The following is a 113,091-nucleotide window of genomic DNA, read 5'->3' as shown; positions in this document are numbered from 1 at the left end:
CAGTCGGTCGTACCACGACGGCGCCTCGGGAAGCAGCGTCTCGGCGGTCACGCAGACCACCTTATGCTGGCTCGATGATCATCCTCGCGGCCACCCCGATCGGCAATCTGGGCGACGCGTCCCGGCGGCTGGTCGAAGCTCTCGAGACCGCCCAGGTGGTCGCCGCGGAGGACACCCGCACCACGCAGCGCCTGCTGGCGGCGCTGGGCGTCGCCAACCGTCCCCGCCTCATCGCGCTCCACGACCACAACGAGAAGGCGCGTGCGGGGGAGCTCGTCGAGCTCGCGCGCGAACAGGACCTGCTCGTGCTCAGCGACGCCGGCATGCCGACCGTCAGCGACCCCGGGTACGGGCTCGTCGCCGCTGCCGCCGCGGCCGGTGTCACCGTCACCGCCATCCCCGGGCCCAGCGCCGTGCTGACGGCGCTGGCGGTCGCCGGTCTTCCGACCGACCGGTTCACCTTCGAGGGCTTTCCGCCCCGCAAGGCGGGGGAGCGGGCCTCGTGGTTCGGCGCGCTGGCGCGAGAGCGGCGCACCATGGTCTTCTTCGAGGCGCCGTCGCGCCTGGCCACCACCCTCGCGGCGATGGCCGCGGCCTTCGGCGACGCTCGGCCGGCGGCGGTCTGCCGCGAGCTGACCAAGCTGCACGAGGAGATCGTGCGCGGCGGTCTCGCCGAGCTCGCCGCGTGGGCTGAGGACGGCGTGCGCGGCGAGATCGTCGTGGTCGTCGGGGGAGCGCCGGCACGCGCCGCCGACCCCGATGAGGCGCTCGCCCAGGTGCAGGATCTCGTTCGCGACGGACTGCGACTGAAGGATGCCGCGGGCCAGGTGGCCGCGGCATCCGGTCTGTCCTCGCGCGAGCTGTACCAGGCGGCTCTCGCCGCCCGGTCAGCCGCGCGCTGACTCAGCCCTTGACGGAGCCGGCGGTGAGGCCGCCGACGATGTAGCGCTGCAGCGACAGGAACAGCACGAGCACCGGGATCGAGGCCAGCACCGCGCCGGCGGCGAACAGGCCCCAGTTCGAGGACAGCTGGTTCGACACCCACTGGTACATGCCGACCGCGAGGGTCCACTGATCCTCGGACACCAGCACGACCTTTGCGATGATGAAGTCCGCGAACGCAGAGATGAACGCCAGCAGCGCGACGACCGCGAGGATCGGGGTCACCAGCGGAATGATCAGCTGCCAGAAGATCTGCGCGTGGGTGGCGCCGTCGATCTTGGCGGACTCGTCGATCTCCATCGGGATCGTGTTGAAGAAGCCGTACATGAGGAAGGTGTTGGCTCCCAGCGCGCCGCCGAGGTAGATGCAGATGAGCGCGATCTTGGAGTTGAGGCCGAGGGCGGGGATGACCTCGCCGAGGGTCAGCAGCATGATGAAGATCGCGACGAACGCCAGCGCCTGCGGGAACATCTGCACGATGAGCAGCGTGGTCAGTCCCACCCGGCGACCCGAGAACCGGAACCGCGAGAACGCGTAGGCCGCCGCGGCGCCCATGAGCACCGCGCCGATGGAGGAGATGCCGGCGACGATGAGGGTGTTGCCGGCCCAGGCCCAGTACTTCGTGTCGCCCAGCGCCACGTAGTTCGACAGGTCGAAGGCGCTGAAGAGGGCGTTGGCCGCCGACAGCGTCCCTCGGGGATTGAGGGATGCCGACAGCACGTACACGAGCGGGAAGGTGGCGTAGAAGATGATCGCGACGGCGACGAGGTACTTCCAGCCCACCTCGAGGAACCACCGGCGGCGCTGGCCGGGCCGACGCTGCGGGGCGGCGGTGGTGGCGGGAACGGCCTGCTCGGTCATGGTGGTCATCACTGGTACTCCTCCAGCTTGCGGGTCTGTCGGAAGGCGACGGCGGAGATCGCGCCGACGATGACGAAGATGATGATCGACAGGGCACTGGCCAAGCCGTAGTCGGCCGTGCCGCCCGAGATGCCGGCGATGTCGTAGATGGCCGAGATGAGGATGTCGGTCGATCCGAGTGCGTACGGGGCGCCGGGGATGGCGGGCCCGCCGTTGTTGAACATGTAGATGATGGTGAAGTTGTTGAAGCTGAACGCGAACGACGAGATCAGCAGCGGCGCGGTCGACACCAGCAGCAGCGGCAGGATGATCGAGCGGAACTGGCGGAAGCGCCCGGCGCCGTCCAGGGATGCCGCTTCGAGGGTGTCCGCCGGCAGCGCCTGCAGGGCGCCGGTGCACACGAGGAACCAGTAGGGGTAGCTGAGCCACAGGTTCACCCAGAGCACCGCGAGCCGGGCGAGCCACGGATCACCGAGCCAGTTGATCTCGGCGCCGAAGAAGAAGAGGTCGTTGATCACGCCGAACTCGGCGTTGAACATGCCGCGGAACAGCAGGGCCGACATGAACGCGGGGAAGGCGTAGGGGAGGATGAACAGCGTCCGCAGCCACTTGCGTCCCCGCACGCGCGGATCGTTGAAGATGAGGGCGAAGAGCAGCCCGATGCCGAAGCTCAGCACGACCGAGAGGATGGCGAAGGCGAAGGTCCAGCCGGCGACCATGAGCAGCGGCTGCACGAGGCGTGGCTCGGTGAACAGCCGGGCGAAGTTCTCGAACCCGACGTTGACGGACCAGCCCGTGTTGAGCGCGCTGCCGTCCTCGGCGACGAAACTGCCGCGATCGTTCGCCGAGTAGACCGTGCCGTTCGTGGTGTCGGTGATGGTCTCGGTCTGCTCGTCCCAGACGAGGGTGGACTCGTAGACCGCGCCGGTCGTCCCCTCTCTGGTGCGGATGGAGCCGTCGTTGGGGTCGTCCGAGACCGGCACCCGCAGGCTCTGCACGGTCTGCTGCAGGGACTGGTCGGTGAGCAGGTCGGCGCGGGGGACGACGTTCCAGCCGGGCACCTCGGTGGCCGCGCCCGTCGCGCCGATGACGGCGTCGTCGACCTCGGTCAGGGGCTCGTCGGCGTCGCCGGCGAACACGTCGCCGTCGTCGACGATGGCGAAACCGTACTCACCACCGCGCTCGACGATGGTCAGGGGGAATGTGGGGGAGTCGTCGAGCCGCCGCTCGCCCTGGATGAGGGCGGCATTGACCGCCTGCTCCTGGGTGCCGATGTGGCCGCTGCCGTAGTTGGTGAAGGCGATGTAGGCGGTGTACACGAAGATGAACACCTGGAAGATCAGCAGGAAGATGAGGCCGGGCAGCAGGTACTTCAGCGGCAGGGCGCGCTTGGTGAAATAGATCACGTTGGCGATGACCAGCAGCAGGACGGCCACCGACAGGATGAGCCACGACTCCGCGCCCACGGCACTGAAGATCGCCATGAGGCCGAACGCGTTGACGACCGCCATCAAGAGCAGCTTGACGATGAAGCCCCAGCCGAGGCCGCGCCAGTTGCGTGCGTGCGACTCGGACTTCGGGCTGAGGGTCTGCGGCGCCTCGGTGGCGACGTCTTCCTGGACTGACATGTGCTCCTCCTGCATCGGTTCTCGCGGTGTGCGAGGGGGTGCGGGGCGGGAGGAGAGCCTCCCGCCCCGCAGGGTGTCAGCCGATGGCTGCTTCGAGGTCGGTGACCATCTGGTTCCAGGTCGACACGGGGTCCGCGCCGCCGATGATCTGCACCTGTGCGGCGTTCCACAGCTCCCAGACCGCGCCCATCTCGGGGATGGACGGCATGGGCACGCCGTTCTGCGACGACGCGACGAAACCGCCGATGATGGGGTCGGACGAGACCTCTTCGGCCAGCTCGCTCCACGCCGGGATGCGGGGGTCGGCCTCGTAGAGCGCGCGCTGCGCGTCTGCGGTCGCCAGGTAGTTCACGAGGAACTCCTGCGCGAGCAGGGCGTTCTCGCTCTGCGAGCTCAGGTAGAAGCCCTGCACGCCGACGAACGGCGCAGCCGTCTCGCCACCGGCAGACGGGATGGGGTTCACGGTGACGTTCACGCCATCGGCGGTCAGCGCCTCGATCGCCCACGGGCCCTGCAGGGTGTACGCGGCCTGGCCGGACGCGAACAGCTCGTTGTTGGTGTCGTAGTCGATCGTGGTGGAGATGTAGCCGGTGCCGTTGGCGCCGTTCGCCCCGAGCCACGTGGCGAAGGCGTCGCCGGGGGCGCCGCCCATGCCGACCTCGGTCGTGTACGAGCCGGTCTCGTCCTGCACGAAGACGGGGGCGCCGAACGACGTCTGGAAGCCGTACATCGTGTACGCGTCACCGGTCTGGCCCGCCGTGTTGATGACGATCGGGCGCTCGGCGCCCGCGGCCTGTGCGGTGGCGATCATGTCGTCCCACGTGGCCGGAGCCTCTTCGCCGACGAGGTCGGTGTTCTGGATGAGCGCGGTGGTCTCCAGCGAGTACGGCAGCGCGTACAGCTGGCCGTCGTAGGTCATCGCGTCGATCGCGACCTGCTCGAACGAGCCGGCCTTGTCGCCGAGGTCGATCGTGTCCACCACGCCGTCGGCGACGAACGCGCCGAGCCAGTCGTGCGCGCCGATGGTGATGTCGGGGCCCTCGCCGGTGGGGACCTGGGCGATGAAGTCGGCCCGGATGTCCTCGAAGTTCTTCTGGACCAGCTCGATCGTGGCCCCGGTCTCCTCTTCGAAGGCCGCTGCTGCGGCTTCGATGGCGGGCTCGCGGTTCTCGTCGGTCCAGACGGTCAGGACGGCGCCCGAACCCTCGTTGGTCTCCGACTCCTCGGCGGTGTCGCCGCCGCCGCCTGAGCAGCCGGCGAGCAGAACGGCAGTCGACGCGAGCGCGACGATGCCCATTCCCTTCTTGCGCATGGATTTTCCTTCCGTGGGGTGGTCGATCCTGCGAACCTCTGCTGAGGTCGCGCCCTTACGACCGGTGGTGTGCCGGGCCAGGTGGCCCGGCGGGTACATCTCTCAGTGCGGAGTGTGCTGAGCCTCTGTGCGGATGACGGCTGCTGTGCCGCCTGTCAGGTTCAGCATGCCCTTGATCTCGTCTCCCGTGAGCAGATCCACGCCGTCCACCGCGATCGATGCGGCATCCGGTCCGTGGTTGATCGCGACGACGAAGTCGTGGTGCTCGCCGTGGCGGCGGATGACCTCGACGCCGGCGGGGAGCTGGGCGGGCGCCAGGCCCGCGTCGGCGTAGACGGCGCCCATGATGGCAGCCAGCCCCGCGGCATCCGGACGGGTGCTGACATACCACCCGGTTCCGGCGCCGTGCGCGTGGCGGGTGACGGCGGGTTCGCCCGCGGCCGGTCCGGCGACGTACGTCGCGCGCACCTCGGCGCCGGTGACGACGAGGTCCTCCTGCCAGACGTCCACCGGGACGACGGTGCCGTTCCAGTCGATGGCGCCGGTCGCGCCCTCGCGCATCGGCAGGTGCTCTTCGACGCGCACGCCGAGGGCCGGCTCGAGCGGCGCGCCGAAACCGCCCTCGTGCACGGCGTCGTGCTCGTCCACGACGGCGGAGAAGAACGACACCAGCAGCGTGCCGCCCGCCTCGACGTACCGGTTGAGATTGTCGGCATCGGTCCGGCTGAGCATGTACTGGGCGGGGGCGATGACGAGCTTGTAGCCGGAGAGGTCGTGGCCGGGGAGGGCGAAGTCCACCGTGATGCCGTCGCGCCACAGCCGCTCGTAGTACGCGCGGATGCGCTCGTCGTGGCTGACGTCCTCGGACGGACGCCACTCGAGGTCCTGCGCCCAGAAGGACTCGAAGTCCCAGAGGATCGCGACGTCCGCGTGCACGCGGGATCCGCGGACGTCGCCCAGCCTGCCGAGCTTCGCGCCGAGGTCGACGACCTCGCGCCAGACGCGGGAGTCCGTGCCGGCGTGGGGGAGCATCGCGGAGTGGAACTTCTCGGCGCCGGAGCGCGAGGCTCGCCACTGGAAGAAGAGGATGCCGTCCGCGCCGCGGCCGAGGTGCGACAGCGAGTTGCGGGCCATCTCGCCCGGGCGCTTGGCGACGTTGCGGGGCTGCCAGTTGACCGCCGACGTGGAGTGCTCCATGAGGATCCACGGCGCGCCGCCGCCCACCGACCGGGTGAGGTCGGCGGCGATGGCCAGGCCGATCTCGCCCTCTTCGTCGGCGGCCCACAGGTAGTGGTCGTCCGAGACGATGTCGACTTCGCGCGCCCACGCCCACAGGTCGCAGCCGTTGTGCTGGTTGGCCATGAAGTTCGTCGTGACGGGACGGTCGCTGTGCGCGCGGATCGCGTCACGCTCGGCGATGAAGCAGGCGCGCAGCTGGTGGTCGGTGAAGCGCGCGTAGTCCAGGCGCTGTGCGGGGTTCACCGTCGACGGTGCCGCGGCCGGGGCGCCGACGTGCTCCCAGTCGGTGTAGTGCTGGCCCCAGAACGCCGTGCCCCACGCCTTGTTGAGCGCATCGAGCGAGCCGTAGCGCCGCTGCAGCCACAGGCGCCATTCGCGCACCGCGTGGGGGGAGTAGTCCTCGCCCACCGGCACGCCGAACTCGTTGTGCACGTGCCAGAGCACGACGGCGGGGTGCTGGCCGTAGCGCTTGGCGAGCTCCGTGGCGATGCGCACGGCCGCCTCGCGGTAAGCGGGCGCCGAGTGCGAAGCCATGCCGCGGGAGCCGAACCCCATGACGACGCCGTCGCGGGTGATGACGCGCGCGTCGGGGTGGTTCGCGAAGAACCAGGCCGGCGGGGACGCGGTGGGCGTGCCCATGTCGATGCGGATGCCGTTGGCGTGCAGGAGCTCGACGACCTCGTCGAGCCAGCTGAAGTCGAAGACCCCTTCGCTGGTTTCCAGCAGCGCCCACGAGAAGATGCCGATGCTGACGAGATTCACGCCCGCTTCGCGCATGAGTGCGACGTCTTCGCGCCAGGTCTCGGGTGACCACTGCTCGGGGCTGTAGTCGCCGCCGTAGGCGATGCCGTCGATGTCGGGCCAACGCGGCGTCGAGGTCATGGAACGCTTCCTCGGGTCAGGGGTGGTGGTTCCGGCTGTGACCGGTCCCAGTTGGGGAACAGCATACGTGATCAGTCGGACGTCGGTCACGCGGCGTTATGGAACCGTGACCGGTCCCAGTCGGCGGCGGGCGAGGGGTAAAGTCCTCGACGTGGGTGAGAGCAGCGAGACGCGCCGCCGGCCGACGATCCGAGACGTCGCGGCGGCGGCAGGAGTGTCGCGGGGCACCGTGTCGCGCGTGATCAACGGCGGCCATTGGGTGTCTCCCGATGCGCGACAGGCGGTCGAGGATGCCATCGCGCGCACCGGCTACACCGCCAACCACGCTGCCCGGAGCCTTGCGACGGGACGGTCCAATTCGCTGGCGTTCCTGCTGACCGAGCCGCAGCACCTGCTGTTCTCGGACCCGACGTTCGCCCTGCTGCTGCGCGGGGCGACCGAAGCGCTCGCCCAGCGCTCGATGACGCTCGTCCTGCTCGTCGCAGACACGCCCGCCGAGCGCGCGAACGTCGAGCACTACGTCAGCGCCGGGCACGTTGACGGGGTTCTGCTCATCTCATCGCACGAGTCCGATCCGCTCCTGGCCTCGCTCATCGAGGCGGGCGTGCCGACCGTCTGCACCGGCGTGCCGCTCGGATACCGCGCGCAGGTGCCCACGGTGTCCGTGGACGAGGTCGATTCGGCGCGGACGATGACCCGCTACCTGATGGACCGCGGCCACCGCAGGATCGCCCTCATCACCGGCCCCGATGACACGTCGGGCGGCCGCTACCGCCTGGTGGGCTTCCGCGAGGAGATGGGGGACCGGTTCGACCCGGACCTCGTCGAGCAGGACGTCTACTCCCGTGAGGCCGGAGAAGCGGCGATGACGCGGCTGCTGCAGCGCGCCCCCGACATCGATGCGGTGTTCGCGGCATCCGACGTCATGGCCGTGGGCGCGATCGCCGCCGCCCGCCGGGCCGGCCGCCGGGTGCCCGAAGATCTCGCCGTCGCCGGCTTCGACGACTCGGGATTGGCTGAGACCCACGAGCCGCCGCTGACCACGATGCGTCAGCCGTGGGCGGAGATCAGCAGCGCGATGGTGGAGATCCTCATCGACGTGATCAATGGCGTCCCCCGCACCGACCTGGTGCTGCCGACCACGCTCGTCGTGCGCGGCACCGCCTGAGCGGCGGTCGCCCGCCTCCGGCCGCCCCCGCCCTCGCCTGTGCCCGCCGGCCCCCGCCGGCATGGACCCGAAGCCCGGAGCGGTGCCTTCCGCCGACAGTCTCCCGTTTGCGCATGTGAGTTCCCGTTCACACACCGCCGTGTGAGTTCCCGTTTGCGCATGTGAGTTCCCGTTCACACGCCGCGTGAGTTCCTGTTCACGCAGGGGAGGGGGTGCGGCGGGGCGGGAGTCGGCCAGCCGGAGCTGGTCTCGCCGCGGTGTCCCTGTCGCGCGCGTCGGTCGGGGCGTGCGCTGTGTGAGCGGGAACTCACATGCCAAAACGAGGGAACGTCGAAAGCTCAAGCTGGGTGGGGGTGCGGGGCCGGGTGCGGGCGCGGGCGCGCGGACGGCGAGGTCCGAGAACGCCACCGCGCGTGCGGCATCCGACCGCAATGTCGGCGGGTCGCCGTAACGTCCGCGCATGGACCGGTACCGGCGCACGATCAACCCCTTCGAAGCGATGGCCGAGCCTGCGCGGCGACGCATCATCGAAGTCCTTGCCAGCGGCGAGCACACCGCGGGGCAGCTCGCCGAGGCCGTGGGCGGCGAGTTCGCCATCTCGCGCACGGCTGTCTCGAAGCATCTCCGCATCCTCCGCGACGCCGGCTTCCTCGACGTGCGCGCAGAGTACCAATGGCGCTGGTACTTCCTGACCCGCGACGGGCTCGAGCGGCTGGAGTACGCCGTCGAACAGCTCCGGCAGAAGATGGCGGGCGGGCTGGGCTGGGACACCGATCTGCGTGACAAACGCGACCCCCTGGGCGGTCCGGCTTTCGACGGGCGACCCGTGCTGCGCAAAGGGCCGGGCCGCGAGCCTGCCCGTGGCCGGCGCGGACACCAGACCAGCGCGCCGCGGGCGAGCGACCCCGAAGCGGGCCTGTACCCGGTGCTGCCCGTGGTGGGACCGATGCCGCCCACGTAACAGGCGGCCAGCGCACAGCGCGGCCCCGCCTAGAATCGACGGGTGACCTCAGGCCGTTCCTTCTACATCACGACGCCGATCTACTATCCGAGCGACGTGCCCCACATCGGCCACGGCTACACCACCGTGGCGGTGGACACGCTCGCGCGCTGGCACCGTCAGGCCGGCGACGACACCTGGATGCTCACGGGCACCGACGAGCACGGCCAGAAGATGCTGCGCGCCGCCGCCGCGAACGGCGTCACACCGCAGCAGTGGGTGGACAAGCTCGTCAGCGAGTCGTGGTTCCCGCTGCTGGAGACCCTCGACGTCGCCAACGACGACTTCATCCGCACGACGCAGGAGCGCCACGAGCGCAACGTGCAGGTCTTCTTCCAGACGCTGTACGACCGGGGATACATCTACGCCGGGGAGTACGAGGCGCTGTACTGCGTCGGCTGCGAGGAGTTCAAGCCGGAGTCCGAGATCGTCGACGGCACCGGGGCGTTCGAGGGCCTCAAGGTCTGCGCGATCCACTCCAAGCCGCTGGAGCTGCTGCAGGAGAAGAACTACTTCTTCAAGCTCAGCGAGTTCCAGGACAAGCTGCTCGAGCTCTACAAGACGGTCCCCGACTTCCTCCGCCCGGACTCGGCGCGCAACGAAGTCATCTCCTTCGTCAAGAACGGGCTCAAGGACCTCTCCATCTCGCGCTCCACGTTCGACTGGGGCATCAAGGTGCCGTGGGACGAGTCCCACGTCATCTACGTGTGGGTCGACGCGCTGCTGAACTACGCCACCGCCGTCGGCTACGGCAGCGACCAGGAACAGTTCGACCGGCGCTGGCCGGCTTACCACGTGGTGGGCAAGGACATCCTGCGGTTCCACGCCGTCATCTGGCCCGCCATGCTCATGGCCGCAGGCCTCGAGGTGCCGCGCGGCGTCTTCGCTCACGGCTGGCTGCTCGTCGGCGGCGAGAAGATGTCGAAGTCCAAGCTCACCGGCATCGCGCCCACCGAGATCACCGACGTGTTCGGCTCCGACGCCTACCGGTTCTACTTCCTCTCGGCCATCGCCTTCGGCCAGGACGGATCGTTCTCGTGGGAGGACCTCTCCGCCCGCTACCAGGCGGAGCTGGCCAACGGGTTCGGCAACCTCGCGTCGCGCACGGTCGCGATGATCGAGCGTTACTTCGAGGCCATCGTGCCGCCGGCGGGCGGATACACCGAGGCCGACCTGCACATCCAGCGCACCGTGGCGGATGCCGCGACGGCAGCGGATGCCGCCATGGAGCGCTTCCGCCCCGACGAGGCCATCACCGCCATCTGGACGATCGTCGACGCGCTGAACCTCTACATCACCGAGAACGAGCCGTGGGCGCTGGCGAAGGACGACACGCAGCGCGAGCGGCTGGGAACGGTGCTGTACACCGCCGCAGAAGGGCTGCGCGCCCTGACGGTGCTGCTCTCGCCGGTCATGCCGCACGCCACCGGCATCCTCTGGGACGCCCTCGGCGCCGCCGCCACCCTGGGTGCGCTGCAGGACCAGCCGATCCGCGACGCGGGGACCTGGGGGCAACTGCCGTCCGGCGCCTCGGTCAGCGGGCTCGCGCCGCTGTTCCCCCGCGTCGAACAGAGCGCATGACCGATCCCAGCCAGTACGTGCGCCAGCGCGAGAAGGGGGCGCGCGACGTCAGCTATCCGCCCGCCCCGGAGCCGCTGACGGTGCCGGTGTACGACAACCACGCCCACCTCGAGATCGAGGACGGCGAGGTGGGGCTGAGCCTCACCGAGCAGCTGGAGCGCGCGACGGCCGTCGGGGTCGTCGGCGTCGTGCAGGCCGGCGGTGACATCGACTCCAGTCGCTGGTCGGCGTGGGCGGCGGCATCCCACCCGCAGGTGCTGGCGGCGGTCGCGATCCACCCCAACGAGGCGCCGGCGTACGCCGATCGGGGAATGCTCGCCGAGGCGATCGCCGTCATCGACGAACTCGCCGCACAGCCCCGGGTGCGGGCGATCGGCGAGACCGGGCTCGACTTCTTCCGCACCGGTCCCGAGGGTCTGCCGGCCCAGTACGAGAGCTTCGAAGCGCACATCGACCTGGCCAAGCGCCACGGCATCGCGATGCAGATCCACGACCGCGAGGCGCACGACGAGGTGCTCGCCACCCTCACGCGCGTAGGAGCTCCGGAGCGCACCGTCTTCCACTGCTTCTCGGGCGACGCCCAGATGGCCCGCATCGCCGCCGACGCCGGCTACTACCTCTCGTTCGCCGGCAACGTCACGTTCAAGAACGCCCAGAACCTGCGCGACGCGCTCGCCGTCACGCCGCGCGAGCGCATCCTCGTCGAGACCGATGCCCCGTTCCTGACGCCGGCGCCGTACCGCGGCCGCCCCAATGCGCCGTATCTGATCCCGGCGACCGTGCGGTTCCTGGCCGCCGAGCTCGACGCCGACCTCGACGAGTTCTGCGCCCAGTTGGCCGCCAACACCCTCGCCGTCTACGGCGCCTTCGAGGAGACACCATGACCGTGACCCTCCTCGGCGCGACCGAGATCCGGGCGCTCGCCACCGAGCTCGACGTCACCCCGACCAAGAAGCTCGGGCAGAACTTCGTCGTCGACGCCAACACGGTCCGCAAGATCGTGCAGGTCGCCGGTGTGCGCACCGAGGACCGGGTCGTGGAGGTCGGGCCGGGGCTCGGCTCGCTGACCCTGGCCATTCTCGAGACCGGCGCTGCGGTGACGGCCGTGGAGATCGACCACCGCCTCGCCGAGCGGCTGCCGGCGACGGCCGCCGCGCACGGTGTCGCCGACGGCAGGCTCACGGTCGTCGACGCCGACGCGCTGCGCGTGACGGAGCTTCCCGGTGACCCCGAGGTGCTGGTCGCCAACCTGCCGTACAACGTGAGCGTCCCGGTGCTGCTGCACTTCCTCGAGACGTTCCCGTACCTCGATCGCGGCGTCGTCATGGTGCAGGCGGAGGTCGGCGAGCGCCTCGCGGCGACCCCCGGCACCAAGGCCTACGGCAGCCCCAGCGTGAAAGCGGCCTGGTACGGCCCGTGGCGCCTGGCCGGCACCGTGTCCCGCCAGGTGTTCTGGCCGGTGCCGAACGTCGACAGCGTGCTCGTGGCGTTCCGCCGGGATCCGCAGCCGCGCGGGACCGAGGCCGAGCGGCAGCGCACCTTCGCGATCGTGGATGCCGCGTTCGGGCAGCGCCGCAAGATGCTGCGGCAGGCGCTCGCCGGTGTGCTGGGCGGCTCGTCCGCAGCGGCGTCCGCTGTGCTCGAGGCGGCGGGCGTGGCTCCGACGGCGCGCGGCGAGGAACTGGTCGTGGCGGACTTCCTGAGGATCGCGCGCGCGGCACCCCTCGCGCAGTAGCGTGGGTGGGTGACCGAATCGCCCCGCACCAAGCCTCCTGTCGCCGACCTGCACCGGCCCTACACGGCCGCTGAAGACCGGTACGCATCCGTCGACTACCGCCGCGTCGGGACGTCGGGCCTGCGCCTGCCCCCGATCTCGCTGGGTCTGTGGTGGAACTTCGGCGACAACGTGCCGTTCGACCGCCAGCGGGAGGTGCTGCGTCACGCCTTCGACATCGGCATCACCCACTTCGACCTGGCCAACAACTACGGCCCGCCCTACGGCGCGGCCGAGACCAACTTCGGCCGCATGATGCGCGAGGACTTCGCGCCGTACCGTGACGAGCTGATCATCTCGTCCAAGGCCGGCTACGACATGTGGGCCGGTCCCTACGGCGAGGGCGGATCGCGCACCTACCTGCTCTCCAGCGCCGAGCAGTCCCTGCGCCGCATGCAGCTCGACTACGTCGACATCTTCTACTCGCACCGCGACGACCAGACCGTGCCGCTGGAGGAGACGATCGGGGCGCTGGACACCCTCGTGCGCCAGGGCAAGGCCCGGTACGTGGGCATCTCGTCGTACAGCGCCATGCGCACGGTCGAGGCCGTCGCCATCGCGCGCAGCCTCGGCACGCCGCTGGTGATCCACCAGCCCTCCTACTCGATCGCCAACCGGTGGATCGAAGACGGTCTGACCGGCGCGCTGGAGCAGGAGGGCCTGGGCGCCATCGCGTTCTCGCCGCTGGCGCAGGGCCTGCTCACCGACAAGTACCTCGGCGAGGGCGCCGCCGACCGGTCGGTGCAGCGCTGGTCGGTGCCGCGCGACAAGGTCTCCGAATCCGGGCGCGGCCGCCTGCTGGGTCTCGACGCGATCGCCAAGGAGCGCGGCCAGAGCCTCGCGCAGATGGCCCTGCAGTGGGTCCTCCGCAACGAAGTGGTGGCCTCGGCGCTCGTGGGCGCCTCCCGCCCCGAGCAGCTCGACGAGAACCTCGCCGCCGTCACCGGACCCGCCTTCGACACCGAGGAGCTGGAGCGCATCGACGCCCTTTCCGATGGCATGGACACCGGGATGTGGGAGTCGGCGGACTCGTGAGTCCGGCCGCGTCGTCCCGCCGGGTGCACGTTCGGGCTCCCGGCAAGATCAACGTCTTCTTCGAAGTCGGCGACGTGCAGGACGACGGCTACCACGACGTCGCGTCGGTGTACCAGGCCGTCTCGGCGTACGAGGACGTCTACGCCACGCACGCCGACGACTTCACGATCTCGGTCGAGGGCGTCGTCGACGTCGCCGGGGTCCCGGTCGACGACCGCAACCTCGCGGTACGGGCGGCGCGCCTCCTCGCCGGTGAGATCGGCTACGACGGCGGGGTGCACCTCGAGGTGCGCAAGGGCGTTCCCGTCGCCGGCGGCATGGGCGGCGGCTCCGCCGATGCCGCGGCGGCGCTGGTGGCATGCGATGCGCTGTGGGATGCCGGCCTGTCCGCCGCACGGCTGCACCGCCTGGCCGCACGCCTGGGAGCCGACGTGCCCTTCGCCCTCATGGGCGGCACCGCCGTCGGCACCGGGCGGGGGGACCAGCTGAGTCCCGCGCTCGCGCGGGGACGGATGGACTGGGTCATCGTGACGAACCCGGCGGGGCTTTCCACCCCGGAGGTCTATCGCGAGCTCGATCGGCTGCGCGAGCGCAACGCCCCCGACATCTCGCCGCCGACGGCGGCGCCCGACGTCGACCCGGCCGTGCTGCAGGCGCTGCGCACCGGCGATGCCGCGGCCGTCGCCGCGGCGGTGCGCAACGACCTGCAGGATGCCGCCTTCTCGCTGCGCCCCGAGCTGACCGCGCTGCGCGACCTGGGGTGCGGCCTGGGTGCACTGGCGGGACTCGTCTCCGGCTCCGGACCCACCGTGGCGTTCCTGGCGGGCGACCCGGATTCGGCGAGGCAGCTGCGCACTGCTCTGAGCGCCACCGGCTACGACGCGATGACGGTGCACGGGCCGGTCCCCGGCGCGCGCCTCGTCGGCTGACGACACAACGAGGGAGCGATGGGCACCGTGAACAACACCGTCTGGCATGACGCACCTGTCGACCAGCGATCCCGAGCGGCTCTGGCCGTTCGCGACCTGCAGTACCGCACGGTCTCGCACGCAGGGAGCGCCGACTACGCCGCGTGGCTGCAGGCCGCCGCGCGCGGCTTTCAGAACGACGAGCGCACCGCCGAGCAGATCGCGGCGAACCGCGCGCTGACCGCCTACCGGCGGCTCACCGGTGTGTACGACGGGGCGGGTCCCATGCCCGAGATGCCGGTCGCGACCCTCTCGTCGTGGATCGGCGAGCTGTCCGTGCCCGGTGGACGCGGCATCCCCTCGTGTGCGATCAGCTCGGTGACCGTGGCGCCCACGCACCGCAGACGCGGCATCGCCCGGGCGATGCTCGAGGGCGAGCTGCGGGGGGCGGCGGCTGCCGGACTCCCGATGGCGATGCTCACCGTCAGCGAGTCGACGCTCTACGGGCGCTACGGCTTCGCGCCCGCCGGTGCCTCCGCAGCGTGGACGATCGAGACCAAACGCGCCGGCTGGCGGGGGCCCCAGGCACCGGGCCGCGTCGATTTCATCTCCCGTCAGCGGCTGCGCGAGCTGCTGCCCGTCGTGCACGACCGCGTCCGCTTGGAGGCGCCCGGCGAGATCGACGTCCCGGGGGAGTTCTGGGAGCGTTTCGCGGGCACCCGGCCCGACGAGAAGGACGGCGGCAAGGTACGCGCCGTGCAGTACGCCGACCCCGCGGGGGAGGTGCGAGGGCTGGCGGTGTACACGGTCGCGGGTAACGACGAGGACTTCACGAAGGCGCGCGTGCACGTGTCGTACCTGCTGACCGAGACCGACGACGCGTACGCGGCGCTGTGGCGATTCCTCCTCGAACTCGACCTCGTCAGCACGGTGACCGCGCACGAGCTGTCGGTCGACGAGCCACTGCTGTGGATGATCGAGGACCAGCGGGCGGCGAAGGTCACCGTGCGCGACCACCAGTACCTGCGCATCCTCGACGTGCCCGCCGCCCTGCAGGCCCGCACGTACGCGGCCCCGGGCCGGTTCTCGCTCGAGGTCACCGACCCGCTCGAGATCGCCGGTGGCCGCTATCTGCTCGACATCGGAAGCGACGGCCGCGCCACGGTGTCCGCGCACCCCGCGGGGCCCTCGACGGATGCGGTGGCCGTGAGCATCGGCATCCGGGAGCTTTCCGCGCTGTACCTGGGCGGAGTGTCGCCGGTCACGCTCGCACGCGCCGGACTCGTGCAGACGGGCGATGCGGTGGCGTTCGCGCGGTCGCTCTCGTGGCAGGTCGCTCCGCGGCTGAGTCTCTGGTACTGATCGCGCTAGTGCACGCGGGCGGTCCGTGCAAGACCGCGTGCGTGTCGGAACCCGGCGTTACCCTTGACGCTCACCCACCGAGGGAGCGGCCATGCAAGCACGACTGGGCGACACGGTCATCGCGGATGCCGACGAGACCGACCTCATCCGCATCGAGGGCAACTGGTACTTCCCGCCCGCGAGCGTGAACTGGGATCTCCTCACCCCGAGCGACACCCCGTACACCTGCGCGTGGAAGGGGGAGTGCCAGTACTACGACGTCGACGGGCACGCCGACAACGCGTTCGCGTACCCCGATCCCAAGCCGGGGTCGATCGAACGGGTCGGCCAGGACTTCTCCGGGTACGTCGCGTTCTGGCAGGACGTCCAGGTCGGCGCCTGACGTGATCGAGTTCCGCGGGGTCTCCAAGTCCTTCCCCGACGGCACCCGGGCGGTGGACGACTTCTCCCTGGTCATCCCGCCCAGACAGACGACGGTGTTCGTCGGATCCTCCGGGTGCGGCAAGACCACGCTGCTGCGCATGATCAACCGCATGGTCGAGCCCTCGTCGGGCACGATCACCATCGACGGCGAAGACATCGCAGGGCGCGCCCCGGTGCAGCTGCGCCGCAGCATCGGCTACGTCATGCAGAACTCCGGTCTGCTGCCGCACCTCACCGTCGCCGCCAACATCGCCACCGTGCCGCGCCTGAACGGCGTCGCCCGAGGTGAAGCCCGCGAGCGGGCGCTGGAGCTGATGGGCACCGTGGGCCTCGACGTCGCGATGGCCGACCGCTATCCCAGCCAGCTCTCCGGAGGGCAGCAGCAGCGCGTCGGCGTGGCGCGGGCGCTCGCCGCCGAACCGAACATCCTCCTCATGGACGAGCCGTTCGGCGCCGTCGACCCGATCGTCCGCACCGAGCTGCAGGACGAGCTCATCCGCCTGCAGCGCGACATCGGCAAGACGATCGTCTTCGTCACGCACGACATCGAGGAGGCCTTCTTCCTCGGCGACCAGATCGTGATCCTCGAGCGCGGGGCCCGCATTGCCCAGCAGGGCTCCGCCGACGACATCCGCCGCAATCCCGCTTCGCCGTTCGTCGAGGCCTTCGTCGGCGCGCGGGAGCGTCGCGCGCCGTGAACTGGGTCATCGACAACCTCGGGCTCATCGCGGCGCTGTCGCTCGAACACGTGCGGCAGAGCGTCGTCCCGATCGTCGTCGGGCTGGTGCTCGCCGTGCCGCTCGGCTGGGTGGCGTGGCGCTACCGCCTGCTGCGCGGCGCGCTCCTGACCCTCAGCGGACTGCTCTACACGATCCCGTCGCTGGCGTTGCTGGCGCTGCTGCCCGGCATCCTCGGAGTCAGTTTCCTCAGCGAGGTCAATCTGCTGGTCGCCCTGACGCTGTACGCCGTCGCGCTGCTGACCCGGTCGGTCGCCGACGGCTTCGACGCGGTCGACCCCGACGCCCGGTTGGCGGCCGTGGCCATGGGGTACGGGTCGGCCAGGCGCTTCTGGGGGGTCGACCTGCCGCTGGCGGGCCCCGTGATCCTCGCGGGCCTGCGTGTCGCCGCCGTCAGCACGGTGTCGCTGGCGACGGTGGGCGTGCTCATCGGCGTCACAAACCTCGGCTACCTCTTCACCAACGGTCTGCAGCGGCGTATCGTCCCGGAGGTGCTCGCCGGCATCGTCGCGGTCATGCTCATCGCCGTCGTCATCGACCTGCTGCTCGTCGTGGCCGGTCGCCTGCTCATGCCGTGGAGCCGCGCCGCCACGCCCGCCGCTCGGGCCCGCCGGGCGCTGCGCACCGCGGAGGCGCCGGCATGAACCTCTTCCTCGACGCCCTCGCCTGGATCGTCGCCCCCGAGCAGTGGACGGGAAGCGGCGCCATCGGCACGGCCATCGGCGTGCACCTGCTCTTCACCGTCATGTCCGTCGTCCTCGCCGCCGCCGTGGCGGTGCCGCTCGGGTGGCTCATCGGCCACACCGGCCGCGGCCGGGAACTCGCCGTCACCGTCTCGGGCGCTGCGCGCGCCGTGCCGTCGTTCGGTTTGCTGATCCTGCTGGTGCTGCTCTTCGGGGTGCTGAACCGGCCGGAGGCGGCGGTGGTCACGTTTGTGCTGCTGGCGATCCCGTCGATCCTCGCCGGCGCCTACGCCGGCGTCGAGGCGATCGACCCCGCCGTGCGCGACGCCGGGCGCGCGATGGGCATGACGGGCTGGCAGGTGCTGTGGCGCATCGAGGCGCCGCTCGGGCTGCCGCTGCTGGTGGCCGGCCTGCGGTCGGCGACGCTCCAGGTGGTGGCCACGGTCACGATCGCCGCGTACGTCAACCTGGGTGGCCTGGGGCAGTACATCATCGCCGGCATCCCCCTGCGCCGTTACGAGATGGTGCTCGGCGGCGCGCTGCTGGTGATCGGCCTCGCCCTGCTGCTGGATCTGCTCTTCGCGGTCCTGCAGCGCGTCGCGGTGCCCCGGGGCCTGCGCGCCGGCCGCAGCGCCCGCACCACCACCCGCGCACCGTCGGGGCGGAACGCCGCCGCCCGCACTCCTGTCCCGTCCTGATCGATCCCACCGAGGAGACACCATGTCCACTGCACGCATCCCGCGCCGCCTGGTCGCCGGCGCCACCGCCCTGGCGTTCGCCGCCGTCGCCTTCGTCGGCTGCGCGACCGCCGATCCGCTCGATCCCGAGGCGGGCGACACGACCGACAACGAGACCATCGTCATCGGCTCGCAGGCCTACTACTCCAACGAGATCATCGCCGAGATCTACGCGCAGGCTCTGGAGGATGCCGGCTACACGGTGGAGCGCTCGTTCAACATCGGCCAGCGGGACGCCTACATGCCCGAGATCGAGAGCGGCGCGATCACTCTCTTCCCCGAGTACACCGGCAACCTGCTGCAGTACTACGACCCCGAGACGACGGCGCGCACGGCCGACGACGTGTACGGGGCGCTGGTGGAAGCCCTTCCGGACGGGCTGACGGTGCTCGAGCAGTCCGAGGCAACCGACCAGGATTCCTACACGGTGACCGCGGCCTACGCCGACGAGAACGGCCTCACCTCCATCGCCGACCTCGCCGGCATCGACGGCACGCTGACGGTGGGCGGGCCGCCCGAGCTAGCCGAGCGGCCGTACGGGCGCTCGGGCCTGGCCGAGACGTACGGGGTGGAGGACGTGGTCTTCGAGGGCACCGGTGACACGAGCGTCGAGGCGCTCACGGCCGGTGAGGTCGACGTCGCCAACGTCTTCACCGCCGACCCGCGCATCCAGACTCAGGACCTCGTCGTGCTGGAGGATCCCGAGGGCCTGTTCCTCGCTTCCAACGTCGTCCCGCTCGTCAACGAAGAACTCGCCGACGAGCTGGCCGAGGTCATCGACCCCATCAGCGCCGCGCTCACGCCCGAGGGACTGGTCGCGCTGAACGTGAAGAGCACCGAGGACGAGCAGTCGAGCGAGGCCATCGCCACTGCATGGCTCGAGGAGAACGGCCTCATCTGACCGTCTCGCTCGACTGAGGGCTGAGCGACCCGCTCAGTCGAGCGCTTCGCCGAGCTCGAGCCACCGCTCCTCGAGCTCGGCGATCTCGGCCGCCTGCGCGTCGCGTCTGCGGTAGAGCTCTGCCACGTCGTCGTAGTCGGTGCTGCCGGCCGCGTCCGCGATCTTGACGTCGAGGTCGTCGAGCCCCTTCTGCAGCTTCTGGATCTTGCGGTCCAGCGCCGACAGTTCCTTCTCGGCGGTGCGGCGATCGGCGCCAGACAGCGCCGAGGCGGATGCCGCGGGAGCGGCGGCCTTGGCCGGCCCGGCATCCGCGGCGCGCTGCTGCGCGTGACGCAGGCGCAGGTACTCGTCGATGCCGCCCGGCAGGTGCCGCAGGTGCCCGTCGAGGATGGCGTACTGCTGGTCGGTCACCCGCTCGAGGAAGTATCGGTCGTGGGAGACGACGAGGAGGGTCCCCGCCCACGAGTCCAGCAGATCCTCGATGGCCGCGAGCATGTCGGTGTCGAGGTCGTTCGTCGGCTCGTCGAGGATCAGCACGTTGGGCTGCTCCAGCAGGATCAGCAGCAGCTGCAGGCGCCGCTTCTGCCCGCCCGAGAGGTCCTTGACGGGTGTCGACAGCTGCTCGCTGGAGAACCCCATCCGCTCCAGCAGCTGCCCGGGGGTCAGATCCTGCGCCTTGGAACCGGTGCCGAGCGTGTAGCTGGTGCGCAGGCCCGAGATCACGACGCGCACGGGGTCGTTCAGGTGCGGGTCCAGCTCGTCCATCCGCTGGCTCAGGGTGGCGACCTTGACCGTCTTGCCGCGCTTGACGCGGCCGGCGGTGGGCTCCACCGTGCCGGCGATGAGACCGAGGAGGGTCGATTTGCCGGCGCCGTTCACCCCGAGGATGCCGGTGCGCTCACCGGGCGCGATGCGCCACTCGACGGTGCGCAGCACGTCACGCGTGCCGCCGCCCGGCGCGGGGTAGGACACCGACACGTCGAGCAGGTCGACGACGTCCTTGCCCAGGCGTGAGACGGCGAGGGACTGCAGGGTGACGGGGTCGCGGATCTCCGGCACGTCGGCGATGAGCTCGTTGGCGGCATCGATGCGGAACTTCGGCTTCGCGGTGCGCGCGGGGGCGCCCCGGCGCAGCCAGGCGAGCTCCTTGCGGGCCAGGTTCTGCCGGCGGGCCTCGATGACCGCCGACTGGCGGTCGCGCTCGACGCGCTGCAGCACGTACGCGGCGTAGCCGCCCTCGAACGGCTCGACGATGCGGTCGTGCACCTCCCACGTGCGCGTGCACACCTCGTCGAGGAACCACCGGTCGTGGGTGACGACGAGGAGGGCCCCTGACGACGCCGACCAGCGGCGCTTCAGGTGCTCGGCCAGCCACGCGATGCCCTCGACGTCGAGGTGGTTGGTCGGCTCATCGAGCATGAGCACGTCCCAGTCGCCTGTCAGCAGCCGCGCGATCGCGACGCGGCGGCGCTGGCCGCCCGAGAGGGTGCCCACGGCGGCATCCCACGGCAGGTCGGAGGCGAGACCCGCGACGACGTCACGGGTGAGCGGATCGCCCGCCCACTCGTGCTCGATGCGGTCGCCGACGATCGCCTCGCCGACGGTGATGTCGTCGGGGAGGGTGTCGGCCTGATCGAGCACGCCCACGGTCACGCCGCCGCGCACGGTGACGCGCCCGGAATCGGGGATGACGCGCCCGGCGAGCATCGCCATGAGGCTGGACTTGCCGTCGCCGTTGCGGCCGACGATGCCGATGCGATCGCCCTCGTCGACGCCGATCGACACGCCGTCGAAGACGACACGGGTGGGATATTCGAGATGCAGGGCTTCGGCCCCGAGAAGATGCGCCATGTTCCCTCCAGCGTAGGCGGCGCGGCTGAGGGGTTCGCCCGTGGGCGGCGCCCGGGCTGCGCAACTCCTCAAGAACCGGCCAGGATCCGCGCGGATCGGCCGCTACCGTCGGCATCCTCCCGGATCTTTGAGGAGTCACGACCGCAGAGGTGCCGCCAGGGGTTGCCGCCGGGGTGCCCGTCAGGGGCGCCTGCCCGGGTCGGTGCCGCGGTGGCGGCCTCGCGCGCCCCCTCAGCCGCGCAGCGGCGCGTCGGCGAGCCGGCGACGCGTGGTGAAGGCGCGCGGCCGTCCGGTCAGCGGGTCGGTGAAGCGCAGGTGGGTGGCCAGCAGCTGCATCGGGCGTTCGGGATCGTCCTGCGGCGTCTCGGGGAGGAGCTCCGGGTAGTAGCGGTCGCCCAGGATGCCGAGACCGAGCTGTGCCAGGTGCACGCGCAGCTGATGCATGCGCCCGGTGCGCGGGTGCAGCCGGGTGTGGACGACCTCCGCTCCGGCGTGCCCGCCGGTGCTCGTTCCCGTGCCGACGAGCTCGATGAGCGTCTCGGCGTTCGGCTCGCGGTCCGGACGGGTCTGCACGCAGAGGTTGTCGCGGAACTTCTCGATGTGGCTGCGGTGGACCAGCGGAAAGGCCGGCAGGCCGCCCGGGGGGAGGGCGGAGACCGCTTCGTAGACCTTCTGCACCTCGCGGCGCTCGAACATCGACTGGTAGGCGCCGCGCGTCGCGGGCCGGGCGGAGAACATCAGCACCCCCGCGGTGGCGCGGTCCAGCCGGTGGATGGGCACGAGGTCCGGGTTGTCGAGGCGTCGCCGCATCCGTACGAGAGCGGTGTGATTCAGGAACCGGCCGCCCGGTGTCGTCGGGAGGAAATGCGGCTTGTCGATGACGACGAGGTCGTCGTCGATGTGCAGGATCTCCTCGTCGAACGGCACGGTGCGCTCGGCGGCGGGCGGCTCACGGTGGTACCAGATGAACTCCGTCGCCCCGAGCGGTGTGTCCCGGCGCACGGCCGCTCCGTGGGCGTCGACGACGTCACCGCGGTCGATGCGGTCGTGCAGCACCTGGCGGTCGATGTGCTCGAAGCGTTCGAGCACGTAGTCGGCGATCGTCGCCCAGGGACCCGAGGTGGGCACGCGCAGGCGGGTCGCGCCGACGCCGTCGCGGACGGGACGAGGGGAGACGGGCATGCTCCCATGGTCCCAGACGGTCAAGCGTCGAAGCCGAGGCTGAGCTTGCGCAGCAGGGATGCCAGGCGCTCGCGGTCACTGCGAGAAAGCGACGCCAGCAGGGTGGCCTCCGCGTCGACGAGCCGCGTGATCGCGGCATCCACGCGCGTCTTGCCGTCACCGGCGAGGGTCACCAGCACGCTGCGCCCGTCTGCCGGGTCGGCCTCGCGACGCACCAGCCGGCGGGCGACGAGCCGGTCGATGCGGTTGGTCATCGTGCCGCTCGAGACGAGCGTCTGCTGCAGCAGCTGCTTGGGGCTGAGCTGGAACGGCTCGCCCGCCCGGCGCAGCGCCGACAGCACGTCCCACTCCCACGGCTCCAGCTCGCTGCGCCGGAAGGCGTCGCGTCGTGCCCGGTCGAGGTGGCGGGAGAGCCGGTCGACGCGCGAGAGCACCTCGAGCGGAGAGAAGTCCAGATCGGGGCGCTGAGTCATCCACGCGCCGACGATGCGGTCGACCTCGTCCGTCTGGTGTGCCATCCCCCCATTATCGGCCTCGTCCTCGATCACGGTTCGGTAACGACGACGACCACCCTCTTGGCAGTCGCTTTGCAGGCGGCGAAGACTGTGACCGGTCACAGAAGTCACCCGTCAACGGAGATCGGAGCAACCGTGCGCGCACGCGGGACGAACAGGTGGATGCGGGGCGCAGCGGCGGCCGCGGCGCTCGTGCTGGTGGCGACCGGGCTCGCCCTTCCCGCCGCGGCCGATGACGGACCGGTCGAAGCCGGGATCGTCGTGGCGAAGGTGGAAGGGATGCCGGCGGACTTCATCGCCGGCGCCGATGTCTCCTCGGCGATCGCGCTCGAGCAATCCGGCGTGGTCTTCCGCGACACCGCCGGTGCGCCGGCAGACCTCTTCGACGTGCTCGCCGACGCGGGGATCACCGACGTGCGGGTGCGGGTGTGGAACGACCCGTTCGACGCCGCCGGCAACGGGTACGGCGGCGGCAACACCGATGTCGCCCGCGCGGTCGAGATCGGGGAGCGCGCCACCGCGGCGGGCCTGGGCGTGCTGGTCGACTTCCACTACTCCGACTTCTGGGCCGATCCCGCCAAGCAGCACGCCCCCAAGGCGTGGGAGGGCTTCACCGCCGAGCAGACCGCCGACGCGGTGGGGGAGTTCACCGAATCCGCGCTCGCGGACTTCGTCGCCGCGGGCGTCGACGTCCGCATGGTGCAGATCGGGAACGAGACCAACGGCGCCGTCGCGGGCATCACCGGGTGGGCCGGCATGGCCCAGGTGTTCTCCGCCGGCTCCGCCGCTGTACGCTCCGCCGTTCCCGACGCGAAGGTGGTCGTGCACTTCACCAACCCCGAGACCGCCGGCCGCTACGCCGGGTACGCCCGGGAGCTCGCCGACCGCGGCGTCGATTACGACGTGTTCGCCTCGTCCTACTACCCGTTCTGGCACGGCTCGCTCGACAACCTCACCACGGTGCTGAGCGACGTCGCCGACACCCACGGCAAGCAGGTCATGGTGGCCGAGACATCCTGGGCCCACACGCTCGAGGACGGGGACGGCCACGGCAACGTCATCGACCTCCCCTCCGAGGCCACCGCGTACCCCGTCAGCGTGCAGGGGCAAGCCACCGCCCTGCGCGATGTCATCGAGGCGGTCGTCGAGGTCGGCGACGCCGGCATCGGCGTCTTCTACTGGGAGCCGGCCTGGCTGCCCGTGGGCCCACCGTCGCAGCTCGAGCGCAACCGCGAGCTGTGGGAGACCTTCGGCTCGGGATGGGCCACCAGCGCCGCCGGCGAGTACGACCCGGACGACGCCGGCCAGTGGTACGGCGGCTCGGCGTGGGACAACCAGGCCCTCTTCGCGTTCGACGGCACGCCCCTGGAGTCGCTGCAGACCTTCCGCTACGCGCGCACCGGCGCCACCGCCCCGCGAGAGGTCAGCTCTGTCGAGCAGCCGGCGATCACGCGCCAGGACGGCGACGACCTCGCCCTGCCGGACACGGTCGCGGTCACCTACAACGACGGATCCATCGAGCAGCAGCCAGTGACCTGGTCGGATGCCGCGGACTGGATCACCGGACCCGGCGTGTATCGCGTGAGCGGCGCCACCGCGTCGGGGCACGCGACCGTGGCGACGGTCACCGTGCAGGCGGTCAATCACCTGCGCAACCCGGGGTTCGAAGACGCCGACCTGTCGATGTGGCAGAGCTCCGGACCGCTCACCCTCCGTGCCGCCGACGACCCCCGCAGCGGCACCCGCTCCGGGCACTTCTACGCCGCAGACGCCTACGGCTTCACCCTCTCCCAGACCGTCACCGGTCTGCCGGCGGGGGACTACACCGCCTCCGGTGCGCTGCAGGGCGACGGGGAGGGGAGCGGCGGCGTGACGCTGCAGCTCTCGTCCTCGCTCGGGGATGCCGCAGAGGCGCCCTTCGCACTGACGGGCTGGCGCGTCTGGTCGGAGCCGCAGACGGGTGCCGTCACGATCGCCGAGGGTGACACGCTCACCGTGACGGTGCGCGCCGACCTTCCCGGCGGCGCCTGGGGCACCCTCGACGACCTCGTGCTGGCCGAGGTGACCGAACCCGGTGCCGACACCGCCGCGCTCGATGACGCTGTGGCTCGTGCCGCCGCCGTCGATCGCGCCGTGGCCACCCCGCAGTCGCTGACGGGGCTGGATGCCGCCCTCGAGATCGCGGAGGTCGTGCGCGGCGCTGCGGCGCCGACCGCCGCGCAGGTCGCCGACGCCGTGGCCCTCGTCGAGGGGGCGCTCGCCGCCCTCGAGCCGGTGGGAGCAACGCCGCCCGCCGTTGTCTCCCCGATCGAGCTCACCATCGAGGAGGGTGCCGAGATCACGCTGCCGGCCACCGTGCGCCGCACCGCGTGGAATGGCGTCGTCGACGAGGCGCCGGTGACCTGGTCTGAGGCCGTGAAGTGGATCGACGGCCCCGGCGTCTACACGGTTCCGGGCACCGCCGAAGGGGTCGCCGCGGTCGCCCGCATCACCGTCACCGAGCGCGCTTGGGTGCTCGACGGCGGGTTCGAGGGTGACGGATCGGCATGGACGGTCTCGGGTACCGGCGCCGCGATCGCCGACACCGCGGACGCGGCGAACGGCAACCGCGCCGTGAGCTTCTGGAACGACGCCGCGTACGAATTCGAGGTCACTCAGCAGATCGACCGCATCGCCCCCGGCACCTACGCCCTTTCGGCCACCGCGCAGGGCGACGGCGAGGCGTCTGGCGACGCGCTGGAAGTCACCGCCACCACCGCGTCCGGCGTGCAGGCCGCGCCGCTGGCGCTGGACGGCTGGCAGGCGTTCGCAACGGCGACGACCGCGCCGTTCACCGTGGCCGAGGGTGAGACGCTCACCGTCGGCATCCGTGGCGCGCTGACCGCGGGCGCGTGGGGCACCGTGGACGACCTGCGGCTGGTGCGTGCGGGGGAGCGGACCGACACGTCGGGTCTTGCGGCCGACATCGCCGGCGCGCGGGTGCTCGACCCCGGCGCGTACACCGCCGCCTCGTGGCAGGTGCTCACCGAAGCCGTCGCGGTCGCCGATGTCGTGGTGGCCGCGCTGTGGCCGACTCCCGAAGCGGTCGGAGCCGCGAGGGCGCAACTGGCCGAGGCGACGTCCCTGCTGGTGCGCCGCGACGCCGACACATCGACGTCCGCTCCCGCCGTCGGCGTGCTGTCGCACGACAACGGCTGGGACACAGGGCTCCGCGACGGCGACTACACCGTGCGGATGAACCTGTGGTGGGGTGTCAACGGCTCGTCGTTCCGGCTGTACGAGAACGGCGCCCTCGTGGCCGTGCAGCCCCTCGTCTACGGCGGTAAAGCACCGCAGACCGCGACCGTCCGCGTCACCGGCCGCCAGGACGGCACGTACGTCTATACGGGCGAGATCGTCAACGCCTCGGGCGTCACCGCGACCCGGCCGGTGACCGTCACCGTGGCCGACGCGTCTCCGGGCACCCCGGTGCTGCGGCATGACAATTGGGATCGCGACGGGCGGTACACCGTGACCGCCGACATGTGGTGGGGCACCAACGCGACGGGGTACCGGTTCTTCGCCGACGGTGCGCTCGTAGCCGAGGGGACGCTCGAACCCCGCACACCGCGGGCGCAGAGTGCGAGGCTCGAGGTGACGGGTGCCCCGCGGGGCACGCACCTGTACCGCGTGGAGTTCGTGAATGCGGCGGGCGCGACATCGAGCCGCATCCTGACGGTGACGGTCACCCGCTGACCAGGCCCTCTGGCAGACTTGTCACGTCGTCCTGCGGGACGACGGTCCGCCGTGGTGTAACGGCAGCACGACAGCCTTTGGAGCTGTTAGGCCCAGGTTCGAATCCTGGCGGCGGAGCATGACAGACAACGCGCTCGCCGTCATCGTGCTCGCCGCAGGGCAGGGCACCCGCATGAAGTCGAAACTGCCGAAGGTGCTGCACCGCATCGGCGGCCGTCCGCTCATCGGGCACGTGCTCGACATCGCCCGCGACCTCGGCCCGGCGCAGGTGCTCGTCGTCGTGCGCCATGAGCGGGATCAGGTGGCCGACGCCGTCGCCGGCATCGGCCCGGACGTGCGCATCGTCGACCAGGACGAGGTTCCCGGCACCGGTCGCGCCGTGCAGGTGGCCCTGCAGCAGCTCGGCGGCTTCACGGGCGACGTGCTGGTGCTGTCGGCCGACGTGCCCCTCCTCGAGGCCGAGACCCTGGCGCACCTGGTCGAGGTGCACCGCGCGTCGCACGCCGCGGCCACGCTGCTCACGGCGGTGCTCGACGACGCCACCGGATACGGCCGGATCATCCGCGATTCGACCGGCGCCGTCGCGCGCATCGTCGAGCAGAAGGATGCCAGCGAGGCCGAAGCCGCCGTCACCGAGATCAACGCCGGCGTCTACGTCTTCCGCGCCGACGCGCTGCGCGCGCAGCTCGCGCGGGTGGGGACCGACAACGCCCAGGGCGAGATGTACCTCACCGACGTCATCGGGCTGCTGCGCGCCGACGACGCGCCCGTCGCCGCCGTCGCGGCCCCCGATGCCGCCAGTGCGCTCGGCGTCAACGACCGCGTGCAGCTCGCCGACGCGGCGCGCACCCTCAACGCCCGTGTCGTCCGCCGCTGGCAGCTCGAAGGCGCCACGATCCTCGATCCCGCGACGACGTGGATCGACGTCACCGCGACCCTCGCCCCCGACGTGACGGTGCTCCCCGGTTCGCACATCCTGCGCGCCACGTCCGTGGCATCCGGCGCGGTCATCGGCCCCGACACGAGCCTGGTGGACTGCGAAGTGGGGGAGGATGCCACCGTCAGCCGCAGCGACGCCACCCTCGCCGTCATCGGCGCGGGCGCCACCGTGGGGCCCTTCTCCTACCTGCGCCCCGGCACCTATCTCGGCGACCGGGGCAAGATCGGCACCTTCGTCGAGACGAAGAACTCCACGATCGGCGAGGGCAGCAAGGTGCCGCATCTGTCGTACATCGGCGACACGACCATCGGCACCGGGGTGAACCTCGGCGCCGGTGCGATCACGGCGAACTACGACGACATCGCCAAGCACCGCACCGAGATCGGCGACGAAGTGCACACCGGCTCGCACAACGTCTTCGTCGCGCCGGTTAGGATCGGAGATGGCGCGAAGACCGGTGCGGGTGCCGTCATCCGCAAGGATGTCCCCGCCGGCGCACTGGCACTGAGCGTGGCCCCCCAGCGCAACATCGAGGGGTGGGTCGAGACGAACCGACCGGGAACCAAGGCCGCAGATCTGTCGGCCCAGGCTCGGTCCGCACAGAAAGCGGACGATGGCGCGCAAGAACAAGACGGTTGACCTCGACAGGGCGCGGGACATCGCGCCCGGCGTCGTCGCGAAGACGAAGAAGCGCCTGGTCGTGGCATCGGGCCGCTCCCACCTGGCGCTGGCCAGGGAGGTCGTCTCGCACATCGGCACCGAACTCGTGCCGACCGAGTACCGCACGTTCGCGTCGGGTGAGATCCTCACCCGCTTCGAGGTGTCGATCCGCGGCTGCGACGTGTTCCTCATCCAGTCCTTCGGCCCGCCGGTCAACGAGTGGCTCATGGAGCTGCTGATCATGCTGGATGCCGCCAAGCGCGCGTCCGCCAAGCGCATCACCGTCGTCGCGCCGTACTTCGCGTACTCGCGTCAGGACAAGAAGGGCCGCGGCCGTGAGCCGATCTCGGCGCGCCTCGTCGCCGATCTGCTGAAGACCGCGGGCGCTGACCGCGTGATGAGCGTCGACCTGCACGCCGCGCAGATCCAGGGGTTCTTCGACGGGCCGGTCGATCACCTCTTCGCCAAGCCCGTGCTGCTGGAGTACTTCCAGCGCACCCTGTCGCCCGAGGACCGCGCCGCCCTCACCGTGGTCTCACCCGACACCGGTCGTGTGCGTGTGGCCGACACCTGGTCCGACAGCCTCGGCGCGCCGCTGGCGATCATCCACAAGCGCCGCGACCCGAACGTGGCGAACCAGGTCACCGTCAACGAGATCGTCGGTGACGTGTCGGGCCGCGTGTGCCTGCTCGTGGACGACATGATCGACACCGGCGGCACCATCGTGAAGGCCGCCGAGGCGCTGAAGGCGAACGGCGCGCAGCGCGTGATCGTGGCCGCCACGCACGCCATTTTCAGCGACCCCGCGACCGAGCGGCTGCAGAACGAGGCCATCGACGAGGTGGTGGTCACCGACACCATCCCGGTGCCCGAGCACAAGCGCTTCGAGCGGCTGACCATCCTGCCGATCGCGCCCCTGCTGGCGCGGGCCATCCAGGAGGTCTTCGAAGACGGATCGGTCACGAGCATGTTCGACGGAGCTGCGTAGGAGAAGACGATGCCGGAGCGCGACACGCGAGCCGACCTGACGGTCTCGACGCCGTTCGCGCTCGAGGTCGCCGACGTCGAGCGCGAGCTGCAGACCGACGTCGCCGGATTGACGTCCGTCGCGGCGGCCGCGCGCCTCGCGGACGTCGGCCGCAACGAGCTGCCGGAGCCGCCCCGCAAGCCCGCGATCCTGCGGTTCCTCGCCCACTTCAACGACACGCTGATCTACATCCTGCTCGGCGCGGCCGTGATCAAGGCGATCATGGCCGACTGGCTGGACTTCTGGGTGATCATGGCGGTCGCGATCATCAACGCGGTCATCGGCTTCGTGCAGGAGGGCCGCGCCGAGAAGGCGCTCGCCGGCATCCGCAGCATGCTCTCCAACGACGCCAGCGTGCGCCGAGACGGGGCGTGGGCGACGGTCCCGGCCGCGGAACTCGTGCCCGGCGACGTCGTGCGCCTCATGCCGGGTGACAAGGTGCCCGCCGACATGCGACTCATCCAGGCGCACCAGCTGCGCATCGACGAGGCCGCTCTGACCGGTGAATCGCAGCCGTCGTCGAAGGGCGTCGAGCCGGTGCCGGCGGATGCCGGTGTGGGAGACCGCCACTCGATGGCGTTCTCGGGCACGATCGTCTCTGCCGGCCAGGGGCGCGGCATCGTGACGGCCACCGGCGGCGCGACCGAGATCGGCACGATCCAGGCCCTCGTCGGCGAGGCGGGCTCGATCGCGACGCCGTTGACCAAGCAACTGGACTCGTTCGGCCGCGTGCTCACGATCGTGATCCTCGGCATGGCGGCGATCATGCTGCTGATCGGCCGGTTCCTGCATGACCTGCCCTTCGGCGACCTGATTTCGGCGACGATCGGGTTCGCCGTCGCGGCGATCCCCGAGGGCCTGCCGGCAATGGTCACCATCACGCTCGCCATCGGGGTGCAGCAGATGGCGCGTCGTCACGCCATCACCCGCAAGCTCCCCGCCGTCGAGACGCTGGGCGCGGTGACGACGGTGTGCAGCGACAAGACCGGCACGCTCACCAAGAACGAGATGACGGTGCGCCGCCTCGTCACCGCGCGCGGCGCATATGTGACGACCGGCCTCGGTTACGACCCGGCCGGCGAGATCAGCCCGGCCGGCACGACCGGGACGGTGGATGCCGCCGTGCAGCGGCGGGACCTCGCGCCGCTGCTGGCGGTCGCCACCCTCTGCAACGACGCGCACATCGTGCCCGATCCCTCGGTCGACGCCGGCGACGGGCCCGGGCGCTGGACCCTCGTGGGCGAGCCCACCGAGGGGGCGCTGAAGGTCATCGCGATGAAGGGCGGCGTCTCGTCCGACGGCGCACGCCGGGTGGGTGTCGTGCCGTTCGACTCCGCCAACAAGTTCATGGCGACCCTCAATGAGGCATCCGACGGCTCGCGGGCGATCCTGGTCAAGGGCGCGCCCGATCGCCTGCTGGAGCGCTCGCGCACGCAACGCGGCGAGCGCGGCCCGGTCCCGCTCGACATCCCGTTCTGGGAGGGCGCCATCGACGACCTCAGCGCCCAGGGCCTGCGGGTGCTCGCCGCAGCACGCAGGCCGGCCCTCGCGGACGGCGGCGAGCTGCGCGTCGACGACCTGCACGAGCTCGAGTTCCTGGGCCTCTGGGGCATTCTGGACCCGCCCCGCCCCGAGGCCATCGAGGCCATCGCAGACTGCCACACGGCGGGCGTGCGGGTGAAGATGATCACCGGCGACCACGCCGGCACGGCTCTGGCCATCGCGCGGGAGATGGGAGTGGTCGCCGGCGACGACGTCACCGTTCTCACCGGGACGGAGCTCGAGGCCATGAGCCAGGACCAGCTCGCCCGGGTGGTGCGCGACGTCGACGTGTATGCGCGCACCAGCCCCGAGCACAAGATCCGCATCGTGCGCGCACTGCAGTCCCACGGCGAAGTCGTCGCCATGACCGGTGACGGCGTGAACGACGCCCCCGCCCTCACGCGGGCCGATGTCGGCATCGCCATGGGCATCAAGGGCACCGAGGCGACCAAGGAAGCCGCCGAGATCGTGCTGGCCGACGACAACTTCGCCACGATCCGCAGCGCCATCCGCGAGGGGCGTCGCATCTACGACAACCTGCGCAAATCGATCGTCTTCCTCCTTCCCACCAACGGCGCGCAGTCGCTCGTGATCCTCGTGGCGATCGTCTTCGGGCTCGCGCTGCCGCTGACGCCCGTGCAGGTGCTGTGGATCAACATGGTCACCGGCATCACGCTCTCGCTCGCGCTGGCCTACGAGCCGGCCGAGCGCGGCATCATGACGCGTCCGCCGCGCGCGCCCGGCGGCTCGCTCGTGAACGGGCGCGAGCTCGGCTTCGTCCTGGTGGTCTCCGCGCTCATCGGTGGCGCGGCGCTGGCGCTGTTCTACTCGGTCGCGGCGACCGGCGTCGACATCGCGTACGCGCGCACCGAGGCCGTCACCATGCTGGCGCTCGGACAGCTCGCCTACCTGTTCAACTGCCGCTTCCTCACCCGCTCGAGCCTCACCCCTGACGTGCTGCGCGGCAACCGCGTCATCTGGTGGTCGGCCGGTGCCCTCATCGCGGTGCAGCTCGTGTACACCTACGCGCCCTTCATGAACGATCTGTTCGGCTCGCGCCCGCTCACGCTGCAGTCGTGGCTGCTCCCCATCGCCCTGTCGATCGTGATCTTCCTCGCGGTCGAAGGGCTGAAAGAACTCCGCCGACGCGCGGAGCGCTCAACGACACGGAAAGGACCCGCGTGACCCCCTCCGCCTCCTCGGTCCGTGCGGCGCGCCTCGGCGCCGCCCTTGCCGGCACCGCCGGCGTGCTCGTACTCGCCGGCTGCGGCTCGGCAGACGCCGCCTCGTCCGCCGGGACGACGACAGGCGACGCCTCGTACGCGGACGGCACGTACGAAGCATCCGGTTCGTATGCGACGCCCGAGTCGGTCGAGTCCATCGACGTCACCGTCGAACTCACCGACGGCATGATCTCGGCGGTCGAGGTCGTCGGCGATCCGACCCGACCCGAATCGGAGCGGTACCAGGAACGCTTCATCGGCGGCATCTCCGACGAGGTCGTCGGCAAGAGCCTCGACGACATCTCGGTCAGCCGCGTGGCGGGCTCATCCCTCACCAGCGGCGGCTTCAACGAGGCGATCGAGCAGATCAAGTCCGACGCCCGGCAGTGACGACCGCACCCGCGGTCTGGCGCTTCGACGCCATCGGCACCCGGTGGGAGATCCAGACGGCCGCCGCACTGCCGGATGAAGCGCGGGATGCGGCATCCGCCGTCATCGGGCGATTCGACCGGGAATGGTCGCGCTTCCGTCCCGACTCGTTCGTGAGCACCCTGGCCGGCGGCTCCGGGGAGGTCACCGTTCCTGCCCCCGCCGACACAGCAGCCATGCTCGATGCCTACGCCGAGCTGTCGGAGGCGACCGGCGGCGCCGTCAGCCCCTTCGTGGGGGCGGCGCTCGCGCATCGCGGCTACGACGCGGCCTACTCCCTCGTCGACCGGGGGCCGCTCGCGGCGACCGGCGACTGGCGACAGCGCCTGAGCTGGGATGCCGGCACGCTGACGCTCCGCGAGCCGGCGATCATCGACGTCGGCGCGCTCGGCAAGGGGCGCCTGGTCGATCTGGTGACCTCGTGCCTGCACCGCTCGGACGACGGTGGGATCGTCGTCGATGCGGGCGGTGACGTGTCGGTGCGCGGCGTCACCGAGCGCATCGGGCTGGAGCATCCCTACGACCCGTCGCGCGCGATCGGCGTGTGGGAGGTGACGGATGCCGCCCTGTGCGCGTCGGCGGTGAACCGCCGGGCGTGGGGGGACGGCCTGCACCACGTGCTCGACGCCCGCACGGGGCAGCCGGTGCGCACGGTGGCGGCGACGTGGGCCGTCGCCCCCACCGCGATGCGCGCGGATGCCGTCGCCACGGCGCTCTTCTTCGCCGGTGGCGAGGCACTGGCGGCCCGCTGGGGGGCGTCGTGGGTGCGGATGGCGACCGACGGGCAGGTGGACTGGTCACCGGGCTGCGGGGCCGAGCTGTTCCGCGCGGCGCGCTAGCGTGGATGCCATGGCAGCAGCACCCTCACGGCATCCGTCCTCCCCGCTCCGAGACGCCTGATGGGTTCGTTGACCGCCATCTGGAGCCGGGTTTTCGGCCTGCTGGGCAAGGTGTCGATGTACCGCCTCGTGCTGTCCGCGCTGGGCGCGCTGGCGGTGATCGCCTTCGGGGCCTCGCTGTTCGGTGTGCTGGTCCCGACGCCGCTGGAACTCGTCGCCACGCTCGTGGTGCTCGCCGCAGCCTGCAGCGTCGTCGATGCGGCAGCCCAGCGGGTGCTGAAGCTGCCGTGGCGCGTGGAATCGTCCCTCATCACCGCGCACATCCTGGTGTTCGTGCTCATGCCCTCGACCGAGATCCTGCCGCTCCTCGGCATCGCCGTCGCCGGGGCGGTCGCCTCGCTGTCGAAGTACGTGCTGGCGTGGCGCGGTCGGCACGTGTTCAACCCCGCCGCCGTGGGTGCGACCGTCGTCACGCTCACGGGACTCGGCACCTCGGCGTGGTGGGTGGGGTCGCCCTATCTCGCGCTGCCGGTGCTGATCCTCGGGGGAATCGTGCTGCTGCGCACCGAGAAGGTGCGCATCGTGGCCGTCTTCTGGGTGATCGCGGTGGCGGTGGCGATCATGCGCACCTCCGTGCAGTACCAGCAGGCCGGCCTTCAGATGGCCGGCGCCGACATCGTCTGGCAGATCGTGTCGGCCTCGCCGTTCCTGTTCCTCGGCGCCTTCATGCTGTCCGAGCCCCTCACCCTGCCACCGCGCCGGTGGCAGCAGCTGACGGTAGCTGCCGTCGTCGGTGTGCTGGCCGGGTGGCCGATCGATCTCGGCATCCTGAGCCTGGGTCAGGAGCGTGCCCTCCTCGTCGGCAACCTGGTCGCCTTCTTCTTCTCCTGGCGTGCCGCCGTGCGGCTCACCCTCACCGAGCGCACCGCCCTCACACCGACCGCCCGGCAGCTGAGCTTCCGCACCCAGCGCCGACTGTCATTCGTCCCCGGACAGTTCCTCGAACTGGAGGTGCCGCACCACCATCCCGACGCCCGTGGCACGCGACGGGAGTTCAGTATCGTCTCGTCGCCCGAGGAGCTGCCCGAGCTGCGCATCGCGTTCCGCGAGGGCGGCGGGCCGCAGTCGAGCTATAAGAAGGCGCTGGCGGCGGTGAGCGCGGGCGACCCGCTGGCGGTCACCGGCGTCTGGGGGGACTTCGTGCTGCCCCGGCGCAGCCAGAGTCCCGTGCTCATGGTGGCCGCCGGCATCGGAGTCACGCCGTTCGTCTCGCAACTGACGCACATGCGGCTGACCGGCGAGCAGCGCGACGTCGTGCTGGTGTACGTCGCCTCGGAGTCGTCGGAACTGGCCTTCCGCGACGAGATCGCCGCCTCGGGAGTGCCGGTGGTCGTCTTCACGCGGGACCGGCCTGCCGACCTGCCCGCGCACTGGCGGTGGGCTCGGGGCGTGCGTCTCGACGCCGACGGCCTGCTGCGGGTCGTGCCCGACATCGCGGCGCGGCACGCGTACATCTCGGGCCCGCCCGGATTGATCGCGGAGCTCGCGCCCGCCCTGGAGCGCGCCCGGTCGATCACGACGGACGCCTTCTCGGGGTACTGAGCCGGCGGGGGCGCCGCGGCCGGTGGCCTGCTTCGGTCGTCGCACCGGTGCCCTCTGGGGGCGTCGGATGGGACGTTCGCGACGACGGAAGCGCGGGAACGCCTCAGCCCGGCTCAGCCCGGCCACGCGCCCGGCGCACCGGCCACGCGCCCGGCGCACGACGCCGCCGTCAGCCGGCGTCGCCAGAGCCCGCGCCAGCTTCCTCGTCCCGTGCGCGGGCGGGCAGCCGCACTTCGAACGTCGTGTCGCCGGGACGGCTGTCGACCGACAGCTCCCCGTGGTGGGCGTCGACGATCGCGCGCGCGATCGACAGGCCCAGCCCCGTGCCGCCGGTGCGCCGCGCGCGGGAGCGGTCGGCACGCGCGAAGCGCTCGAACAGCTCATTCGCGAGCGCGGGGTCGATGCCGGGTCCGTCATCGTGCACGCGCAGCACCGCGCTGTCGCCGTCATACGCGACGGTCGTGGTCACGGTCGTGCCGGCGGGGGTGTGCACGCGCGCGTTGGCCAGCAGGTTCGCGGCGACCTGGTGCAGCCGCGCGGCATCACCGGCGATGACGACCGGCTCCTCGCCGACCTCCAGCCGCCACGTGTGGTCGGGTCCGGCGGCGCGCGCGTCGCCCACCTCCTCGACCGCGAGGCGCGTGAGGTCCACGGTGCCGACGACGAGCTCCTTGCCCTCGTCCAGGCGCGCCAGCAGCAGCAGGTCCTCGACGAGCGCCGTCATCCGCAGCGACTGGGCCTGGATGCGCTCGAGCGCCTGCTCGGTGTTGGCGGCCGTCTCCGGCGCAGTCGGCGCCTGGTGGAGGGCGCGCAGCGACAGCTCCGAATACCCCCGGATGGATGCCAGCGGCGTGCGAAGCTCGTGGCTCGCGTCGGCGACGAACGCGCGCATGCGCTCCTCGTTGCGCTGACGGGCGGTGAGCGACTCGCCCACGTGGTCGAGCAGCGTATTCAGCGCGGCACCGACCTGCCCGATCTCGGTGTGCTCGTCGGCTTCGGATTCCGGCACGCGCTCGGTGATCGAGACCTCGCCCTCGGCAAGCGGAAGGGATGCCACACGGGTGGCGGTGTCGGCGACGGCGCGCAGGGGGCGCAGCGACGTGCGGATGATCAGGGCGATCGCCGCAGAGAGCAGCAGCAGCCCGCCCGATGTCAGCAGGGTCACGGTGGTGAGGATCTGCGCCACCGTGTCGGTGACCTCGGTTGTCGGCTTGCCGAGCACCGCCGAGAAGCTCGAGCGATCGGACGGCATGAGCACGCGGTATTCGCCGAGCCCGGGCAGGCTCACCGTCGCGCCCCGCTGGTCCTCGATGGCCGCGAGGATGCGGGCGATCTCGCCGTCGTCCAGCGCGACCACCGATTCGTCATCGGCGACGTACGCGCCGGTGAGTCCGCTGACCGTGCCGAGCACGAGCAGCGTCCCCGGCTCCTGCCGGCTGCCCGACAGCGCGTCGACGGCGGTGACATCCGGCGCGACGCCGATGCGGGATGCCGACTCGCGGATCTGCGCGTCGAGGTTCTGCATCATGATGTTGCCGAGGATCGTGCCGGTGGCCAGCCCGATGCTCACGAGGATCAGCGCCACCATCGAGACCACCGCCGTGATCAGCCGGGTCTGCAGGCTCCAGCGGTGGCGGGTCGGGAGGCGTGCGGGGTGCGTGGAATCCGCGGTCACTGCGGCGCTTTGATCATGTAGCCGACGCCCCGCACGGTGTGGATGAGGGGCTCGCGACCCTGGTCGATCTTCTTACGCAGGTACGAGATGTACAGCTCGACGACCGAGGACCGGCCGCCGAAGTCGTAGTTCCACACCCGGTCGAGGATCTGCGCCTTAGACACCACACGCCGCTGGTTGCGCATGAGGTAGCGCAGCAGCTCGAACTCCGTGGCCGTCAGCTCGATGGCGTCGCCCGCGCGTTCGACCTCGTGGGAGTCTTCGTTCAGCGTCAGGTCTCCGACGCGCAGGATCGGCTCACTGCCGACGGTCGCCGCGGTCCCCGCGCGGCGCATGAGTCCGCGGAGCCGTGCGACGACCTCTTCGAGGCTGAAGGGCTTGGTCACGTAGTCGTCACCGCCGGCGGTGAGCCCGGCGACCCGGTCGCCGACGGCATCCTTCGCGGTGAGGAAGAGCACGGGCACGTCGTTGCCCGAGTGGCGCAGCCGCTGCAGCACGGACATGCCGTCGAGGTCCGGCATCATGATGTCGAGCACCATCGCGTCGGGCTCGAAGTCGCGAGCGGCCTGCAGGGCGTCGAATCCCGAGGCGGCGGTGCGCACCTCCCAGCCCTCCATCCGCAGGGCCATCGACAGCAGGTCGGTCAGCATCTGCTCATCGTCGACGACGAGCACACGCACGGGGGAGCCGTCAGGGCGGCGAAGAGCGGGTACGGATGCTGGCGCGGTCATGCCCCCCATTGTGAACTCCGACGCGCACGATTCCTATGGGGTGCTCTATGCGCAGGCTGTGAGCTTGCGCGCAGCGTGCAGCGCGCTGCGGGCACGGCTTCGCCGTACGCGGCCGGACGGACCGCCGGGAGGGCGTGCCGGCATTGACGCATGCTCAGCGGTCCCTTCGCTGCCCTCGCGTGCGTCGCGCGACCCGGTCGGCGCCGGCAGCGCCGGCAGCCCCGAGCGCCGCGCCCGCGGTGTTCGCGACGAGGTCGCGCGCGTCCGGGTAGCGGTCGGGGAGCGCCAGTGCCTGCGTTGCCTCGATCGCGCCACTCAAGAACAGCCCGGCCAGGGCGGCGAGCCACCAGCGGCGCGTCCCCGTCCAGGCGACCCACAGCAGGCCCAGCGGCAGGAACAGCACGACGTTCGACACGAACTCCAGCACCGCGAAGGTGAGCCATGCCGTGCCCTGCCAGCCGGCGAACCAGTCGCCGAGGACGGCCAGGGTGCCGCCGACCGTCGCGGGCTGAGGCCCGAGGGTCAGCGACGCCAGCAGTGCCAGGTACAACGCCGAAGCCGCCGCGAGCAGCACACGCCCGCGGCGGCTTCGCACCGGCATCCGGGGCCTGCTCAGTGCGTGTCCTCGGCCTCGATCTCGCTGCGGTCACCCGACCACTGCGTGTGGAAGGTGCCGGGCTTGTCGATGCGCTTGTAGGTGTGGGCGCCGAAGAAGTCGCGCTGGCCCTGGATGAGCGCCGCGGGAAGGCGCTTGGCGCGCAGCCCGTCGTAGTAGGCCAGCGACGACGAGAACGCCGGGGCCGGGATGCCGGAGGTCGCCGCCGTGGCGACGATGCGGCGCCACGCGTCCTGTGCACGGCCGAGCGCGTCGACGAAGTACGGCGCCGTCAGCAGCACCGGCAGGTCGGGCGTGACGACGTAGGCGTCGCTGATGCGGTTGAGGAACTGCGCGCGGATGATGCAGCCGCCCCGCCAGATCTTCGCGATCGCACCCAGGTCGATCGCCCAGTCGTACTCGGCCGCGCCGGCGCGGATCTCGTCGAAGCCCTGGCTGTAGGCCACGATCTTCGAGGCATACAGTGCCAGGCGCACGTCCTCGATGAAGGCGTCGGCGTCCTCGACCGAGAGCGTCTCGCCGGCGCCGGGAAGGTCCTGCGAGACCTCGCGCTGCTCGGGGTGGCTCGACAGCGAGCGGGCGAACACGGCCTCGGCGATGCCCGACACGGGGGTGCCGAGGTTCAGCGCGGTCTGCACGGTCCAGGCGCCGGTGCCCTTGGCGCCGGCCTGGTCGAGGATGACGTCCACGAGCGGCTTGCCGGTGGCGGCATCCACCTGTCGCAGCACCTCTGCGGTGATCTCGATCAGGTAGGACTCCAGCTCGCCGCGGTTCCACTCGGCGAAGACGTCGGCGATCTCGGCGGGGGAGCGGCCCGTGCCGCGACGGATGAGGTCGTACGCCTCCGCGATGAGCTGCATGTCGGCGTACTCGATGCCGTTGTGCACCATCTTCACGAAGTGCCCGGCGCCGTCGTGGCCGACGTGGGTGACGCAGGGCTCGCCCTCGGCGACCGCGGCGATCGACTTGAGGATGGGGCCGAGCGTGACCCACGACTCGTCCGAGCCGCCCGGCATGATGGACGGGCCCGTCAGTGCACCCTCCTCGCCGCCCGAGATGCCGGCGCCCACGAAGTTGATGCCCGTCTCGCGCACCGCGCGCTCGCGGCGGATCGTGTCGGTGAAGAGGGCGTTGCCGCCGTCGACGATGATGTCGCCGGGCTCGAACACCTGGGTGAGCGCGTCGATGACGGCGTCGGTGGGGCCACCGGCCTTGACCATGATGATGGCGGTGCGGGGCTTGTGCAGCGACGCGGCGAACTCGTCATAGGAGAACGCGGGGACGAATCCCGCCTCGGGGTGCGCGGCGACGAGCTCATCGGTCTTGGACCGGGAGCGGTTGAACACGGCGACGGTGTTGCCCTCGCGGCTGGCGAGGTTGCGGGCGAGGTTCGAGCCCATGACGGCAAGGCCCACCACGCCGATGTTGGCGACCGGCGCCGCGGCGGAGTCGGGCCCCTCGGCGGCGGGGGTCTCGCGGGGGACGTCCTCCGGGGACGGGGCTCCCTCATGCAGCTCGGCGGAACCGGGGGTGTCGTCGCGGTCGTGGGACATGTTGGTCTGGGCGTTGTCGTTCATGTTTCTCCTCGTGCCTGCCGACCTGCGGTGCGCCGCGATCTGGGCCGCACACCCCGGCGGGTCTAGCGTAGTGCGGACGCCGGGGTCCTCCGGGCGAGTGTGACCGCCTCGGCGGTCAGGCGTGTGACCTCGTTCCAGTCCCCGGTGCGGACGGCGGTGGCCGGCAGCATCCACGACCCGCCGACGGCGGCCACGGCGGGGATGTCGAGGTAGTCCTCGAGGTTCGCGGGGCTGATGCCGCCGGTGGGGACGAAGGTGACTTCGCCGAACGGTGCGGTCAGTGCGCGCAGCGCGGCCGCGCCGCCGGATGCCTCGGCGGGGAAGAACTTCACCGTCGTGACGCCGAGCTCCAGCGCGGTCTGCACTTCGGTGGCGGTGACGGCGCCCGGGAGCACGGGGACACCGCGCTCGTGGCAGCGCTCGATGACGGCTCGGCTCGTCCCGGGGGAGACGATGAAGCGGGCGCCGGCGTCGACGGCGGCATCCACCTGATCGGCTCGCACGATCGTCCCCGCACCCACGAGCGTGTCGCCGCGGGAGGCGACGGCCGCGACGGCGTCTGCGGCCGCGGGCGTGCGGAAGGTGATCTCGGCGACGGGCAGCCCGCCCGCGACGAGGGCCCCCGCCAGGGCGTGGGCTTCGGTGGCGGACTCCGCGGTCACGATCGGCACGAGGCGCAGGGGGCGCAGCAGGGAGAGGATCTGATTCATCGGCCGCTTTCGACGGGCGCGTCACCGCGCGGAGACCGAATGATCATATCATTGGGGTGCGGCGGCGATGCGGCGCCGGTTCCACCCACGATGGATGCGCCATGAAGATTCTCGCCCTCGAGGCCAGCACGACGTCGGCGAAGACCATGCTCTTCGATACGGAGACGGGCGAGGTGCAGGTGCGCTCGCGCCGTTTCGAGCTCGGCGGGCCCGATGCCGCCGTGCGCGATGGCGACGCGATCTGCGCGCAGCTGCTGGCGCTGGGGCGCGAGAACGCGGCCGGGCAGCCGGTGGACCTGATCGTGCTGAGCGGCACCTGGCACGGCCTGACGCTGCGCGCCCGCGATCTGGCGGCGGTCACCCCCGTGATGGAGTGGCCCTACACCGGCGCCCAGGATCTCTCTGCGCGTCTGCGTCGCGATGATGAATTCACGCGCTGGTTCCACGACCGCACCGGATGCATGGTCAACGCTTCGTATCCGGCGTTCAAGCTACTGCACCTGCGGGAGCAGGGCGTCGATGTCGCGGGACGTCTCGCGCTCGACCAGCCCACGCTGATCTTTGCGCGCCTGACCGGTGAGGTCTGGACGAACGCGTCGCTCGCGTCGGGCACGGGACTGCTCAACGCCCGAACCGGGCAGTGGGATGCCGAGATCATCGACCGCCTCGGGCTCGGCGACGTCGTGCTCCCCCCGCTGCATTCGTCGACGGCGACCGCACCCCTCACGGCGGCGGGCGCCGCGGCGCTCGGGCTGCGCGCCGGCATCCCGGTGCTCACCCCAGGCCCCGACGGCGGGCTCAGCCAGGTCGGGGACCTGGCGACGGAGCCGGGGGAGATGACCTTCTCGATGGGCACGAGCGGCGCGCTGCGCATCGCCACGCGGCATCCCTCGCTCTCGCCGTCGCTCAGCACATGGTCGTATCGATCGCCCGTCGGGCCCCTCAGCGGAGCGGCGACCTCGGGGTGCGGCAACTGCGTCGACTGGGCGCGTGAGCGTCTGTTCGGTGCGGACGCCGACTACGCCGACCTCGAGCCGCTGCTCTCGGCCGATGCCGCTGATCTGCCGGTGTTCCTGCCCTTCCTCTTCGGAGAGCGCAGCCCCGGGTGGCAGGACCAGCGCCGTGGCGGATGGCTCGAGCTGCAGCCGCACCACACCCGCGCGGACCTGTACCAGAGTGTGCTCGAGGGCATCGTCTATTCGCTGTACCACTGCTATCGCGAGCTCGTCGCCGTGCACGGGGCGCCCCGGCGCATCGTGCTGTCGGGTGGCGTGCTCTCGTCGCCGACGTGGACCCAGCTGACCGCCGACGTCTTCGGTGCCGATATGGAGGTGTCGCCCCGCCAGCACAGCTCCATCGTCGGTGCCGTGCGGATGGGGCTGCAGGCCACCGGCAGCGACATGCGCCACCCGGCGTTCGATGGCGGCATTCCCGAGGTGATCCGTCCCCGCGGGGAACGACGCGACCGGTACGACGCCGGGTTCGCCCGGTACCTCGATCAGTACGCGCGCACCGCGCCGCCAGAGGTCGGTCCCTGACCTGTCGCGCCGCCGCAGCTCAGTCGCCGATCTGTCGCGCCGCCGCAGCTCAGTCGCCGACCTGCACCTCGCCCAGTACCGCCTCGACGTAGCGGCGGGTGTGGTGCTCGGCGGCCTCGGCATCGCCGCGGGCGATCGCGGCGGCGGTCTGCACGTGATTGTGCAGCGCCTCGGAGTGGGGAACGCCGGGGGTCAGCCCGGCGCGGGAGCGCCCGGTGATCACGGCAGCGACGGCGGGCTTGACCGCAGCGAGCATCGGGTTGCCGCTGGAATCGAGGATGAGGTCGTGGAAGGCGATGTCCGCCGTCAGGTACTCGTCGCTGTCGCCGCGCCCCTCGGCGCCCAGCCGCTCAAGCCGGGCGGCGAGCCCGACGATGCGCTCGCGTTCGTCGGCGGTGGCGCGCTGCGCGCTCAGGCGCGCGGCGATCGGCTCCACGGCGGCCCGCAGCTCGTTGGCGACGACCAGCTGTCGATCGCGGCCGGGACCGCGCAGCTGCCAGCCGATGAGGCGGCCGTCCAGCGCGCTCCACTCCGACGCTGGTCGCACGGTGACGCCGACGCGGCGGCGCGAATGCAGCATCCCCATCGCTTCGAGCACCCGCACCGCTTCGCGGATCACCGTGCGGGAGACGCCGTACTGCTCTTCGAGCCCGGCCAGGGTGAGGACCGACCCCGGCGGGAGCTGCCCCGTTGCGATGCGGATGCCCAAATCGTCCGTGACGGATCCGTGAGAGGCCTGGGCCACCGGGTTCTCCGATCGACGGGTGGGCGGACTGCGGTCAGCCCTTCTTGTACCCCTGGCGTCCCATCGACCACAGGGCGCCCACGGTGCCGACGGCGGCGAGCGCTGTCAGGCCGCCGATGAGCCACACGAGGGCGTGGGAGATGAAGCCGTATTCCATGGGAGTCCTCCGGGCAGGTGAGTGGGCGTCTTCATGGTACCGGCGCCGCTGGTAGACTCGGGACCGAACTTCGGCGAGGGATGCCGCGCGCCATGCGCAGCCATCCGTGATCGACGCGGTGATGCAGGCCTTGCGGCTTTCCTCACGCGCATGCGTTCGAGTCGAACCACAGACCCAGATCTGGGCTGAAGAGCCCGCAAGGAGAAATCATCATGTCGACTGACACCGACACCAAGGTCGTCGCCACCAAGCGCGAGAACTTCGGCAAGGGCTACGCCCGGCGCCTGCGCGCGTCCGGCCAGATCCCTGCCGTCATCTACGGCCACGGCACCGACCCCCTGCACGTGGCTCTGCCCGGGCACCAGATGGCCCTGCTCATCCGCCGCGCCAACGCGGTGCTCGAGCTCGAGCTCGACGGCACGCAGCAGCTGACGCTGGTCAAGGACGTGCAGAAGGACCCCGTGCACCAGATCATCGAGCACATCGACCTGCTCGTGGTGAAGAAGGGCGAGAAGATCGAGGTCGACGTCCCGATCACGGTCGTCGGCGAGCCCTACCCCGGCACCATCGCGAACCTCGACGCCGTCAGCATCCTGCTCGAGGTCGAGGCCACGCACATCCCGCAGTCGATCGAGATCGACGTCGAGGGCCTCGAGGAGGGCGCGCACATCACCGCGGCCGACCTGAAGCTCCCGAAGGGCGCCGCGCTGGTGGCCGACCCCGAGACGCTGATCGTCGCCGTCTCGGTGCCGTCGTCGACGCTCGCCGCTGCGGACGAGATCGAGGCGGCCGACGAGGCCGTCGCCGAGGACCAGTCCGAGGCGTCCGAGTAAGGACCTGCACGAAGAGGGGGTGCGGATTCCGCACCCCCTCTTCGCGTCTCGCGGCGCGGTGATCGGGCGCGTTGCTCGCGGCGATGGCGCGGGTCGCTCGCGGTGATGGGGCGCGTCGCTCCGACAGGATGGATGACATGGCTGACACCTGGCTCGTGGTGGGACTGGGCAATCCCGGCCCCCGGTATGAGATGACGCGGCACAACATCGGGCAGATGGTCGTGGACGAGCTCGCCTCGCGGCGCTCCGAGACGTTCCGTGCGCACAAGGCGAACGCCCGCGCGGCCGAGACGTGGCTGCGCCCGGGTGGCGACAAGATCGTGCTGGCCAAGCCCAACAGCTTCATGAACGTGTCGGGTGGGCCGGTGGCCAACCTGGCATCCTTCTACGGGGTGCCGCCCGAGCGTGTGGTCGTCGTGCATGACGAGCTGGACATCCCGTTCGACACCATCAAGCTCAAGGTCGGCGGCGGGCACGGGGGACACAACGGCGTCCGCGACGTCGCCAAGGCTCTCGGAACCCCCGACTTCGCGCGGGTGCGGGTGGGGATCGGCCGGCCGCCGGGACGGCAGGATGCGGCGGACTGGGTGCTGGACCCGTTCGGCCCGACCGAGCGGAAGACGCTGCCGGTACTGGTCTCCGATGCCGCCGACGCTGTGGAGCAGCTCATCGGCGAGGGCCTCCTCGCCGCGCAGCAGCGTCATCACGCCCCTCGCGAGTGAGTATTCGTGCTCGCGAGTGAGTATTCGTGCTCGCGAGTGAGTATTCGCCTCCGCTCGCACGGATCATCTATATAGCGGCGGGTACTCACTCGGCACCGCGGGTACTCACTCGGCATTGTGAATACTCACTCGGCACCGCGAATACTCACTCGGCGCGACGAATACTCACTCGGCGTCAGAGGGAGCCGGACGTGCCGGCGCTGAAGGCGATCACGACGGCCACGGCGAACACCGCGGGACCGAGCGCCGCCGCCACCACCGCGGCAACGCCCTGTCCGCGACCCCGCTGCTGCGCGATCGCGACGATCCCCTGCACGAGCGCCCAGGTTCCCAGCGCGGTGCCGGCCCAGAAGCTCAGCTCCGCGGCCAGCACCGACCCCCGCGCGGGAGCGAGGTAGGCCCAGTCGAACTCGGTGGCCCGGCCCGCGAGGATCGCCGCCCCGGCGACCTCACCGACCCGCACGCATGCGACGGCGGCGATCACTGAGGCGAGCACGGCGGCCGCGAGCGCCAGCACGAGCGCGACAGTCCCGAGCGTCGCCGGGCGCGCGGCCTGCGGCGCGCGCAAGGGCGGCGGCCCGGCGAAGGCCTGCACCGGGTAGCCGTACATCGGCGGTGCGGCGGACGGCGTGGGATACGGGGGCTGGGATGCCGAAGGCGCGGGGTGGTCGCTCACGGCCCCATCCTAGGAGTGGGTGTCCGTCGGCGGTCGTAGACTCGTAGCGTGACAGTTCCCGGGATCGTGCGCGCCCTCATGCAGGCCGACTCCTTCCGGGAGGCGGTGGACTCAGCGCCGGTCGACACCGACTTCTCGATCGTCGAAGGCCTCGACGCCCCGCTTCTCGCCGCGCTCATCGAGCGTCGCCGCGAGGCAGGCAAACCGGCCGCCCTCCTCGCGATCGCTCCGACCGGCCGCCGCGCCGAGTCGCTCGGCATGGCGCTGGGGGAGATGCTTCCGGGCGCGATCGTGCATCATTTCCCGGCGTGGGAGACGCTGCCGCATGAACGGCTGAGCCCGAGCGCCGAAACGGTCGGGCAGCGCCTTGCGGTCCTGCGGGATGTCGCCGCGTGGGACGGCACGGTGCCCCTCGTCGTCACGGCCTCCGTCCGCAGCGCCGTGCAGCCCATCGCCGGCGGGCTCACCGACATCGATGCCGTGCACTTGGTGGCCGGCGCCCGCGGCCACGATCTCGGCGACGTCGCCCGGCGGCTCGTCGAGCTGGCGTACCACCGCGTCGACATGGTCTCCCGACGGGGCGAATTCGCGATGCGCGGCGGCATCCTCGACGTCTTCCCTCCCGTCGCCGATCACCCGTACCGCGTCGAGTTCTTCGGCGACGAGGTGGACGAGATCCGCGCGTTCTCGGTCGCCGACCAGCGCTCGCTTCCGGGCGAGGTGAAGGAGGTCACCCTCATCCCGAGCCGGGAGCTGCTGCTCACCGAGGCGGTCCGTGAGCGGGCCCGCGGCCTGGCCGGGCAGTACCCGGGACTCGCCGGCATGCTGGAGAAGATGGCGGAGGGCATCCCGGCCGAGGGCATGGAATCCCTCCTGCCGGTGCTGGTGGATGAGATCGTCACGATCGCCGACTACCTCCCGCGCGGCACCGCGGCCGCACTCCTGGACCCCGAGCGCTCGATCACGCGCGCGATGACGCTGGGTGACACCAACCGCGAGTTCCTCGAGGCGGCGTGGAGCGCAGCCACCGCCGGCGCCGACAGCCCCGTCGACCTCGGGGCCGGCGACTTCCTCACCCTCCCGCAGCTGCAGCAGGCCGCGCACGACCGCGACGGGGTGTGGTGGACGTTCAGCGCGTTCGACTCCGGGGCAGCGGATGCCACGGCTGAGGGCCTCATCGACGTCGACGTCGCGCTGGAGCACGCCGCCGCCGTGCGGGTGTCCGCCCGTCCCGTGCCGTCCTTCCACGGCAACGTCGACGGCGCGACCGCCCACATCGGCGAGCTGCTGGCGGACGGCTGGCGCGTCGTCGTGGCTGCGTCCGGGGCGGGACTGGTCGAACGCGCCCGCGCGGTGCTGGCGGACCGCGGCCTCGCCGCGCGGGAAGTGCCGGATGTGCACGGCATCCCCGAGACAGGCGTCGCGCTGACGGTCGTCGCGACCCTGGAGCGCGGTTTCGAGGTGCCCGACGCCAAGGTCGCCGTGCTCACCGAGTCGGAGTTCTACGGCCGCACGATCGGCAGCGACGGTCGCGTCGTGAAGAAGCTCGCCTCGCGTCGCCGCAATGTCGTCGACCCGCTGCAGCTGAAGGCAGGGGACTACGTCGTCCACGCCACCCACGGCATCGGCCGCTTCGTCGAGCTGATGCAGCGCGAGGTCTCCAGCGGCGGCCGCAACGCCGTGAAGACCCAGCGCGAGTACCTCGTGCTGGAATACGCTCCCTCCAAGCGCGGGTACCCGGGCGACAAGCTCTACGTCCCCACCGATCAACTGGACCTGCTGTCGAAATACGTCGGAGGCGAGGCCCCGGCACTGTCCAAGATGGGCGGCAGCGACTGGGCGCAGGCCAAGAGCAAGGCGCGCCGCGCGGTGCGGGACATCGCGGTGGACCTCGTGAAGCTGTACTCGGCGCGCATGGCGGCCAAGGGCCACGCGTTCGGCCCGGACACCCCCTGGCAGCGGGAGCTGGAAGAGGCCTTCCCCTTCGCCGAGACCCCCGACCAGCTGCAGACGATCGACGAGATCAAGGCAGACATGGAGAAGCCGATCCCGATGGACCGGCTGCTGTCGGGAGACGTCGGGTTCGGCAAGACCGAGGTGGCGGTGCGGGCGGCCTTCAAGGCGATCCAGGACGGCAAGCAGGTCGCGATGCTCGTACCGACCACGCTGCTGGTCAAGCAGCACCTGGAGACGTTCACGGAGCGCTTCGCCGGATTCCCGGTCAAGGTGCGCGCCCTCTCGCGCTTCCAGAGCGACAAAGAGGCCCGCGAGGTCGTCGCGGGACTCTTGGACGGCACCGTCGACATGGTCATCGGCACGCACCGCATCCTCACCGAGAAGGTCATCTTCAAGGACCTCGGCCTGCTGATCATCGATGAGGAGCAGCGCTTCGGTGTCGAGCACAAGGAGCAGCTGAAGAAGCTCAAGACCAACGTCGACCTTCTCGCGATGAGCGCGACGCCCATCCCGCGCACGCTCGAGATGGCGGTCACCGGCATCCGGGAGATGTCGACGCTGCAGACCCCGCCCGAGGACCGGCATCCGATCCTCACGTATGTCGGCGCGCGCAGCGACAAGCAGATCGCCGCCGCCATCCGTCGCGAGCTGCTGCGCGAAGGACAGGTGTTCTACGTGCACAACCGGGTGTCGTCCATCCAGCGGGTCGCCGCGCACCTCGCCGAGATCGTCCCGGAGGCCCGCGTCGCCGTGGCGCACGGCCAGATGGGCGAGCACGCCCTGGAGCAGGTCGTCGACGACTTCTGGGAGCGCCGAGCCGACGTGCTGGTGTGCACCACGATCATCGAGACGGGCCTCGACATCTCCAACGCCAACACGATCATCATCGACCGCGCCGACAAGTACGGTCTCAGCCAGCTGCACCAGCTGCGCGGCCGCGTCGGGCGCGGGCGGGAGCGGGCGTACGCCTATTTCCTGTACGACGACATGAAGCCGCTGAGTGAGACCGCCGCCGACCGTCTGGAGACGATCGCGGTGAACAACGACCTGGGGTCGGGGATGCAGGTGGCGCTCAAGGACCTGGAACTCCGCGGTGCCGGCAACCTCTTGGGCGCCGAGCAGGCCGGGCACATCGCCGGGGTGGGCTTCGACCTGTACCTCCGGATGATCGGCGAGGCCGTCGCCACGTTCCGTGGCGAGGATGTCGAAGGGCCGGCCGAGCTGCGGCTGGAGCTGCCGGTGCAGGCCCGGATCCCGGAGTCGTACATCGACAGCGAGCGGCTGCGCCTCGAGGCCTACCAGAAGCTCTCGGCGGCGGCATCCGCCACCGCCAAGGACGACGCCATCGACCTCGTCATCGAGGAGCTGACGGACCGGTACGGCGACCTGCCGCCCGAGACGGAGGGGCTGTTCGCCGTGGCGCGACTGCGGCGGCGGGCCGCCCAGTCCGGGCTCACCGACGTCGTGGCGATGGGCCCGAACCTGCGCGTCGCGCCCGCGCACCTGCCCGACTCGCTGCGCGTGCGCCTGCAGCGGCTGTACCCCAAGGGCAAGCTGCTGGCCGGGGGAGACGCGATGGTCGTGCCGATGCCGACCGCCGGTGGTGAGGCGCTCGCGGACCGGGATCTCATCGCCTGGGTCTCGCAGCTGCTGGACCAGTTCTTCCCGCTTTCGGCGCCGGCGGTGCAGGAGAAGGCGGCCGGCTGACGCTCACCCCCTCGCGCGCGTGCCCGGGGCGTCGTACGGTGGGCGCCGGAGGTGGTCGACGATGAAAGCCGCAGTGGGGGATCGCATCCGCATCCACGGTCGCACCGTGGGCGCGCCGGAGCGCGAGGGCATCGTGACGGAGGTCACCGGCGACCCGACGTCGCCGCTGCTCACGGTCACGTTCGACGACGGCCACGAGGGCATTCTGTCTCCGGGCTCGGATTGCGAGATCACGCACGTCGAGTGAGTATTCGCTGCGCCGAGTGAGTATTCGCTGCGCCGAGTGAGTACTCGCTGCGCCGAGTGAGTACTCAGCGCGGCGAGTGCGGCATTCTACGTCTCGCGCCCGGCGCCAACCTAGGTCCCTCATCGCATGCGCGCCCCTATGTGAGGAGGGGTCCGTTTGCGACGACCCAGCGGCCACCGGCGGAGCGGCCCGGGCCTCGGCGTGGGTTCGGTGGTCGCGTTCGGCCCTTGCCGCGCGCGGCGGGGTCCGTTCGCGGCGACCGAGCGCCCCCAGGACGGTAGACCCCGCTCTTGGAGCGGTTCAGTGGTCGCGTCTGTCCCGTTGCGGCGCCCGGAGGGTCCGTTCGCGACGACCGAAGCCCGGGAAGGGACGCAGGAGAGCACTCGCCGCCGCGAATACTCACTCCGTGCCGCGAGTACTCACTCGGTGCCGCGAGTACTCACTCGGCGCCGCGAATACTCACTCGACGCCGCGAATACTCACTCGCGTCAGATGACGCCCTGGGCCAGCATCGCGTGGGCGACCCGCTCGAAGCCGGCGGAGTTCGCGCCGACGACGTAGTCGCCCGGGTGCCCGTAGCGCTCGGCGGCAGCGAAGGCCGAGTCGTGCACGCCCTTCATGATGGCCTGCAGCTTGCGCTCGCTGTCGGCGAAGCTCCAGCGCTGACGCGACGCGTTCTGGCTCATCTCCAGCGCGGATGTCGCGACGCCGCCGGCGTTGGCGGCCTTACCCGGGCCGAACAGCACCCCGGCGCGCTGGAAGGCCGCGACCGCCCCCGGCGTCGACGGCATGTTTGCGCCCTCGGCGACCGCGCGCACCCCGTTGGCGATGAGCATGTCCGCGTCGTCCGCGTCGAGCTCGTTCTGCGTTGCCGAGGGAATCGCGACATCCACCGGCACCTCCCACGGCCGCCTGCCCTCGACGAAGCGGGCGCGGGGACGCTGCGCGGCGTACGCCGAGATCCGCTCGCGGTCGATCTCCTTCACCTGGCGCAGCAGCACGAGGTCGATGCCGGCGTCGTCGACGACGTACCCGGACGAGTCCGATGCCGTCACCGGGGTCGCGCCCAGCTGGTAGGCCTTGTCGATCGCGTAGACCGCCACGTTGCCCGCGCCCGAGACGGCGACGCGCTTGCCGTGCAGGGAGTCGCCGTGGACGGCCAGCATCTCCTGCGCGAAGAACACCGCGCCGTAACCGGTCGCCTCGGTGCGCACCTCGGCCCCGCCCCACTGCACGCCCTTGCCGGTGAACATCCCGGATTCGTGGCGGTTGGTGATCTTGCGGTACTGGCCGAAGAGGTATCCGATCTCGCGGGCCCCCACGCCGATGTCACCGGCCGGCACGTCGGTGTGCTCGCCCAGGTGGCGGTACAGCTCGTTCATGAACGACTGGCAGAAGCGCATGATCTCGGCATCCGACCGGCCGTGGGGGTCGAAGTCGCTGCCGCCCTTGGCGCCGCCGATGCCCTGCCCGGTGAGCGCGTTCTTGAAGATCTGCTCGAAGCCGAGGAACTTGATGATCGACAGGTTCACCGACGGGTGGAAGCGCAGGCCGCCCTTGTAGGGACCCAGCACCGAGGAGAACTGCACGCGGAAGCCGCGGTTGACCTGCAGGCGCCCGGCATCATCGACCCACGGCACGCGGAACATGATCTGCCGCTCCGGCTCCACGATGCGCTCGAGGATGCCGCCCTCGACGAACTGCGGATGCCGCTCCAGCACGGGGGCGATGGAGGAGAGCACCTCGTGCACGGCCTGCTGGAACTCGGGTTCGTGCGGGTTTCGCGCGACGACGGTCTCGAAGACGTCGCGGACAGAGGCGGGCAGGGCGACGAGGGTCTCGGTCACAGGTGGAGCTTTCTTGCCGACGGGTGAGGCAGACCGCGCGAAACGGCCCGCTCCACCCTACCCGCGGTTCACGAGGGCCCCGACGCGTGTGACGTCACGGATGCCGCGGGCACGGGCCCGGCGCGCGGACGAACAGCTCCGGCATCCGTCCGGCGTGCTCAACTCCTCAAGAACGGGCCCTGGTGGGCCGAATCAGGGCTGACTCCGCGCTCAGGCGCACGAAGTCGAGGAGTTGGGCCGCGCGCGCCCCGCGAAACGACCCGCCCGCGCGCTCACCCGGTGTTCTGCAGGCCCGCGGCGACGCCCGATACGGACAGCAGCAGCAGGTGCCGGGTGTCGGCGGCATCCGTCTCACTCATCCCGTTCTCGCGCAGTGCGCGCAGCGCCCGCAGCTGCAGCAGCGACAGCGCGTCGACGTAGGGGCTGCGCATCTTCACCGCCCGCTGCAGCACCGGCTTGCTCGCCAGCAGGTCTCGGCCGCCGGTCAGACGGATGACCCAGTCACGGGTGAGGGTCATCTCGTCCATCACGAGGTCCGCGAGATCGGGCCGGTCGCCGAGCTGCAGGTACTCGCGAGCGATGCGCGGGTCGGCCTTGGCGAGGCTCATCGCGACGTTGTCGACGAGGGTGCGCAGCAGCGGCCACTGCTCGTACGCCTCACGCAGCAGCGGCTCGTCGCCCACCGCCTGCAGCGCCGTGCCGAGGCCGAACCAGCCGGCCAGGTTGATGCGCGCCTGCGTCCACGCGAACACCCACGGGATGGCGCGGAGGTCCTCCAGGGACTCGACCGAGAGGCCGCGCCGGGCGGGGCGCGAGCCGAGCGCCAGCATGCCGACCTCTTCCATCGGCGTCACGGTCGCGAACCAGGGGGCGAACCCCGGCGCCTTCACGAGCGAGAAGAACCGCTCCCGCGAGGCCGCGTCCATCGTGGCGGCGACGTCGGCGTACCGTGCCGCCGCAGCGCTGTTGCGCTCCTCGTTGGAGGGGGCGGATGCCAGCAGGATCGCCGCGGCCACCTGGTCGATGTGGCGCATCGCGATGGCGGGGTCGCCGTAGCGGGCGAAGATCACCTCACCCTGCTCGGTGAGCTTGAACCGGCCGTCGACGGAGTGCGGCGGCTGCGCGAGGATCGCGGAGTTGGCCGGCCCGCCGCCGCGCCCGAGGGCGCCGCCGCGGCCGTGGAACAGCGTCAGTTCGATGCCGTTGGTCTGGGCCCACGCGCCGATCTTCGCCTGCGCCTCGTAGAGCGCGAGGTTCGCGGCGACGGGTCCGACGTCCTTGGACGAGTCGGAATAGCCGAGCATGACCTCCAGTCGGCGACCCGTCGCCTCCAGGCGCGCCTGGAACTGCGGGTGCTCGACGATCTCGGCGAGGATGCCGGGGGCCGCCTGCAGGTCGGCGAACGTCTCGAACAGCGGAATGACGTCGAGGGTCGGGGGAGTGCCTCCCGGGCCGACGGCGTAGCGGGCGAGGCGGTGGACGGCGGCGAGGTCGTCGGCGGAGCGGGTGAACGAGACGATGTAGCGACCGGCGGCGCGGATGCCGTAGCGCTCCTGCACGAACGCGACGGCGCGGAAGGTGTCCAGCACCTCCTCGGTGAGGTCGCTGCGGGGGCCGCCGGCGTCGAGCTCGGCCAGCACCTTCTTGTGCACGTCGGAGTGCTGTCGCACTTCGAGCTCGGCGAGGTGGAAGCCGTAGGTCTCCACCTGCCAGATGAGCTGCTGCAGCGCGCCGTACGCCTGGCGCGCGGCGTTTCCCTGCACGAGCGAGTCCTGGATGACCCGCAGGTGTGCCAGCAGCTGCTCCGGCTCCGTGTACGCCAGGTCGGCGTTGCGGGCGCCGGTGGCGGCGATCCGGCGCGCGATCAGCAGCAGCACCCGGCGGTGGGGCTCATCGGGGGAGCGCTTGGCGATCTCGTCGGCGGCGTCCTCGTCGCTCGCCCGCAGCCGGTGCCAGAGGGCGAGGAGCTCGTCGCTGGGAGGGGTGGTGGCGGCATCCAGCGTGAGCGCGCGACCGATGCGGTTCGCGGCGCGCTCGAGGCCGAGCAGCACGTGCTCGCTCGCGATCGCCGCGGCGCGGCGGGTGACGGCGGCGGTGACGAAGGGGTTCCCGTCGCGGTCTCCACCCACCCAGGTGCCCAGGCGCACGAACGGAGCCACGACGGGCGGGCGGCTGCCGGCGAGCGGCCCCTGCAGCGCGTCGTCGACGCGGCGGTAGACCTGCGGCACGGCGGTGAAGAGGGTCTCGTCGAAGACGCTCATCACCGAGCGCACCTCGTCGGTGGGCGACGGCTTCTCGGGGCGCAGTGGCGCGGTGCGCCAGAGCGTGTCGATCTCCTCGAGCATGCGGCCCTCGACGCGGCGTCGCTCCGTGCTCGTGGGCAACGACGCGTCGTGTTCGATCAGCAGGCCGGCCAGGCGGCGGATGCCGGTGGACACCGCACGGCGGCGCGCCTCGGTGGGGTGAGCGGTGAAGACGGGGTGAAAGCGCAGGGCGCGCAGCCGCTCGAGCGCGACGTCGTCGCCGACCTCCTCGGAGAGGCGTCCGTACGCGGCGGCCACCGTGTCGACGTCGGCCCGGTCGGGATCGGCGTCGCGCTCGCGCAGGATGCGCACGCGCTGGTGCTCTTCGGCGAGGTTCACGAGGTGGAAGTAGCAGGTGAAGGCTCGGGCGACCTCTTCGGCACGGGCCAGCGTGAAGCCGTCGGCGATCGCCGCGGCACGCCGGTAGGCGGCATCCGTCTCGTCGGTGTACGCCTGGATCGTCGCCGTCCGCAGCCGCTCCACGTCGTCGTACAGGCCGGGGGTGCCGCTCTCACGCAGCACGTCGCCCAGCAGTGCCCCCAGCAGGCGCACGTCGGCGCGCATCTGCTCGGGCAGTTCCTGACCGGCTTCGAAGCGGCCGACCAGATCGATGGCCTCGGTGGGGGTGACTTCACGCATGGGTTCAACGCTAACGCGACGCCGCGGTTGCATTTCGCTTCGCTACGATGGACGCCGGTGCGCCGGGAAGTCTGGTCGGCTCGCGCTCGGGTGTCGAGGGCGGAAGCTGCCACCCGACCCCTGGAGGTCCGATGTCCTTGCTGCGCTCGGCGCGATTGCCCGCCGTCATCCTGCTCACGGCCGCCATCGCCGCCCTGATCATCGCGAACACGCCGCTCGGCGAGGCCGTCGTGGGTGTCAAGGAGACGTACGTCGGCATTCCCGGCGTCTTCGAGATGTCGGTGGGGCACTGGGTGCAGGACGGCCTGCTCGCCATCTTCTTCTTCACCGTGGCTGTCGAGCTGCAGTTCGAGCTCACCAACGGCGAGCTCAACTCCGCACGCCGCGCCCTGCAGCCGGCGATCGCGGCTGCAGGTGGCGTGCTGGTGCCCATCGTGATCTTCCTGATCTTCGCCGGCGGATCCGACTCCGCCGCGGGCTGGCCCATCCCCACCGCGACGGACATCGCCTTCGCCCTCGGCGTGCTCGCCGTCTTCGGCAAGGGGCTGCCCTCCGGCATCCGCATTTTCCTGCTGGCGCTGGCGATCCTCGACGACATCGTCGGCATCGTCTTCATCGCGGTGCTCTTCACCACCGACGTCAACATCGGCCTGCTCGCGCTCGCTGCGCTCGCCGTCATCGTCTTCGGGGTGCTCAGCCGCCGACTCGACACGCGCGCCCGTGTCCCGCTCACGATCCTGCTGGTGCTCCTCGCGATCGCCGCGTGGGTGCTGGTCTACCTCTCCGGCGTGCACGCCACGCTCGCCGGCGTCGCCCTGGGGCTCGCGATGGCCCAGCGTCCGGCGCTGCGCACCCGACACGCCCTCGAGCCGTGGGTCAACGGCATCGTGCTGCCGCTGTTCGCGTTCTCCGCCGCACTGGTCGTCATCCCCCAGGTGTCGCCGACCGAGCTGTCGCCGGCGTTCTGGGGCATCGTCGTCGGGCTGCCGGTCGGCAAGATCATCGGCATCACGCTCTTCGGCTGGATCTCGCTGCGGATCGGCAACCGGGGGGCGGCGCCGCACCTGTCCCTCCTGGACCTGCTCGCCGCGGGCTCGCTCGGCGGCATCGGGTTCACCGTCTCGCTCCTGCTGTCGGAACTGGCGTTCGCCGGCGACCCCCTCGTGCGCGACGAGGCGACGCTCGGTGTGCTGGCGGGGTCGGGCATCGCCCTGATCGTCGCGGGCCTGCTCGTCTCGCAGCGCGCGCGCCACTTCCGGCGCCTGGCCACGTCCGAATCAGACCGCGAGCAGGCACCGCGCCCGCCGTCGCCCACGGGCGGTCAGCTGAACTGACGGGCACAATGGTGCGGTGACCACCAGCGACGCTTCCGCACTGCCCGCATCCGACGGGGACGACGCGCTCCGCGCCGCCGCCGACACCATGCGCGCGGTACGCGAGCGGTGCGTCTGGACGCAGCAGATCGACCACCGTGCGCTCGTGCCCTACCTGGTGGAAGAGGCGGCCGAACTCGTGGATGCCGTCGAGGCGGGGTCCCGCGAGGACCTCCGCGAGGAGCTCGGCGACCTGCTCTGGCAGGTGCTGTTCCACGCACAGGTGGCCGCGAGCGACCCCGACGACCCGTTCGACATCGACGACGTCGCCCGTGACCTCACCGAGAAGATGGTGCGGCGGCATCCGCACGTCTTCGCCGGCGAGACCGCGACCACACCCGAAGAGGTGCTCGTGCACTGGAACGCGGCGAAGGCCGCCGAGAAGCACGCCCGCACCAGCGTGCTCGACGGGGTGTCGCGGCACATGCCCTCGCTCGCCCTCGCGCAGAAGCTGCTCGGCAAGGCAGCGTCGGTGGGGGTCACGGTCGCCGCGCCCTTCGACGGCGATGCGCCGCCCCCGGCACCCGCCCCCGCTCTCGGCGATGAGGCGGCGCTCGGTGACGCCCTGCTCGCACTCGTCGCAACGGCCCGCGCCCGCGGGTGGGACGCCGAGCGTGCGCTGCGCGAGCGACTGCGGGGTCTGGAGGGGGAGATCCGCGCGGCGGAGCACCCCCGGGGTTCCTGAGAGAATCGTTCCGTGGCATCCGTCAATCCGCCGCGCGGCATGCGCGACTTCCTCCCCGCAGACAAGACCCGTCGCGAGCGCGTGCTCGCCGTCATCCGTGAGCGCTACCGCGCCCACGGGTTCGACGAGATCGAGACCCCCGTGCTCGAGGAGTACGGTCGCCTCCATGCCGGCATCGGCGGCGACAACGAGAAGCTCGCCTTCAACATCCTCAAGCGCGGGCTGGATGCCGACGCGGTGCGGGCCGCCGCCGACGCGCCGGCCCTCGACGTCGCGGCGCTCGCCGACCTCGGCCTGCGCTACGACCTCACGGTGCCCTTGGCGCGGTTCTACGCCACCCACCGCGCGGAGCTTCCGAGTGTGTTCCGCTCGATCCAGATCGCCCCGGTGTGGCGCGCCGAGCGCCCGCAGAAGGGTCGCTACCGCCAGTTCGTGCAGTGCGACATCGACATCATCGGCGACGCGTCGGCGCGCGCGGAGGCGGAGCTCATCGTCGCGAGCCTCGACGCGCTCGACGCGCTGGGCCTCGAGGGTGGCAGCATCCGCATCAATGACCGCCGACTGCTCGACGCGATGCTCGACGTCTTCGGCTTCACCGCCGATGAGCGCCCCGGGGTGCTCATCACGATCGACAAGCTCGACAAGATCGGTCCCGCCGGGGTCGTCGCGGAACTGCGCGACCGCGGAGCCACCGCGACGGCGGCGGACGCCCTCGAGGCCTTCCTCACCCGGCCGCACGCGGGGGAGCAGCACCCCTTCGGCGAGCCCCAGATCCGCGCCGCACTGCCCGACGGCGTCCCCGACGACGTCGTGGCCCACCTGGTGTCGCTGGGGGCGACGGTGGCGGCCGCGCGCGGCGGCGGTGACGTGCCGCTCGTCTTCGACCCGTTCCTCGTGCGCGGCATGGGCTACTACACCGGCACGATCTTCGAGCTCGCCCACCCGAGCGTCGGCTACTCGCTGGGCGGCGGCGGGCGTTATGACGGCATGATCGGGCGGTTCCTCGGTCAGGACGTTCCTGCGGTCGGGTTCTCGATCGGCTTCGAGCGCATCGTCGACCTGCTCGCGGACGCGTCGGGTGCCGACGACATCGCGATCGTCCTCGTCCACGACCGCGACGTGCCGATGGCCGAGCTCCTCGCCCACAAGGCGGCCTTCGTGGCATCCGGTGCGCGGGTGCGGCTGGAGCAGCGGACGAAGAACCTCAAGGGTCTGCTCGAGCGGGCGGCGAACGACGGTTACACCGCCTTCGCGACGTTGCCGGCCGGTGCCACGCCCGGCCAGCTCGAGGTGAAGCCGCTCGGCTGATCCCGCGCCGCCTGTCGCGTCCCTCCTTTCGCGCTCGCCTGTCGCATATCGCCGGATCCGGACCCGGGAAACCGCGATCCGCGACAGGCGAGCCGGGGCCGCGTGTCAAGAGCCGGTTGACATGAGCGTGACGTCAAGGATACGTTGACGTCATGAAGAACATCAGCAGTCGGGCGTCCGAAGCGATCGGGCGCGTCAAGTGGGTCGCGATCATCGGCATGCTCGCCGGAGCGGTGGTGCTCTTCGTCGCCATCGGCTTCGAGTGGCGTGGCTTCTGGGGTGGGGCGGTGCAGGGCGCCGGCATCGGGCTGATGGCGGTGGGGGCGTATTTCTGGGGCTATGGCAACGGCATCGGCCGGGCGGAGCCGCAGGCGGCGTGGCTTCCCAGCCGGGACGACCGGGCGTGAGCGATCTGGCCGACGCCGTCGGCCGGGCGGTCCTCGCGGCCGCGCAGGTCGACGACAGCGCCGCGATCGGGGTGCCCGAGCACCTCGCCCTCATCAACGCCGCGGCACGCGCGGAGGGCGAGGCCCGCGCGATCCTGCAGCGATCGGTCGCCGCCGCCCGCGGTGGGGGAGCGAGCTGGGCCCTGATCGGCGCGGAGCTGGGCATGTCGCGCCAGGCGGCGCAGCAGCGGTTCGGGAATGCGTCGGATGCCGCGCCCGACCTCCCCGGCGCGGCCGCCGACGAGCGGTGGCTCGGTCCCGTCACCGCGTTCGACGAGATGCCCGAACTCGAGGCGGCCGGTCGAGCGGGCTGGCGCACGGTCGAGGCGGGCATGCTCTCGCATCGGATGCTCCGCACCGACACCCAGTGGGAACACCGCCGGATCTTCTGGCGCACGTCGCTCGCGGCCGAAGAGCGCGACGGCTGGCAGGTGGGCTGCCGGGCCTTCCCCTGGATCTACCTCGTGCGCGATCGGGGGATCCCGCCCGAGGGCACGTGATCTCTCAGGCGCGGGCGGTTTCGCTCACGCGCCGCTTCTCGCGGACGTAGACCTCGCGGCGCACGCGCGCGACGACATCGCCGGCGGCATCCCTCACCTCCGTGTCGAACCACTCGAGCACCTTCACGCCGCCGCGGGCGCGCTCCCGCAGTTCTTCCGCCTTCTCGCGCGACACCTGGAAGTGGGCCGTCAGCACGCCCCGGCCGGGCTTGAGGAACTCGATCTCGCCGCGGGTGTCCCAGACCACGTAGTCACGCCCGAGCTGGTGCATGACGAGCATGAAGAAGTATGGGTCGGTCATGGAGGAAAGCGACCCGCCGAAGGCGGTTTTCACGTAGTTGCGCGTGATCAGGTTCACGTGCAGTTCGACCGTGGCCTCGGTCCAGTCGTCGGAGAAGCGGCGCACGCGGATGCCGCTGAAGAGGTTGGGTGCCCACAGGCTCATGCCGAGGGCGAGTCGTCGAGGGGTTACACGCATGGCTCACAGTGTGGCGGGTCACCACAGCCCCAGCGGAAATCGCCTGTAGCCGGTCCACAATCCCGCGAGTGAGTATTCGTGCTCTCGAGTGAGTATTCGACGTGCCAATCAAGTATTCCTGCGGGTGAGGCAAGCGCTCACGGTGCCCTCGCTCGGCCGCTCCTGCGGCATCCGCTCGCCCCTTCTTCGGAGAAATCCACATCATCGGGCCAATGCGGCCCCTCGCGTCCGAAGAAGAGGTGATCTCCGACATTGTGGCGGGCTCCGGCCGCGCCGCGCCGCAGCGCGGGCGGGTCCGATCCGGGGAGCCCACGCGTCTTGACGTCGCCGGGCCCGCGCCGGGAAGGTGGGGGCATGACCGAACCCACCGAAAAGGCCTGGCGTCGCGTCGACCGCTACCTCACCGACACCCTCGTGGGGCACGATGCCGCGCTCGAGCAGGCCGTCGCCGACCAGAACAGCGCCGGCCTCCCGTCGATCGAGGTCGCGCCCGTCCACGGCAAGCTGCTGCACCTGCTCGCCCGCATGAGCGGCGCCCGCCGTGTGCTGGAGATCGGCACGCTGGGTGCGTACTCGACGATCTGGCTGGCGCGCGGTATCCCTGATGACGGTCAGGTCATCACGATCGAGGCCGAGCCGGGCAACGCCGCCGTCGCGCGGGCCAACCTCGACCGCGCCGGGGTGGGCGGCAAGGTCGAGATCCTCCTCGGACGCGCCGCCGAGGTGCTCCCCACCCTCGAGGGGCAGGAGCCCTTCGATCTGGTCTTCATCGACGCCGACAAGGAGTCCAACACGATCTACCTCGACTGGGCCGCGCGGCTGGGCCGCCCCGGCACCGTCGTCGTGGTCGACAACGTCGGACGTGCCGGTCGTGTGGCGGATGCCGACACCACCGACCCGCAGGTGATCGGCACCCAGCGGGGCCTGGAGATGCTCGGCCGGGACCCCCGGTTCGACGCCACCGCGATCCAGACGCTGGATGCGAAGGGGTGGGACGGCGTCGCGATCGCGCTCGTCGTCTGACCTTTCGCACGGCCGGTGGCCTGTGGCGCCGCCGCGGTCGTCACTAGAGTGGGGAGCAACGGACCGACGACGTTTCCGAGATCCACCCTCCACAAGCAAGGAGTCATCCGTGGCACTGATCGATGCTGTAGGCGCGCGAGAAATTCTGGATTCGCGCGGCAATCCCACCGTCGAAGTGGAGGTGCTGCTCGACGACGGCATCGTCCAGCGTGCGGCCGTCCCCTCCGGCGCATCCACCGGCGCGTTCGAAGCGTACGAGCTGCGCGACGGCGACAAGAGCCGCTACGGCGGCAAGGGCGTGCTCAAGGCCGTCAACGCCGTCATCGACGAGCTCGGCCCGGCCGTGGAGGGCATCGACGCCAGCGAGCAGCGCATCGTCGACGAGATCCTCATCGCGACCGACGGCACCGAGAACAAGTCGCGCTGCGGCGCGAACGCCATCCTCGGCGTGAGCCTGGCGGTGGCCAAGGCCGCCGCCGACAGCGCGGACCTGCCGCTGTTCCGCTACCTCGGCGGCCCGAACGCGCACGTGCTGCCCGTGCCGCTGTTCAACGTCATCAACGGCGGCGAGCACGCCGACAACGGCATCGACATGCAGGAGTTCTTCCTCGCGCCCATCGGCGCGGAGACGTTCGCCGAGTCGCTGCGCTGGGGCGCCGAGGTCTACCAGGTGCTCAAGAGCGAGCTGAAGGCCGCCGGCTACGCCACCGGTCTCGGTGACGAGGGCGGCTTCGCCCCCGACCTGCCGAGCAACCGCGAGGGCCTGGAGTTCCTCGTCCGCGCGATCGAGAAGGCCGGCTTCACGCCGGGTGCCGACATCGCCCTGGGCCTGGACGTCGCGGCCACCGAGTTCTTCAACGACGGGGTCTACCGCCTCGACAACAAGGACTGGACCGCCGCCGAGCTCACCGACTACTACGTGGGCCTGGTCGACGACTTCCCGATCGTGACGATCGAGGATGCGCTGGCCGAGGACGACTGGGACAACTGGACCGCCCTCACCGAGAAGCTGGGCCGCAGGGTGCAGCTCGTGGGAGACGACCTCTTCGTCACCAACCCCGCGCGCCTGGCCGACGGCATCGCCCGCGGTGCCGCCAACTCGCTGCTGGTCAAGGTCAACCAGATCGGCACGCTGTCGGAGACCCTGGATGCCATCGACCTGGCGCACCGCTCCGGCTACACGACCATGCTCTCGCACCGTTCGGGCGAGACCGAGGACACCACCATCGCCGACCTCGCGGTCGCCGTGGGGTCGGGTCAGATCAAGAGCGGCGCGCCCGCTCGCAGCGAGCGCGTGGCGAAATACAATCAGCTTCTGCGCATCGAAGAGGAGCTGGGCGACGCGGCGACGTTCGCCGGCCGCTCCGCCTTCCCCCGCTTCAAGGGATAAGCGCAGAACGCAGACCGAATGAGAGGGGGAGCCGTGGCGAGATCGACGGCTCCCCCTTCTCGTTCGCCCCAGGTCGATGTGCGGCAGTGGCTGGGCGGCATCCGCCTGTCCGGCTTCATGATGATCATGCTGGGCCTGGTCGTGCTCGGCGCGCTGGTGCTCGTGCCCACGGTGGGCACCTACCTCGACCAGCGGCAGCAGATCGCCGCACTCGAGCGCTCGGTGCAACTGGGCGAAGACGAGGTGGCCGAACTCGAGGCGACGCGTGACCGCTGGGGCGACCCGGCCTACATCACGACGCAGGCGCGCGAGCGGCTGTACTACCACCGCCCCGGCGAGGTCGTCTTCCTCGTCGACAACGATCTGCCCGCGCTCGAGGTGCCGCAGGAGCGGGCGCCGGTGAGCTCGGACGTCGAACAGACCCAGCACGACTGGATGGCGCTCCTGGTGCGCTCGGTCGTCGCTGCCGGTACGGCCGAGACGGTCACGTACGAGATCGGCGTGCCAGACCCGCCCGCGGAGCAGCCCGCGCCCTGACCGGCATGTGCTCAGCGTGCTCACGGTAGCCTGGTTCGGTGAGCACCCCGCCGTTCGACCCCGCCGACGACGCCGACCTCGCGGTCCTCCGCGAGCAGCTCGGTCGCCCCCCTCGGGGTGTGCTGGGGATCGCGGCCCGCTGCGTATGCGGCAACCCGACCGTCGTGGCGACGGCTCCACGGCTGCCCGACGGAACCCCGTTCCCGACCTTCTACTACCTCACCCACCCGGGTGCGACCGCTGCGATGTCCACGCTCGAAGCCGAGCAGGTGATGAAGGACCTTTCCGACGAGCTCGCCGCCGATGAGGAGCTGGCCGCGGCCTATCTGCGCGCGCACGAGGCGTACCTGCGCGACCGGGCGCCCTACGGCGAGGTGCCCGAGATCGAGGGGATCTCCGCCGGCGGCATGCCCACGCGCGTGAAGTGCCTGCACGCCCTGGCGGGGCATGCACTGGCGGCGGGCCCCGGTGTGAACCCGATCGGCGACCGCGCGCTGGAGCTGTCGTCCTGGTCGCCCGAGCGGTGCACGTGTGCCCACCCGGGCGGGCGGGTGTCATGAGCCGCAGCCTCGCAGCGGCCGCGGTGGTGCTGGCCAGCGTCGGGCTGCTCGGGGCGGCGCCCGCGCCGGCGCCTTCGCCGGTCCCGGTGACCGCTCCCGACCCGGTGCGGGCCGCGCAGTACTGGCTCGACGACTACGGCATCCGCGACGCCTGGGAGACCACGCGGGGCGCGGGCACCCGCATCGCGATCATCGATACCGGGGTGGCTCGGGGACCGGCCGAACTGAACGGCGTCGTCGCCGGCGCGGACTTCTCCGGACTGGGATCGCCCGACGGTCGCACGCCCGTGGGAGCGGTGGATGCCGCGCACGGGAGCCTCGTGGCATCCCTCGCCGCAGGCCGCGGCACCGGGCCCGACGCCGGCGTGATCGGAGTCGCACCCGAGGCGGAGCTGCTGTCGCTGTCGCTGTCGTTCGGCGCGGCGGCGTCCACACCGTTCGCCGACCAGGTGGCCGAGGCGATGCGGTGGGCGGTGGACCACGGGGCCGACGTGATCAACCTGTCGTTCACGACGAACACCCTCGACTGGCCGCAGAGCTGGGACGACGCGTTCCTGTACGCCCTCGAGCACGACGTCGTCGTGGTCGTGGCCGCAGGAAACCGCGGCAGCGGCACCGACCGGGTGGGAGCCCCGGCCACGATCCCCGGCGTGCTCACCGTCGGCGGCGTGGACCGCACCGGCAAGGCGAGCGTCGAGGCATCCACGCAGGGCATCACCATCGGGATCAGCGGCCCGAGCGAAGATCTGCTCGGCGTCTCGCCGGAGGGGAACACCGTTCAGTGGAACGGCACGAGCGGCGCCGCGCCCATCGTCGCCGGCATCGCGGCGCTCGTCCGCTCGGCCCACCCCGAGCTCGACGCAGCGAACGTCATCAACCGCATCGTGAAGACGGCCACCCCGGCAGCCGGGGCGTCGGGCCCGCGCGATCCGCTCTACGGCTACGGCCTGGTCGATGCGTCCGCGGCGGTGTCCCAGGCGGTGGCAGCCGTCGAGACGAACCCGATGGGCGACCTGAAGGAGTGGATCCGGCTGTACCGCCGAGCGGATGCCGAACCCGCGCCCGTCCCCACGACGGGCCCCGTCGCGGTGCCCCCGCTGCCGGCCGCCGATCCCGCCACCCGACCCACCACGCCCCTGCTGCCGTCGGAACACACCCTGATCTACGGCACCCTTCCGCTCTCGGTGGCCACCGTGGCCGGTATACTGGTGGCGCTCGGTGTCACCGCTGCTACCCGGCGCATCAGATCGGCTCGCGCGCACCGTGTGCCGAGCAGCCCAATCTAGGAGTTGTCTTCCCGTGACCAGCACCGTGCCCAGGATCCTCATCGTCGGCGGCGGCTATGCGGGCTTCTACACCGCATGGAAGCTCGAAAAGCACCTTCGCAAGGGCGAGGCCGACGTGACCATCGTCGATCCGCTGCCCTATATGACGTACCAGCCGTTCCTCCCCGAGGTCGCCGCAGGTGAGATCGAGGCCCGCCACGTCGTGGTGGGGCTCCGTCGTCACCTCAAGCGCACGCGGGTGGTCACCGCCAAGGTCACCGGCATCGACCACGCGAACAAGGTCGCGACCATCACGCCCGCCGTGGGAGAGCCCTGGCAGCACGAGTACGACCAGATCGTCGTCACCGCAGGCGCCGTCTCGCGCACCTTCCCGATCCCGGGCATCGCCGAGAACGCGATCGGCCTGAAGTCGGTCGAAGAAGCCGTCGCGATCCGTGACCGCATCCTCACCAACTTCGACCGTGCCGCGAACCTCCCCGCCGGTCCGGAGCGCGATCGCCTGCTGACGGTCGTGGTCGTCGGTGGCGGCTTCGCCGGCATCGAGGTCTTCGCCGAGATGCGCGCGCTCGCCTCGTCGCTGATCGAGAACTACCCGACGCTGACGTTCGAGGACACGCACTTCCACCTCATCGAGGCGATGGGCCGCATCATGCCCGAGGTGTCGCTGAAGACGAGCGAGTGGGTGCTGAAGGACCTCGCCAAGCGCGGGGCCAACGTGCACCTCGACACGCAGGTCAAGGGCGCCATCGACGGCAACGTCGAGCTCTCGACCGGGGAGGTCATCCCGACCGACCTGATCGTCTGGACCGCCGGTGTCATGGCCAACCCCACGGTCGTCCGTGGCAGCGACCTGCCCATCGAAGAGCGCGGCCGCATCCGCACCCGTGCCGACCTGCGCGTCGGCACCGACGAGGAGATCGTCGAGGGCGCCTGGGCGGCCGGCGACATCTCCGCCGTCCCCGACCTCACCGGAAAGGGTGTCGGCGGCTACTGCGTTCCCAACGCACAGCACGCCGTCCGCCAGGCGAAGCTGCTGGCCAAGAACCTCACCGCGGTGCTGCGCGGCGAACTGCCCAGCGAGTACATCCACCACAACCTCGGTGCGGTGGCGGGTCTCGGCCTCTACAACGGCGTCTTCCAGTCCGGCAACATCGCGCTGAAGGGCTTCATCGCCTGGATCGCGCACCGCGGCTACCACGGCCTGGCCATGCCGTCGTGGGAGCGCAAGTGGCGCGTCATCGGCGACTGGTGGCACAACCTGTGGCTGAACCGCGACAACGTCTCGCTGCAGGCCGTGCAGAACCCGCGCTACGTCTTCGAGGAGTTCGCCGCCCGTCCGCGTCCCGCCACGTCCGACGCGCCCGCGCCCGCGCCCGCGCCCGCCATCGACCCCAAGACGGTTGTGGCAGAGAAGGCCGGCAAGGCGCCCGAGCAGACGACGGCATCCCGCTGAATCTCGCGCCCCGCATCGGGGCGATAGGGTGGGCGCGGCGTTCCGAGCGCCGCGCCCCCGTAGCCCAATGGCAGAGGCAGGCGACTTAAAATCGCTTCAGTGTGGGTTCGAGTCCCACCGGGGGTACGCACGCACATCGTCGCCCGGGCCGGGGATCATGGCCTCTGGCGCCTCCCGTACTTGCGCCTTACTGTCGGGGAATGAACGCGCCAGCCGAGGGCCGGGGAGGCCCCGCGAGCGATTCCGGGAGCACCCAGGCGCCTGAGCGCCGCGCGCGATCCCAGCGCGCTCAGCGCACCAAGCGCCCCAAGGGCACGCCGATGCTCATCGTGCTGATGATCATCGTGGTGCTGCCCTCCGTGCTGCTCGCGGACGCCTGGGGCGCGGGGGCGGCGGGGATCATCGGCGGCCTCACCGGCATGTTCTCGCTGGTGGTGTTCATGGGCGGCCCCCTGCGGGCCGACCTGCGCGTCGCTCTGGTGATGGGCCCGCTGCTGATCATCGCCGCGGCTGTCCCTCGCCTCGTGGCCGAAGCTTCGCGTCCTGCGGCGATGGCGCTCGTGGTGCTGCTGGCCTTCGTCGCCGCGCTCCTGCCGGTGATCGGTCCTCGCTTCGCCAACGCGGGCATGGGTCTCGGCATGACGACCATGTTCGGCTACGGCTACGCCCCGATGGGCGGGGCCGACCACCAGCAGGTGATCGCCGCCGCCGTCGCCGGTGTCGTCGTCGCACTCCTGCTGCGCATCCTGATGGGGATCTCGGATCCATCGAAGCCGACCCGCGAGCAGATCGCCGACGTGCTCGTCGCCGATGACCCCAGCGCGGCCACGGCGACCGCGTTCGGCACCTGGCTCAGCGACGGCCGGCAGCGCTGGCTCGCCGACGCCCTCGAGGGAGCCTCGCGGTACCGGCTGGCCCTCCGCACCGCAAAGGTGGCGCGGGCAGCCGGGGCCGACGCCGCCGGCGCCGCCCTCCAGGGGCGAGCCCGCGAGCTGGCCGAGGAGCTGAAGGCGAAGCCCGCACGGGACAAGCCCGGACAGGACAAGCCCGTGACGGCGGCGGCGGCCCCCGCCGCGGCGCCCGATGCCGCGGACCCGCACCTCGCCGAGGCGGCGAGCGCTCTGGACACCGTGGAGCAGGCGATCCGCGAGCACGACACCGCCGCTGTCCACCTCGATCGCGATCGGCGCCACCAGCTCGGGGATGCCGTGCTGCACCCGTCGGCACGGGTGAGGTCCATCCAGCTCCGGCACGCTCTGCGCGCGGCGCTCGCGGTGCTGCTGATGCTGCTGATCACATCCGGCCTGGAGCCGGGCGATCCGCTGGTGTCCACGGCGCTGCTGACCACGTTCAGCATCCTGCAGGCCAGTTGGGGCGACACCGTGACCAAGACGCGGAACAAGATCATCGGCGTCGTCAGCGGCTCGCTCGCGGTCGCGGTGATCCTGCTCGTCGTGCCGCACAGCTACCTCGTGGCGGTCGCCGCCGTGTCCCTGTGCCTGGGGCTGTGGTACATCGTCACCCGCCCTGCGCTGGGTGCCGCGTTCATGGTCGTCGTGAGCGTCGGCTTCAATGCCGTGAACCGCGATCTCGATCCGGTCACCCTCTTGCTGCAGTACGTCGGGCTCACCGCGAGTGCGGTGGTGGTCGGCGTCGTCTTCGGCTTCGTCGTGATCCCGGGCTTGCGGCCCGCACCGCTGCGGCGGCGCATCGAGAACGCGACCTCCGCCACCGCGAGCGCCCTGCGCGCCTCGTCGCACGGCACGGGTGCGTCGCAGCCGGAGGAGATCGCGCTGTTCCGCGACGCCACCCGCGCGCAGGACGAACTGGTACCCGACCGTGACCGGCTCGACGAGCGGCAGCTCGCCGAGCTCGACGACCTGCGCACGGGGCTGCGCGACATGACCACGCTGGCCGAAGCCACGACGCTGACGCCCGAAGAGCTGGAGCAGGTCCTCCACGCGCTGAGTCCGGAGGACCCGGCCGGCGAGGGGGCGCAGGACGGCACCGCCGCTGAGGAGTCGGGCGCGGCATCCTCGACCCTCTGGGACCTGGCCCAGCGGGCCGGATCGGCCGAGCGCTACCTCCTGCGGACGCTGCCGGTCACCCGCTGACGCGGCACCTCCACCCCCGTTCACGCACCGGTTCGCCGGCGGCCCTAGGCTGGCGTCGTGCTCGACCTGCTCGGCGCCGCCGCCGCCTCGCCCGCTGCCCCCATCGGCCACTGGGAGGCGATGACGGCTGCCGTCGCCGATCTGTCCGGTCCCGTGGCCGCGATCAGCGTGAGCGCGCTGCGGTTCAATGCGCTCGATCTCGTCGTGCGTGCCGGCGGCGTGCCGATCCGCCTGGCCAGCAAGTCCGTGCGGGTGCGCGAGGTGCAGGATGCCGCACTGGCGCTCCCGGGTTACCACGGCATCCTCGCCTTCAGCCTTGCCGAGGCCCTGTGGCTGGCCGAGCGGCACGACGACGTCGTGCTGGGGTACCCGAGCGTCGACCGTGCCGCCATCGCCCGCCTCACCGCAGACGAGCGCTCAGCGTCGCGCATCACGCTCATGGTCGATGATCTCGCGCAGCTCGACGTGATCGACAGCGTGGCGCCGCCCCGCTCGCGCCCGCCGCTGCGCGTGGCGCTCGACGTCGATGCCTCCTGGCAGGCACCGGGCTTGGGGCACATCGGTGTGCGCCGCTCGCCCGTGCACGATCCCGCCGAAGTGGCACGCCTCGCGCGGGCGGTCGCCGGCCGCGACGGCTTTCGGCTCGTCGGCATGATGATGTACGAAGCGCAGATCGCCGGGCAGCCCGACGCGACCGGTGCGGGCGACGGCGTCGTGCGGTGGATGCAGCGCCGCTCCGGGCACGAGCTGCGGGAGCGTCGCGCGGCGGTGGTCGCCGCGGTGCGCGAGATCGCACCCCTCGAGTTCGTCAACGGTGGGGGGACCGGCTCGCTGGAGTACACCGCCGCCGACGAGTCCGTCACCGAGGTGACCGCAGGAAGCGGGCTGCTCGCCGGGCACCTGTTCGACGGGTACCGGGCGTTCGAACCGGCGCCGGCAGCCGCCTTCGCCCTCGAAGTGGTCCGTAAGCCGGCGCCGGACATCGCGACCGTGCTCGGCGGCGGATGGATCGCGTCCGGCCCTGCGGTGCCGTCGCGCCAGCCCGCGCCGGTATGGCCCGCCGGGCTGCGTACGCTCCCGCGCGAGGGCGCAGGGGAGGTGCAGACGCCGTTGCAGGGCGCCGCCGCGCGCAGACTGCGGGTCGGTGATCGCGTGTGGTTCCGCCACGCCAAGAGCGGGGAGCTCGCCGAGCACGTCGACCGCTACCGGCTCATCGATGGCGGGCGGATCGTGGGGGAGACGCCCACCTACCGCGGTGAGGGGATGAGCTTCCTGTGACCCGGCCCGGCGGAGTCTGGCGCAACTGGGGTCGCACCGCCCAGGTGCGCCCGCAACGGGTCGAGTTCCCCTCGACGGTCGCGGCGGTCCGCCGATGCGTGCAGGCCGCGGCTGCGCGGGGACTTCGCGTCAAGGCGGTGGGAGCGGGCCACAGCTTCTCGGAGATCGCCGCCGCCCCCGACGTGCTGGTCGATCTCAGCGATCTCACCGGCCTGGTCGCAGTGGACCGCGAGCGCGGGCGGGTGCGCCTGCGGGCGGGCACCAGACTGCACAGCATTCCGCGGCTGCTCGCGCCGCACGCCTTGGCGATGCCGAATCTGGGGGACATCGACCGCCAGACCATCGCGGGAGCGATCTCCACAGGCACGCACGGCACCGGTGACCGCTTCGGCGGCATCGCCACCCAGGTCGTGGCCGCGACGCTCGTCACAGCCGACGCCGAGGTGCTCACCGTCGACGAAGACGAGAACGCCGGGCTGCTGCCCGCCGTCGCCCTGGGGCTGGGCGCTCTCGGCATCCTCGTCGACGTCACCCTGCAGTGCGTCCCGGCGTTCGTGTTGCATGCCGTCGAACGCCCCGAGCCCCTCGACGCCGTCGCCGAAGTGCTGCCGAGGCGCCACGCGGCGGCCGACCACTTCGAGCTCTACTGGTTCCCGCACACCGACGTGGCACTGACCAAGACCAATACGCGGCTGCCCGCGAGCGCACCGCGGCACAGGCTGTCTGCCCGCGCACGGTTCGTCGACGACACGCTGCTGTCCAACGGGCTGTACCGGGTCACCTGCGCCGCGGGCGCCGGGGCTCCGCCCCTCGTGCGCCCCGTGAACCGGCTCGCCACCCGGCTGACGGGCGATCGCGAATACACCGACGACTCCCACGCCGTCTTCACCCAGCGCCGGACGGTGCGCTTCCGGGAGATGGAGTACGCCGTGCCGATCGATCGCCTCTCCGCGGCGTTCGGCGACCTCCGCACGCTCATCGCCGATCGGGGCTGGCGACTGTCGTTCCCGGTCGAGGTGCGCACCGCTGCCGCCGACGGACTCTGGCTGTCGACCGCGCATGCGCGGGACTCCGGCTACATCGCGGTGCACCGCTACTGGCGGGAGGACCCCGCGGAGTACTTCGAGGCCGTGGAGCAGGTCATGCTGCGCCACGAGGGCCGGCCGCACTGGGGCAAGATGCATGGACTGGATGCCGCGCAGCTGCGCGAGCGTTACCCGCGCTTCGCCGAGTTCACCGCGCTGCGCGATCGGCTCGACCCCACGCGCATGTTCCACAACGCCTACCTGGAACGCGTTCTCGGTGGGTAACGACTGGGAGTGGGACACCGTGCGTCAGCGGGCTCCCCGCGTGCGATTAGGATGGGAAAAACTCGGAGGGGAGTCGGGGGCACATGTGGGAATGGTTGATCCCGGTACTGATCGTCGTTGCACTGGTCATCGTCGTCGGCATCTATCTGTGGGCGACGTACAACTCGCTCGTCGCGCTGAATGTCCGCGTCGATGAGGCGTGGAGCGACATCACGGTGCAGCTCAAACGGCGCGCCGATCTGCTGCCGAACCTGATCGAGGCGGTCAAGGGCTACGCCGCGCACGAGAAGGCGGTGTTCGAGAACGTCACCCGCGCCCGCGCCGAGACGCTGTCCGCCACCGGCCCCGCCGATGCCGGCGTGGCGGAGGGGCACATGCAGCAGGCGCTGAAGTCGCTCTTCGCCGTCGCGGAGGCGTATCCGCAGCTGCAGGCAAGCCAGAACTTCCTGCACCTGCAGCAGTCGATCGTCGACACCGAGGACAAGATCCAGGCGTCGCGCCGGTTCTACAACGGTGGCGTGCGCGAGCTGAACACGAAGATCCGCGTGTTCCCGAACAACCTCTTCGCCCGCAACCTCGGCTTCCATGAGCGGGAGTTCTTCGAGGTCGTCGACGGCGCGGCCATCTCCGAGCCCCCGCGCGTGCAGTTCTGACACCGGACACCTCGAGGCGGACGGGCCGTGTATTCCGCGATCGCCCGCAACAAGCGCAACACGTGGCTGATCCTCATCGGCTTCGTTGTCGCCATCGCCGCGGTGGGTGTTCTCGCCGGCTGGCTGGCGGGTAACAACTGGTGGATCACGGCGTTCGTGCTGGTGTTCGCCGTCGGCTACGCCACGGTGCAGTACTTCGCCGCCGATCGCGAGGCGCTCGCGCTGTCGGGAGCGGTGGAGGTGTCTCAGGCCGACGCCCCGCGCTTTCACCGCATCGTCGAGAATCTCTGCATCAGCACCGGCACCCCCCTGCCGAAGCTCTACGTCGTCGACGACCCCGCTCCCAATGCCTTCGCCACCGGACGCACGCCTGAGCAGGCTGCGATCACGGTCACGACGGGCCTGTTGGATCTGTTGACGGATCGCGAGCTGGAAGGTGTGCTCGCGCACGAGCTCGCCCACATCCGCAACTACGACATCCGCGTCTCGCTCGTCGTGTTCGGCCTCGTCGTCGCAGTGGGGGCCCTGTCGGACATCGTGATGCGCATGGCGTTCTTCGGCGGCGGCCGACGGGGCGGCAACAACCAGTCCCAGCTGATCTTCCTCCTCTTCGGTGTCGTCGCCGCGGTCATCTCGCCACTCGTGGCAGCCGTCGTGCAGGCGTCGATCTCGCGGCAGCGCGAGTACCTGGCCGACGCCACAGGGGCGCTCACGACGCGCGACCCGGAGGGGCTGGCATCCGCGTTGGAGAAGATCGGCACAGCGTCCCAGCCCCTGCAGCGAGCGAACACGTCGATGGCACACCTCTGGCTGGCCGACCCCCTGCGCCCGGGCGGGATGACCCGGCTCTTCGCCACCCACCCGCCCCTGCCGGAGCGCATCGAGCGCCTGCAGACGATCGGCGGACGGTTCTGACATGCCCGCCCCGCTGCGGCTGTCGCGGCGCGACGCGCGCCGTCTGGCGGTGCGGGCCCAGCTGCTGAGCGATCCCCGCCCAGCCGGCATCGTCGAGACGGTGTACGCCCTCACCGCCGTGACGGTCGACCCCACGGCCGCGATCATGCCGAGCGCGGACCACATCCTCTACAGCCGTCTCGGGTGGCCCTACCAGCCCCCCGACCTGCGGCAGGCGGTGGAGGTCGACCGCGACCTGTTCGAGTGGGACACCGCCTACCGCGTGATGTCCGACCTGCCGCTGTACCGGGCCACCATGGCCCGTCGGCCCGAGTACGCGCGCACGCGGGATTGGTTCGAGGCCAACGACGGATTCCGCCGGGATGTGCTCGACCGGCTGCGCGCAGAGGGTCCGCTGCACGCGGCGGAGATCCCCGACAGTGCACAGGTGTCGTGGAAGTCCACGGGATGGACCCACAGCCGCAACACGACGCAGATGCTCGAGATCCTCCTCGCCCGCGGCGACGTGGCGGTGTGGGGCCGGGACACGAAGGGGCGGCTCTTCGACGTCGCAGAGCGGGTCTACCCCGAAGACCTTGCGTACGTCGCCGAGCCCGACGCCGCGCGCGAGCTCGCCGAGCGGCGACTGGCCGCGCAGGGCATCGCGCGGGCGAAAGGCACCACCGGCGAGGTCGGCATCGCGGCCGTCGTCGAGGACACCGAAGGGCTCTGGCGGGTGGATGCCGAGATGCTCGCGGAGTCCGCCGCGTTCGCCGGGCGCACAGTGCTCGTCTCGCCCCTGGATGCGCTCGTGGCCGACCGGGCCAGGCTGCAGGCCCTGTTCGGGTACGAGTACCTGCTGGAGATGTACAAGCCGGCATCCGCCCGTCGCTGGGGGTACTTCGCGCTGCCCATCCTGCACGGCGACCGGTTCGTGGGGAAGCTCGATGCGCGCGCCGACCGGCGCGCGGGCGTGCTGCAGGTCAACGCGGTGCACGAGGACGACGGCTTCGACGACGACGCGCGGGCCGCCGTGGCCGTCGAGGTCGAGGCTCTCGCGGCATGGCTGGGCCTGGAGCTGCGTGGCTGGGAGTGATCAGCGGGGAAACGCCGCCGGGCCTCAGAAGACCGTCAGCAGTGCCTGGCAGTCGGTGAACGTGACGACGCCGCGCAGGGTCCAGGCGTCGGTGCGGTACGTCGCAGACGCGGTCTCGCCGTCGCGGTCCACGCCCACGGCGGTGGCGACGACGACGCCGTCGGTCGCGACGAACGAGAGCGTCGCAGGGTCGATCGACAGCACGGGGTACGCCTCGATGCGCAGATTCACGGCCGTGAGCTCGGCGAGGTCGGCGGCCCAGGGGATCGCGAGCCCGCAGCGCTGCGGCACCTCGATCGTGGCTTCCGCGCAATCGTCGAGGTAGGCATCGAGCTGGGGCTGGGCGCGTGTCGCGGCGTCCGGGGCCAGCACCGCGTCGATCGTTGTCGGGACAGGGGCCTGGGCCGTGGCGACGACCGTCGCGGCGCCGTCGAGGAAGTCGGTGGGCGCCGCCTGCAGCGTATAGACAGCGGGCAGCACGGCGAGGGTGCCCTCCGCCCGCAGGGGCAGCACGGTCTCGCCGACCGCGACCGCGTCGCTGAGGCTGGTGGTCACGTCGATCACGGCCAGGGAGTCGTCGGTGAGCGTCCAGTTCCCCGAGGCCTCGCTGAGGTCGAAGCGGATCGTGGCGGTTTCGCCCTGCAGCCGCGCGGACGCGCGGAAGGTGGTCACGTCGCCGTCGGCCTCGCGGCGCGTGATCTCGGGATCCTCCACGTACGCGTCGGCTTCGGCGAACATCGCGAGCACCGTGTCGGCCGGGGCGTCCGGCGGGAGCAGCGGCCGCAGGACGGCGGTGTCACCCGCCGCAAGGGCGCGCAGGTAGCGCTCCGCCGCATCCTCGACCGTGCGAGGTCGCGCCAGGGTCCAGACGACGGCCGCCAGGGCGAGGACGACCACGGCGGATGCCGCGACGATCGCGATGACGGTGGTGCGCTTCACTCCTCCACGGTAGCCGCGGGGGAGGGCGCCGCGAGCGTGCGGTCGTGTCTGGGCGGGCCGCCGAGCGCGGCGGCGAGGTCGTCGGCGGCATCGCCCCACCGTCCCACCGAGATGTCTTCAAGTCCCTGCCAGCGCGCCGCTCGGCGCAGCTCCGCGGCCAGCGTGTCAGCAGCGTGGGGAGGTCGGCCGTGCTCCCACCAGGCGGACTGCACGAGCAGGGTCGAGCGCGGTCGGTCGGCCTTGAGGTCGACGCGCCCCACGACGTCGTCGCCGACGAGGACGGGCAGCGAGTAGTACCCGAAGCGTCTCTTGTGTGCGGGAGTGTAGATCTCGATGCGGTACTCGAAGTCGAACAATCGCTCGGCACGGTCGCGGAACCACACCAGCGGGTCGAACGGAGTGAGGAGCGCCGTGGCGTCGACGCGGCGGGGGAGGGCGGCGCCGCGGTGCACCCAGGCCGGCGTCGGGCGCCCTGCGGTCGACCAGCCCTCGACGGTCACCGGCGTCAGGGTGCCCTCGTCGACCAGGTCGGCGACGGCACGAAGCACTGCCGCACGGTCGGCGATGCGCCAGTAGTCGGCGAGGTCTGCGGCCGTCGCGACGCCGTAGGCGGCGGCGGCCCGACCGACGAGTTCGCGGATCGCGTCGGCGCGCGGGACCGGGGCACGGGCGGCCTCGGGTATGACGTCGGCGGTGAGCCCGTAGCGTCGCTCGAAGCCGCGCCGGCCGGCGATGGCGACCTCGCCGAAGAGGAACAGATACTCCAGCGCGCTTTTGACCACGTCCCAGTCCCACCAGGGCCCCCGACCGCCCACCCGTGACGCGTGGTCGATCTGCGCGGGCCGCAGCGGACCGCGGGCGGCGAGCTGCGCGCGCACCTCTTCGACCACGGCGCCGTGCTCACGGAACCACGCCGCGTCGCGGCGAAGGTACCGTTCGCGCGTGGCCTCGTGGCGGAAGGCGAACAGCCCCCAGTCGGCCGTGGGGATGAAGGAGGCCATGTGCGCCCAGGACTCGGTGTAGCGCCCGGCTGAGGAGAAGAGCAGTCGATCGAGCAGCGCCGGGTCGTACGGACCCAGACGCGAGAACAGCGGCAGATAGTGCGACCGGGCGAAGACGTTGACCGAGTCGATCTGCAGCGTCGCCATGCGTGCCATCGCCAGGTTCAGCTGGCGGGTTCCGGCCTCGACCGGGCGCGGGCGGGCGAAGCCCTGGGCGGCCAGCGCCATGCGCCGCGCCTCGTCGCGACCGAGATCGCGAGGGCGGGCAGGGCGGACAGCAGGCGGCACGGCGCCAGCCTAGCCAGGGCAGCCGACATGACGTCGGCGTATGCGGGCGTCGTCGTGAGCATGCGCCGCCGACTCTAGAATGACGAGGTGACCGGCTCCCCCGACGACAAGCCACGCAGCGCGCTGTTCGACGCCGCTCGCCGTCGCCACGCCACCCCGGTGGACGACGCCGCGGCGTCGGTGCCGCGGACCCTGCGCGTCGCCACCGCCTATGCCTGGCGGTTCCTCGTGCTCGCCGGTGCGGTCGGTGTGGCCATCTGGCTCGTCATCCAGCTGAAGCTGCTGGTGATCCCGCTTCTCGTCGCCATCCTGGTGAGCGCCCTGGTGTGGCCCGGGTTCTCGCTGATGCTGCGCCACCGGTTCCCCCGTTGGCTCGCGATCGTCCTCTCCGTCGTGGGCACCCTCGCCGTCGTCACGGGTCTGCTGTGGCTGGCCGTCTGGCAGATCACCGACGGCTGGGCATCGGTGCAGAGCCGCACGGTGGACGCCACGGATGAGTTCCGGAATTACCTGATCACCGGGCCTCTCCACCTGACGGCCGATCAGATCGACGCCTTCCTCGCGCAGGGGTGGAACCTGCTGCAGGAGCAGGTCGAGCTGCTGTGGACCGGCGCCCTGGCGATCGGAAGCACCGTGGGTCATGTGGCGACGGGGGCGCTGCTGGCCTTGTTCATCCTGGTCTGCATCCTCGCGGACGGCGCCGGCATCTGGCGCTGGACGGTGAAGCTCTTTCCCCAGCGCGCGCGTGCCGCCGTCGACGGCGCCGGGCGTGCCGGCTGGGTGACGGTCATCAACTACGCGCGCACCCAGCTGCTGGTCGCCACGATCGACGCGATCGGCATCGGGCTCGGCGCCTTCCTGCTGGGGGTGCCGCTGGCCATCCCCATCGCGGTGCTGGTGTTCCTGGGCGCGTTCGTGCCGTTCGTGGGAGCCGTGATCACCGGCACGCTGGCGGTGTTCCTCGCCCTCGTCTACAACGGCCCGTGGATCGCCTTCTGGATGCTCATCGTCGTGCTCGGCGTGCAGCAGCTCGAAGGCCACGTCCTGCAGCCCCTGCTGATGGGCTCGGCGGTGAAGGTGCATCCGCTGGCTGTCGTGCTGGTCGTCGCGGGCGGGGCGATGATCGGCGGCATCCCCGGCGCTCTCTTCGCCGTGCCGCTGGCCGCGTTCGTCAACGTCGTCTGGATCTCCCTGGCCCGCCGAAGCTGGGAGACCGGCGTGCGGCCACGACCCGACGACCTCATCTGGAGCACTGTGCCCCGCGACTGGAGGAACCCCGCGTGACCACCCCCACCCTGGCGGAGTTCGAGGACGCCGCCGAGGCGCTGCGCGGCGTCATCGTGCGCACACCGCTCGAGGACTCCGAGCATCTGAGCGATGTGCTCGGGGCCCCCGTGCACCTGAAGCTGGAGAACCTGCAGCGCACCGGCTCGTTCAAGATCCGCGGCGCCACGTACCGGCTCTCGCGGCTCACCGACGAGGAGCGCTCGCGCGGCGTGGTGGCGGCCTCGGCAGGCAACCACGCCCAGGGCGTGGCGCTTGCCGCGCAGAAGCTGGGGATCCCGGCGACCATCTTCATGCCGCTCGGGGTGCCCGTTCCGAAGCTCCTGGCCACGCGCGGCTACGGCGCCGAGGTGATCCTCGAGGGCGAGACCGTCGAGACCCCGCTGCGTCTGGCGGCGGAGTACGCCGAGCGCACCGGCGCGGTGCTCATCCACCCCTTCGACCACCGCGATGTGATCATCGGGCAGGGGACGCTGGGGCTGGAGCTCTGGGACGAGATCCCCGAGCTCGAGACGGTCGTCGTCGGCATCGGCGGGGGAGGCCTGGTCGCGGGCATCGCCGCGGCGGTCAAAGCCCGCGCGGCCGCCGAGGGGCGCTCGGTGCGGATCATCGGTGTGCAGGCGCAGAACTCCGCCGCGTATCCGTCATCGCTCGAGGCCGGCCGTCCGCTGGTCGTCCCGACCACCCCGACCATCGCGGACGGCATCGCCGTCGCCCGCCCCGGGGACGTGCCCTTCGAGATCATCCGGGAGCTGGTGGACGAGGTCGTCACCGTCAGCGACGACGACATCGCCCGCGCCCTCCTGGTGCTGCTGGAGCGCGCCAAGCAGGTGGTCGAACCTGCGGGCGCCGCCGGAGTGGCCGCGATCCTGGCAGGCAAGGTGCAGGCGTCGGGTCCCACCGCGGTCGTGCTCTCGGGCGGCAACATCGACCCGCTGCTGCTGCAGCGCGTCGTGGCCCACGGCCTCGCGGCATCCGGACGGTACATGACCCTGCAGATCCCGCTTCCCGACCGTCCGGGGCAGCTGGCACGGGTCTCGGAGCTGCTCGCCATCGCCGGGGCGAACGTCATCGAGGTCCTGCACACCCGGCACGGCCAGGGGCTGCAGATCAGCGAGGTGATCCTGCAGCTGAGCGTCGAGACGCGGGGCGCCGAGCACCGGGCGCTCGTCATCCAGACGCTGACGGATGCCGGCTACGCGCCGACCATCCTGGCGGACTGACCCGGGCGGTCACTGGCCGCTGTAGGTCTCCACCTTCACGACCTCGACGCTGATCTGGCGCCCGTTGGGGGCGGTGTACGACGTGGAGTCGCCCTCCTTGAGCCCCAGGATGGCGGAGCCGAGCGGCGACGCCTCGCTGTAGACGTCGAGCTCGGAGTTGGCGGCGATCTCGCGGTTGCCGAGGAGGAAGACCTCTTCGCCTCCGGCGACGACGGCGGTGATCACGGTGCCCGGCTCGACGACGCCCGTGGACTCGGGTGCCGTGCCGACCTTGGCGTTCTTGAGGAGGTGCTGGAGGGTGCGGATGCGCGCCTCCTGCTTGCCCTGCTCGTCCTTGGCCGCGTGGTAGCCGCCGTTCTCCTTCAGGTCGCCCTCTTCGCGCGCGGATTCGATGCGCTTGGCGATCTCCTCGCGGCCGGTGGTCGAGAGGTGCTCGAGCTCGGCGACGAGACGGTCGTACGCGTCCTGGGTGAGGAAGGTCTCGGGGGCGTCGGCGGACACAGCGGTCTCCTTCGTAAGGCGGTGGTGGCGCTCGGGCCTAAGCCAAACGCCCCGGCGACAGCCGGGGCGCGATGCGTTCACAGCAGACTACGCGACCCAGCAGGAGTTCACCAAACCGGTCGTGGCCTCGCCGGTTGTCGGGATCGTCTCGGTGAAGACCTGGAGCTGGCCACGCTCGAGCGACATCTCCACGACCCGCCAGCCCACGACGCCGTGCTCCTCGTCCTGTGCCTCCAGCGCGCACGCGACGATGCCGTCGCTCGGCGCGACGACCTGGAACGTGACGGTGACGGTGTGCTCGTCGACGACGGAGTACGCCGTGGCATCCACGTCGACGGACGACATGCTGGTGGCCACCGTGCTCCACCCCAGCGAGACCGTGGCCGCCACGGCGACAACCGCGACGATGATCCACCCCGCGCGAGAGCGGCGTCGCGAGGTGCGCCGGCCGTAGCGCTCGTCGAGGAACTGCTGCGTCGTCATGGGTGTCTCCGGGAGATTAGGCTTGATTCCAGGTTAGGCGCTCCGGCGCGGAACGAGGTTCTCCATGCTGTCTGTGATCGACGCGCTCGCGCTGATGGCGGCGTCCGTGCCGACGCCGGAATCGACCGTCGATCCCGAGCTCGTGACGCCCGGACCCGCGGGGTTCGCGGCGATCGCCTTCATCGCCCTCGCGGTGATCCTGCTCGTCTGGGACATGCTGCGCCGCGTCCGCCGGGGCCGGTATCGCGCGGAGGTCCGCGAGGAGCTCGACGCCGAGGAGCAGGGCTCGGGGCGCGACGACAGCTCGGGCACACCGCCCACGCGCTGATCAGCCGCGGTGGAAGGCCGGGTGCAGTGCGATGAGCAGGCAGGCCGTCCAGTGGCAGAGGAATGCCAGCACGGTGCACGCGTGGAAGATCTCGTGGAAGCCGAAGTGGCCCGGCCACGGGTTCGGCTTCTTCATGCCGTAGACGATCGCGCCGGCGGTGTACAACAGCCCTCCGACGACGACCAGCACCATCATCGCCGTGTTGGCGGCGAGGAGGTCGCCAAGGTACATCACCGCCGCCCACCCGAGCACGAGGTAGAGGGCCACGTAGAGCCAACGCGGCGCGTCGATCCAGAAGACGCGGAAGAGGATGCCGAGCACTGCGCCGCCCCACACCAGGGAGAGAAGCAGGACGGTCTTGGGGGTCGGCAGCGCGAGCACGGCGATGGGGGTGTAGGTCCCGGCGATCAGCAGCAGGATGTTCGCGTGGTCGATGCGCTTGAGCACCGCGAGCGTCCGGGGGCTCCAGTTGAAGCGGTGGTACAGCGCGGAGTTGCCGAACAGCAGCAGGGAGGTGACCATGAACACGGCGGAGGCCCACTTGGCCGGATCGCCCTGCGCGACCGAGATCAGCACGATGCCCGCGACGATGGCCACGGGGAACGTGGCGGCGTGCAGCCACCCTCGCCAGGTCGGCTTCAGCTCGACGTGCCCACCGACCGCGGCAGCGTCGATGAGCGGCAGCTCGGGCATCTCAGCGCCCTCGGATCCGGTACGTCGCGACACGATTCCCAGCCTACGCGCGGCTGCATGCCGATGGCTGCACATGATCCACCCCGCCGGGCGCGCTAGCGTATGACCGTGACGACCGGCGGGACGAACCAGGGGCGCGGCCTGCTGTATCGGCTGTACATCACCCGTCTGCGCCGCCAGCTGGTGGGAGCGACGGTGCCGCACCACGTCGCCATGATGATCGACGGCAACCGCCGCTGGGCGCGACAGCTCGGCTACGCGTCGGCGGCGCAGGGGCATCGGGCGGGCGCAGCGAAGATGCACGAATTCCTGCGCTGGTGCGACGACCTCGGCATCCCCGTCGTGTCCCTGTATCTGCTGTCCACCGACAACCTGCGCAAACGGGACTCCCAGGAGCTGTCGGATCTCATCGAGATCATTGCGGAGCTCGCCGAGGAGCTGTCGCACGAACCCGGCTGGCGGGTGCGCCCGGTGGGTCGCACCGACCTGCTGCCCCCGGAGCTCGCCCGCGTCCTGGCCGATGTCGAGGCGCGCACCCGTGACAACACCGGCCTGCATGTGAACCTGGCCGTCGGCTACGGCGGGCGCTCCGAGATCGTGGATGCCGTGCGCCGCATCATCTCCAAGCACGACGAGCAGGGCGGCTCGCTGGAGGAGCTCGCCGCGAGCCTCACACCCGAGCAGATCGGCGAGCACCTGTACACCGGGGGACAGCCCGACCCCGACCTCGTGATCCGCACCTCGGGGGAGCAGCGCCTGAGCGACTTCCTCCTCTGGCAGTCCGCGCACAGTGAGTTCTACTTCGTCGAGGCGCTGGGGCCGGACCTGCGCGAAGTCGACTTTCTGCGTGCCATCCGCGACTACGCCACGCGCGACCGACGCTTCGGGGGCTAGCTCGTCGCCTTCCGGCTCCGTGAGACAATGGAAGCGTGACCGGGTTGCAGGCGTATCTGGATACATTCGATGCGGAGCCGGGGTACCTCGACTGGGCGAAGTTCGGCCCGCTGTCCCCCTCCGTGCGGGCCGAGGCGCATGCCGATGCGGAGCTGCTGGGATCGGGCCGCACCAGTGGCATAGACCTCGTCGCCGGGCGCGCCGACGAGGCGCGCGACCTGCTGGCCGAGCTGCTCGGGACCACGGCCGACCACGTGACCCTGCAGCCGTCGACCACGCACGGGCTCATGCAGGCCCTGTTCGGGCTCCCCGGCGCCGTGCTCGTCTCGCGCCACGAGTTCCCGAGCCTCAGCGTCGCCGCCGAGCGGGCCGGAGCACTCGGGCGGTCTGCCCCGCGCTGGCTCGAGACGGCGGACGGGCTCGTGACCCCGGATGCCGTGCGCGAAGCACTCACGGACGACGTCGCCGCCCTCGCCGTCAGCGCCGTGGACTACCGCACCGGCTACCGGGCCGACCTGCCCGGGCTTCGCGAAGTCATCGGCGATCGCCTGCTCATCGTCGACGCCATCCAGGCATTCGGCGTGGTCGACGAGCAGTGGGATGTCGCCGATGTGGTGTGCGGCAACGGGTACAAGTGGCTGCGCGCCGGGCGGGGGACGGGGTTCGCCTCTTTCTCGGATCGCGCGCTGGAGCGCCTCACCCCGGTGCTCTCCGGCTTCGCGGGCATGGGCGGCGCGCTCGGCGTGTTTCCGGTTCCGCCGCCGGTGGCGGGAGCGCAGGCGTATACCGTCACCGAGCCGGACCACCTCGCGACGGCGCGGCTCGCCACGGCCGTCCGGGACATCCGCGATGCGGGCGTGTCGCAGGTCGCCGACCTGGTGCGGCAACGAGCCGGCGAGATCGCGGCCGCGGTCGACCGGTTCGGCTTGGCCGTCGTGACCCCGCGCGAGGCGTACCGCCACGCCGGCATCGTGTCGCTCGCGCCTGATCCCCGCGACACGGCACCGCTGGCGGCAGCGCTGGCCAACCACGGCGTGGCTGCGTCGCTGCGGTCGGGGTACGTGCGGATGGCCGCGCACGCAGGTACCGGCGAGGACTCGCTCCGGTTGCTCGAAGACGCCCTGGCGGAGTTCGCCGGCACGCGCATGCGCTGACACGTGGACGTCACCTGACCGTCACACAACTCGGGCGTGTCGGACAGTGCCGGGCCAGGTGGCCGGACGTACCGTGATGCCAGCGGGCAAGGCGCCCGTCGGGTCGGCCGGAGATCGCGACCTGTGACCCCTCGGTCGATTCGTGACTGCCGGGTGAGCACCCGGGTCGGGAGTGGGTTGTGACCACACGAGCACCACACGCGCAGCAGGGCCGCACCGAGAACGACGTCGTCGCTGACCAGGATCTTCGCACCTACGTGCTCGACACGTCGGTGCTGTTGAGCGATCCGCGGGCGTTCTTCCGGTTCGCGGAGCACTCGGTCGTGATCCCCGTCACGGTCATCACCGAGCTGGAGGGCAAGCGGCACGACCCGGAGCTGGGCTACTTCGCGCGTCAGGCGCTGCGGCATCTCGACGAGCTGCGCGTCGAGCACGGGCGGCTGGATTTCCCCGTCGCGGTCGGCACCGGGGGGACGCTGCGGGTGGAACTCGCCAACACCGATCCCGCCGTGCTCCCCGCAGGTCTGAGGCTGGGCGACAACGACACCCGCATCCTCGCCGTCGCGATGCACCTCGCCCAGCACGGTCAGGAGGTCACGGTGGTCTCCAAGGACCTCCCCATGCGGGTCAAGGCCGCCTCGCTCGGCATCCCCGCAGAGGAATACCTCGCCGAGCAGGCCGTGGACTCCGGGTGGACGGGCGTGGCGGCTCTCGACGTCTCGGGGGATGAGATCAGCGACCTCTATGAGAGCGAGGTCGCGGCGAGCGACGCCGTCGCCGGCCTGCCGGTGAACACGGGGCTGGTCATCCACTCCGAGCGGGGGTCGGCGCTCGGGCGGGTCACCGGGGACGGGGGATACCGGCTCGTCCGGGGGGACCGCGAGGTGTTCGGGCTTCACGGACGCTCAGCCGAGCAGCGCATCGCGATCGACCTGCTGCTGGACCCGGAGGTCGGGATCGTGTCGCTCGGAGGCCGTGCCGGCACCGGCAAGTCGGCGCTGGCCCTCTGCGCCGGACTGGAGGCGGTGCTGGAACGGCAGCAGCAGAAGCGGATCGTCGTGTTCCGCCCGCTGTTCGCCGTGGGCGGGCAGGAGCTCGGATATCTCCCCGGCGATGCCCAGGAGAAGATGAACCCGTGGGGGCAGGCCGTCTTCGACACGCTCGGTTCGATCGTCTCGGGCAACGTCGTGGAGGAGGTCATCGGCCGTGGCCTGCTGGAGGTGCTGCCGCTGACCCACATCCGGGGACGATCGCTGCATGACGCATTCGTGATCGTCGACGAGGCGCAGTCCCTGGAGCGCAACGTGCTGCTGACCGTGCTGAGCCGTATGGGCCAGAACTCGCGGGTGGTCCTCACCCACGACGTCGGCCAGCGTGACAACCTGCGGGTGGGCCGCCACGACGGCATCGCGTCGGTGATCGAGACGCTGAAGGGGCACGCGCTGTTCGGCCACGTGACGCTCACGCGCTCGGAGCGCTCGGCGATCGCGGCCCTGGTCACGGAGCTGCTCGAGGCCGGCGAATCGAGTTGACGGGCCTCGCCACAGTGAGAAGAATCTCATGCCCGGCCGTTCCATATGAGCGGCCGGGCACAATGAGAACAATCTCATGGCCGGGCGTTCCCATACGTACCGGTATGGGTGAACATAGGACTACCGCCTAAGCGGCTAGCGCGAAGACCCCCAGCTTCGCCTCACGAGAACCCCCGAGCAATTGCCCGGGGGTTCTCGCTGTGAGAGCGGTTCACTCCCAGCGGTAGCCGGCGCCGCGCACCGTGGCGATGTGGTGCGCGCCGAATTTGGCCCGCAGGTACCGCACGTACACGTCCACGACGTTGGAACCCGGATCGAAGTCCATGCCCCACACGCGGCTCAGCAGCGTCTCACGGCTGAGCACGTCGCCGGCGTGGCGCAGGAACTGCTCGGCGAGGGCGAATTCCCGGGCGGAGAGGTCCACATCGCGCCCGCCGACGGTCGCGCGCCGCGCCAGGACGTCGAGGGTCACGTCGCCGTGCGAGATCACGCCGGCTGCCGCCGCGCTCTCACGCAGCCGGGACCGCACGCGGGCCAGCAGCTCCGCCACCACGAAGGGCTTCGGGACGTAGTCGTTCGCGCCGGCGTCCAGACCGTCGACGGTGTCGCGGGTCCCCGAGCGCGCCGTGAGGATGATGACGGGCACGATCGACCCGAGCGCCCGCAGCCGGCGCAGCACCTCGATGCCGTCCATGCCCGGGAGCCCCACGTCGAGCAGCACCAGATCCACGTCGGGATCCGCCGCCCGCGCGAGCGCGTCGTTGCCGTTGTCGGCCACCTCGACGCTGTGGCCCTCGGCCGTGAGGGCGCGGCTGAGCAGCGCAGCGATGTGCGGCTCGTCGTCGACCACCAGGATGCGCGTCATGCGCTCGCCTCTCTCTGCAGCACCACATCGCCCGCGCGCACGGGCGCGGGTGCGGCTGCCCCCGTTCCCAAAGGTACGGCTATCGTGAACGTCGCGCCGCCACCCGGTGTGTCGGCGACCGTGCAGTGACCCCCGTGAGCGCGCGCGATCGCGTCGACGATCGCAAGGCCCAACCCCGATCCGCCGACGCTGCGCTTGCCGACGTTGCGGTCGAACCGGCGGAAGATGCGGTGCCGGGCGGCGGGCGGGATGCCGGGCCCATGGTCGCGCACCCACAGCTGCGCCCCGCTGGCGTGCAGCGAGCTGCCGATCTCGATCGGGCTGCCCTCCGGCGTGTACTTGGCGGCGTTGTCGGCCAGCTGCAGCCATGCCTGCAGCAGCCGGTCGTGGTCGGCACGGATGCGCCCGGTGGCCGCCAGCTCGACGTGCCAGTCGTGGCCCGGGATCACCGACACCAGTCCACCGACCCGGCGGGTGAGGTCGCCGAGGTCGACCACCGAGAACGTGTACGAATCGCCGTCCACCGACGCCAGCAGGTCGATGTCGTTCACGAGCCGCGTCATGCGGTCGAGCTCGGCGATGCCGATGTCACGCACGCCGGTGACATCGGCGGGGTCGTCGACCTTCATCGTCTCCAGATGCCCGCGCACGATGGTGATCGGCGTCTTCAGCTCGTGACGGACGTCGTCGAGCAGCTGACGCTGCGCCTCGAACGACGCCTCGCGCTGCTCCGCCGGGTCGCCCTCGCCGGAGTCGGGCGTTGCCGGCTGCGCGGCGAGCCAGTAAGCGACGGCGAGCACGCCGAGCGCCAGCAGTGCGGCGAGCACGTAGACGGCACCGCCGAGGAGCAGCCGCTGCGGGGGAAGGTCGGATCCGACCGCCAGGGCTGCGGCGGTGACGGCGCCGACCATCACGAATCCGGCCGATGCCACTCCGAGCGTGATGCCCAGGGTGCGGCGCTGCGCCTGGCGGTGCCGTGGCGTGCGGTTCACTCTCCGATTATCAACCAGGGCGGGTCATCGAGAGCAGGTCGAGTTTCTCGTCGAGCTGCTCCTCGGTGATCTCGCCGCGCTCCAGGTAGCCGAGGTCGGCGACGGCCTCACGCACCGTGATGCCCTTGGCGACGGCGTGCTTGGCGATCTTCGCGGCGGCCTCGTACCCGATGAGCTTGTTGAGGGGCGTGACGATCGACGGCGACATGCCGGCGAAGGCGGCGGCGCGCTCGACGTTCGCCTCCAGGCCGTCGATCGTCTTGTCGGCCAGCACCCGCATGGCGTTGGAGAGCAGCCGGATGGACTCCAGCAGTGCCGTGCCCATCACCGGGATGGCCACGTTGAGCTCGAACGACCCCGACGCACCCGCCCAGGCGACGGTCGCGTCGTTGCCGATCACCCGCGCGCACACCATGAGCGTCGCTTCGGGCACGACCGGGTTCACCTTGCCGGGCATGATCGAGGAGCCGGGCTGCAGGTCGGGGATGTGCAGCTCTCCCAGACCCGTGTTGGGGCCGGACCCCATCCACCGCAGGTCGTTGTTGATCTTGGTCAGCGACACCGCGATCGTGCGGAGCGCTCCGGAGGCCTCGACGAGGGCGTCGCGGTTGGCCTGGGCCTCGAAGTGGTCCTTGGCCTCGGTGATGGGCAGTTCGGTCTCGGCCGCGAGCAGCGCGATGACCTGCTGCGGGAAGCCCAGGGGCGTGTTGATGCCCGTGCCGACGGCGGTGCCGCCGAGGGGCACCTCGCCGACGCGGGGGAGGACGGCCTGCACGCGCTCGACGCCGAGGCGGATCTGGCGGGCGTAGCCGCCGAACTCCTGACCGAGGGTCACGGGGGTGGCATCCATCAGGTGGGTGCGGCCGGACTTGACCACGTCCTTCCACAGCTCGGCCTTGGCCTCGAGGGCGACGGCGAGGTGGTCCAGAGCCGGGATGAGGTCGTCGATGAGCGCCTGGGTGACGGCGATGTGCACCGAGGTCGGGAACACGTCGTTGGACGACTGTGAGGCGTTGACGTGGTCGTTGGGGTGAACGGGGGCGCCGAGCTTGGCGGTCGCGAGGGTCGCCAGCACCTCGTTCATGTTCATGTTCGAGGAGGTGCCGCTGCCGGTCTGGTACGTGTCCACCGGGAAGTGGTCGTCGTAGCGCCCGCTCACGACATCGTCGGCGGCGGCCGCGATCGCGTCGGCGATCGCCGCGTCGAGGGTGCCGAGCTGCTTGTTGGCAAGCGCCGCGGCCTTCTTGATGCGGGCGAGGGCCGCGATCTGCGTCGACTCGAGGCCGGTGCCGGAGATCGGGAAGTTCTCCACGGCACGCTGGGTCTGGGCGGCGTACAGCGCGTCCTTCGGAACACGCACCTCGCCCATCGTGTCGTGTTCGATGCGGTACTCGGTTTCTGCCATGACGGTCACGTCCTCGTTTCCTTGCTGGTGAATGGGGTTCAGTGCTCGGCGGTGACGTCGCCGACGATGACGTCGGGGACGGCGGTGCCTTCGGCCAGACGGTAGTTGGCGCCGATGACGGCGACCCGGCCCTCGGCGACGGCCTCGCTGATGAGCTCGGAGGACTGCAGCAGCGCGGCGATCGTCTCGCGCAGGTGCTCGCGTCCGACCTGGTCGGCATCCACCGTCTCGGGTGTCACTCCGGCCTCGGCCCCCTGGCGCAGCACCCGGCGCACCGCCGGCACGATCGGTGCGATCTGGCGCCACACGTGCACGGGGAGGGCGGGGGCGTCGACGGCGGTCGACTCGATCGCCGCGCGCACCGCGCCGCAGGCGTCGTGGCCCAGCACGACGATCAGCGGCACCTCCAGCACTGCGACGGCGTATTCCAGGCTGCCGACGACGGACTCGGAGATGACCTGGCCCGCATTGCGGATGACGAACAGGTCGCCCAAGCCCTCGTCGAAGATGATCTCCGCAGCCAGGCGGGAGTCGGAGCAGCCGAACAGCGCGGCGCTGGGGTACTGCGACCCGGCGGTCTCGTGGCGTCTCTCGACGTCCTGACGGGGATGCCGGGGCTCGCCCGCGACGAATCGCGCGTTCCCCAGCCGCATCTCGTCCCAGGCTTCCTGCGGGCTCGGACGTGTCGCGGGAGCGGTCATGAATCCTCCGCGCGCAGCGCGCGCACATCGTCGGCGAGGCCGTCGGCGACCCCGGTGGCGGTGGCGGCGTCGGTGGCGCCGTAGATCAGGATCGTGTCGTCGCCGGCGGCCGTGCTCAGCGCATACGAGATGTTCCCGGCGGTCGAGGGGTCCGAGACCTCGTACACCGTCCATTCGATCCCGTCGATCGTGGTGGTGCCCGTCGCGCCACGGCCCGACAGCACGCGTGAGGCCCACGCCGCGTCCGCGTCGAAGCCCTGTGCGACGTTGACGAAGCCGCGTTCGGGTGCGTAGACGACGGTCCACGCACGAACGTCGCCGTCGCCCTCGACCGATGCGCGGTTGACGCGCCAGTCCTCGGGTGTCTCGGCCACCACGACGGGGCGGTCGAGCGACGACTGCACCCGCTCGGCTTCTGCGGCGACGTCGATCGGCTCCGGTGCCGGGATGGAGCCGCGAGGCACCCCGAAGACGATGACGAGCACGACGCCCAGGGTGACCAGCAGCGCGGCGATGAGGTTGCGGGTGCTGCGGCTGGCACGGTGCACGCGCGACGACTCCGCCTTGCGGGCGGCGGTCTCCTCGGGAGTCTCCGGCCGGCCCAGTTCCGCCACGACCCGGGGGGAGGACGCCATCATGTCTCCCCGGGCGACGGGGCGTCGGAGCGCGCGGCGTCGAGCCGGCGCTTGGCGCCCAGCAGCCACTGCTCGCAGTGGGAAGCCAGCGCTTCGCCGCGCTCCCAGAGGGCCAGGGACTGCTCGAGAGTCGGTGAGCCCTGTTCGAGCTCAGCGACGACGCGCACGAGCTCGTCGCGCGCCTGCTCGAACGAGAGGGCGGCGACGTCGGGTGCGTCGTCGCGTGCGGCGGTCATGTCGACCATCTTAGTTCGCCCCTGCCGTCGAGCCCGTCGCGGTGCGCTCGTCCACCTCGCCGTGCGAGCGCGCGGTGAACGAGCCGCGGGCCACCGTGACGGTGACCTCTGCGCCGTCGGGCGCCTGGGCGGCATCGCGCACGATCACACCCTCGGTGAGATGCGTGATGGCGTACCCGCGCTCCAGCGTCGCGGCGGGGGAGAGGGCGCGCAGCGACGCGCGCAGCTCTGCTGTGGTGCGCTCTGCGGCATCCACCCGACGCGTCATGATCTCGCGGCCGCGCGACACCTGGAACCACAGGTCCTGCGCGCGCGAGTCGAGCATGGTCTCGGGGGCGCGCAGCACGGGACGCGAGCGCAGCTGCTGCAGCTGGGCGATGTCGTGGCCGATGCGCTGGGTGAGGCGGGAGCCGGCACGCGAGCGCAGCTGGCGCACCAGTGCGCGCTGCTCGGACACGTCGGGCACGATGCGCTTGGCGGCGTCGGTCGGCGTCGACGCGCGAAGGTCGGCGACGTCGTCGAGCAGCGGGTGGTCGTTCTCGTGGCCGATGGCGCTGACGACGGGAGTGGATGCCGCAGCCACCGCCCGCAACAGCTTCTCGTCGCTGAACCCCAGCAGCGTCTGCGGGTCGCCGCCGCCGCGCGCGATGACGATCACGTCGACCTCGGGGTCGGCGTCGAGAGCCTGCAGTGCCGCGACGGTCTCGGGGACGCACCGCTCACCCTGCACCGCGACATGCACGGTGCGGAACGACACCGCGGGCCACCGGAGCTCGGCGTTGCGGTGTACGTCCTTCTCGGCATCGCTGCGCTCACCCGTGATGAGGCCGATGCGGTGGGGCAGGAACGGCAGCGGCTTCTTGCGCGCCGGGTCGAACAGGCCCTCCTTGCGCAGCTGCGCCCGCAAGCGCTCGAGCTTCTCGAGCTGTTCGCCGAGCCCCACGTGCTTCATCGCCGAGACGATGAAGCTGAAGTCGCCGGTCTTGACGTAGAACTCGCTCTTCACGCACGCCACGACGTGATCGCCGGACTTCAGGTCGGCGGGGATGCGCTGCCGGGTCGTCGACCACAGCCGGAACGACAGCGACGCGTCGGAGGAGAGGTCCTTCAGTCGGCCGAAGATGTTGCCGCCGCGCACGTTCCACGACGTGATCTCACCTTCGACCCACACCGCGCCCCACTTCTGCACGAAGTCGCGGATCGTCTCGTTGAGCCGCGACACCGACGTCGGGGTCGCGGGGGAGGATGCCCCGGGGTGCACCGCATCGGCCGGCGGGGTCTGACCCGGCGCGGTCTGGAACGTCGTCATCTGCGTCTCCCTCGCGGTGCCCGGCCTCTGTCCAGCCGCCGACTCATAGAATCGTCGTGTGAGCACTTCAGCGGTCCGACTGCCCCTGCCCCGCGTTCCGGGGCGGCGTGGCCACCTCCAGGATATGCCGGTGGCTGGACGCAAGCGGGTGCTCCTGGCCGCCCCCCGAGGCTATTGCGCGGGGGTGGACCGTGCCGTGATCGCTGTGGAGAAGGCGCTGCAGCGCTTCGGCGCGCCGGTGTACGTGCGCAAGCAGATCGTGCACAACATCCACGTCGTAACCGAGCTCGAGGCCCAGGGCGCGATCTTCGTCGAAGAGGTCGACGAGGTTCCCCCGGGGGCGCACGTCGTCTTCAGTGCGCACGGCGTCTCACCCGCCGTGGTCGACGCCGCGGCCGACCGCGGGCTGCAGGCGATCGACGCCACCTGCCCGCTGGTGACGAAGGTGCACCGCGAGGCCGTGCGCTTCGCGCGCGACGACTTCGAGATCCTTCTCATCGGTCACACCGGTCACGAAGAGGTCGAAGGCACTGCGGGCGAGGCGCCCGACCACGTCACTGTGGTGAACTCGCCCGAAGAGGCGGACCTGGTCGAGGTCAAGGACCCCTCCAAGGTGGTCTGGCTCTCGCAGACGACCCTTTCCGTCGACGAGACCATGGAGACGGTGCGGCGGCTGCGCGAGCGTTTCCCGCAGTTGCAGGACCCGCCCTCGGACGACATCTGCTACGCCACCCAGAACCGCCAGGTCGCCATCAAGAAGGTCGCCGTCGGCGCCGACCTCGTCATCGTGGTGGGGTCGGCGAACTCCTCCAACAGCGTGCGCCTCGTCGAGGTCGCCCTCGAGTACGGCGCCAAGGCCGCCTACCGCGTGGACTACGCCCACGAGATCAAGCAGGAGTGGCTCGACGGCGTCGAGACGGTCGGGGTCACCAGCGGCGCATCGGTGCCCGAGGTGCTCGTGAAGGAAGTGCTCGAAGACCTGGCCGGTGCCGGCTACCGGGACGTCGAAGAGGTGCGCACCGCAGAGGAGGACCTCATGTTCTCCCTGCCCAAGGAGCTGCGCCAGGATGCCTCCGGCAAGCGGGACGACCGCGCGCTGGGCGGGCGGGGGCGCGTGTGAGCGAGACCGACCCGCGTCCCCGACCGCAGTACGGCGAGTACGCCACGGCCGAAGAGCAGCGGGCGCGCATCGCGCGACCCCACGCCACCGACGCGCTCTCGGCCGGGGTGTCGCCCGAGGACTCGCCGCCGCGGCATCCCGTGCCCGCCGCACCCGCCACGACCTCGGCCGCCCGTCCCACTCGCGTGGCCGACCGCGCGTTCACCTTCGTGCTGCTCGGGTACGGCCTGCTGACCGTGCTCGCGGCCGCCCCCCAGATGCTCGATGTCGGAGCGTTCGCGCAGACCCTCTTCCAGACGCTCGCCGTCGATGCCCAGCTGTCGGACCCGGCCGCCCTGCGCGGCTGGGGCGTGGCCGCTGCCACCGTGCTCGTGGTCGGCTGGCTGCTGACGGCATGGCTGTCGTGGCGCAGCCTCGCCGCGCGCCGGCTGACGTGGTGGATCCCGCTCGTCGGCGGCATCCTCTGCAACTTCGTCTCGGGAACCCTCATGGTGATCCCGATCATGAACGACCCGGCCGCATGGGAAGCCCTGCAGCGCACCGTCGTCGGTTGACCTGAGAAGCGCGGCGAGCCGCGGGTCGAGGCCGCTGCCCTCCCTCCATGCGAAACGCCCCGACCATCCGGCCGGGGCGTTTCGCGTGACTGGCGGTCGGCGTCAGGCGCCGAGCGACTGTCCGGCGGAGCCGAGCTGCTGCGTGGCCTCGACGACCCGGGCGGCCATCGCCGACTCGGCGACCTTGCCCCACGCGCGGGGGTCGTAGGCCTTCTTGTTGCCGACCTCGCCGTCGATCTTCAGCACGCCGTCGTAGTTCTGGAACATGTAGCCGGCGACCGCGCGCGTGAACGCGTACTGCGTGTCGGTGTCGATGTTCATCTTCACCACGCCGTTGGCGACGGCCAGGGCGATCTCCTCGGGCGTCGAACCGCTGCCGCCGTGGAAGACCAGGTCGAGGGGCTTCGGGCCGGTGCCGAACTGGGCGGCGATGCCCTCCTGGATCTCGCCGAGCAGCTCGGGCTTGAGCTTGACGTTGCCGGGCTTGTACACGCCGTGCACGTTGCCGAAGGTGAGCGCTGCGATCCAGCGGCCCTGATCGCCGAGGCCGAGGGCCTCGACCACCTGCGCCACGTCACCGGTGGTGGTGTACAGCGCGTCGTTGGTGCCCTCGTGCTTGACACCGTCCTCCTCGCCGCCCACGACGCCGATCTCCACCTCGAGGATGGCGTTGATGCTCTTCATGCGGGGGAGCAGGGTCTTCGCGATCTCGATGTTCTCGGCGAGAGGCACCGCCGAGCCGTCCCACATGTGGGACTGGAAGATCGGGTTGCGACCGGCCTTGACCTCTTCTTCGGAAGCGGCGATCAGCGGCAGCAGGAAGTCATCGAGCGCCGGCTTCGGGCAGTGGTCGGTGTGGAGGGCGACCGTGATGGGGTAGTTCTTGGCGACCTCGGTCACGAACTTGGCCATGGCGATGGCGCCGGTGGCGCGGCCTTTGACGGTGTGGCCGGCGAAGTAGTCCGCGCCGCCCGTGGTGACCTGGATGATGCCGTCGGAGCCGGCCTCGGTGAGTCCCTGCAGCACGGCGTTGATGGACTGCGAGCTGGCGGCGTTGATGGCCGGGTACGCGAAGCCGCCGGACTTCGCGCGGTCCAGCATCTCGGCGTACTGGTCGGGGGTTGCGACGGGCATGTCAGCTCCTTGAAATCGGCGGGCGTTCGCCTTCACTCTAGCGAAGGGGGCTCTTCAGGTCCCGGGGGAGGGCCGTGCGTATCCGGGCGCGGGCTTGCCGTCCGCGAAAGAACCGAGGTTCCTTCGTCGCACGCGCACACGTTCCCCCGGTGCGCGCGGCATCCGCAGGCATAGGCTGACCCCATGGTGAGCCTTACTGCGGATATGAGTCCCCTGCATCCCGATCGCAACCTCGCGCTGGAGCTGGTGCGCGCGACCGAGGCAGCGGCGATCCGCTCCGTGCCGTTCATCGGACGCGGGCGGAAGGAGCTCGCCGACGGCGCGGCGGTGGATGCCATGCGCGCCTTCCTCACGACCGTCAACTTCGACGGCACGATCGTCATCGGCGAGGGGGAGAAGGACAACGCCCCCATGCTCTTCAACGGCGAACGCGTCGGCACCGGTCGCGGCCCGCAGTGCGACGTGGCCGTCGACCCCATCGACGGCACCTCGCTGACGGCGGCGGGGCGCAACAACGCCCTGTCGGTGCTGGCGGTCTCGGAACACGGCACCATGCTGGACGCCTCCACGGTCTTCTACATGGACAAGCTCGTCACCGGTCCCGCGGGCGTGGGTGTCGTCGACATCCGGCTGCCGATCGGTGAGAACATCCGCCGGCTGGCGAAGGCGCTGGAAAAGCCGGTCGACGAGATCGTCGTGTCGGTGCTGCATCGGCCGCGTCATGACCGGCTCATCGACGAGATCCGCGAAGCCGGCGCCGGCACCCGGCTGATGAGCGACGGCGACGTCGCCGGCGGGATCAACGCCGCCCGGCACAACGCACTCACCGACATGTGCGTCGGCATCGGCGGCAGCCCGGAGGGCATCGTCACTGCCTGCGCGATCAAGGCGCTGGGCGGCCACATCCAGGGCCGGCTGTGGCCGCGCGATGACGACGAGAAGCAGAAGGGCCTGGATGCCGGGTTGAAGGTCGACGGCGAGGTGTATGAAGCCGACGACCTCGTGCGCGGCAGCAACACCATCTTCGTCGCCACCGGCGTCACCAACGGCGAGCTCGTCGCCGGCGTCCGCCGGGCCCGGGACTACGTGTACACCGAGTCGGTCGTGCTGCGCGGCGCCTCGGGCACGCTGCGCCGCATCAGTTCGGAGCACCTCACCTCGAAGTGGCTGTGACGACGACGGGCAGATGCGACGCCCACCGTGGGAGCTCGACACTGTGACCTCTCTGTGACCGTTCTCCCAGGCGGGGCTCTGTCACAATGGTGAACGGTGTCGACGGCGATGCAGACCATCGTTCACAAGCCCAAGGGGATCCTCACATGAGCACTCAGGCGCAGAGCCCCAAGACCGGACAGATGCCGGTCATCGTGTCGACCGACCCGTCGCGTCGACCCGACGTGCTCTTCCGCCGGCGCATGCCGGAGGGTCACCAGATGAGTGCGTGGTGGATGATCGGCGCCTTCCTGGGCGTCTCGCTCGCCGTCATCGGCCTCATGACGTTCTTCCCCGGCGGCGTCTGACCACACCCGGACGCCGCGCGGCCCGCACCGCGCCGCTCAGTCCGGGGCGACGCGGTCGCGCACGGCGCCCACGTCGGCGGACAGCAGCGTGTCGTCGGCGACGAACTCGGGCGCCGTCAGCCGCCGCGGGGTGCCGGTGATCGCGGCCGGTGCGTCGACCGCGCTGAGCTTCGTCTCGTCGATGCCGGGGAAGCGTCGCGCCGTGACGAGCACGCGGCTCTCGAGCGAGCCCACGAGCTTGTTATAGGTGTCGACCGTGCGCTCGATGGCGCGTCGCAGGTCGTCGGCGTGACCGGTCAGCGAGCCGAGACGCTCGTAGAGCTGGGTGCCGAGGGCGAGGAGCTCGCGCGCCTCGGACGAGACATCCTGCTGCGTCCACGTGTAGGCGACCGTCTTCAGCACCGCCCAGAGGTTGACCGGTGAGGCGAGCGCCACCCGTTTGCTGAACGCGTGGTCGAGCAGAGTCGGGTCCTGCGCGAGCGCCGCCGACAGCAGCGACTCGCTCGGCACGAAGCAGATGACGAACTCCGGACTGGCATCCAGCCCCGCCCAGTACGCCTTCTTCGCCAGCGCGTCCACGTGGGCCCGGACGGCTTTGACGTGTCGGTCGAGCAGTGCGCGGCGTCGCGCCCCTTCTTCGCCCTGGGCGGTCTCGGGGATGGCGCTGGCTTCGAGGTAGGCGTCCAGCGGCACCTTCGCGTCGAGGGCGAGGGCCTTGCCGCCGGGCAGGCGGATGATCATATCCGGCCGACCGGCCCCGGCATCGGAGGTGATCGATGCCTGCAGGTCGAAGTCGACGTAGCGGGTGAGGCCCGCCGACTCCACGATGCGCCGCAACTGGGTCTCGCCCCAGACGCCTCGCGTGGCGTTGGAGCGGAGCGCCCCGGCGAGCGATTCGGTCGTGGAGCGCAGCGCCTCGTCGGACTCCTGCGCACGCCGCAGCTGCTCAGCGAGGGAGCCGTACTGGTGATGGCGCTCGCGTTCGAGGTCCTCCACCTTCTGCTGCATCGATGCCAGCGACTCCTGCACGGGCGCCAGCGCGCGCAGCACGGACTGCTCGCGGCGCTCCCGCTCATCGCGGGCTGCTTGCTCGTCACGTGCCTGCAGGCTGAGCTCACGCTGCAACGCGCGCTGCTGCTCGAGCTGCGCGCCGAGCGCGTCGCGCGCCGTCTCGGCCGCCGCGGCACGTTCCGACAACTCGGACCGGTCCCGCCCGGCGCGCTCAGTCGCCCGGGCAGCCCCGGCGAACCAGCCGGCCAGCAGCCCGGCGGCGAGGGCGACGAGGATCAGGAGGAGGAGTGCGGCATCCATCCCTCGAGAATGCCACCGGCCACCGACATCGGTGCGGCGACGCTCAGGCCAGCGCCAACGGGGCCGACACCGGCAACGACGCCGGCGGGGTCTCGGGCACGGGGATGCACCCCACCCGCAGGCCGAGTGCCGCGGCGAGGTCGGAGATGTCCGACACCCCCGCCCGCGCGGCGGCGTCGATCATGATGTGCGCGCAGGCCAGGGCATCGGCGGTCGCGTCGTGGTGCGGGAAGTCCAGGAAGCCGACGGCGGCGGCCACCGACGGCAGCCGGTACGAATCGAGCTCGTATGTCTTGCGCGCGACCTGCAGGCTGCAGACGTAGCGGTACGGCGGACACGCGTCGCCCGTGACCTCGCAGGCCCGCCGCAGCACCGTCATGTCGAATCCGGCATTGTGTGCGACCACCACGTCGGTGCCGACGAAGGCGGCGATGTCGTGCAGCTGATCGGACCAGGTCTTCGCCGCGACGACGTCGTCGGCGCAGATGCCGTGGATGCCGGTGTTGATCGCGAAGAAGCGGTCGTGCCCGGCCGGCGGGCGGATGAGCCAGCCGGCGGAGGCGACGACCTCGCCGCCGCGCACCCGGGTGAGGCCCACCGCGCACGCGGAGGCGCTGGAGGAATTCGCCGTTTCGAAGTCGATCGCGGTGAAATCCAGGGGCACGCCTCCACCCTCGCCCGGCGGGCGTCGGGCGCCCGCAGGACGCGCCGTCCGCCGCCGGATCGGCCGTCTTACAGTGGTGGCATGGCAGATTTCGGAGATCAGGCGATGTCGTTCGGTGCCGCGACCGGCCACTACGAAGCCGGCCGGCCGGACTATCCGCTCGAGGCGGTGAGCTGGCTGCTGCCCCCCGTCGCAGGTCGCGCCGTTCGCGTCGCCGATGTCGGGGCGGGCACCGGGAAGCTGACGCGGGGGCTTCGCGACCTCGGCGCGGACGTGGTGGCCGTCGACCCGGATCCCGGCATGCTCGTCGCGCTGCGGGCGGCGACCGGCGGCATCCCCGCCTTCCTCGGTCGTGCCGAGGAGCTGCCGCTGCCCGACGGCAGCGTCGACGCGGTCGTCTTCGGGCAGGCGTGGCACTGGGTGCGCCCGGAGCAGGCGTCGCTCGAGGCGGCGCGGGTGCTGCGACCGGGCGGAGTGCTGGGGCTGGTGTGGAACATCCGCGACGAGTCGGTGGAATGGGTGCGGCAGATGAGCGCGATCATGCACGGCAGCAACGCCGAGCGCATGCTGGCGGCCGGGCACCCGCCCGTGACGTCCCCGTTCGGTCCGCTGGAAGAGCGCCGGTGGGAGTGGTCGCGCATGATGACCCGCGACGAGCTGCGGGCCATGGCTTTCTCGCGCAGCTACGTGATCACGGCGCCCGATGAGGAACGGGATCGCATCGACGGCGAGCTCTCGGACCTGTTCGATGAGATCGGCGCGTTCGAGGACGAGCTGGTCGAGCTTCCCTACGTCACCTACGCGTTCCGTGCCATCAGCGCGGAGTGACCCGCGGGCCGGCCGGTACAGCGATCACGCGCGCTTGAAGCTGCCGCGCCCGAACGGCAGCACCGGTGCGCGGTACACCAGATTCGGCGCATCGTCGGGCTCCAGGGCGAACTCCGCCTGACCGAACCGCCACAGGCGGTTGAACAGGTAGACCCCGATCACGGCGGTCTCGCCGGCGGGGACTTGCCAGGTGCCGACACCCCACTGCGTCGGCTGGCCGCGCCCGCCGATCACGAGTGCGGGACGAATGCGCGCGTACAGGGCGAAGGCGGGTTTGCGGAAGGTGATCTCGATGCGACGGGATGCCGGCGGCGGCGGATCCGCGATCGGCTGCGCAGCCGGGGCGGCGGGGGAGCGGGCGTCGTGCGGCGAACTGGGCATGCTTGACGCTAGCGCGGCCGGCGGTCCGCCCGTGAACGGACGGGCCACGTCGGGGCCGGTGGGAGGATGAGAGGATGACCGCCACGCTCGTAGCCCGAGACCTCGCCGGCGGGTACGGACACCGCACGCTGTTCGACTCGCTGGATCTCACCGTCGCCCCCGGCGACGTCGTCGGCGTCGTCGGCGCCAACGGGGCGGGCAAGTCCACTCTGCTGCGGCTGCTGGCCGGCATCGACGAGCCGCAGTCCGGCAGTGTCGCCCTGTCGCCGGCGGACGCCTTCGTCGGGTGGCTCCCGCAGGAGCACGAGCGCATCGCCGGTGAGACCGTCGCGCAGTACATCGCCCGGCGCACGGGGTGTGCCGAGGCGACGCGCGACATGGATGCCGCGGCGGCCGCGCTCGGCGACCCGACCCTCGCCGCAGACCCCGCCGTCGACCCCGCCGACGCCTATTCCGCGGCGCTGGACCGCTGGCTCGCCAGCGGCGCCGCGGACCTCGACGAGCGCCTCCCGGTGGTGCTGGCCGACCTCGGCCTCGATCTCGGCGGGGCGCCCAGCGAGGCGCTCATGACCTCGCTGTCCGGCGGGCAGGCCGCACGCGTCGGGCTGGCCGCGCTGCTGCTCTCGCGCTTCGACATCGTGCTGCTGGACGAGCCCACCAACGACCTCGACCTCGACGGACTCGAGCGTCTCGAAGCGTTCGTGCGGGGCCTGCGCGGCGGCGTCGTGCTCGTCAGCCACGATCGCGAGTTCCTCGCGCGCTGCGTGACCAAGGTGCTGGAGCTCGACATCGCGCAGGGATCGAACCGCGTCTTCGGCGGCGGCTACGACGCGTACCTCGAGGAACGGGCGACGCTCCGGCGCCAGCAGCGGGAGAAGTACGACGAGTTCGCGGACAAGAAGGCGGACCTCGTCGGTCGCGCGCGCGTGCAGCGGGAGTGGTCGAGCCAGGGGGTGCGCAACGCGATGCGCAAATCCCCCGACAACGACAAGATCCGTCGCAAGGCGGCGAGCGAATCCAGTGAGAAGCAGGCGCAGAAAGTCCGCCAGATGGAGAGCCGCATCGCGCGCCTCGACGAGGTGGACGAGCCGCGCAAGGAATGGCAGCTGCAGTTCACCATCGGATCCGCGCCGCGCTCGAGCTCCGTCGTATCGACCCTCAGCGAAGTCGTAGCGCGGCAGGGGACGTTCACGCTGGGCCCCGTCTCGCTGCAGGTGAACGCGGGCGAGCGCATCGGCATCACCGGGCCGAACGGTGCGGGCAAGTCGACGCTGCTGCGTCTGCTGCTGGGGCGACAGGACCCCGATGAGGGATCGGCGAGCCTCGGCGCGAGCGTCGAGGTCGGCGAGATCGATCAGGCTCGGTCGCTGTTCGTCGGCGCCGCGCCGCTGGCCGAGACGTTCGAGGCGCTCGTGCCGCAACTGGCGTCCGGCGAGGTGCGCACGCTGCTGGCGAAGTTCGGGCTGAAGGCCGACCACGTCAGCCGCCCCGTCGACGAGCTGTCGCCCGGGGAGCGCACCCGCGCGGGGCTCGCGCTGCTGCAGGCGCGGGGGGTCAACCTGCTCGTGCTCGACGAGCCCACCAACCATCTCGACCTCGCCGCCATCGAGCAGCTCGAGCAGGCGCTGGAGACCTACGAGGGCACGCTGCTGCTGGTGACGCACGACCGACGCATGCTCGACACGGTGCAGACCGACCGCCGCTGGCGGGTCGAAGCGGGCCAGGTCACCGAGCTCTAGCGAGGGGGATGCCGCGCGTCAGCGGCCCTGGCGCTTCTTGTAGGGCTTCGGCTGGCCCTTCACGACGGGTGCGCGGCCCTTGCCCTTGGACGCCTTGGCCTTGCCGCCGGCGGCGGCGACCGGCTTCGGCGCCGGGGCGGGAGCGGCCGCGATGCGCTCCTGCGCCTCTTCGAGGAACAGCTGGCCGACCTTCGTCAGCCGGGTGCCGGCGCCGTCGCGGGTGAACAGCGCCTGCCCGACCTCGGCCTCGAGCTTGTCGATCGAGGTGTACAGAGACGCCAGGGGGATGCCGAGTGCCTCGGCCGCCCGCGGAAAGTGCAGCGCCTCGGCGACGGCGACGAACCGTTCCAGGTGCGTGATGTTCACAGGGTGCCTTCCTCCGCCGGCGGGGCCCGGCAGGATCCATTGTCTCAGCACGTGCCGACGGCGTTGGCGGGACCGCACCCCCCGCCCATAGTCTTCTCACAGAGTTGGGAGCCAGGGGGACCGATGACGACGGCGCAGGCCACGACGTTCTTCGACACGACCACGCTGGTCGAGCCGATCGATCGCAAGGCGGTGCGCAAGTACGGCCGCGACCCGAGCACGGGAGACCGGGTGGCATGGGGCTGCGGCACCGTCACGCTCGTCATGCTCGTTACGCCGTTCCTCCTGGCCTTCCTCGCCGGCGGCATCGCGTTGACGGTGTTCCTCGCCGAGGCCGCGGGGCCGCGGGCGGCGGTGCCGGTGGGCGGGATGCTGGGGCTGTGGGTCCTGCTGATGACCGCCGGCATGGTCTCGTCGGCGCTGCGCACGCGTACGGAGAACGAGCGCGCCTATCGCCTGCGCCGGTTCGCGGCCGCGAATGGCATGGAGTATCGGCGGACGGGCGCCGTGACGGACAAACCCGGCATGCTCTTCCCGCGCGTGCGCTCGCGGTATGCGCAAGACGTCGTGAGCGACGATCGTGGCAGGGTGATGGAGATCGGCAACATCCGCTGTGAGGGGCGTGCGCTGATCGGACGCACGCGACGCTGGGGGTACCTCGCCCTCCGCCTGGACACCCCGCTGCCGCACATCGTTCTCGACGCGGTCGGCAACAACAGCCTCGGCGATTCCAGTCTGCCGGTCGGCTTCAAGGCAGCGCAGCGGCTCAGCCTCGAGGGCGACTTCGACCGCGCGTTCCGCCTCTACTGCCCGGCGGGATACGAGCGTGACGCGCTGTATCTGTTCACCCCCGACATCATGGCGCGCTTCATCGACAACGCCGCCGAGCTCGACGTCGAGATCGTCGACGACTGGATGTTCCTCTACCGGCGCGCCGACCTCGCGACGCTCGATCCCGCGACGTGGGAATGGCTCGGAAGTGTGCACGCCGCGATGACCGGCAAGCTGGCGCAGTGGGAGCGCTGGCGCGACGGCCGGGTCGCGACCGCGGACGATGACGCCATCCCGCTGCTGCGTCCTCCCCGTGGCGTCGCCGTGCCGGGGCAGCGCCTGCGTCGCACCCTGCCCTGGGCCACGATCCTCCTCGCCGCGGCGAGCATTGTGACGGTGTATCAGGCGTTCAGCGCGACCTGACCGGTCGGGTCCCACACCGGTCGCCGCGTAGACTCGATGCCCGTGGCTCTTACCATCGGAATCGTCGGACTGCCCAATGTGGGCAAGTCCACCCTCTTCAACGCACTGACCAAGAACCAGGTTCTCGCGGCGAACTACCCGTTCGCGACGATCGAGCCGAACATCGGGGTCGTGAACCTGCCCGACCCCCGGCTCGAGAAGCTGGCGGAGATCTTCCACTCCGAGCGCATCCTCCCGGCCGCGGTGTCGTTCGTCGACATCGCCGGCATCGTGCGCGGCGCGAGCGAGGGGGAGGGGCTCGGCAACCAGTTCCTCGCGAACATCCGCGAGGCCGACGCGATCGCGCAGGTCGTCCGCGGCTTCGCCGACGACGACGTCGTGCACGTCGAGGGGGCGGTGAACCCCAAGAACGACCTCGAGACCATCAATGCCGAACTGGCGCTGGCCGACCTGCAGACCCTCGAGAAGGCGATCACCCGCTACGAGAAGGAAGTCCGCGGCAAGAAGGCCGACCCCGTCGTCCTCGAGACGGCGCTCGCCGCCAAGGACGCGCTCGAGCGCGGAAAGCTGCTGTCGGCATCCGGCATCGACCTCGCGCCCATCCGCGAACTCGGCCTGCTGACCGCCAAGCCCTTCATCTACGTCTTCAACGTCGACGAGGCCGTGCTGACGGATGCCGCACGCAAGGCCGAACTCGAAGCGCTCGTCGCCCCCGCGAAGGCGGTGTTCCTCGACGCGAAGATCGAGTCCGAGCTCATCGACCTCGACCCCGAGGATGCCGCCGAGCTGCTGGCGTCCACCGGTCAGGACGAGTCGGGCCTGGACCAGCTCGCCCGCATCGGCTTCGACACGCTGGGCCTGCAGACCTACCTCACGGCCGGTCCCAAGGAGGCCCGCGCCTGGACGATCGGCAAGGGCTGGAAGGCGCCGCAGGCCGCGGGCGTCATCCACACCGACTTCGAGAAGGGCTTCATCAAGGCCGAGGTCATCTCGTTCGACGACCTGGTTGCCACCGGCTCGGTGGCCGAGGCCCGCGCGAAGGGCAAGGCGCGTCTCGAGGGCAAGGACTACGTCATGCAGGACGGCGACGTGGTGGAGTTCCGCTTCAACGTCTGAGTAGGGTCCATCTGCCGCGTAATTCCGCGGAGTGTCAGGCTGTGGGTCCGGTTTCGTCCGCAGAGTATGTCGCCGTTCGCATAGGGGAACTCGACCGTTCATTTTCCAGGGCGGGCTATGCGGGCACTGATCCTCGATGCCCATCGCGAACCTGATCTCAGCGTGAGAGTGCACGGTGGACGACCCGGTCCGGGCATGTGGTTCGGGGTTACAGTTCGAGCGTGTGCCACAGCGCTCGTTCGCCGGTGTCTAGATCTCGGGCACTGAAGCGGCGGCCCTCGTAGAAGCACGGGGCGTCAACAACGCCTCCCTAGGTTGTTCTCGATCGGCGAAGCGCGAGTAGCGGCTGCGTAGGCGAGGAGCCGATCGACCATCGCCGTTCTGTGGCCCTGCTTCAGTCGGCTGGCGGCCGTCCCAGGCTCCGAGTACGGTGAGCCCATGCGAAGCCAGGCGGAATGTCGCTCGGGGCTTGCCGGCGCTTGGGAGGCTCTAGCGCACCGGGTGTATGAGTCCCGTCGTGCGCGCGCCTACCGCCGCGGACCGGGACGCCCTATGCGACCGCTGTCTGACGGCCCGCGGTCACCCGGCCATCGCGGGCACACGGGTGCAGCTCCGGTGGTGTGAGGCTGCGAAGTCGCATAGAGACGCACTTCGAGCCTTTATCTGCACCGACCCCCCACGTGAGCAGTACGAGAGGGGCCGCGGACGCTACCACCCGGTTCAGTATGAGTTCGACGTTCAGTCAGAGGTGCACAAGCTACGCCCTCGGCGGATGCCAGAGCGGCAACTCCTTGGGTTCGATGGGGACGGCATCCTTCGCGCGGTAATTACCTACGTCATGATCGAGGCGCGAATCGAGGAATACGAGCTCGTCGAAACCGGCGACCAGGTATTCGTTCGGCTTGTCGCCTGCGATCAGTCCTGCCGTGGGCAGAGGCTCGCCGGGCAGGCCTACGCAGCCATGTTTGCCGACCTTGAGTCGCTGGGTTGGGTCGGGGGGTTCGAAGTCGAGGGCAACATTCATCGGGACAACGGGGCCAGCAAGAAGGCGTTCGCCCGCGCAGGCGCAAAGTTTGTCTCGGTTGCGGCCGGCAACCATGAGATCTGGAAGATCGTCATCCACTAGACGCCGATCGACGCGAGCAGGCACGTTCCGGTCGTTGTCGGACGCGGGTGCACCCCGCTGGCGCCGCTTCGCCTCCGCCTCTCCGCACGCTTGGGTACCGGCCAGCGTGCGCGCGTACCCCACGGGCGCGGAGGTGTCGGGCATTATGGGCGTGTGAGCGATCTCGAGGACCTTGTCCCTCCGCATGAGCCCGCAGAGGACGCGATCACGTTCGCGGGGCGCGCGGCGCTGTCGCTGATTCCCGCGATCGGGGCGCTCGCATCGGAAACACTTGCCTACGCCCTCGAAGCTCGCCAGGTTCAGCGCCAGCACGAGTTCAATGTGCAGATCGCCCGCGCGCTCACCGAGACGATGCGGCGAATCGATTCCGCTGCGATCCTCGAGGATGTCGTTGGTTCGGATGATTTCATCGCTGGTGTCACGCGCGCTCAGCGAGCTGCAGCCGAGACCGCAAGCGCATCGAAGCGACAACGTCTAGCCGCGGCCGTCGCGAATGGCGGCGGTTGGGCTCCGTTCTCAGCAAGTGAGCGGGCGCAGTTCGTCCGCCTTGTCGAGGATTTCGAGGAGTTGCATGTTTGGCTACTGCACTACTTCCAGAATCCCACGGAATGGCTTCAGGCTCGGGGCCTGTATGAGCAGCACTCCCGAATCTCCTCCGGCGGCATCGATGGCCCTCTCGGGGCGGCACTCGGCATGCGCCAGAGCGTATGGCGAGAGTCAGTCACACAAGCCGTCGCAGACCTCGACCGTGCCGGACTTGCTTCAATCCCACTGACCACCATGATGAGCCGGAACGGGATCTTCCAGCCCCGCACCTCGCCAAAGGGCGAACGATTCCTCGAGTTCATCAACGAATCCGACCATGTCGCTGCGGAACCACCTGCATCGATCTAGTTGGACGAGTTGGCGAACCGGCGGTATGCCGCTCGTAGGCGAAGAGCGAACACGCGCATCCGGCGCCCGAGTGCCGACCGACATCTGCGCGTGACCGACTGTCTTACGGTTGGCTTCATCCGGTGCGATGGTGGCCGCATGGAGATCATCGAGTGGTGGCCGAAGCTGGACTCCGATGCCAAAGGGTGGCTCATCGCCCACAACGGCGAAGCGGTGTCGCCGGAGGTGATGAGTAAGATCGCGACGGCCGGCGGCGCTGTGACCTCGAGCGGGTGGTGGGTCGGCGAGTCAGGACCCGATGGCTTCTTCCTCTCCGACGAAGCAGTCGACTGGATCGAGACCGCCGCGAACGACGAACCCGACTGATTCGCGCGCGACGGAGGACCGACTTTCGGTCAGGTGAGTAGCGCGGTCAAGTCCCGCTACTCACTCCATGCGGCAGTGTTCGACGACCGGTCGCACCGTATCTTGATGCCATGCACTGTTGGCGCCGAACCGTCGCGCTCGTCCTCACCGTGCCAGCGATGACAATGAGTGGCTGCTACATGAGCCCACCTCCGCCTGCCGGTTGCGTTCCAAGGATCACGATCAGCCCAGCCGTGGCCTCTCCGGGCGACACGATCACGCTCGAATCGGACACCAGCTGCGACGACCCGCTTCCCGATGGTGGATGGATTGTGCCGGCGGCCCACACCGGCTCGGCGGTCGTACATACGCAAACTACGAGCGACGATCAGTTCGACGGTTCCTTCGCTGCAACCCTGGTTCTGCCTGCGGACTTTCCGCACGGCCAGGCCTACGCGGGAATCGAGAACTGGGACTACTCGTTCTGTGAGGGCGCTGGCAGTGGCGGCTGCGCCAGCGCGACCGGCGAATTCATGGTCCGGCCCTGAATCGAGATGTGCCGTACCGGGACCGGCAATCGGTCGCACAATTAGTTTCGAAGTCCCGCGCCCTCTATCTGGTTGCGCCGCTGTGGACTTTATGCGGCTTGCTCGGGGCTGGCGGGTTCCGCGCCGTCTGGCCAGGCTGCCAGGCACACCTTGTTTCCCGACCGGTCGGCGAGGATCCATCCGCTGGGCGCCTCGACGGATTCAACCACCCGGCCCCCCGCGGCCACTGCCGCGGCGACGCGAGCCTCGATGTGCTCCTTGGCCAGCGAGACGTCGATGTGCATGGCGTGAGTGAGGGGCTTTGAAGGGTCCAACTCCTGCATCCATACCGTTGATCCCTGACCGAGCGGATCGATGCAGTTGTCCTCGTGCAACGGCGCGTATCCCAGCACCGCTCGCCAGAACGGCAGATCGATCGCGTCGGGCATTGCTGCGACAGCGACCTGCACCTCCTGTACCCGGGCCGTGTCGGCGACCGCACCGTGGTCGCGGGCGATGGTCGAGATCTTCCTAGCCACATCAAGGTGCGACCGTTCGGTTCCCCACATCTCGCGAGTCAGCTTTACCGTGAGACGGTCCGAGACCGCTGTCAGCAACGTGCGCGGGCCGAGCCCTGGGATCTCCGCCACGGCCGCCGCCAGCCGCGCAGCCTCCTGGAGCGAGCCCACCTTGAACACGGCGGTCGGGCCACCATGAAGAATCACCCAGTCATCGACGCCTTCGCCGGTGAGGAACGCACGCCACCCGTCTTCGCTCATGGCGATCACCCTACGCGCGCGGCGCCGCGCGCGGGAGCGCGCCCGCGGGCAGACCGCCCGTTCATCGACCGTTGTCCGCGCCGCGAAAAGCCAGCGCTCCCAGCACTCGGGAGCGCGATGATCGATCGTCAGTGCGCTCGAATCAAAGGGATCGTCACCTGGGTGTTGGCAGGACGAAAGTTGCCGGCTAGACGAACAAGCTTGCGGTGAGGTGCCCAGCCTACGTCACGCGACTCCGCGTACTCGACGGTTTCGACGAACAGCTCGAACCCTCGTTCGCCTCGCTCGCGGGAAATCCAGGCGAGGACTTCCTCCACCGAGTCGGCATCAGAGACTCGCTGCGGGTTGTGCTGCGCCGGCGTTTCAACATCGTCCCCAGTCCAAAAGCACACCCAGTAGACGAATGCGTCCTCCGACTGCGCTTCGAAGAAGGACTCGTCCCACTCGGCTTGCATCTGACCTCCCGGCTCACTCCGACGCTATCGCGCGCAGCCAGAATGGCGCCCTGAAGCCGCCACGTTCCTAGCGGGGTCCCTCGTTGGCCGCTGCCGGACCCTTTTATATTGCTTGGCGCAGCGCTCGGCTCAATCGCGTGATCGCGGAGTCCACTTCCAACCTTCCCGCGTCCTGGAATGAACCCATTCCACCTGCAAAAAGGCGGAGGGCATCTCTGGCAGCCGAACGCAGCTCTTGCGGACTGGTGATGCCCGTGAACTGCAACTCGAGCCGCTCGGCAGATTGACTCCGACGTGGATCGTCGTCGCGGATGGCGGCAGAGCGCAGCTGCGCGATCGCGCTCTGGATCTCTTCGACTCTCTCAGCTACGGACGGCATGACCACACGCTATTCGACCGAACCAGTCGAAGATCGGACCCCCGATGACCGGTCCGTCGCGCGACAGCTTCCGTACCGTAGACGGATGCTCTGCCGGCAGCGGGGCTCCAGATTTCGGATCACCTGCTGGCCGTCACTGTTCGCCCGTGCGGGGTGGCTCGGCGACCAATCACAACTTCATGATCCGTCATCCGCCGCGGATGGGATCGCCGACTCATCTGCAATCATTGCGTGCTGCAACCGCCGGAGTCGTCGTCGGGCGAAGTCTTGGGCACGCGGACCTGATCCGAGGGCCCGGGACGAGACCGCGAGCACGATCCGCGTCGCGGTGACCACCGGGAGAGGTGTGCGCCGGAGACCGAGGAGCTTGCGGTACCGCCGGGGAAGGCTCGCGACAGCAGCGGCGAACAGCACGCGATAGGCGAGTCGCATCGATCCGGTGAAGGGGACGTCGCGGAGGAATCGAACGACCTCGGCGACGCGCGCGTCAGAGACCAACTCACCGCGGTCGAGGTACGCATCCATCCGCGACCGCAAAGCGGCCTCGGTCTCGGGCGGATCGGCGACGTGCATCAGCCGACCGGCCTGCGCCCATTCGCGCACGTACGCGTCGGCACCGCCGGGGAGCGGGCCGCCCCAGCGCTGGTGGGCGCCGAGGAATGCCTCGGTGAAGGCGAGGTGGACCCATTCCACAAGCGCCGCGTCTGACGCCGAGTACGTGCGCGGTCCGGCATCCGTCGAGTAGGTGCCGGCAACCCTTCGATGAAGACGACCCACGCGTGCCGTTTCGGCGTGCGCCTGCTCGGTCGAGCCGTAGGTGACGCAGATGATCCAGCGCACCGTGCCCGTGAGGCGTCCGATGGGATCCTCCCGATAGCGCGAGAAGTCATGGACGCCTGCCATCGCGCCCGGATGCAGTGCCTGGATGAGGAGTGCCCGGATGCCGGCGACGAACGTCGCCGTGCCGGCGTGCACCGTCCAGACGGCGCCGCCGTCGGCGAAGTAGCCGCGATCGTCGCCGTCAGCCAAAGCCCGCACCCAGGAGGGCGTGCCATCGGGATCGCCCGCCAGCGCTGAGAGGAGCCGCGCGCGCAAGGGAATCCGAGTCACCGTTCAAGCGTGTCACGGCGCCGTGATGTGTGCACCCAACGAATGGGTCGAATGAACCAGCCGACATCGTGCTGTTCGAGAGGCTGTTCGGCTGCGTGTCGTGATGGAGTTCCGCTCCAACAACTGACCCCCGGCCGGTCGTTGAGCGAGCGCATTTCCCGGTCGTTGAGCGAGCGCAGCGAGACGAAACGTCGAACGCAAGGAAGAGACCGCACCGTGAGCGGCGAAACCGCCTCGCGAGCCGACGGCAAGACGCTCGGTCCCTCGCATCCCGATGCAGGGTACGCGCTCACCCGGGTCCTCTACGAGAAGCGGGGGTTTCTGCCCCTGGAAGAGACGGGCCTCTGGGGGAGGCCACGCCGTGCCTGATCATGGTGAAACCGCTCGGGTGGGGACCGCAATAGGGGGATCCTCGTGTGTAAGTTCCTTCCGTCCCGACAGAATCGGGCCGCACAAGTCGGGCACCGCGCTCCGGTGCCGGAGAGAGTGGGTGCAGAAGGGGGAGTCGCCGTGATCGAGATCCTCAACCGCCTCGTCGATGCGATCGAAGAGGGCCTCGATGAGGACCTGGACGTCGATGCGCTCGCCGCGGCGATGGGAACGACGGGCTACCACGCACGCCGCATGTTCTCGTCGCTGGCAGGCATGCCGGTGTCCGAGTACGTGCGGCGACGCCGCATGACCGTCGCTGCGGCGGACGTGGTGGGTGACGAGGCCCTGCTCACGATCGCGGTTCGATACGGCTACGGCTCGGTCGAAGCGTTCGGCCGGGCGTTCCGTTCCGTGCACGGCGTCAGTCACGGCCACGTCCGCCGGGAAGGTGGCCCCCTTCAGAGTCAACCCCAGCTCAGGTTCCGCCTGACCGTCGAAGGGAGCACCCCCGTGGATGCCCGCATCATCGAACGACCCGCCTTCCGCCTGATCGGGCACGCCGCCCGCGTGCCGCTGATCCACGAGGGGGTCAACCCGCATATCCAGCAGCACATCGCGTCGCTGCCGGCCACGGCGCACGAGCGCCTGAAGCAACTGAGCGGCACCGAGCCCTCGGGACTGCTGCAGGTCAGCGCCGATGTCGACCCCGACTACACGGAGGGAAGCGAACTGACGTATCTGCACGGCGTGGCGGTCGATGCTGCTGCCCCCGTGCCGGATGAGCTCGACGCCATCGACGTCGAGGCGGGGCGATGGGTGGTCTTCCGGGCGGCGGGTCCCTACCCGGCCGCGCTGCAGCAGGCGTATGCCGCATCCGCCACGGAGTGGTTTCCCTCGAACCCGTGGCGGCTGCGTCCCGGTCCCTCGATCGTCTCCGTGCTCGACCGCGCGCCCGACTTCACCGAGGCCACCTGCGAACTCTGGCTGCCCATCGAGCGCGCCTGAGTCCCGGTCCGCACGCTCGGCGAACGGTCCCCGGGACACGGCGGCCGCGGCTCACGCGAGCCGCGCCCACCGCCCCTCCGAAATGACGTCGGTGGTCCCGTCCACGACCTGGATCGCGGTCTCGTCATCCATGACGTAGGCGGGGACGCCGATCGCCGCGGCCCACCGCTCGGCGGCATCCATCGTGTTCGTGGGGAAGACATCGAGGTGCGGGAAGATCGAGAAGTCGACGACCCCCAGCGTCGTGTCGTCCGGCGCCGACGGCCACTCGACGAAGAAGTCACCGATCCGCGGGGTCAGCACCATGCTGCCGGCGCTCACCCCGACCCACACCGTCTCGGAGAGGGACGGGAGCAGCTCGGTCAGTCCCGACTCGCGCATCCAGTGGGCGAGGTAGGTCGCGTCACCGCCGTCGACGAGCAGCACGTCGGCGCCGCGCACCCATTCCTCCCAGCGCTCCCGCGGAACGGTGGGCAGCGCCGTCAGCTCGAGTAAGCCGACCGACCGCCAGGGCAGCGAGGTCATTCCGCCCGATGGCGGCATCCCGCTGACGAAGCTGCGGGCCGAGACGGGTCCGCACAGCGGATGCCCCCACTGGGCGGTGGGGATGCAGAGGGCGGAGGAGTCCTCGATGTCCTTGCCGAGCAGGCCGACGAGTGCGGCGCGGATGCTGTCGTTCGTGACCCCGCCGGAGGTGAGGAGAAGCTTCATTGTGGCTCCCGTCGAGAGGTGGATGCCGATGCTACGTCGGGTGCGCCGGTGCACCCAGTCCCTGCCGTGGTCCGTCGCCGTGGGACGATGACAGTATGTCTGTGCACTTCCTCACCGGCGCCGGCTCCGGCATCGGCGCCGCCCTCGCGGCACGTCTGCATGCGCGCGGGGACGATCTCATCCTGCTCGCCCGTAGCGAGGCACGCGCGGCGGAACTCGGCGAACGGTTCCCCGGAGCGCGGACCGTCGTCGCCGACCTGGCCGCGCCGGGCGAGATGGCCGCGGCGCTCGCCGCGCAGGAGCTCCCCACCCGGCTGGACTCCCTGCTCCACGTCGCGGGCGTGGTCGACCTGGGCCCCGTGGCCCACCTCACCGTCGAGAAGTGGATCTCGCAGCTCGAGGTGAACCTCGTCGCCCCGGCGGAGCTGACCCGGCTGCTGCTGCCGGCGCTCCGCGCGGCGAAGGGACAGGTGCTGTTCGTCAACTCCGGCGCGGGCCTGCGCGCGGCGCCGGAATGGGCGGCCTACGCGGCATCCAAGCATGGGCTCAAGGCGCTCGCCGAGAGCCTGCGCGCCGAGGAGGCCGCCCACGGCGTGCGGGTGTCGTCGGTGTACCCCGGGCGCACGGCGACGGCCATGCAGGAGCGCGTGCACGAGCAGGAGGGGCAGCCCTACGAGCCGGCGCACTTCATCGATCCCGAGTCGGTCGTGACGAGCATCCTCACCGTGCTCGACCTGCCGCGCGACGCGCAGATCCCCGACCTCACGATCCGCCCGGGCGTCTGACGCCGGCTGCCCATGCCGTTCACCCTCGCCGGGCCCGTCCACAGCGAACTGCTCATCAAGAAGAGCCGGTTCCTGGGGTGTGTCGAGCCGGTCGCGGGGCGTGACGAGGCCGTCGCCCGCGTCGAGCAGCTGCGCACCGAGCATCCCGACGCGCGGCACGTCTGCTGGGCGCTGATGGCCGGTGGCCACTCGGCGGCGAACGACGACGGCGAACCGAGCGGCACGGCCGGCCGCCCGATGCTCGAGGTGCTGCGGCACCAGGAGCTCGAGGGCGTGCTGGCGACCGTCGTGCGCTACTTCGGCGGGGTGAAGCTGGGCGCGGGCGGCTTGGTGCGCGCGTACACGGATGCCGTGGCGCGGGCGCTCCTCGGCGCCGAGCGCGTGCCGCTGATCCGCACGCGGGTGTTGCAGGTGACCGTGCCGTACGCGTTCGAGGGTGCGGTGCGCCGCGAGCTCGACGCGCACAGGGCGGTGCTCGAGCAGGTGCAGCACGGAGTCGACGTCGAGCTGACGCTGCACGTGCCCGAGGACCAGGCCGAAAGCCTGCGCAGCCAGGTCGACGAGGTCTGCCAGGGCCGGGCCGAGTGGGGCTGAGCGGCCGCAGGGAGGCGCGATGACGACCCAGGGTCTAGCGTGGGTCGGGAGCGGAGCCGCTCGCTGACCGGGGGAGAAGAAAGATGACCAACAAGACGGACGTGCAACTGCCCGACCGCGCCAAGGAGGCGCTGGGAATCGCCAAGGAGGCGGTGAAAGTCGCCACGGTGGCGCGGGGACTCGGCAAGCTGGCGCTGGTGCTGCTGGGCCTGGTGCAGGTGGCCTTCGCCTTCCTCGCGTTCTGGGACCTCGCGTGGCGGGACGGCGACGACGTGCGCGGCCCGAAGCCTGTCTGGGTGCCCGTCATCCTGATCAACTGGGTGGGCCCGGCGGCCTACTTCCTCGCCGGCATCCGCCATAAGCGCTGAGCCGGATCCGCTGCCTCGCGGGACGCCCTTCCTATCGCGACAGGTGTTGCCCGTGGCGCGCAGCGCCGTCGGAGTGGCGTAGAGTAGACATCGATAGGCGGATTTCTCATCCGTCTCGCCCCGGCCGCGTGGTAACGGTCGGGGCTTTCTCTTTGCCCGGACGCCGGTCGGCAAAGCCGTGTGCGCGGGCATCCGATAGCGTCGGACGATGACTCCCGACGAACACCGCTTCAATGCGCTGATCCTGATGTTCGCCAACCTGCAGCGGCTGATGGTCTTCCACAACTCCCTCGCCATGCGCGATGGGCGTGAGATCGACCCCGCCCTGCGGGAAGAGCTGACCTCTCGCCTCGACCTGGTCGGCCAGGTGCTCGAACGCGCCAGCGAGGCCAAGGCCGTGAGCGAGGCCGACGCGGCGGCGGTCGCCCCGATCGTCCCGTACCTGCAGCGCGAGGTGCGAGCCGTGCTCGACACCCCGGCCGACGCGGACATGGGTACCCAGGCCGCGCTCGGTGCGGCGGAGGTCTATGCCTCGATGTGGATCGACGAGGGCACCATCCAGATGGGAAAGGTGTTCGACCGCCCGCAGTGGGTCGACCGGTCGATGCAGAACAAGCCGATGTTCTTCGCCCTCCAGAACAGGGCGAACGCGGCTGTCGTCGCCGCCGCCAAGGGCGAGTACTCCGACGAGGTGCGTGCGGACATCGCGGACCACGCGCAGGCGGCGCGCAGGAACCGCGCGCAGGCGCTTTCGCAGGTCGACGGCCTGCCGATCATGCTCGGCGGACGGGATGCCCGCGAACCCTCCCGCGCCTGACGGCGACCTCGACCAGCGTCTCGAACGGCTGCTGTTCGAGGAGGATCCGCTCCATATCTGCTGCGACGGCACGAATACCGATGAGTACCGCCCCGAGGCACAGGCGATCGCCGCGAGGATGGATGCCGCAGCTTCACTCGAAGACACACTGACGATCGTCCATGAGGAGTTCGTCATCTGGTTCGGCCACGACAGCGCCGGCCCGCGCAGACGCTACCGCCGCATCGCTGAGCGCACCTGGGAGCTGTGGCGGGACCGCTGACTCCCGAGAGACGCAGAGGGGATGCCGCAGCGCGGCCGGTCAGGTGAATGCGGCGTCCCACCAGTCGAGCACGCGGGCGCCGGCGAGCGTGAGCCATTTCGACGGCTCACCCTCGGCGGCATCCACGTCGAACCAGGTGCGGCCGGCCAGGGGAGTGGTCTGCAGCCACCTGCCGTCCGGCTGGCGCGCGTCCCGCACGACCGACACGGCGTCCGCCATGCGGGAATCCGGCGCGCGGCCCTCGTGCAGTGCGACATCGCGGAAGTGATCCAACGCCGTGAGGGCGCTGTAGCGATGGCGGGAGGGGGCGACGAAGCGCGTGGTGAACTCTCCCACCGGCTCACCCGTGGTGAGGCGGTACAGCAGGCGCCGCTGGAGCAGATACTCCTCGCCGCGGTGGCGGGTCTCGCGCAGCCCGGTGTCGCCGGTGTACTTCTCGTAGGCGAGCAGGCCCCGCACTGCGTTGAGGGTGGAGTGGAACGACGACCGCACCGAGTGGCCCTCCTCGGCCTCGCAGTTCCACCCGCCGTCGGCCAGGCGATGATCGGCGAACCACCGCGCGAGCGGCGTCATGTCCACCCCGAGCCAGGCGCCTGACGCCAGCGTGTACGAGTTGATGCAGACGTCGACCTCGCCCTCCCAGTACGGCCCGTCGTTGTAATCCCAGCGGCTGTTCGCGGCCAGGCGCTCGGCGGTGTCGCCGAGGGCGCCGGCATCCAGGCCCCACTCCCGCAGGTCCTTCAGCACCCAGTTCGTGGCGATCCACGGCTGACCGGGCTGCTGCGGTTCGTCGCTTTCGAAGAATCCCGCGGGGAAGAACGCGCCGCCGGCCCACTGCCCGTCGGCATCCTGCAGACGGAGCAGCCGGGCGCCGAAGCCCTCGGTCGCCACACGTGCGCGGGTGCGCTCCCATTGCTCGGGCGGCGCCCCGACGAGGTCGCGCTCCACCTGCCACCGCAACGCGGGGTCCGAGTCGAGGAGCCACTCCAGGACGGCCGGGTCAATGCTCATGCCGGAACGATAAACCCGTCCGGCAGCGGCGTCACCGGGTACCGCGGGTGCGTTCGGGATCGAGGGCGAGAAGGGCATCCGTCCACACCAGGGACTGGGCGACCTCGACGGCGCGGTCGGGACGTGAGCCTGCCAGGCTGACGTAGACCGGGCCGATGATCTCGATGAAGCCGACGGTGGCGCCACGCAGGGTGATCTCGAAGCGATCGGTGGTGACAGGATGCCACTGCAGTCGCGAGGAGCGCGGCGCGGCGGACCGAAGGGACAGGCGCTGCTTTGCGTCCGGCACGACCTCGATCGTCACGATGACCCCTTCGCTCTTTTGGTGTCTCATCAGCCTGTCCGAGGTTCTGGCATGCCGCAGAGGCTTGACGCAGGGCGTCGCGTCCGCTACATAGGCGAAACATAGGTTCACGGTAGGCGTCGCTGCCCCGCGCTGCCTCCCGCCCTGCGTCTGCTGCCGCCGCGACGCCGCGGGGTCAGCCCCGCAGCGCCGCGCTGAGCCAGCGCGCGTAGAGGACCCACGGGTCTCCGGCGGCGCGGAGCCCCGCCACATGCGAGGTCAGCGGGCCGGTGAGGGTGAACCACTCGCCACCCTCGCGCAGGGAGGCGAACTCGCGGTGTCGCTGCTGCTCCACGGCGCGACCGCCCCGCTCGAATGCGAGCAGCTCGTCGTGCCAGATCGCCGCGAGCCGTCGGCGCGGCTGGGCGCTCGTGCCGATCTTGACCCGTGCGTCGAACCGCAGGTAGTACACGACGTCGATGCGGGGGAGCGGAAGGTCGGGGTCGGGCACGTCGCCGTACCGCCATCCGCAGTCGGCGCAGACCCACCCGCCGTCGCCCCGGGCACCGTGGGAGCCGCCGCAGAGGTGGCACGGGCCCGGCAGGCCATCACGTCTCACCACGTGGTCGACCCTACGTGCCGGCACCGACATCCTCGCGGCGGCTCATCCCACGGCCGCGTCAGGCGCGCGCCTCGAGCTTCCTGTCGCCGCGCTTGCGGCCGTAGCGGGCGACGAAGAAGAGCACCGAGCCCACCGCGACGTAAGCCAGCGACCCCAGCCAGACCGTCCACGACTGCTGCGCCAGCAGCACGAGGCACGCCAGGATCCCGAGAACGGGGATGAACCGCGGCACCGAGAAGTGACGGTGGTCGACCTTGTCCTTCTTCAGTGCCAGCACGCTGACATTGGCTGAGAGGAACACCAGCAGAAGCAGCAGCACCGTCGTCTCGGCCAGGGTGGAGACGTCTCCCACCAGGGTGAGGGCCATGGTGATGCCGGCGACCACGAGGATCGACACCCACGGCGTGCGGCGGTTGGGCAGCACGCGGGCGAACGCGTGCGGCAGCAGGCCCGCCTCGGCCAGGCCGTAGGTGAC

111 protein-coding genes and 2 tRNA genes (2 of these 113 only partly in view) are annotated in these 113,091 nt (G+C 70.8%); 69 read left to right on the top strand and 44 right to left on the bottom strand.

All coding sequences use genetic code 11. The annotated features are described in order from the left end of the window. A protein-coding gene (locus QNO14_RS09500; RefSeq protein ID WP_257505063.1) for a dolichyl-phosphate-mannose--protein mannosyltransferase crosses the window boundary here: on the bottom strand, positions 1 to 51 show its beginning. The gene continues 1,533 nt to the left of window position 1, outside the view; 51 of the gene's 1,584 nt are visible here — the first part of the coding sequence; its start codon is at positions 49 to 51; its stop codon lies beyond the left edge, outside the window. A 23-nt stretch (positions 52 to 74) separates the two neighbouring features. Between QNO14_RS09500 and rsmI the strand changes: the two genes are divergently transcribed. Next, a complete protein-coding gene (gene rsmI, locus QNO14_RS09495) occupies positions 75 to 902 on the top strand; it encodes a 16S rRNA (cytidine(1402)-2'-O)-methyltransferase (RefSeq protein ID WP_257505061.1) in 828 nt (275 codons plus the stop codon). 1 nt (position 903) lies between these two features. On the opposite strand, the gene QNO14_RS09490 is transcribed toward rsmI, so the two are convergent. From QNO14_RS09490 to QNO14_RS09475, 4 genes are all read right to left on the bottom strand, one after another. After that, positions 904 to 1,812 carry a sugar ABC transporter permease gene (locus QNO14_RS09490; RefSeq protein ID WP_374113915.1) on the bottom strand — a complete coding sequence of 303 codons (909 nt, stop codon included), beginning with the start codon at positions 1,810 to 1,812 and terminating at the stop codon, positions 904 to 906. Next, positions 1,812 to 3,431, bottom strand: a complete 1,620-nt coding sequence (locus QNO14_RS09485; protein WP_257505060.1) for an ABC transporter permease subunit — start codon at positions 3,429 to 3,431, stop codon at positions 1,812 to 1,814. The genes QNO14_RS09490 and QNO14_RS09485 overlap by 1 nt, the downstream gene beginning before the upstream one ends. 76 nt (positions 3,432 to 3,507) lie before the next feature. Next, the gene (locus tag QNO14_RS09480) at positions 3,508 to 4,743 is read right to left on the bottom strand and encodes a sugar ABC transporter substrate-binding protein (protein WP_257496005.1); all 1,236 of its coding nucleotides are present in this window, start codon (positions 4,741 to 4,743) and stop codon (positions 3,508 to 3,510) included. A gap of 102 nt (positions 4,744 to 4,845) precedes the next feature. After that, a complete protein-coding gene (locus QNO14_RS09475; RefSeq protein WP_257505058.1) occupies positions 4,846 to 6,864 on the bottom strand; it encodes a beta-galactosidase in 2,019 nt (672 codons plus the stop codon). A 151-nt stretch (positions 6,865 to 7,015) separates the two neighbouring features. Here QNO14_RS09475 and QNO14_RS09470 point away from each other — a divergent pair, with 151 nt between their 5' ends. The 13 genes from QNO14_RS09470 to QNO14_RS09410 all read left to right on the top strand — a co-directional run bounded on the left by QNO14_RS09470 (position 7,016) and on the right by QNO14_RS09410 (position 19,173). Then, a complete protein-coding gene (locus QNO14_RS09470) occupies positions 7,016 to 8,032 on the top strand; it encodes a LacI family DNA-binding transcriptional regulator (RefSeq protein WP_257496007.1) in 1,017 nt (338 codons plus the stop codon). A 460-nt stretch (positions 8,033 to 8,492) separates the two neighbouring features. Then, entirely contained in the window at positions 8,493 to 8,993 is a 501-nt protein-coding gene (locus QNO14_RS09465; RefSeq protein WP_257496008.1) for an ArsR/SmtB family transcription factor, read from the top strand. Between the two features lie 42 nt (positions 8,994 to 9,035). Then, on the top strand, positions 9,036 to 10,613 hold the full coding sequence (gene metG, locus QNO14_RS09460; protein ID WP_257496009.1) for a methionine--tRNA ligase: 1,578 nt from the start codon (positions 9,036 to 9,038) through the stop codon (positions 10,611 to 10,613). Beyond that, the gene (locus QNO14_RS09455; protein ID WP_257505056.1) at positions 10,610 to 11,497 is read left to right on the top strand and encodes a TatD family hydrolase; all 888 of its coding nucleotides are present in this window, start codon (positions 10,610 to 10,612) and stop codon (positions 11,495 to 11,497) included. The genes metG and QNO14_RS09455 overlap by 4 nt, the downstream gene beginning before the upstream one ends. Then, positions 11,494 to 12,348, top strand: coding sequence for a 16S rRNA (adenine(1518)-N(6)/adenine(1519)-N(6))-dimethyltransferase RsmA (rsmA, locus tag QNO14_RS09450; RefSeq protein ID WP_257496011.1), 855 nt, complete (start codon positions 11,494 to 11,496; stop codon positions 12,346 to 12,348). The genes QNO14_RS09455 and rsmA overlap by 4 nt, the downstream gene beginning before the upstream one ends. Positions 12,349 to 12,357: 9 nt before the next feature. Beyond that, the gene (locus QNO14_RS09445) at positions 12,358 to 13,422 is read left to right on the top strand and encodes an aldo/keto reductase (RefSeq protein ID WP_285184254.1); all 1,065 of its coding nucleotides are present in this window, start codon (positions 12,358 to 12,360) and stop codon (positions 13,420 to 13,422) included. Continuing rightward, entirely contained in the window at positions 13,419 to 14,351 is a 933-nt protein-coding gene (locus QNO14_RS09440) for a 4-(cytidine 5'-diphospho)-2-C-methyl-D-erythritol kinase (RefSeq protein ID WP_257505054.1), read from the top strand. The genes QNO14_RS09445 and QNO14_RS09440 overlap by 4 nt, the downstream gene beginning before the upstream one ends. A gap of 18 nt (positions 14,352 to 14,369) precedes the next feature. Next, positions 14,370 to 15,692 carry a GNAT family N-acetyltransferase gene (locus QNO14_RS09435; protein WP_257505053.1) on the top strand — a complete coding sequence of 441 codons (1,323 nt, stop codon included), beginning with the start codon at positions 14,370 to 14,372 and terminating at the stop codon, positions 15,690 to 15,692. A gap of 91 nt (positions 15,693 to 15,783) precedes the next feature. Beyond that, positions 15,784 to 16,074 (top strand): DUF427 domain-containing protein, encoded by a 291-nt coding sequence (locus QNO14_RS09430; RefSeq protein WP_257505052.1) that lies wholly within the window; start codon positions 15,784 to 15,786, stop codon positions 16,072 to 16,074. Position 16,075: 1 nt separating this feature from the next. Next, entirely contained in the window at positions 16,076 to 16,813 is a 738-nt protein-coding gene (locus tag QNO14_RS09425) for an ABC transporter ATP-binding protein (RefSeq protein WP_257505051.1), read from the top strand. Beyond that, positions 16,810 to 17,496, top strand: coding sequence for an ABC transporter permease (locus QNO14_RS09420; protein ID WP_257496016.1), 687 nt, complete (start codon positions 16,810 to 16,812; stop codon positions 17,494 to 17,496). The genes QNO14_RS09425 and QNO14_RS09420 overlap by 4 nt, the downstream gene beginning before the upstream one ends. Further along, positions 17,493 to 18,233 carry an ABC transporter permease gene (locus QNO14_RS09415; protein WP_257505050.1) on the top strand — a complete coding sequence of 247 codons (741 nt, stop codon included), beginning with the start codon at positions 17,493 to 17,495 and terminating at the stop codon, positions 18,231 to 18,233. Before QNO14_RS09420 ends, QNO14_RS09415 begins: the two co-directional genes overlap by 4 nt. Positions 18,234 to 18,255: 22 nt before the next feature. Beyond that, positions 18,256 to 19,173 carry an ABC transporter substrate-binding protein gene (locus QNO14_RS09410; RefSeq protein ID WP_257505049.1) on the top strand — a complete coding sequence of 306 codons (918 nt, stop codon included), beginning with the start codon at positions 18,256 to 18,258 and terminating at the stop codon, positions 19,171 to 19,173. Positions 19,174 to 19,206: 33 nt separating this feature from the next. Here the strand turns inward: QNO14_RS09410 and QNO14_RS09405 are convergent, their stop codons facing one another. The 3 genes from QNO14_RS09405 to QNO14_RS09395 form a co-directional block, all read right to left on the bottom strand. Continuing rightward, a complete protein-coding gene (locus tag QNO14_RS09405) occupies positions 19,207 to 21,024 on the bottom strand; it encodes an ABC-F family ATP-binding cassette domain-containing protein (protein WP_257496019.1) in 1,818 nt (605 codons plus the stop codon). Between the two features lie 231 nt (positions 21,025 to 21,255). Beyond that, positions 21,256 to 22,206 carry a pseudouridine synthase gene (locus QNO14_RS09400; protein WP_257505048.1) on the bottom strand — a complete coding sequence of 317 codons (951 nt, stop codon included), beginning with the start codon at positions 22,204 to 22,206 and terminating at the stop codon, positions 21,256 to 21,258. A gap of 20 nt (positions 22,207 to 22,226) precedes the next feature. Further along, positions 22,227 to 22,724 carry a MarR family winged helix-turn-helix transcriptional regulator gene (locus tag QNO14_RS09395; protein WP_257496021.1) on the bottom strand — a complete coding sequence of 166 codons (498 nt, stop codon included), beginning with the start codon at positions 22,722 to 22,724 and terminating at the stop codon, positions 22,227 to 22,229. A gap of 159 nt (positions 22,725 to 22,883) precedes the next feature. Between QNO14_RS09395 and QNO14_RS09390 the strand changes: the two genes are divergently transcribed. The 8 genes from QNO14_RS09390 (at position 22,884) to QNO14_RS09355 (ending at position 34,718) form a co-directional block, all read left to right on the top strand. Then, positions 22,884 to 26,456, top strand: coding sequence for a glycosyl hydrolase 53 family protein (locus QNO14_RS09390; protein WP_285184253.1), 3,573 nt, complete (start codon positions 22,884 to 22,886; stop codon positions 26,454 to 26,456). Positions 26,457 to 26,501: 45 nt separating this feature from the next. Beyond that, positions 26,502 to 26,573 (top strand) — tRNA-Gln (locus QNO14_RS09385). Between the two features lies 1 nt (position 26,574). Further along, positions 26,575 to 28,035 carry a bifunctional UDP-N-acetylglucosamine diphosphorylase/glucosamine-1-phosphate N-acetyltransferase GlmU gene (glmU, locus tag QNO14_RS09380; RefSeq protein WP_257505047.1) on the top strand — a complete coding sequence of 487 codons (1,461 nt, stop codon included), beginning with the start codon at positions 26,575 to 26,577 and terminating at the stop codon, positions 28,033 to 28,035. Next, the gene (locus QNO14_RS09375; RefSeq protein WP_257496023.1) at positions 28,010 to 29,044 is read left to right on the top strand and encodes a ribose-phosphate diphosphokinase; all 1,035 of its coding nucleotides are present in this window, start codon (positions 28,010 to 28,012) and stop codon (positions 29,042 to 29,044) included. The genes glmU and QNO14_RS09375 overlap by 26 nt, the downstream gene beginning before the upstream one ends. Before the next feature lie 9 nt (positions 29,045 to 29,053). After that, entirely contained in the window at positions 29,054 to 31,810 is a 2,757-nt protein-coding gene (locus tag QNO14_RS09370; protein ID WP_257505046.1) for an HAD-IC family P-type ATPase, read from the top strand. Beyond that, positions 31,807 to 32,238, top strand: coding sequence for an FMN-binding protein (locus QNO14_RS09365; protein WP_257496025.1), 432 nt, complete (start codon positions 31,807 to 31,809; stop codon positions 32,236 to 32,238). Before QNO14_RS09370 ends, QNO14_RS09365 begins: the two co-directional genes overlap by 4 nt. Continuing rightward, entirely contained in the window at positions 32,235 to 33,116 is an 882-nt protein-coding gene (locus QNO14_RS09360) for an FAD:protein FMN transferase (protein WP_257505045.1), read from the top strand. The genes QNO14_RS09365 and QNO14_RS09360 overlap by 4 nt, the downstream gene beginning before the upstream one ends. Positions 33,117 to 33,176: 60 nt before the next feature. Then, positions 33,177 to 34,718 carry an FAD-dependent oxidoreductase gene (locus tag QNO14_RS09355; protein WP_257505044.1) on the top strand — a complete coding sequence of 514 codons (1,542 nt, stop codon included), beginning with the start codon at positions 33,177 to 33,179 and terminating at the stop codon, positions 34,716 to 34,718. Between the two features lie 169 nt (positions 34,719 to 34,887). Here QNO14_RS09355 and QNO14_RS09350 read toward each other — a convergent pair whose 3' ends face one another. The 5 genes from QNO14_RS09350 to eda form a co-directional block, all read right to left on the bottom strand. Continuing rightward, the gene (locus QNO14_RS09350; RefSeq protein ID WP_257505312.1) at positions 34,888 to 36,306 is read right to left on the bottom strand and encodes a sensor histidine kinase; all 1,419 of its coding nucleotides are present in this window, start codon (positions 36,304 to 36,306) and stop codon (positions 34,888 to 34,890) included. A gap of 83 nt (positions 36,307 to 36,389) precedes the next feature. Continuing rightward, a complete protein-coding gene (locus tag QNO14_RS09345) occupies positions 36,390 to 37,124 on the bottom strand; it encodes a response regulator transcription factor (RefSeq protein ID WP_257496028.1) in 735 nt (244 codons plus the stop codon). Between the two features lie 154 nt (positions 37,125 to 37,278). Next, positions 37,279 to 37,725: a VanZ family protein gene (locus QNO14_RS09340; RefSeq protein WP_257505042.1), complete on the bottom strand. Its 447-nt coding sequence runs from the start codon at positions 37,723 to 37,725 to the stop codon at positions 37,279 to 37,281. A gap of 11 nt (positions 37,726 to 37,736) precedes the next feature. After that, the gene (gene gnd, locus QNO14_RS09335; protein ID WP_257505041.1) at positions 37,737 to 39,317 is read right to left on the bottom strand and encodes an NADP-dependent phosphogluconate dehydrogenase; all 1,581 of its coding nucleotides are present in this window, start codon (positions 39,315 to 39,317) and stop codon (positions 37,737 to 37,739) included. 62 nt (positions 39,318 to 39,379) lie between these two features. Then, positions 39,380 to 40,027, bottom strand: coding sequence for a bifunctional 4-hydroxy-2-oxoglutarate aldolase/2-dehydro-3-deoxy-phosphogluconate aldolase (eda, locus tag QNO14_RS09330; protein WP_257505040.1), 648 nt, complete (start codon positions 40,025 to 40,027; stop codon positions 39,380 to 39,382). A 101-nt stretch (positions 40,028 to 40,128) separates the two neighbouring features. Here eda and QNO14_RS09325 point away from each other — a divergent pair, with 101 nt between their 5' ends. Then, a complete protein-coding gene (locus QNO14_RS09325) occupies positions 40,129 to 41,565 on the top strand; it encodes a gluconokinase (protein ID WP_257505039.1) in 1,437 nt (478 codons plus the stop codon). A 49-nt stretch (positions 41,566 to 41,614) separates the two neighbouring features. Here QNO14_RS09325 and QNO14_RS09320 read toward each other — a convergent pair whose 3' ends face one another. Beyond that, the gene (locus QNO14_RS09320; protein WP_257496033.1) at positions 41,615 to 42,310 is read right to left on the bottom strand and encodes a FadR/GntR family transcriptional regulator; all 696 of its coding nucleotides are present in this window, start codon (positions 42,308 to 42,310) and stop codon (positions 41,615 to 41,617) included. Between the two features lie 34 nt (positions 42,311 to 42,344). Beyond that, complete coding sequence (locus tag QNO14_RS09315) at positions 42,345 to 42,467, bottom strand: hypothetical protein (RefSeq protein WP_257496034.1); 123 nt, start codon at positions 42,465 to 42,467, stop codon at positions 42,345 to 42,347. Between the two features lie 212 nt (positions 42,468 to 42,679). Between QNO14_RS09315 and QNO14_RS09310 the strand changes: the two genes are divergently transcribed. Next, positions 42,680 to 43,300, top strand: a complete 621-nt coding sequence (locus QNO14_RS09310) for a 50S ribosomal protein L25/general stress protein Ctc (protein ID WP_257496035.1) — start codon at positions 42,680 to 42,682, stop codon at positions 43,298 to 43,300. 137 nt (positions 43,301 to 43,437) lie between these two features. Further along, positions 43,438 to 44,022, top strand: coding sequence for an aminoacyl-tRNA hydrolase (gene pth, locus QNO14_RS09305; protein WP_257496036.1), 585 nt, complete (start codon positions 43,438 to 43,440; stop codon positions 44,020 to 44,022). Between the two features lie 175 nt (positions 44,023 to 44,197). Here pth and QNO14_RS09300 read toward each other — a convergent pair whose 3' ends face one another. Beyond that, positions 44,198 to 44,698 carry a hypothetical protein gene (locus QNO14_RS09300; RefSeq protein ID WP_257505037.1) on the bottom strand — a complete coding sequence of 167 codons (501 nt, stop codon included), beginning with the start codon at positions 44,696 to 44,698 and terminating at the stop codon, positions 44,198 to 44,200. 48 nt (positions 44,699 to 44,746) lie between these two features. On the opposite strand from QNO14_RS09300, the gene mfd reads away from it, so the two are divergent. Then, a complete protein-coding gene (mfd, locus tag QNO14_RS09295) occupies positions 44,747 to 48,361 on the top strand; it encodes a transcription-repair coupling factor (protein ID WP_257496039.1) in 3,615 nt (1,204 codons plus the stop codon). A gap of 61 nt (positions 48,362 to 48,422) precedes the next feature. Continuing rightward, positions 48,423 to 48,608 (top strand): DUF1918 domain-containing protein, encoded by a 186-nt coding sequence (locus tag QNO14_RS09290; RefSeq protein WP_257496040.1) that lies wholly within the window; start codon positions 48,423 to 48,425, stop codon positions 48,606 to 48,608. Positions 48,609 to 49,096: 488 nt separating this feature from the next. Here QNO14_RS09290 and gdhA read toward each other — a convergent pair whose 3' ends face one another. Together gdhA and QNO14_RS09280 are read right to left on the bottom strand one after the other, a co-directional pair. After that, positions 49,097 to 50,434: an NADP-specific glutamate dehydrogenase gene (gene gdhA / locus QNO14_RS09285; RefSeq protein ID WP_306814648.1), complete on the bottom strand. Its 1,338-nt coding sequence runs from the start codon at positions 50,432 to 50,434 to the stop codon at positions 49,097 to 49,099. Between the two features lie 293 nt (positions 50,435 to 50,727). After that, the gene (locus tag QNO14_RS09280) at positions 50,728 to 53,397 is read right to left on the bottom strand and encodes a phosphoenolpyruvate carboxylase (protein ID WP_257496042.1); all 2,670 of its coding nucleotides are present in this window, start codon (positions 53,395 to 53,397) and stop codon (positions 50,728 to 50,730) included. Between the two features lie 131 nt (positions 53,398 to 53,528). On the opposite strand from QNO14_RS09280, the gene QNO14_RS09275 reads away from it, so the two are divergent. The 5 genes from QNO14_RS09275 (at position 53,529) to QNO14_RS09255 (ending at position 57,709) form a co-directional block, all read left to right on the top strand. Beyond that, positions 53,529 to 54,731, top strand: coding sequence for a Na+/H+ antiporter NhaA (locus tag QNO14_RS09275; RefSeq protein ID WP_257505035.1), 1,203 nt, complete (start codon positions 53,529 to 53,531; stop codon positions 54,729 to 54,731). 88 nt (positions 54,732 to 54,819) lie between these two features. Then, positions 54,820 to 55,455, top strand: coding sequence for a MazG nucleotide pyrophosphohydrolase domain-containing protein (locus QNO14_RS09270; RefSeq protein ID WP_257505310.1), 636 nt, complete (start codon positions 54,820 to 54,822; stop codon positions 55,453 to 55,455). Positions 55,456 to 55,494: 39 nt separating this feature from the next. Beyond that, a complete protein-coding gene (gene hisS, locus QNO14_RS09265; protein ID WP_257505309.1) occupies positions 55,495 to 56,763 on the top strand; it encodes a histidine--tRNA ligase in 1,269 nt (422 codons plus the stop codon). Between the two features lie 152 nt (positions 56,764 to 56,915). Beyond that, complete coding sequence (locus QNO14_RS09260) at positions 56,916 to 57,170, top strand: hypothetical protein (RefSeq protein WP_257505034.1); 255 nt, start codon at positions 56,916 to 56,918, stop codon at positions 57,168 to 57,170. Further along, positions 57,167 to 57,709 carry a hypothetical protein gene (locus QNO14_RS09255; protein ID WP_257505033.1) on the top strand — a complete coding sequence of 181 codons (543 nt, stop codon included), beginning with the start codon at positions 57,167 to 57,169 and terminating at the stop codon, positions 57,707 to 57,709. The genes QNO14_RS09260 and QNO14_RS09255 overlap by 4 nt, the downstream gene beginning before the upstream one ends. Positions 57,710 to 57,713: 4 nt before the next feature. On the opposite strand, the gene QNO14_RS09250 is transcribed toward QNO14_RS09255, so the two are convergent. After that, the gene (locus tag QNO14_RS09250) at positions 57,714 to 58,187 is read right to left on the bottom strand and encodes a DUF4442 domain-containing protein (RefSeq protein ID WP_257505032.1); all 474 of its coding nucleotides are present in this window, start codon (positions 58,185 to 58,187) and stop codon (positions 57,714 to 57,716) included. A gap of 354 nt (positions 58,188 to 58,541) precedes the next feature. On the opposite strand from QNO14_RS09250, the gene QNO14_RS09245 reads away from it, so the two are divergent. The 13 genes from QNO14_RS09245 to QNO14_RS09185 all read left to right on the top strand — a co-directional run bounded on the left by QNO14_RS09245 (position 58,542) and on the right by QNO14_RS09185 (position 71,781). Further along, positions 58,542 to 59,210, top strand: a complete 669-nt coding sequence (locus tag QNO14_RS09245; RefSeq protein ID WP_257505031.1) for an O-methyltransferase — start codon at positions 58,542 to 58,544, stop codon at positions 59,208 to 59,210. A 109-nt stretch (positions 59,211 to 59,319) separates the two neighbouring features. Continuing rightward, positions 59,320 to 60,600 (top strand): phosphopyruvate hydratase, encoded by a 1,281-nt coding sequence (gene eno, locus QNO14_RS09240; protein ID WP_257496048.1) that lies wholly within the window; start codon positions 59,320 to 59,322, stop codon positions 60,598 to 60,600. A gap of 33 nt (positions 60,601 to 60,633) precedes the next feature. Continuing rightward, positions 60,634 to 61,137, top strand: a complete 504-nt coding sequence (locus QNO14_RS09235) for a septum formation initiator family protein (protein ID WP_257496049.1) — start codon at positions 60,634 to 60,636, stop codon at positions 61,135 to 61,137. 38 nt (positions 61,138 to 61,175) lie between these two features. Then, a complete protein-coding gene (locus QNO14_RS09230; protein WP_257505030.1) occupies positions 61,176 to 61,697 on the top strand; it encodes a DUF501 domain-containing protein in 522 nt (173 codons plus the stop codon). Next, the gene (locus tag QNO14_RS09225) at positions 61,694 to 62,983 is read left to right on the top strand and encodes a S8 family serine peptidase (protein ID WP_257505029.1); all 1,290 of its coding nucleotides are present in this window, start codon (positions 61,694 to 61,696) and stop codon (positions 62,981 to 62,983) included. Before QNO14_RS09230 ends, QNO14_RS09225 begins: the two co-directional genes overlap by 4 nt. Before the next feature lie 25 nt (positions 62,984 to 63,008). Continuing rightward, positions 63,009 to 64,436: an NAD(P)/FAD-dependent oxidoreductase gene (locus tag QNO14_RS09220; protein ID WP_257496114.1), complete on the top strand. Its 1,428-nt coding sequence runs from the start codon at positions 63,009 to 63,011 to the stop codon at positions 64,434 to 64,436. A gap of 53 nt (positions 64,437 to 64,489) precedes the next feature. Further along, positions 64,490 to 64,562: transfer RNA gene (locus QNO14_RS09215), tRNA-Leu, on the top strand. Positions 64,563 to 64,636: 74 nt separating this feature from the next. Further along, positions 64,637 to 66,550, top strand: coding sequence for an FUSC family protein (locus tag QNO14_RS09210; protein WP_257505028.1), 1,914 nt, complete (start codon positions 64,637 to 64,639; stop codon positions 66,548 to 66,550). Positions 66,551 to 66,670: 120 nt separating this feature from the next. Next, a complete protein-coding gene (locus QNO14_RS09205; protein ID WP_257505307.1) occupies positions 66,671 to 67,828 on the top strand; it encodes an alanine racemase in 1,158 nt (385 codons plus the stop codon). Beyond that, entirely contained in the window at positions 67,825 to 69,138 is a 1,314-nt protein-coding gene (locus tag QNO14_RS09200) for a D-arabinono-1,4-lactone oxidase (protein ID WP_257505027.1), read from the top strand. Before QNO14_RS09205 ends, QNO14_RS09200 begins: the two co-directional genes overlap by 4 nt. A gap of 83 nt (positions 69,139 to 69,221) precedes the next feature. After that, positions 69,222 to 69,791: a LemA family protein gene (locus tag QNO14_RS09195; protein ID WP_257496054.1), complete on the top strand. Its 570-nt coding sequence runs from the start codon at positions 69,222 to 69,224 to the stop codon at positions 69,789 to 69,791. Between the two features lie 27 nt (positions 69,792 to 69,818). After that, positions 69,819 to 70,706: a M48 family metalloprotease gene (locus tag QNO14_RS09190; RefSeq protein WP_257505026.1), complete on the top strand. Its 888-nt coding sequence runs from the start codon at positions 69,819 to 69,821 to the stop codon at positions 70,704 to 70,706. A 1-nt stretch (position 70,707) separates the two neighbouring features. Continuing rightward, positions 70,708 to 71,781, top strand: coding sequence for a DNA glycosylase AlkZ-like family protein (locus tag QNO14_RS09185; RefSeq protein WP_257505025.1), 1,074 nt, complete (start codon positions 70,708 to 70,710; stop codon positions 71,779 to 71,781). A 24-nt stretch (positions 71,782 to 71,805) separates the two neighbouring features. Here QNO14_RS09185 and QNO14_RS09180 read toward each other — a convergent pair whose 3' ends face one another. Both QNO14_RS09180 and QNO14_RS09175 read right to left on the bottom strand, forming a co-directional pair. Beyond that, positions 71,806 to 72,720, bottom strand: a complete 915-nt coding sequence (locus tag QNO14_RS09180) for a hypothetical protein (protein WP_257505024.1) — start codon at positions 72,718 to 72,720, stop codon at positions 71,806 to 71,808. Continuing rightward, positions 72,717 to 73,949, bottom strand: a complete 1,233-nt coding sequence (locus tag QNO14_RS09175) for a winged helix-turn-helix domain-containing protein (protein ID WP_306814642.1) — start codon at positions 73,947 to 73,949, stop codon at positions 72,717 to 72,719. The genes QNO14_RS09180 and QNO14_RS09175 overlap by 4 nt, the downstream gene beginning before the upstream one ends. 147 nt (positions 73,950 to 74,096) lie before the next feature. Between QNO14_RS09175 and QNO14_RS09170 the strand changes: the two genes are divergently transcribed. Both QNO14_RS09170 and ilvA read left to right on the top strand, forming a co-directional pair. Further along, positions 74,097 to 75,293, top strand: coding sequence for an AI-2E family transporter (locus QNO14_RS09170; RefSeq protein ID WP_257496059.1), 1,197 nt, complete (start codon positions 74,097 to 74,099; stop codon positions 75,291 to 75,293). Next, positions 75,290 to 76,516, top strand: coding sequence for a threonine ammonia-lyase (gene ilvA / locus QNO14_RS09165; protein ID WP_257505021.1), 1,227 nt, complete (start codon positions 75,290 to 75,292; stop codon positions 76,514 to 76,516). The genes QNO14_RS09170 and ilvA overlap by 4 nt, the downstream gene beginning before the upstream one ends. 9 nt (positions 76,517 to 76,525) lie before the next feature. On the opposite strand, the gene greA is transcribed toward ilvA, so the two are convergent. Both greA and QNO14_RS09155 read right to left on the bottom strand, forming a co-directional pair. Beyond that, entirely contained in the window at positions 76,526 to 77,017 is a 492-nt protein-coding gene (gene greA, locus QNO14_RS09160; RefSeq protein WP_257496061.1) for a transcription elongation factor GreA, read from the bottom strand. An 87-nt stretch (positions 77,018 to 77,104) separates the two neighbouring features. Continuing rightward, positions 77,105 to 77,500 carry a DUF4307 domain-containing protein gene (locus QNO14_RS09155; RefSeq protein ID WP_257505020.1) on the bottom strand — a complete coding sequence of 132 codons (396 nt, stop codon included), beginning with the start codon at positions 77,498 to 77,500 and terminating at the stop codon, positions 77,105 to 77,107. 64 nt (positions 77,501 to 77,564) lie between these two features. Here QNO14_RS09155 and QNO14_RS09150 point away from each other — a divergent pair, with 64 nt between their 5' ends. After that, positions 77,565 to 77,828, top strand: coding sequence for a hypothetical protein (locus QNO14_RS09150; protein WP_257496063.1), 264 nt, complete (start codon positions 77,565 to 77,567; stop codon positions 77,826 to 77,828). On the opposite strand, the gene trhA is transcribed toward QNO14_RS09150, so the two are convergent. Beyond that, positions 77,829 to 78,521, bottom strand: coding sequence for a PAQR family membrane homeostasis protein TrhA (gene trhA, locus QNO14_RS09145; protein WP_257505306.1), 693 nt, complete (start codon positions 78,519 to 78,521; stop codon positions 77,829 to 77,831). 108 nt (positions 78,522 to 78,629) lie between these two features. Between trhA and QNO14_RS09140 the strand changes: the two genes are divergently transcribed. From QNO14_RS09140 to phoH2, 3 genes are all read left to right on the top strand, one after another. Next, a complete protein-coding gene (locus QNO14_RS09140) occupies positions 78,630 to 79,415 on the top strand; it encodes an isoprenyl transferase (protein ID WP_257505019.1) in 786 nt (261 codons plus the stop codon). Positions 79,416 to 79,450: 35 nt separating this feature from the next. Beyond that, positions 79,451 to 80,569: an aminotransferase class V-fold PLP-dependent enzyme gene (locus tag QNO14_RS09135; protein WP_257496065.1), complete on the top strand. Its 1,119-nt coding sequence runs from the start codon at positions 79,451 to 79,453 to the stop codon at positions 80,567 to 80,569. Positions 80,570 to 80,748: 179 nt separating this feature from the next. Beyond that, positions 80,749 to 82,101: an RNA 5'-3' helicase PhoH2 gene (gene phoH2, locus QNO14_RS09130; protein WP_257496066.1), complete on the top strand. Its 1,353-nt coding sequence runs from the start codon at positions 80,749 to 80,751 to the stop codon at positions 82,099 to 82,101. Positions 82,102 to 82,312: 211 nt separating this feature from the next. Here the strand turns inward: phoH2 and QNO14_RS09125 are convergent, their stop codons facing one another. The 7 genes from QNO14_RS09125 to xseA are packed head-to-tail and all read right to left on the bottom strand — an operon-like array spanning position 82,313 to position 88,244. After that, a complete protein-coding gene (locus QNO14_RS09125) occupies positions 82,313 to 82,966 on the bottom strand; it encodes a response regulator transcription factor (RefSeq protein WP_257496067.1) in 654 nt (217 codons plus the stop codon). Next, positions 82,963 to 83,958 carry a sensor histidine kinase gene (locus QNO14_RS09120; protein WP_257496068.1) on the bottom strand — a complete coding sequence of 332 codons (996 nt, stop codon included), beginning with the start codon at positions 83,956 to 83,958 and terminating at the stop codon, positions 82,963 to 82,965. The genes QNO14_RS09125 and QNO14_RS09120 overlap by 4 nt, the downstream gene beginning before the upstream one ends. A 10-nt stretch (positions 83,959 to 83,968) precedes the next feature. Continuing rightward, positions 83,969 to 85,363, bottom strand: a complete 1,395-nt coding sequence (locus QNO14_RS09115; RefSeq protein ID WP_257496117.1) for a class II fumarate hydratase — start codon at positions 85,361 to 85,363, stop codon at positions 83,969 to 83,971. Positions 85,364 to 85,401: 38 nt separating this feature from the next. Continuing rightward, entirely contained in the window at positions 85,402 to 86,064 is a 663-nt protein-coding gene (locus QNO14_RS09110) for a carbonic anhydrase (protein WP_257505018.1), read from the bottom strand. Continuing rightward, positions 86,061 to 86,699, bottom strand: a complete 639-nt coding sequence (locus QNO14_RS09105) for a DUF4245 domain-containing protein (protein ID WP_257505016.1) — start codon at positions 86,697 to 86,699, stop codon at positions 86,061 to 86,063. Before QNO14_RS09105 ends, QNO14_RS09110 begins: the two co-directional genes overlap by 4 nt. After that, a complete protein-coding gene (locus tag QNO14_RS09100) occupies positions 86,699 to 86,935 on the bottom strand; it encodes an exodeoxyribonuclease VII small subunit (protein WP_374113914.1) in 237 nt (78 codons plus the stop codon). Before QNO14_RS09100 ends, QNO14_RS09105 begins: the two co-directional genes overlap by 1 nt. 10 nt (positions 86,936 to 86,945) lie before the next feature. Then, the gene (gene xseA / locus QNO14_RS09095; RefSeq protein WP_257505014.1) at positions 86,946 to 88,244 is read right to left on the bottom strand and encodes an exodeoxyribonuclease VII large subunit; all 1,299 of its coding nucleotides are present in this window, start codon (positions 88,242 to 88,244) and stop codon (positions 86,946 to 86,948) included. 124 nt (positions 88,245 to 88,368) lie between these two features. Between xseA and QNO14_RS09090 the strand changes: the two genes are divergently transcribed. Together QNO14_RS09090 and QNO14_RS09085 are read left to right on the top strand one after the other, a co-directional pair. Beyond that, complete coding sequence (locus QNO14_RS09090; protein WP_257496118.1) at positions 88,369 to 89,364, top strand: 4-hydroxy-3-methylbut-2-enyl diphosphate reductase; 996 nt, start codon at positions 88,369 to 88,371, stop codon at positions 89,362 to 89,364. Continuing rightward, complete coding sequence (locus tag QNO14_RS09085) at positions 89,361 to 89,918, top strand: DUF6264 family protein (protein WP_257496073.1); 558 nt, start codon at positions 89,361 to 89,363, stop codon at positions 89,916 to 89,918. The genes QNO14_RS09090 and QNO14_RS09085 overlap by 4 nt, the downstream gene beginning before the upstream one ends. Before the next feature lie 102 nt (positions 89,919 to 90,020). Here the strand turns inward: QNO14_RS09085 and fbaA are convergent, their stop codons facing one another. Next, positions 90,021 to 91,088, bottom strand: a complete 1,068-nt coding sequence (fbaA, locus tag QNO14_RS09080) for a class II fructose-bisphosphate aldolase (RefSeq protein ID WP_257496074.1) — start codon at positions 91,086 to 91,088, stop codon at positions 90,021 to 90,023. A 147-nt stretch (positions 91,089 to 91,235) separates the two neighbouring features. On the opposite strand from fbaA, the gene glpX reads away from it, so the two are divergent. Next, a complete protein-coding gene (glpX, locus tag QNO14_RS09075; protein WP_257496075.1) occupies positions 91,236 to 92,225 on the top strand; it encodes a class II fructose-bisphosphatase in 990 nt (329 codons plus the stop codon). Between the two features lie 146 nt (positions 92,226 to 92,371). Then, the gene (locus QNO14_RS09070) at positions 92,372 to 92,572 is read left to right on the top strand and encodes a UDP-N-acetylmuramyl pentapeptide phosphotransferase (RefSeq protein WP_257496076.1); all 201 of its coding nucleotides are present in this window, start codon (positions 92,372 to 92,374) and stop codon (positions 92,570 to 92,572) included. 36 nt (positions 92,573 to 92,608) lie between these two features. Here the strand turns inward: QNO14_RS09070 and QNO14_RS09065 are convergent, their stop codons facing one another. Further along, complete coding sequence (locus QNO14_RS09065; RefSeq protein WP_257496077.1) at positions 92,609 to 93,883, bottom strand: DNA recombination protein RmuC; 1,275 nt, start codon at positions 93,881 to 93,883, stop codon at positions 92,609 to 92,611. Positions 93,884 to 93,926: 43 nt separating this feature from the next. Further along, the gene (locus tag QNO14_RS09060) at positions 93,927 to 94,547 is read right to left on the bottom strand and encodes an exonuclease domain-containing protein (protein WP_257505012.1); all 621 of its coding nucleotides are present in this window, start codon (positions 94,545 to 94,547) and stop codon (positions 93,927 to 93,929) included. A gap of 81 nt (positions 94,548 to 94,628) precedes the next feature. Between QNO14_RS09060 and QNO14_RS09055 the strand changes: the two genes are divergently transcribed. Beyond that, entirely contained in the window at positions 94,629 to 95,375 is a 747-nt protein-coding gene (locus QNO14_RS09055; RefSeq protein WP_257505011.1) for a class I SAM-dependent methyltransferase, read from the top strand. Between the two features lie 24 nt (positions 95,376 to 95,399). Here the strand turns inward: QNO14_RS09055 and QNO14_RS09050 are convergent, their stop codons facing one another. Then, positions 95,400 to 95,756 (bottom strand): hypothetical protein, encoded by a 357-nt coding sequence (locus QNO14_RS09050; RefSeq protein WP_257505010.1) that lies wholly within the window; start codon positions 95,754 to 95,756, stop codon positions 95,400 to 95,402. Between the two features lie 74 nt (positions 95,757 to 95,830). Between QNO14_RS09050 and QNO14_RS09045 the strand changes: the two genes are divergently transcribed. Continuing rightward, the gene (locus QNO14_RS09045) at positions 95,831 to 97,495 is read left to right on the top strand and encodes an ABC-F family ATP-binding cassette domain-containing protein (protein ID WP_257505008.1); all 1,665 of its coding nucleotides are present in this window, start codon (positions 95,831 to 95,833) and stop codon (positions 97,493 to 97,495) included. 18 nt (positions 97,496 to 97,513) lie between these two features. Here the strand turns inward: QNO14_RS09045 and QNO14_RS09040 are convergent, their stop codons facing one another. Continuing rightward, positions 97,514 to 97,861: a LysR family transcriptional regulator gene (locus tag QNO14_RS09040; protein ID WP_257505006.1), complete on the bottom strand. Its 348-nt coding sequence runs from the start codon at positions 97,859 to 97,861 to the stop codon at positions 97,514 to 97,516. A gap of 123 nt (positions 97,862 to 97,984) precedes the next feature. Between QNO14_RS09040 and QNO14_RS09035 the strand changes: the two genes are divergently transcribed. From QNO14_RS09035 to QNO14_RS09010, 6 genes are all read left to right on the top strand, one after another. After that, positions 97,985 to 99,055, top strand: coding sequence for a hypothetical protein (locus QNO14_RS09035; RefSeq protein WP_257505005.1), 1,071 nt, complete (start codon positions 97,985 to 97,987; stop codon positions 99,053 to 99,055). A gap of 42 nt (positions 99,056 to 99,097) precedes the next feature. Further along, positions 99,098 to 100,171 carry a redox-regulated ATPase YchF gene (gene ychF / locus QNO14_RS09030; RefSeq protein WP_257505004.1) on the top strand — a complete coding sequence of 358 codons (1,074 nt, stop codon included), beginning with the start codon at positions 99,098 to 99,100 and terminating at the stop codon, positions 100,169 to 100,171. A 772-nt stretch (positions 100,172 to 100,943) separates the two neighbouring features. Next, positions 100,944 to 101,297, top strand: a complete 354-nt coding sequence (locus tag QNO14_RS09025) for a hypothetical protein (protein WP_257505003.1) — start codon at positions 100,944 to 100,946, stop codon at positions 101,295 to 101,297. Between the two features lie 153 nt (positions 101,298 to 101,450). After that, a complete protein-coding gene (locus tag QNO14_RS09020) occupies positions 101,451 to 102,191 on the top strand; it encodes a hypothetical protein (RefSeq protein WP_257505002.1) in 741 nt (246 codons plus the stop codon). 138 nt (positions 102,192 to 102,329) lie between these two features. Then, positions 102,330 to 102,557 (top strand): hypothetical protein, encoded by a 228-nt coding sequence (locus tag QNO14_RS09015; protein WP_257505001.1) that lies wholly within the window; start codon positions 102,330 to 102,332, stop codon positions 102,555 to 102,557. Between the two features lie 233 nt (positions 102,558 to 102,790). Beyond that, a complete protein-coding gene (locus QNO14_RS09010) occupies positions 102,791 to 103,084 on the top strand; it encodes a hypothetical protein (protein ID WP_257505000.1) in 294 nt (97 codons plus the stop codon). Between the two features lie 89 nt (positions 103,085 to 103,173). On the opposite strand, the gene QNO14_RS09005 is transcribed toward QNO14_RS09010, so the two are convergent. The 3 genes from QNO14_RS09005 to QNO14_RS08995 all read right to left on the bottom strand — a co-directional run bounded on the left by QNO14_RS09005 (position 103,174) and on the right by QNO14_RS08995 (position 105,786). After that, positions 103,174 to 103,842: a VOC family protein gene (locus QNO14_RS09005; protein ID WP_257496085.1), complete on the bottom strand. Its 669-nt coding sequence runs from the start codon at positions 103,840 to 103,842 to the stop codon at positions 103,174 to 103,176. A gap of 128 nt (positions 103,843 to 103,970) precedes the next feature. Then, positions 103,971 to 104,297: a hypothetical protein gene (locus tag QNO14_RS09000; RefSeq protein ID WP_257504998.1), complete on the bottom strand. Its 327-nt coding sequence runs from the start codon at positions 104,295 to 104,297 to the stop codon at positions 103,971 to 103,973. A 556-nt stretch (positions 104,298 to 104,853) separates the two neighbouring features. Next, the gene (locus QNO14_RS08995) at positions 104,854 to 105,786 is read right to left on the bottom strand and encodes an oxygenase MpaB family protein (protein ID WP_257504996.1); all 933 of its coding nucleotides are present in this window, start codon (positions 105,784 to 105,786) and stop codon (positions 104,854 to 104,856) included. Between the two features lie 510 nt (positions 105,787 to 106,296). Between QNO14_RS08995 and QNO14_RS08990 the strand changes: the two genes are divergently transcribed. Next, positions 106,297 to 107,163 carry an AraC family transcriptional regulator gene (locus tag QNO14_RS08990; RefSeq protein ID WP_257504995.1) on the top strand — a complete coding sequence of 289 codons (867 nt, stop codon included), beginning with the start codon at positions 106,297 to 106,299 and terminating at the stop codon, positions 107,161 to 107,163. 51 nt (positions 107,164 to 107,214) lie between these two features. Here QNO14_RS08990 and QNO14_RS08985 read toward each other — a convergent pair whose 3' ends face one another. Beyond that, positions 107,215 to 107,874, bottom strand: coding sequence for a Type 1 glutamine amidotransferase-like domain-containing protein (locus QNO14_RS08985; protein ID WP_257504994.1), 660 nt, complete (start codon positions 107,872 to 107,874; stop codon positions 107,215 to 107,217). 95 nt (positions 107,875 to 107,969) lie between these two features. Here QNO14_RS08985 and QNO14_RS08980 point away from each other — a divergent pair, with 95 nt between their 5' ends. The 5 genes from QNO14_RS08980 (at position 107,970) to QNO14_RS08960 (ending at position 110,700) form a co-directional block, all read left to right on the top strand. Further along, the gene (locus QNO14_RS08980; RefSeq protein ID WP_257504993.1) at positions 107,970 to 108,659 is read left to right on the top strand and encodes an SDR family oxidoreductase; all 690 of its coding nucleotides are present in this window, start codon (positions 107,970 to 107,972) and stop codon (positions 108,657 to 108,659) included. 12 nt (positions 108,660 to 108,671) lie between these two features. Further along, on the top strand, positions 108,672 to 109,253 hold the full coding sequence (locus QNO14_RS08975; protein WP_257504992.1) for an IMPACT family protein: 582 nt from the start codon (positions 108,672 to 108,674) through the stop codon (positions 109,251 to 109,253). An 83-nt stretch (positions 109,254 to 109,336) separates the two neighbouring features. After that, positions 109,337 to 109,621, top strand: coding sequence for a PLDc N-terminal domain-containing protein (locus QNO14_RS08970; protein ID WP_257504990.1), 285 nt, complete (start codon positions 109,337 to 109,339; stop codon positions 109,619 to 109,621). Between the two features lie 208 nt (positions 109,622 to 109,829). Then, positions 109,830 to 110,438: a hypothetical protein gene (locus QNO14_RS08965; RefSeq protein ID WP_257504988.1), complete on the top strand. Its 609-nt coding sequence runs from the start codon at positions 109,830 to 109,832 to the stop codon at positions 110,436 to 110,438. After that, a complete protein-coding gene (locus tag QNO14_RS08960; RefSeq protein ID WP_257496098.1) occupies positions 110,413 to 110,700 on the top strand; it encodes a hypothetical protein in 288 nt (95 codons plus the stop codon). The genes QNO14_RS08965 and QNO14_RS08960 overlap by 26 nt, the downstream gene beginning before the upstream one ends. A 39-nt stretch (positions 110,701 to 110,739) precedes the next feature. On the opposite strand, the gene QNO14_RS08955 is transcribed toward QNO14_RS08960, so the two are convergent. The 4 genes from QNO14_RS08955 to QNO14_RS08940 all read right to left on the bottom strand — a co-directional run. Beyond that, positions 110,740 to 111,711 carry a squalene cyclase gene (locus tag QNO14_RS08955; protein ID WP_257504987.1) on the bottom strand — a complete coding sequence of 324 codons (972 nt, stop codon included), beginning with the start codon at positions 111,709 to 111,711 and terminating at the stop codon, positions 110,740 to 110,742. A gap of 31 nt (positions 111,712 to 111,742) precedes the next feature. After that, entirely contained in the window at positions 111,743 to 112,045 is a 303-nt protein-coding gene (locus QNO14_RS08950) for a hypothetical protein (protein ID WP_257504986.1), read from the bottom strand. Between the two features lie 145 nt (positions 112,046 to 112,190). After that, positions 112,191 to 112,616 (bottom strand): GIY-YIG nuclease family protein, encoded by a 426-nt coding sequence (locus QNO14_RS08945; protein ID WP_257504985.1) that lies wholly within the window; start codon positions 112,614 to 112,616, stop codon positions 112,191 to 112,193. 58 nt (positions 112,617 to 112,674) lie between these two features. Next, on the bottom strand, positions 112,675 to 113,091 hold the 3' portion of the coding sequence (locus QNO14_RS08940) for an APC family permease (RefSeq protein ID WP_257496102.1). 930 nt of this gene lie beyond the right edge of the window; only the last 417 of its 1,347 coding nucleotides appear in the window; the start codon falls outside the window, past its right edge; the stop codon is at positions 112,675 to 112,677.

Source organism: Microbacterium sp. zg-Y625 (genome assembly GCF_030246925.1).
GTDB lineage: Bacteria > Actinomycetota > Actinomycetes > Actinomycetales > Microbacteriaceae > Microbacterium > Microbacterium jiangjiandongii.
The sequence above is the reverse complement of the archived record's forward strand: the minus strand, read 5'-3'. Positions and strand labels throughout refer to the sequence as shown.

Coding starts and splice junctions, on each gene's coding strand:
- rsmI (WP_257505061.1), top strand. CDS start 75: ATGATCATCCTCGCGGCCACCCCGATCGGCAATCTGGGCGACGCGTCC.
- QNO14_RS09490 (WP_374113915.1), bottom strand. CDS start 1,812: ATGACCACCATGACCGAGCAGGCCGTTCCCGCCACCACCGCCGCCCCG.
- QNO14_RS09485 (WP_257505060.1), bottom strand. CDS start 3,431: ATGTCAGTCCAGGAAGACGTCGCCACCGAGGCGCCGCAGACCCTCAGC.
- QNO14_RS09480 (WP_257496005.1), bottom strand. CDS start 4,743: ATGCGCAAGAAGGGAATGGGCATCGTCGCGCTCGCGTCGACTGCCGTT.
- QNO14_RS09475 (WP_257505058.1), bottom strand. CDS start 6,864: ATGACCTCGACGCCGCGTTGGCCCGACATCGACGGCATCGCCTACGGC.
- QNO14_RS09465 (WP_257496008.1), top strand. CDS start 8,493: ATGGACCGGTACCGGCGCACGATCAACCCCTTCGAAGCGATGGCCGAG.
- QNO14_RS09455 (WP_257505056.1), top strand. CDS start 10,610: ATGACCGATCCCAGCCAGTACGTGCGCCAGCGCGAGAAGGGGGCGCGC.
- rsmA (WP_257496011.1), top strand. CDS start 11,494: ATGACCGTGACCCTCCTCGGCGCGACCGAGATCCGGGCGCTCGCCACC.
- QNO14_RS09435 (WP_257505053.1), top strand. CDS start 14,370: ATGGGCACCGTGAACAACACCGTCTGGCATGACGCACCTGTCGACCAG.
- QNO14_RS09430 (WP_257505052.1), top strand. CDS start 15,784: ATGCAAGCACGACTGGGCGACACGGTCATCGCGGATGCCGACGAGACC.
- QNO14_RS09415 (WP_257505050.1), top strand. CDS start 17,493: ATGAACCTCTTCCTCGACGCCCTCGCCTGGATCGTCGCCCCCGAGCAG.
- QNO14_RS09410 (WP_257505049.1), top strand. CDS start 18,256: ATGTCCACTGCACGCATCCCGCGCCGCCTGGTCGCCGGCGCCACCGCC.
- QNO14_RS09405 (WP_257496019.1), bottom strand. CDS start 21,024: ATGGCGCATCTTCTCGGGGCCGAAGCCCTGCATCTCGAATATCCCACC.
- QNO14_RS09400 (WP_257505048.1), bottom strand. CDS start 22,206: ATGCCCGTCTCCCCTCGTCCCGTCCGCGACGGCGTCGGCGCGACCCGC.
- QNO14_RS09395 (WP_257496021.1), bottom strand. CDS start 22,724: ATGGCACACCAGACGGACGAGGTCGACCGCATCGTCGGCGCGTGGATG.
- QNO14_RS09390 (WP_285184253.1), top strand. CDS start 22,884: ATGCGGGGCGCAGCGGCGGCCGCGGCGCTCGTGCTGGTGGCGACCGGG.
- glmU (WP_257505047.1), top strand. CDS start 26,575: ATGACAGACAACGCGCTCGCCGTCATCGTGCTCGCCGCAGGGCAGGGC.
- QNO14_RS09375 (WP_257496023.1), top strand. CDS start 28,010: ATGGCGCGCAAGAACAAGACGGTTGACCTCGACAGGGCGCGGGACATC.
- QNO14_RS09370 (WP_257505046.1), top strand. CDS start 29,054: ATGCCGGAGCGCGACACGCGAGCCGACCTGACGGTCTCGACGCCGTTC.
- QNO14_RS09355 (WP_257505044.1), top strand. CDS start 33,177: ATGGGTTCGTTGACCGCCATCTGGAGCCGGGTTTTCGGCCTGCTGGGC.
- QNO14_RS09350 (WP_257505312.1), bottom strand. CDS start 36,306: ATGGTGGCGCTGATCCTCGTGAGCATCGGGCTGGCCACCGGCACGATC.
- QNO14_RS09345 (WP_257496028.1), bottom strand. CDS start 37,124: ATGACCGCGCCAGCATCCGTACCCGCTCTTCGCCGCCCTGACGGCTCC.
- QNO14_RS09340 (WP_257505042.1), bottom strand. CDS start 37,725: ATGCCGGTGCGAAGCCGCCGCGGGCGTGTGCTGCTCGCGGCGGCTTCG.
- gnd (WP_257505041.1), bottom strand. CDS start 39,317: ATGAACGACAACGCCCAGACCAACATGTCCCACGACCGCGACGACACC.
- eda (WP_257505040.1), bottom strand. CDS start 40,027: ATGAATCAGATCCTCTCCCTGCTGCGCCCCCTGCGCCTCGTGCCGATC.
- QNO14_RS09325 (WP_257505039.1), top strand. CDS start 40,129: ATGAAGATTCTCGCCCTCGAGGCCAGCACGACGTCGGCGAAGACCATG.
- QNO14_RS09315 (WP_257496034.1), bottom strand. CDS start 42,467: ATGGAATACGGCTTCATCTCCCACGCCCTCGTGTGGCTCATCGGCGGC.
- QNO14_RS09310 (WP_257496035.1), top strand. CDS start 42,680: ATGTCGACTGACACCGACACCAAGGTCGTCGCCACCAAGCGCGAGAAC.
- pth (WP_257496036.1), top strand. CDS start 43,438: ATGGCTGACACCTGGCTCGTGGTGGGACTGGGCAATCCCGGCCCCCGG.
- QNO14_RS09290 (WP_257496040.1), top strand. CDS start 48,423: ATGAAAGCCGCAGTGGGGGATCGCATCCGCATCCACGGTCGCACCGTG.
- QNO14_RS09280 (WP_257496042.1), bottom strand. CDS start 53,397: ATGCGTGAAGTCACCCCCACCGAGGCCATCGATCTGGTCGGCCGCTTC.
- QNO14_RS09275 (WP_257505035.1), top strand. CDS start 53,529: ATGTCCTTGCTGCGCTCGGCGCGATTGCCCGCCGTCATCCTGCTCACG.
- QNO14_RS09270 (WP_257505310.1), top strand. CDS start 54,820: ATGCGCGCGGTACGCGAGCGGTGCGTCTGGACGCAGCAGATCGACCAC.
- hisS (WP_257505309.1), top strand. CDS start 55,495: ATGCGCGACTTCCTCCCCGCAGACAAGACCCGTCGCGAGCGCGTGCTC.
- QNO14_RS09260 (WP_257505034.1), top strand. CDS start 56,916: ATGAAGAACATCAGCAGTCGGGCGTCCGAAGCGATCGGGCGCGTCAAG.
- QNO14_RS09250 (WP_257505032.1), bottom strand. CDS start 58,187: ATGCGTGTAACCCCTCGACGACTCGCCCTCGGCATGAGCCTGTGGGCA.
- QNO14_RS09245 (WP_257505031.1), top strand. CDS start 58,542: ATGACCGAACCCACCGAAAAGGCCTGGCGTCGCGTCGACCGCTACCTC.
- QNO14_RS09225 (WP_257505029.1), top strand. CDS start 61,694: ATGAGCCGCAGCCTCGCAGCGGCCGCGGTGGTGCTGGCCAGCGTCGGG.
- QNO14_RS09210 (WP_257505028.1), top strand. CDS start 64,637: ATGAACGCGCCAGCCGAGGGCCGGGGAGGCCCCGCGAGCGATTCCGGG.
- QNO14_RS09205 (WP_257505307.1), top strand. CDS start 66,671: ATGACGGCTGCCGTCGCCGATCTGTCCGGTCCCGTGGCCGCGATCAGC.
- QNO14_RS09195 (WP_257496054.1), top strand. CDS start 69,222: ATGTGGGAATGGTTGATCCCGGTACTGATCGTCGTTGCACTGGTCATC.
- QNO14_RS09185 (WP_257505025.1), top strand. CDS start 70,708: ATGCCCGCCCCGCTGCGGCTGTCGCGGCGCGACGCGCGCCGTCTGGCG.
- QNO14_RS09175 (WP_306814642.1), bottom strand. CDS start 73,949: ATGGCGCTGGCCGCCCAGGGCTTCGCCCGCCCGCGCCCGGTCGAGGCC.
- QNO14_RS09155 (WP_257505020.1), bottom strand. CDS start 77,500: ATGACGACGCAGCAGTTCCTCGACGAGCGCTACGGCCGGCGCACCTCG.
- QNO14_RS09150 (WP_257496063.1), top strand. CDS start 77,565: ATGCTGTCTGTGATCGACGCGCTCGCGCTGATGGCGGCGTCCGTGCCG.
- trhA (WP_257505306.1), bottom strand. CDS start 78,521: ATGCCCGAGCTGCCGCTCATCGACGCTGCCGCGGTCGGTGGGCACGTC.
- QNO14_RS09125 (WP_257496067.1), bottom strand. CDS start 82,966: ATGACGCGCATCCTGGTGGTCGACGACGAGCCGCACATCGCTGCGCTG.
- QNO14_RS09115 (WP_257496117.1), bottom strand. CDS start 85,363: ATGGCAGAAACCGAGTACCGCATCGAACACGACACGATGGGCGAGGTG.
- QNO14_RS09110 (WP_257505018.1), bottom strand. CDS start 86,064: ATGACCGCTCCCGCGACACGTCCGAGCCCGCAGGAAGCCTGGGACGAG.
- QNO14_RS09105 (WP_257505016.1), bottom strand. CDS start 86,699: ATGGCGTCCTCCCCCCGGGTCGTGGCGGAACTGGGCCGGCCGGAGACT.
- QNO14_RS09100 (WP_374113914.1), bottom strand. CDS start 86,935: ATGACCGCCGCACGCGACGACGCACCCGACGTCGCCGCCCTCTCGTTC.
- xseA (WP_257505014.1), bottom strand. CDS start 88,244: ATGACGACGTTCCAGACCGCGCCGGGTCAGACCCCGCCGGCCGATGCG.
- QNO14_RS09090 (WP_257496118.1), top strand. CDS start 88,369: ATGCCGGTGGCTGGACGCAAGCGGGTGCTCCTGGCCGCCCCCCGAGGC.
- glpX (WP_257496075.1), top strand. CDS start 91,236: ATGGTGAGCCTTACTGCGGATATGAGTCCCCTGCATCCCGATCGCAAC.
- QNO14_RS09070 (WP_257496076.1), top strand. CDS start 92,372: ATGAGCACTCAGGCGCAGAGCCCCAAGACCGGACAGATGCCGGTCATC.
- QNO14_RS09065 (WP_257496077.1), bottom strand. CDS start 93,883: ATGGATGCCGCACTCCTCCTCCTGATCCTCGTCGCCCTCGCCGCCGGG.
- QNO14_RS09055 (WP_257505011.1), top strand. CDS start 94,629: ATGGCAGATTTCGGAGATCAGGCGATGTCGTTCGGTGCCGCGACCGGC.
- QNO14_RS09050 (WP_257505010.1), bottom strand. CDS start 95,756: ATGCCCAGTTCGCCGCACGACGCCCGCTCCCCCGCCGCCCCGGCTGCG.
- QNO14_RS09045 (WP_257505008.1), top strand. CDS start 95,831: ATGACCGCCACGCTCGTAGCCCGAGACCTCGCCGGCGGGTACGGACAC.
- QNO14_RS09035 (WP_257505005.1), top strand. CDS start 97,985: ATGACGACGGCGCAGGCCACGACGTTCTTCGACACGACCACGCTGGTC.
- QNO14_RS09025 (WP_257505003.1), top strand. CDS start 100,944: ATGCCAGAGCGGCAACTCCTTGGGTTCGATGGGGACGGCATCCTTCGC.
- QNO14_RS09015 (WP_257505001.1), top strand. CDS start 102,330: ATGGAGATCATCGAGTGGTGGCCGAAGCTGGACTCCGATGCCAAAGGG.
- QNO14_RS09005 (WP_257496085.1), bottom strand. CDS start 103,842: ATGAGCGAAGACGGGTGGCGTGCGTTCCTCACCGGCGAAGGCGTCGAT.
- QNO14_RS09000 (WP_257504998.1), bottom strand. CDS start 104,297: ATGCAAGCCGAGTGGGACGAGTCCTTCTTCGAAGCGCAGTCGGAGGAC.
- QNO14_RS08985 (WP_257504994.1), bottom strand. CDS start 107,874: ATGAAGCTTCTCCTCACCTCCGGCGGGGTCACGAACGACAGCATCCGC.
- QNO14_RS08980 (WP_257504993.1), top strand. CDS start 107,970: ATGTCTGTGCACTTCCTCACCGGCGCCGGCTCCGGCATCGGCGCCGCC.
- QNO14_RS08975 (WP_257504992.1), top strand. CDS start 108,672: ATGCCGTTCACCCTCGCCGGGCCCGTCCACAGCGAACTGCTCATCAAG.
- QNO14_RS08970 (WP_257504990.1), top strand. CDS start 109,337: ATGACCAACAAGACGGACGTGCAACTGCCCGACCGCGCCAAGGAGGCG.
- QNO14_RS08965 (WP_257504988.1), top strand. CDS start 109,830: ATGACTCCCGACGAACACCGCTTCAATGCGCTGATCCTGATGTTCGCC.
- QNO14_RS08960 (WP_257496098.1), top strand. CDS start 110,413: ATGCCCGCGAACCCTCCCGCGCCTGACGGCGACCTCGACCAGCGTCTC.
- QNO14_RS08955 (WP_257504987.1), bottom strand. CDS start 111,711: ATGAGCATTGACCCGGCCGTCCTGGAGTGGCTCCTCGACTCGGACCCC.
- QNO14_RS08950 (WP_257504986.1), bottom strand. CDS start 112,045: ATGAGACACCAAAAGAGCGAAGGGGTCATCGTGACGATCGAGGTCGTG.